This window comes from Pseudooceanicola pacificus, assembly GCF_009789075.1.
In the GTDB taxonomy this organism is placed as follows: Bacteria; Pseudomonadota; Alphaproteobacteria; order Rhodobacterales; family Rhodobacteraceae; genus Pseudooceanicola; species Pseudooceanicola pacificus.
In genome coordinates, this window is record NZ_WNXQ01000006.1 from 113,001 (window position 1) to 214,845 (window position 101,845).

The 101,845-nt window shown below is 68.0% G+C and carries 75 protein-coding genes (1 of these 75 running past the window's edge); 30 read left to right on the forward strand and 45 right to left on the reverse strand.

The genetic code is table 11. The features are described 5' to 3' along the window. The 5 genes in view from GLS40_RS11985 to GLS40_RS12005 are tightly spaced (at most 10 nt apart) and all read left to right on the forward strand, a layout consistent with a single transcriptional unit that may run on beyond the window. Positions 1–656: the final stretch of an acetate--CoA ligase family protein gene (locus GLS40_RS11985; RefSeq protein WP_160382965.1), read on the forward strand. The gene continues 1,456 nt to the left of window position 1, outside the view; the window shows 656 of its 2,112 coding nt (coding positions 1,457–2,112); its start codon lies off the left edge, out of view; it ends in the stop codon at positions 654–656. Continuing rightward, positions 649–1,050 (forward strand): hypothetical protein, encoded by a 402-nt coding sequence (locus GLS40_RS11990; protein WP_160382966.1) that lies wholly within the window; start codon positions 649–651, stop codon positions 1,048–1,050. The genes GLS40_RS11985 and GLS40_RS11990 overlap by 8 nt, the downstream gene beginning before the upstream one ends. Positions 1,051–1,060: 10 nt before the next feature. After that, the gene (locus GLS40_RS11995; RefSeq protein ID WP_160382967.1) at positions 1,061–1,435 is read left to right on the forward strand and encodes a MaoC family dehydratase; all 375 of its coding nucleotides are present in this window, start codon (positions 1,061–1,063) and stop codon (positions 1,433–1,435) included. Next, the gene (locus GLS40_RS12000; protein WP_160382968.1) at positions 1,432–2,571 is read left to right on the forward strand and encodes a thiolase family protein; all 1,140 of its coding nucleotides are present in this window, start codon (positions 1,432–1,434) and stop codon (positions 2,569–2,571) included. Before GLS40_RS11995 ends, GLS40_RS12000 begins: the two co-directional genes overlap by 4 nt. After that, complete coding sequence (locus GLS40_RS12005) at positions 2,568–2,900, forward strand: Zn-ribbon domain-containing OB-fold protein (protein WP_160382969.1); 333 nt, start codon at positions 2,568–2,570, stop codon at positions 2,898–2,900. Before GLS40_RS12000 ends, GLS40_RS12005 begins: the two co-directional genes overlap by 4 nt. Before the next feature lie 17 nt (positions 2,901–2,917). On the opposite strand, the gene GLS40_RS12010 is transcribed toward GLS40_RS12005, so the two are convergent. After that, positions 2,918–3,532, reverse strand: a complete 615-nt coding sequence (locus GLS40_RS12010; protein WP_160382970.1) for a pyridoxamine 5'-phosphate oxidase family protein — start codon at positions 3,530–3,532, stop codon at positions 2,918–2,920. 77 nt (positions 3,533–3,609) lie between these two features. Next, positions 3,610–4,818 carry a M20/M25/M40 family metallo-hydrolase gene (locus GLS40_RS12015; RefSeq protein ID WP_160382971.1) on the reverse strand — a complete coding sequence of 403 codons (1,209 nt, stop codon included), beginning with the start codon at positions 4,816–4,818 and terminating at the stop codon, positions 3,610–3,612. A 410-nt stretch (positions 4,819–5,228) separates the two neighbouring features. On the opposite strand from GLS40_RS12015, the gene GLS40_RS12020 reads away from it, so the two are divergent. The 4 genes from GLS40_RS12020 to GLS40_RS12035 all read left to right on the forward strand — a co-directional run bounded on the left by GLS40_RS12020 (position 5,229) and on the right by GLS40_RS12035 (position 7,912). Beyond that, positions 5,229–6,116 carry a viral aspartic protease gene (locus GLS40_RS12020; RefSeq protein WP_160382972.1) on the forward strand — a complete coding sequence of 296 codons (888 nt, stop codon included), beginning with the start codon at positions 5,229–5,231 and terminating at the stop codon, positions 6,114–6,116. A 14-nt stretch (positions 6,117–6,130) separates the two neighbouring features. Then, positions 6,131–7,162 carry a hypothetical protein gene (locus GLS40_RS12025; RefSeq protein ID WP_160382973.1) on the forward strand — a complete coding sequence of 344 codons (1,032 nt, stop codon included), beginning with the start codon at positions 6,131–6,133 and terminating at the stop codon, positions 7,160–7,162. 77 nt (positions 7,163–7,239) lie between these two features. After that, a complete protein-coding gene (locus tag GLS40_RS12030) occupies positions 7,240–7,485 on the forward strand; it encodes a type II toxin-antitoxin system Phd/YefM family antitoxin (protein ID WP_160382974.1) in 246 nt (81 codons plus the stop codon). 16 nt (positions 7,486–7,501) lie between these two features. Continuing rightward, positions 7,502–7,912 (forward strand): type II toxin-antitoxin system VapC family toxin, encoded by a 411-nt coding sequence (locus tag GLS40_RS12035; RefSeq protein WP_160382975.1) that lies wholly within the window; start codon positions 7,502–7,504, stop codon positions 7,910–7,912. Positions 7,913–7,965: 53 nt separating this feature from the next. Here GLS40_RS12035 and GLS40_RS12040 read toward each other — a convergent pair whose 3' ends face one another. The 7 genes from GLS40_RS12040 to GLS40_RS12070 all read right to left on the reverse strand — a co-directional run bounded on the left by GLS40_RS12040 (position 7,966) and on the right by GLS40_RS12070 (position 13,625). Further along, positions 7,966–8,652, reverse strand: a complete 687-nt coding sequence (locus GLS40_RS12040) for an ABC transporter ATP-binding protein (RefSeq protein WP_160382976.1) — start codon at positions 8,650–8,652, stop codon at positions 7,966–7,968. Further along, positions 8,649–9,398: an ABC transporter ATP-binding protein gene (locus GLS40_RS12045; protein WP_160382977.1), complete on the reverse strand. Its 750-nt coding sequence runs from the start codon at positions 9,396–9,398 to the stop codon at positions 8,649–8,651. The genes GLS40_RS12040 and GLS40_RS12045 overlap by 4 nt, the downstream gene beginning before the upstream one ends. Continuing rightward, positions 9,391–10,374: a branched-chain amino acid ABC transporter permease gene (locus GLS40_RS12050; RefSeq protein ID WP_160382978.1), complete on the reverse strand. Its 984-nt coding sequence runs from the start codon at positions 10,372–10,374 to the stop codon at positions 9,391–9,393. Before GLS40_RS12050 ends, GLS40_RS12045 begins: the two co-directional genes overlap by 8 nt. Further along, complete coding sequence (locus GLS40_RS12055) at positions 10,371–11,291, reverse strand: branched-chain amino acid ABC transporter permease (RefSeq protein WP_160382979.1); 921 nt, start codon at positions 11,289–11,291, stop codon at positions 10,371–10,373. Before GLS40_RS12055 ends, GLS40_RS12050 begins: the two co-directional genes overlap by 4 nt. Positions 11,292–11,369: 78 nt before the next feature. Next, entirely contained in the window at positions 11,370–12,503 is a 1,134-nt protein-coding gene (locus GLS40_RS12060; RefSeq protein WP_160382980.1) for an ABC transporter substrate-binding protein, read from the reverse strand. A gap of 36 nt (positions 12,504–12,539) precedes the next feature. Continuing rightward, positions 12,540–12,776 carry an Lrp/AsnC ligand binding domain-containing protein gene (locus GLS40_RS12065; RefSeq protein ID WP_160382981.1) on the reverse strand — a complete coding sequence of 79 codons (237 nt, stop codon included), beginning with the start codon at positions 12,774–12,776 and terminating at the stop codon, positions 12,540–12,542. Between the two features lie 126 nt (positions 12,777–12,902). Continuing rightward, a complete protein-coding gene (locus GLS40_RS12070) occupies positions 12,903–13,625 on the reverse strand; it encodes a glutathione S-transferase family protein (protein ID WP_202076108.1) in 723 nt (240 codons plus the stop codon). 210 nt (positions 13,626–13,835) lie between these two features. Between GLS40_RS12070 and GLS40_RS12075 the strand changes: the two genes are divergently transcribed. Beyond that, positions 13,836–15,005: a CaiB/BaiF CoA transferase family protein gene (locus GLS40_RS12075; protein ID WP_160382982.1), complete on the forward strand. Its 1,170-nt coding sequence runs from the start codon at positions 13,836–13,838 to the stop codon at positions 15,003–15,005. On the opposite strand, the gene GLS40_RS12080 is transcribed toward GLS40_RS12075, so the two are convergent. The 7 genes from GLS40_RS12080 to GLS40_RS12110 all read right to left on the reverse strand — a co-directional run bounded on the left by GLS40_RS12080 (position 15,002) and on the right by GLS40_RS12110 (position 21,762). Then, a complete protein-coding gene (locus GLS40_RS12080) occupies positions 15,002–16,138 on the reverse strand; it encodes an ABC transporter permease (RefSeq protein ID WP_160382983.1) in 1,137 nt (378 codons plus the stop codon). The two genes, GLS40_RS12075 and GLS40_RS12080, sit on opposite strands and share 4 nt — an antisense overlap. Then, a complete protein-coding gene (locus GLS40_RS12085) occupies positions 16,135–17,073 on the reverse strand; it encodes an ABC transporter ATP-binding protein (protein ID WP_160382984.1) in 939 nt (312 codons plus the stop codon). The genes GLS40_RS12080 and GLS40_RS12085 overlap by 4 nt, the downstream gene beginning before the upstream one ends. Continuing rightward, positions 17,070–18,020 carry an HlyD family secretion protein gene (locus GLS40_RS12090; RefSeq protein ID WP_160382985.1) on the reverse strand — a complete coding sequence of 317 codons (951 nt, stop codon included), beginning with the start codon at positions 18,018–18,020 and terminating at the stop codon, positions 17,070–17,072. The genes GLS40_RS12085 and GLS40_RS12090 overlap by 4 nt, the downstream gene beginning before the upstream one ends. Continuing rightward, positions 18,017–18,667 (reverse strand): TetR/AcrR family transcriptional regulator, encoded by a 651-nt coding sequence (locus GLS40_RS12095; protein ID WP_160382986.1) that lies wholly within the window; start codon positions 18,665–18,667, stop codon positions 18,017–18,019. The genes GLS40_RS12090 and GLS40_RS12095 overlap by 4 nt, the downstream gene beginning before the upstream one ends. Positions 18,668–18,746: 79 nt before the next feature. Further along, positions 18,747–20,033 (reverse strand): ArgE/DapE family deacylase, encoded by a 1,287-nt coding sequence (locus tag GLS40_RS12100; RefSeq protein ID WP_160382987.1) that lies wholly within the window; start codon positions 20,031–20,033, stop codon positions 18,747–18,749. After that, a complete protein-coding gene (locus GLS40_RS12105) occupies positions 20,030–21,058 on the reverse strand; it encodes a histone deacetylase family protein (protein WP_160382988.1) in 1,029 nt (342 codons plus the stop codon). The genes GLS40_RS12100 and GLS40_RS12105 overlap by 4 nt, the downstream gene beginning before the upstream one ends. Continuing rightward, entirely contained in the window at positions 21,055–21,762 is a 708-nt protein-coding gene (locus GLS40_RS12110) for a GntR family transcriptional regulator (RefSeq protein ID WP_160382989.1), read from the reverse strand. The genes GLS40_RS12105 and GLS40_RS12110 overlap by 4 nt, the downstream gene beginning before the upstream one ends. 124 nt (positions 21,763–21,886) lie before the next feature. Between GLS40_RS12110 and GLS40_RS12115 the strand changes: the two genes are divergently transcribed. The 7 genes from GLS40_RS12115 (at position 21,887) to GLS40_RS12145 (ending at position 30,110) form a co-directional block, all read left to right on the forward strand. Further along, positions 21,887–22,657 carry a class II aldolase/adducin family protein gene (locus GLS40_RS12115; protein ID WP_160382990.1) on the forward strand — a complete coding sequence of 257 codons (771 nt, stop codon included), beginning with the start codon at positions 21,887–21,889 and terminating at the stop codon, positions 22,655–22,657. A gap of 64 nt (positions 22,658–22,721) precedes the next feature. Then, positions 22,722–24,269 (forward strand): ABC transporter substrate-binding protein, encoded by a 1,548-nt coding sequence (locus GLS40_RS12120; protein WP_160382991.1) that lies wholly within the window; start codon positions 22,722–22,724, stop codon positions 24,267–24,269. 99 nt (positions 24,270–24,368) lie between these two features. Beyond that, entirely contained in the window at positions 24,369–25,346 is a 978-nt protein-coding gene (locus GLS40_RS12125; RefSeq protein WP_160382992.1) for an ABC transporter permease, read from the forward strand. Continuing rightward, positions 25,343–26,182 (forward strand): ABC transporter permease, encoded by an 840-nt coding sequence (locus tag GLS40_RS12130; RefSeq protein ID WP_160382993.1) that lies wholly within the window; start codon positions 25,343–25,345, stop codon positions 26,180–26,182. The genes GLS40_RS12125 and GLS40_RS12130 overlap by 4 nt, the downstream gene beginning before the upstream one ends. Further along, complete coding sequence (locus GLS40_RS12135) at positions 26,179–27,801, forward strand: ABC transporter ATP-binding protein (protein WP_160382994.1); 1,623 nt, start codon at positions 26,179–26,181, stop codon at positions 27,799–27,801. Before GLS40_RS12130 ends, GLS40_RS12135 begins: the two co-directional genes overlap by 4 nt. Then, positions 27,798–28,697 (forward strand): 2-hydroxyacid dehydrogenase, encoded by a 900-nt coding sequence (locus GLS40_RS12140; RefSeq protein ID WP_160382995.1) that lies wholly within the window; start codon positions 27,798–27,800, stop codon positions 28,695–28,697. Before GLS40_RS12135 ends, GLS40_RS12140 begins: the two co-directional genes overlap by 4 nt. An 18-nt stretch (positions 28,698–28,715) precedes the next feature. After that, a complete protein-coding gene (locus GLS40_RS12145) occupies positions 28,716–30,110 on the forward strand; it encodes an amidase family protein (RefSeq protein ID WP_160382996.1) in 1,395 nt (464 codons plus the stop codon). Between the two features lie 14 nt (positions 30,111–30,124). On the opposite strand, the gene GLS40_RS12150 is transcribed toward GLS40_RS12145, so the two are convergent. Genes GLS40_RS12150 through GLS40_RS12175 form a run of 6 tightly spaced genes read right to left on the reverse strand, consistent with a single transcriptional unit; the run spans position 30,125 to position 36,882 of the window. Continuing rightward, a complete protein-coding gene (locus GLS40_RS12150; protein ID WP_160382997.1) occupies positions 30,125–31,120 on the reverse strand; it encodes an ABC transporter ATP-binding protein in 996 nt (331 codons plus the stop codon). Beyond that, complete coding sequence (locus tag GLS40_RS12155) at positions 31,117–32,106, reverse strand: ABC transporter ATP-binding protein (protein ID WP_160382998.1); 990 nt, start codon at positions 32,104–32,106, stop codon at positions 31,117–31,119. Before GLS40_RS12155 ends, GLS40_RS12150 begins: the two co-directional genes overlap by 4 nt. Continuing rightward, positions 32,103–32,975, reverse strand: coding sequence for an ABC transporter permease (locus tag GLS40_RS12160; protein ID WP_160382999.1), 873 nt, complete (start codon positions 32,973–32,975; stop codon positions 32,103–32,105). Before GLS40_RS12160 ends, GLS40_RS12155 begins: the two co-directional genes overlap by 4 nt. Then, on the reverse strand, positions 32,975–33,988 hold the full coding sequence (locus GLS40_RS12165) for an ABC transporter permease (protein WP_160383000.1): 1,014 nt from the start codon (positions 33,986–33,988) through the stop codon (positions 32,975–32,977). The genes GLS40_RS12160 and GLS40_RS12165 overlap by 1 nt, the downstream gene beginning before the upstream one ends. Before the next feature lie 4 nt (positions 33,989–33,992). Next, complete coding sequence (locus tag GLS40_RS12170) at positions 33,993–35,579, reverse strand: ABC transporter substrate-binding protein (RefSeq protein WP_160383001.1); 1,587 nt, start codon at positions 35,577–35,579, stop codon at positions 33,993–33,995. A gap of 34 nt (positions 35,580–35,613) precedes the next feature. Continuing rightward, positions 35,614–36,882 carry an aminotransferase class III-fold pyridoxal phosphate-dependent enzyme gene (locus GLS40_RS12175; RefSeq protein ID WP_160383002.1) on the reverse strand — a complete coding sequence of 423 codons (1,269 nt, stop codon included), beginning with the start codon at positions 36,880–36,882 and terminating at the stop codon, positions 35,614–35,616. A 376-nt stretch (positions 36,883–37,258) separates the two neighbouring features. Here GLS40_RS12175 and GLS40_RS12180 point away from each other — a divergent pair, with 376 nt between their 5' ends. The 5 genes from GLS40_RS12180 (at position 37,259) to GLS40_RS12200 (ending at position 44,120) form a co-directional block, all read left to right on the forward strand. Beyond that, complete coding sequence (locus tag GLS40_RS12180; RefSeq protein WP_160383003.1) at positions 37,259–37,939, forward strand: TetR/AcrR family transcriptional regulator; 681 nt, start codon at positions 37,259–37,261, stop codon at positions 37,937–37,939. Between the two features lie 138 nt (positions 37,940–38,077). Beyond that, positions 38,078–39,796, forward strand: coding sequence for a flavin-containing monooxygenase (locus GLS40_RS12185; protein ID WP_160383004.1), 1,719 nt, complete (start codon positions 38,078–38,080; stop codon positions 39,794–39,796). Between the two features lie 350 nt (positions 39,797–40,146). Next, positions 40,147–42,471 carry an ATP-binding protein gene (locus GLS40_RS12190; protein WP_160383005.1) on the forward strand — a complete coding sequence of 775 codons (2,325 nt, stop codon included), beginning with the start codon at positions 40,147–40,149 and terminating at the stop codon, positions 42,469–42,471. Further along, positions 42,468–43,103: a response regulator transcription factor gene (locus tag GLS40_RS12195; protein ID WP_160383006.1), complete on the forward strand. Its 636-nt coding sequence runs from the start codon at positions 42,468–42,470 to the stop codon at positions 43,101–43,103. Before GLS40_RS12190 ends, GLS40_RS12195 begins: the two co-directional genes overlap by 4 nt. An 87-nt stretch (positions 43,104–43,190) precedes the next feature. Next, a complete protein-coding gene (locus GLS40_RS12200; RefSeq protein ID WP_160383007.1) occupies positions 43,191–44,120 on the forward strand; it encodes a LysR family transcriptional regulator in 930 nt (309 codons plus the stop codon). On the opposite strand, the gene GLS40_RS12205 is transcribed toward GLS40_RS12200, so the two are convergent. From GLS40_RS12205 to GLS40_RS12250, 10 genes are all read right to left on the reverse strand, one after another. Then, positions 44,108–45,436 carry a lyase family protein gene (locus GLS40_RS12205; protein ID WP_160383008.1) on the reverse strand — a complete coding sequence of 443 codons (1,329 nt, stop codon included), beginning with the start codon at positions 45,434–45,436 and terminating at the stop codon, positions 44,108–44,110. The two genes, GLS40_RS12200 and GLS40_RS12205, sit on opposite strands and share 13 nt — an antisense overlap. Continuing rightward, positions 45,433–47,253, reverse strand: coding sequence for a dipeptide ABC transporter ATP-binding protein (locus GLS40_RS12210; RefSeq protein ID WP_160383009.1), 1,821 nt, complete (start codon positions 47,251–47,253; stop codon positions 45,433–45,435). Before GLS40_RS12210 ends, GLS40_RS12205 begins: the two co-directional genes overlap by 4 nt. Next, complete coding sequence (locus tag GLS40_RS12215; protein ID WP_160383010.1) at positions 47,250–48,164, reverse strand: ABC transporter permease; 915 nt, start codon at positions 48,162–48,164, stop codon at positions 47,250–47,252. Before GLS40_RS12215 ends, GLS40_RS12210 begins: the two co-directional genes overlap by 4 nt. Further along, complete coding sequence (locus GLS40_RS12220) at positions 48,161–49,078, reverse strand: ABC transporter permease (protein ID WP_160383011.1); 918 nt, start codon at positions 49,076–49,078, stop codon at positions 48,161–48,163. Before GLS40_RS12220 ends, GLS40_RS12215 begins: the two co-directional genes overlap by 4 nt. Positions 49,079–49,131: 53 nt before the next feature. Beyond that, positions 49,132–50,658 carry an ABC transporter substrate-binding protein gene (locus tag GLS40_RS12225; RefSeq protein WP_160383012.1) on the reverse strand — a complete coding sequence of 509 codons (1,527 nt, stop codon included), beginning with the start codon at positions 50,656–50,658 and terminating at the stop codon, positions 49,132–49,134. A 174-nt stretch (positions 50,659–50,832) separates the two neighbouring features. Further along, on the reverse strand, positions 50,833–51,471 hold the full coding sequence (locus GLS40_RS12230; protein ID WP_160383013.1) for a helix-turn-helix domain-containing protein: 639 nt from the start codon (positions 51,469–51,471) through the stop codon (positions 50,833–50,835). A 105-nt stretch (positions 51,472–51,576) separates the two neighbouring features. Further along, complete coding sequence (gene glnT / locus GLS40_RS12235; protein WP_160383014.1) at positions 51,577–52,893, reverse strand: type III glutamate--ammonia ligase; 1,317 nt, start codon at positions 52,891–52,893, stop codon at positions 51,577–51,579. Positions 52,894–52,987: 94 nt separating this feature from the next. Next, entirely contained in the window at positions 52,988–54,313 is a 1,326-nt protein-coding gene (locus GLS40_RS12240) for an FMN-binding glutamate synthase family protein (RefSeq protein ID WP_160383015.1), read from the reverse strand. Beyond that, positions 54,313–54,996, reverse strand: a complete 684-nt coding sequence (locus GLS40_RS12245; RefSeq protein WP_160383016.1) for a GltB/FmdC/FwdC-like GXGXG domain-containing protein — start codon at positions 54,994–54,996, stop codon at positions 54,313–54,315. Before GLS40_RS12245 ends, GLS40_RS12240 begins: the two co-directional genes overlap by 1 nt. Positions 54,997–54,999: 3 nt before the next feature. Then, a complete protein-coding gene (locus tag GLS40_RS12250; RefSeq protein ID WP_160383017.1) occupies positions 55,000–55,884 on the reverse strand; it encodes a class II glutamine amidotransferase in 885 nt (294 codons plus the stop codon). Between the two features lie 197 nt (positions 55,885–56,081). On the opposite strand from GLS40_RS12250, the gene GLS40_RS12255 reads away from it, so the two are divergent. The 3 genes from GLS40_RS12255 to GLS40_RS12265 all read left to right on the forward strand — a co-directional run bounded on the left by GLS40_RS12255 (position 56,082) and on the right by GLS40_RS12265 (position 58,291). Continuing rightward, positions 56,082–56,321: a type II toxin-antitoxin system Phd/YefM family antitoxin gene (locus tag GLS40_RS12255; RefSeq protein ID WP_160383018.1), complete on the forward strand. Its 240-nt coding sequence runs from the start codon at positions 56,082–56,084 to the stop codon at positions 56,319–56,321. Continuing rightward, complete coding sequence (locus tag GLS40_RS12260; protein ID WP_160383019.1) at positions 56,322–56,690, forward strand: type II toxin-antitoxin system VapC family toxin; 369 nt, start codon at positions 56,322–56,324, stop codon at positions 56,688–56,690. It abuts the gene before it with no gap. Positions 56,691–56,782: 92 nt separating this feature from the next. Continuing rightward, positions 56,783–58,291, forward strand: a complete 1,509-nt coding sequence (locus GLS40_RS12265; protein WP_160383020.1) for an aldehyde dehydrogenase (NADP(+)) — start codon at positions 56,783–56,785, stop codon at positions 58,289–58,291. 173 nt (positions 58,292–58,464) lie between these two features. Here GLS40_RS12265 and GLS40_RS12270 read toward each other — a convergent pair whose 3' ends face one another. The 9 genes from GLS40_RS12270 to GLS40_RS12310 all read right to left on the reverse strand — a co-directional run bounded on the left by GLS40_RS12270 (position 58,465) and on the right by GLS40_RS12310 (position 67,612). Further along, entirely contained in the window at positions 58,465–59,706 is a 1,242-nt protein-coding gene (locus GLS40_RS12270) for an NAD(P)/FAD-dependent oxidoreductase (protein WP_160383021.1), read from the reverse strand. 416 nt (positions 59,707–60,122) lie between these two features. After that, positions 60,123–60,464, reverse strand: coding sequence for a cupin domain-containing protein (locus GLS40_RS12275; protein ID WP_160383022.1), 342 nt, complete (start codon positions 60,462–60,464; stop codon positions 60,123–60,125). After that, a complete protein-coding gene (locus GLS40_RS12280) occupies positions 60,457–61,128 on the reverse strand; it encodes a cysteine hydrolase family protein (protein ID WP_160383023.1) in 672 nt (223 codons plus the stop codon). Before GLS40_RS12280 ends, GLS40_RS12275 begins: the two co-directional genes overlap by 8 nt. Continuing rightward, entirely contained in the window at positions 61,125–62,660 is a 1,536-nt protein-coding gene (locus GLS40_RS12285; RefSeq protein WP_160383024.1) for an ABC transporter ATP-binding protein, read from the reverse strand. Before GLS40_RS12285 ends, GLS40_RS12280 begins: the two co-directional genes overlap by 4 nt. Positions 62,661–62,667: 7 nt before the next feature. Further along, the gene (gene atzD / locus GLS40_RS12290) at positions 62,668–63,747 is read right to left on the reverse strand and encodes a cyanuric acid amidohydrolase (protein ID WP_160383025.1); all 1,080 of its coding nucleotides are present in this window, start codon (positions 63,745–63,747) and stop codon (positions 62,668–62,670) included. After that, complete coding sequence (gene biuH, locus GLS40_RS12295; RefSeq protein ID WP_160383026.1) at positions 63,747–64,451, reverse strand: biuret amidohydrolase; 705 nt, start codon at positions 64,449–64,451, stop codon at positions 63,747–63,749. The genes atzD and biuH overlap by 1 nt, the downstream gene beginning before the upstream one ends. Positions 64,452–64,465: 14 nt before the next feature. Next, on the reverse strand, positions 64,466–65,389 hold the full coding sequence (locus tag GLS40_RS12300; RefSeq protein ID WP_160383027.1) for an ABC transporter permease: 924 nt from the start codon (positions 65,387–65,389) through the stop codon (positions 64,466–64,468). Next, entirely contained in the window at positions 65,386–66,495 is a 1,110-nt protein-coding gene (locus tag GLS40_RS12305; RefSeq protein WP_160383028.1) for an ABC transporter permease, read from the reverse strand. The genes GLS40_RS12300 and GLS40_RS12305 overlap by 4 nt, the downstream gene beginning before the upstream one ends. A 1-nt stretch (position 66,496) precedes the next feature. Beyond that, positions 66,497–67,612, reverse strand: a complete 1,116-nt coding sequence (locus GLS40_RS12310) for a BMP family ABC transporter substrate-binding protein (RefSeq protein ID WP_160383029.1) — start codon at positions 67,610–67,612, stop codon at positions 66,497–66,499. Between the two features lie 135 nt (positions 67,613–67,747). On the opposite strand from GLS40_RS12310, the gene GLS40_RS12315 reads away from it, so the two are divergent. Next, positions 67,748–68,674, forward strand: coding sequence for a LysR family transcriptional regulator (locus tag GLS40_RS12315; protein ID WP_160383030.1), 927 nt, complete (start codon positions 67,748–67,750; stop codon positions 68,672–68,674). A gap of 106 nt (positions 68,675–68,780) precedes the next feature. Here the strand turns inward: GLS40_RS12315 and GLS40_RS12320 are convergent, their stop codons facing one another. Further along, entirely contained in the window at positions 68,781–70,985 is a 2,205-nt protein-coding gene (locus tag GLS40_RS12320; RefSeq protein WP_160383031.1) for an NADP-dependent isocitrate dehydrogenase, read from the reverse strand. Between the two features lie 214 nt (positions 70,986–71,199). Between GLS40_RS12320 and GLS40_RS12325 the strand changes: the two genes are divergently transcribed. From GLS40_RS12325 to GLS40_RS12335, 3 genes are all read left to right on the forward strand, one after another. Then, positions 71,200–72,471 (forward strand): NAD(P)/FAD-dependent oxidoreductase, encoded by a 1,272-nt coding sequence (locus GLS40_RS12325; protein ID WP_160383032.1) that lies wholly within the window; start codon positions 71,200–71,202, stop codon positions 72,469–72,471. 240 nt (positions 72,472–72,711) lie between these two features. Further along, complete coding sequence (locus GLS40_RS12330) at positions 72,712–73,170, forward strand: MaoC family dehydratase (protein ID WP_160383033.1); 459 nt, start codon at positions 72,712–72,714, stop codon at positions 73,168–73,170. Further along, positions 73,170–74,036 carry an HpcH/HpaI aldolase/citrate lyase family protein gene (locus GLS40_RS12335; protein ID WP_160383034.1) on the forward strand — a complete coding sequence of 289 codons (867 nt, stop codon included), beginning with the start codon at positions 73,170–73,172 and terminating at the stop codon, positions 74,034–74,036. The genes GLS40_RS12330 and GLS40_RS12335 overlap by 1 nt, the downstream gene beginning before the upstream one ends. A 148-nt stretch (positions 74,037–74,184) precedes the next feature. On the opposite strand, the gene GLS40_RS12340 is transcribed toward GLS40_RS12335, so the two are convergent. Next, positions 74,185–74,958, reverse strand: coding sequence for a SapC family protein (locus GLS40_RS12340; RefSeq protein ID WP_160383035.1), 774 nt, complete (start codon positions 74,956–74,958; stop codon positions 74,185–74,187). Positions 74,959–75,144: 186 nt separating this feature from the next. Here GLS40_RS12340 and GLS40_RS12345 point away from each other — a divergent pair, with 186 nt between their 5' ends. Next, a complete protein-coding gene (locus GLS40_RS12345; RefSeq protein ID WP_160383036.1) occupies positions 75,145–75,954 on the forward strand; it encodes an efflux RND transporter periplasmic adaptor subunit in 810 nt (269 codons plus the stop codon). A gap of 93 nt (positions 75,955–76,047) precedes the next feature. Here GLS40_RS12345 and GLS40_RS12350 read toward each other — a convergent pair whose 3' ends face one another. Both GLS40_RS12350 and GLS40_RS12355 read right to left on the reverse strand, forming a co-directional pair. After that, positions 76,048–100,602, reverse strand: coding sequence for an LEPR-XLL domain-containing protein (locus GLS40_RS12350; RefSeq protein WP_160383037.1), 24,555 nt, complete (start codon positions 100,600–100,602; stop codon positions 76,048–76,050). A 146-nt stretch (positions 100,603–100,748) separates the two neighbouring features. After that, on the reverse strand, positions 100,749–101,845 hold a 1,097-nt coding region (locus GLS40_RS12355; RefSeq protein ID WP_160383038.1), incomplete at its 5' end, for a preprotein translocase subunit SecA.

Here is a 101,845-nt window from a genome sequence, read left to right on the forward strand (position 1 = left end):
AGGCCGCCGCCAAGGCGCGGCTGGCACAGGCCGGCATCCCCGCGCTGCCCGAAGAGGTCGCGCCCACGGCCGCAGATGCCGCGCGCATCGCCGGCGGCATGGGCTTTCCGGTTGTGCTGAAAATCGTGTCGCCGCAGATCGCCCACAAGACCGAGGTCGGCGGCGTGGCCCTGAACCTGCCCGACGCCGCATCGGTCGAAGCCGAGGCCGCGCGGATGCTGCGCGACATTCCCGCCAAGGTGCCCGGCGCGGTGATCGAGGGGGTCCTGGTCTCGTCCATGGCGGGCGAGGGGGTCGAGCTGATCGTCGGCACCCATCGCGACCCGAGCATGGGGCCGATGGTCATGGTCGGCCTTGGCGGCATCCTGGCCGAGGTGTTGAAGGACGTCGCCCTGGCCCGCGCCCCGGTGACGGTGGCCGAGGCGCTGGCGATGCTGTCCCGCCTGCGTGGCGCCCCCCTGCTGGACGGGGTCCGCGGGCGGCCGGGCGTGGACAAGCACGCGGTGGCCGAGGTCATCGCGCGGCTGTCGGTGCTTGCCGCCGCCAATGCCGGGACGATCGAAAGCATCGAGATCAACCCGCTGCTGGCACGCCCTGACGGGGCGGTTGCGCTGGACGCGCTGATCCTGCCGGTGAAGGGAGCGGACAATGGCTGACAACGACGAGATCTGGACATTCGCCCGGTTCGCCCCGGGCCAGGATTTCGGGACCGTCACGGTGCCGCTGGATGGCACGCGCCTTGACGGCTGGCAGGCGATCTATGGCCCGGTTGCCGGGGACATCGCGCCTGACGGTCTGATCGTCGCCGGGATGATGGAGGCCTATATCCGCGCCATCCAGCCCCGCCCCAAGGGCAATGTGCATGCGGCGCAGAAACTGGCCTTTGCCCCCGATGCGGTGGCCCGCAAGGGCGATACCGTCAGCTATCGCGTCGCCGTTGCCGCCAAGGAAGAGCGCAAGGGCCGCAACTGGGTCACCTTTGCGGTCCGGGCCGAGCTGGACGGGGCAGAGCTGCTTTCGGGCGAAATCGTCTCGATATGGGCGGCGTGAGGAGGGGATGATGACAGAGCTTCCGCAAGAGATCGCCCCGCTGACCATCGCCACCGGCCCTGAGGCCGCGCGGGCCTATGCCGCGCTGACGCAGGACTGGAATCCCATCCACCTGGACCCCGGATTTGCCGCCGCCACGCCCTTTGGCAGGCCGATCGCGCATGGCACCATGGCCCTGAACCTGCTGGTCGAGGCCGTGTCGCGCGCCGGGATGCGGGTTGTCGATCTCGACATCCGCTTCAGCGCGCCGACCTATGTGGGGCAGTCGCTGAGCACCCGGGCGGTGCGGGGCGAGGGCGCGGATTACGCGGTTTCGGTGCTGGCGGACGGCGAGTCGGTGGTGCTGAAAGGCCGGGCAACGCTCGCCGCGCGGGCCGCGCCGTGACCTGGCTGCGGGCCGCCCACGCCACGCCCTTCGGCCGGCTTGAGGGCTCGGACCCCCTGTCGCTGATGTCAGAGGCCGCGACCCGGGTTCTGGCGGAATCGGGTCTGGAACGGCACGATATCGACGGTCTGATCTGCGGCTATGCCACGACCCTGCCGCATCTGATGCTCGCCACCCTCTTTGCCGAAACCTTTGGCCTGTCGCCGCGCTATGCCCACGGCATGCAGATGGGGGGCGCGACCGGGGCGGGGATGATCCACCTGGCGCGGATCCTCGTCGCCTCGGGCACCTGCCGCAACGTGCTGGTCGTGGGCGGCGAGAACCGCCTGACCGGGCAGAGCCGCGACACCTCGGTCCAGACCCTGGCGCAGGTCGGTCATGCGCGTGGCGAGGTCCCCGCCGGCGCGACGATCCCGGCCTATTACGCCCTCGCCGCCGCCCGCTACCTGCATGACACCGGCGCGACACAGGAGGACCTTGCCGCGCTGGCCGTGCTGATGCGCGCCAATGCCGCCCGCACCCCGGGGGCGCAGCTGACCGCGCCGCTGAGCGTGGCGGATGTCATGGCCTCGCGCCCGATCTCTGAGCCGCTGAAACTGCTCGACTGTTGCCCGATCTCGGATGGCGGGGCGGCGGTGCTGGTCTCGGCCGAGCGGGGCGAGGGGCCTGCCGTCCGCATCGCCGGAGCCGGGCAGGCGCATACCCATCAGCACATCTCCGAAGCGCCCGACGATCTGGCCCTGGGCGCCCGGCAGTCCGTCGCGCGGGCCTATGGCGAGGCGGGGATCGGCCCGGACGATGTGGGTTATCTGGCGATCTACGACAGCTTCACCGTGACCCTCGCCATGCTGCTGGAGGCGGTTGGACTCTCGGCCCCGGGCCGCGCGGGGCGCGACGGCGCGGCGGGACGGTTCGACGCGGGCGGGGCACTGCCGCTGAACACCCACGGCGGGCTGCTGTCCTATGGGCATTGCGGGGTCGCAGGGGCGATGGCGCATGTGGCCGAGGCGCTGACCCAGATGACCGGGCGCGCGGGGGCGCGCCAGATCGCCGGGCAGCCGGCGCACGGGCTGGTGCACGGGGATGGCGGGGTGCTGTCCTCGCATGTCTCGCTGGTGCTGGAGAGGGTGTCATGAGCGCGATCCGATATCAGGAATGCCGCGCCTGCGGCGACCGCTGGGCCCTGCCGCGCGGGCTCTGCCGCCGCTGCGGATCGGATGATCTGGCCTGGCAGGACAGCGGCGGGGCGGGCCGGGTCTATTCCCTGACCACGCAGCATCGCGCGCCGTCACGGGATTTCCCGGTTGCCCCGCCCTGGCGCATCGGACTGGTCGACCTGGACGAAGGGCCGCGCGTGATGTGCCACCTGGACGAGGCCGCAGCCATCGGCAGCCGGGTCCGGGGCGGGATGCGCGAATTCGCCGGGGCGCAGGTCCCGTGGTTCGCGGTGGCGGAAGAGGGATAGGGCCTGCGAGCGGGCCCTTACCACATCGACTTGCTGTAGGAGTCCGACAGGCGCTCGTCGATCTCCTGCGCGGTCTCGGCAAGCGCGATCTGGTCGCGCAGCATCTGCCCCAGGGTCGGCATCCGGCCCCGCTCGGGCCAGGTTTCGGGCTTCCACAGGCCCGAGCGCATGTAGGCCTTGGCGCAATGCATGTAGACCTCGCGCACCTCGATCACCAGCGCGCTGAGGGCGGGGCGGCCGTTCATCGCCAGCTGTTCGCACAGGCCCGCATCGGTGGTGATCCGGCCCAGCCCGTTGATGCGCAGCGTCTCGTTCATGCCGGGGATCATGTAGAGCAGCCCGACCGCCGGATTGCGGACGATGTTTTCCAGCGTGTCGAGGCGGCGGTTCCCGGGCCGGTCGGGGATGGCGATGGTGCGATCGTCGAGCACGGCGGTAAAGCCGGGGCCGTCGCCACGCGGGGTGACGTCGCCCATGCCGCCCGGCGCCTGGGTGCCCACGGCGGCAAAGGGCGAGAGCGACAGGAAATGCCGGGCGTGGGGGTCCAGCCGGTCCATCTGCTTGAGCACGGCATTGCCGGAGGCGGCGCCGTAGAGCGCGCGCAGATCGTCGAGACTGTCGATGAAGTCCATTTTGCCCTCGCGATGCAGTGCCGGGGTGATACGGGTCGAACTATGCACAATTGCGGGGGATTGGCGAGGGGGGCGCCTCAGTCCTCCATCCCGGCGGCGGCGAGGATCGCGGCGAGAATGGCATAGATGCCGCGCAACGACAGCTCGGGCTCGACGTCGATCCATTCGTCCAGCGAATGCGCCCGGCCCCCGGTGCCGCCGGATCCGATGCGCACGGCGGGGATCCCGAGGCTGATCGGGATATTGGCATCGGTCGAAGAGGCGTCGAACCGTGGGGTGAAGCCAAATGCGGCCACCGCCTCGGCCGCCGAGGCGACAAAGGGCGACCCGTCGGCGTTGCGTCCCGCCGGGCGGTTGCCGATACGTTCGGCATGGGCGGTGATCTTGCCGTTCTCGGCATTGCCGCGCCGGTTCTCGGCCTCGACGGCGGTGGAGATCATCTGGTGAAAGGCCGCGTCGATGCGGTCCAGCTCTGCCTGCGAGACCGAGCGCAGGTCGACCTCCAGCCAGACCTCGTTGGGGATCGCGTTGATCGAGGTGCCGCCGCCCAGGGTCGCCGCGGCATAGGTCGTCTTGGGCTCTGCCGGCACGTCGAGCTGGGACAGCCCGGTCACCACGGCGGCCAGCGCATGCATCGGGTTCACCGTGCCAAAGGCCATGTAGCTGTGCCCGCCCGGCCCGGAAAAGGTCACGCGGTAGCGGTAAGAGCCGACGGCCTCGCTTGTCAGCGCATCGCTTTCCAGCCCGTCCACGGTAAAGAACCCCTCGACCCGCTCGCGATATGCGCCCTCGGTCAGCAGGTGGCGGATGCCGCGCAGGTCGCCCTTGCCCTCTTCGCCCACATCCCCGACGAAAAGGATATCGCTGCGGGTGCGCAGCCCGGCGGCCCGGATCGACCGGATCAGCGACAGGTTCACCGCCAACGCGCGGGTGTCGTCGCCCACGCCCGGGGCCATCAGCCGCGTGCCCTCGCGCCGGACCGTGACATCGGTCCCTTCGGGAAAGACGGTATCGAGATGCGCTGCCACCACGATGATCCCGCCATTGCCGGATCCGGGCATCAGCCCGGTGACATTGCCGATCCCGTCAAGCTGCACATCTTCCAGCCCCGCGTCGCGCATCATGTCGAGATAGGCCGCCGCGCGCCGCTCTTCGGCAAAGGGCGGGGCGGGGATCTCGGTCAGGGTGATGATCTCGCCGACCATGCGGTCGTGATCCGCCCGCAGCAGGTCCTGCGCCTTGCGAAAGGCGGGATGGTCCAGGATTTCGGACATCGTGCTGGTCATGGTCGGTTTCCCCCGGGGCTTGCGTCAGTTCGTCCGATGTGTGGCACGCCGGGCGGGGATCTGCCAGACCAGCCGATCGCGGGGCAGGCTCTGCAGGCCGGCTTGCCGGGGACGCACCTGGCCCATGTCGCGGCTGGCAGGACCCGCGCAATCCCGCCCCGTTGCCGGTCTGGGCCTGATCTGGCGCAGCGGCCAGCGGGATCCGGGCGTGTTTCGCCCCGGGCTGGCCGAACGGGTCGCCGGAGGGCCGGTGTTGCGGGAGGTGAATCCAGGGTCACTGAGGCAGGTTTGCGCCACCCGCAAAAGTTGTATCGCCTGATGCGACTTTCTGCGCGACCTGACGGCGGACACAGGATATTCCCGGCGTGACACGGCGGCGTACTGCGCGCCGCGACTGCCCGGGAAATTTCATGTCTGCCACCTCGATCCGCCAGACCGGCTGCGCCATCGCACTCCTTGCCCTCCTCGCCGCCTGTTCCGGCGGCGGCGGCGGTGGCGGGGGGATGACCACCGCCCCGATGACCCCGGCGCCGGTGCCGGTTGGCACCACGATCACGACGCCGGGCGTTGCGGATTACGTCACGGATCACAACGGTTTCACCCGGGCGCGCATCTCGTCCTCGACACCGGCGGACATGGCGATCCTGCAGCAGTTCGACGATGCCAACCCGGCCAATCCCGCCGGCTATCGCAACCTCATCGCCCTGACCGAAAAGCGCTACACCGACAACATGCAGCTCGAGGTCATCGCCGAGGTCGCCAGCGCCGCCGGCGGGGGCGAACAGGTGGTGCGGGTCCTGCGGTTGACCGCCGATCAGGCGCCGTTCAAAAATCTGGACAGCAACAACAACCTGATCGCGAAGGGAGAGTTCTTCTTTCGTGGCAGCGCCGAGGTCTATGCCATGGTCGATGGCGGCGCCCTGCAGCGCGGCATCGGCGACCTGGAAAACATGGTCGTGAACTTCGACACGCAGACCGTTTCGATCAACCTGCGCACGCCGTTCAATCCCGCTGCCGGATCCGGCATCGAGACCGAGATGGTGGCCGCGAACATCCCGCTGAACGTCGTCACCGGCAGCTTTGGCGGCCCGGTCGCGCTGCAGACACGCTCGGCGACGACGGGCGAGGTGCTGACCTCGACCGGGACCCTGCGCGGCAACCTCAACGGGGACGAGGCCGGGCTGTCGCGCCTGGTCGAGAACATGACCACCTCGGGCCTGTTCAGCGTGGGCCAGACAGGTGAGCGGATGACGGCGCAAGGCATCTTCTGGGGCAGCCAGCTCAACTACGGCCAGTGAGCGGGACGGGCGCCTTGCTGGTCCGGCTGCTGCTGTGCTGCGCGCTGGCCTGGCCCGCGCAGGCCGTGGCGCAGGGGTTGCAGGACAAGGCGCAGCTGGTCGCCTCGGAACGGCTGCGGGCCTATACGCTGGCGCGCGGGCTGACCCACGGTCAGGGCGCCTTTGGCGCGGTGCGCGAGCTGAAATCGCTGCTGCAGCGGCAGGGGCATTACCTTGAACCCGGGCATCCGGCGCTGATCTACCGCGATCAGGCGCTCTATCCGCAGATCGCCCATGTGCCCAACATGAACGGCGGGTTCGAGAACCGTGAACTGGAACTGGGCGGCCTGCTGTTCCGCCTGCGTGACGATTACGCCGCCCGGGGCGGGGTGGCCCTTGGCCTGACCTATGCCGGGCAGGCGCGGCTTGGCTGGTCGCCCGGCCGCTATGTCGAGGCGCGCCTGCAACTGGGTGCCCTGCACGCCCCGGGGCCCGACCTCACGCGCACCGACGCGCGGGTCGAGATCTGCGCGCGCAATCACATCGCCGGGTGGACCTTTGCCGATCTCTGCGCCTCGCAGGACCGGCTCTGGCAGGAGCTGGGCGAGGGCCGGCGAAACGGGCTGGAACTGGGGCTGCATCATCTGTTCGAAACGCCCGGTCGGTTCCACGAATTCAGTGCCTATTTCGGCCGGACGGGCGAGGATTTCCCCGACCGCAGCCATATCGCCTTTGGGCTCGACACCGCCTGGTCGCGCACCGCGACCCGCATTTCCCTGCGCGTGCAGGAGCCGGGGCCGCGCCAGTTCGGGTCCGACCTGACCCTGGCGGGCGACATCCGCTGGCTGGCGGGGCGGCGTGTCGTCGGGCTGGGGCTGCAGGCCTCGCAATCGCCCGAGTCGGGCTTTTTCGGGGTGCGGCGGCAGGACATCGGCTTTGGTGTCACCGGGCTGGTCGAACTGCGCGACAACGTGGTGCTGACGGCGGGCTATGCGCATATCGAGTCCACGATCGACTTCTTCGACAGTCAGAGCCTGCAGGTCAACATCTCCTTCGACCTGAACTAGGGCGGTGCGGCTGCGCCTGATCTTGACGCCTTGCAGCTAGACAGCTATCTAGCCAGTTAGCGGAACGGAGCCAGCCCATGTGGACCCTGCAAGATGCCAAGAACCGGTTCAGCGCGGTGGTCGACGCCGCCCTGGCCGGCACGCCGCAAGAGGTGACACGCCGTGGCAAGCCCGCTGTGGTTGTCCTGTCGGCCGAGGAATATCACCGCCTGCTGGAAAGCGCCGTGCAGCGGCGCGAAAGCTTTGCCGCCCATCTGCTGGCCTTTCCCGGCGGGACAGAGCCGGAACGCGCCCGGGTCCGACCCCGCGACGTCGATCTGTGATCTGCCTGGTCGATCCATGATCTACCTGCTCGACACCAATGTGATTTCGGCCGCGCGCCGCCCGGACCGCGCGCCGCAGGTCGCCGCCTGGCTGCGCGGGCGGGACGAGGCCGAGCTGTACCTGTCGGTCATTACCCTGGGCGAGATCGAGCGCGGCATCCGTCAGCAGGACCGCGTGAACCCTGCCTTTGCCGCCGACCTGCGCGCCTGGCTGGATCGCACGGTGCGGCTGTTTTCGGACCGGCTGCTGCCCTTCGGGGCCGAGGACGCGCGGATCTGGGGACGGCTGAGCCAGAGCATCGGGCATGACGGGGCCGACCTGATGATCGCGGCAACCGCCCTGCATCACGGAGCGGTGGTGGTGACCGGCAATGTCGAGGATTTCCGCCCGACCGGGGTGGTGATCGAGAACCCGTTTTTGGGCTGACCGGGCCGCGCTGCCGGGTGCGCCATCGACACCAAACCGCAGAACAGGGTCGATCAGACGCCCACGTAGCGCGCGGTGATCTCGGGCGTCAGACTGTCCATCGGTCCTTGCCAGACGGTGCGCCCCCGCTCCAGCATGCAGGCCCGGTCACAGACCTGCGACAGCTCGCGCAGGGATTTGTCGATCAGCAGGATCGCAAGGCCGCCGTCCTGTTTCAGCCGGGTGATGGCGCGCCAGATCTCTTGCCGGACGATGGGGGCCAGCCCCTCGGTCGCCTCGTCCAGGATCAGCAGGCGGGGGTTCGTCATCAGCGCGCGGCCGATGGCCAGCATCTGTTGTTCGCCGCCCGACAGCGACCCGGCCCGCTGGCCGCGCCGCTCGCCCAGCCTGGGAAACAGCGCCGCGACCGCCGCCATATCCCAGGGCCCGCGCCGGGCGGCGGCGGTCAGGTTCTCGGCCACGGTCAGGTCACGGAAACAGCGCCGCCCCTCGGGCACCAGCCCGATGCCAAGCCGCGCGGCGCGGTGGCTGGGCAGGCGCGACAGGTCATGCCCGGCAAAGGTCAAAGTGCCCTGCGCGGGCAGCATCCGGCAGATCGTCTTGACCGTGGTGCTTTTGCCCATGCCGTTGCGGCCCATCAGGCCGACGACCTCGCCCGCGCCGACAGTCAGGTCGACACCGAAGAGCGCGGGGCTGGCCCCGTAAGCGGCCGTGACACCCGAAAGGGCCAGCAGCGTCATGGCGCATCCCCCAGATAGGCCTCGCGCACGCGGGGGTCGGCGCGCACCTCCTCCACCGTGCCGGTCATGACGACCTGCCCGTAGACCAGCACGCTGATCCGGTCGGCCAGGGCAAAGACCGCGTCCATGTCGTGTTCGACCAGCAGGACCGGCGCGTCGGCCTTGAGCTCGGCCAGCAGGGCGGTCAGCTGCTGCGAGCCCGCGCTGCCCAGCCCGGCCATCGGTTCGTCCATGACGAAGGCGCGAGGCGACAGGGTCAGCGCCACGGCGACCTCCAGCTGGCGGCGCTGGCCGTGGCTCAGCTCGGCCGTGCGGACGGCGGCGACATCGCCCAGCCCGACCCGCTCCAGCGCCTGTTCGGCAAGGGTGCGCGGACCGGCGTCGCGCAGGGCGGGGCGCAGGAAGCCCCAGGGCCGGCCCGCCGCGCCGAGCGCCCCCAGCAGGGCGTTCTGCAGGACCGTATCCTCCATCGCCAGCGACGAGATCTGGAAGGTGCGCGCCAGACCCATGCGGGCCCGCGCCCGCACCGGCAGCGCGGTCACATCCGCGCCAAGGAAGCGGATCCGCCCGGCATCCGGGGACAACCCGCCGCAGATCTGCTGGATCAGTGTCGATTTCCCGGCCCCGTTCGGCCCGATGATGGCGTGGATCTCGCCCGGCCGCAGGTCGAGCGTCACGCCGTCCGTCGCCCGTAATGCGCCAAAGCTCTTGCACAGCCCTTCGACCGAAAGCACCGGGTCAGTCATGCACCGCCCCCCGCCCGGCAAAGATGCCGACCAGCCCGCCGCGCCCGAACAGCACGATGAACAGCAGCAGAACGCCCAGCCACACGTGCCAGTAGGCGGTGATCCCGCCCAGCAGATGTTCCAGCGCGACAAAGAGGCAGGCCCCGGCCACCGGGCCGAAGAGGCGCCCGACGCCGCCGATGATGACAAAGACCATGATCTCGCCCGAGAGCTGCCAGCTGAACATCGTCGGACTGACGAAGCGGTTCAGATCGGCAAAGAGCGCCCCGGCCAGCCCGGTGACGGCACCCGAGATCACCAGCGCCACCAGCTTCAGCCGCACGGGATCCAGCCCCACGGTTTCGACCCGCTGCGGCGCCTGCCGCGCGGCGTTCAGCGCCAGCCCGAAGCGCGAGCGCGCCAGCCGCGCGTTGAACCACAGCACGACCAGCAGCCAGGCAAGGCAGAGACCGTAGAACTGGATCGGGATCAGCGTATTCAGCCCGGGAAAGCCGTTGCGGACATAGATCGCCATGCCGTCCTCGCCGCCATAGGCGGGCCAGGAAATGGCGAAATAATAGAACATCTGCCCAAAGGCGAGGGTGATCATGATGAAATAGACCCCCGTCGTGCGCAGCGCCAGCAGCCCGATCAGCAGCGCGGCGAGGGCCGAGACCAGAATGGCGACCAGCCAGATCACCGGCATCAGCTTGGTGCCCGGGATCGTCACCGGCCAGTCCGTCAGCGGGGTGTAGCTCTGCGCATGAAAGGCGAGGATGCCCATGGCATAGCCGCCGATGCCGAAGAAGACCGCATGCCCCAGGCTGACCAGCCCGCCGAGGCCAAGCGCGATGTTCAGCCCGGTGGCGGCAAGGGCGAAGATCACCGCGCGGGTGGCCAGGGTGATGGTGAAGGTCTCGCCCGTCAGCTGCGCCCAGGCGGGCACGGCCACCAGCAGCGCCAGGGCGGCGAGGTTGAAGGCGCGTTCGCGGCTCATGCCCTGGCCCCGTAAAGGCCGGTGGGTTTCCAGACCAGGATCGCGGCCATCAGCACGTAGATCGACATCGAGGCAAGGGCCGCGCCGATGGTGGTCGCGCTGCTCGGATCGGTGAAGAGCTTGAACAGTTCGGGCAGGAAGATGCCGCCCAGCGTGTCGGTCAGCCCGACCAGCAGGGCGCCAACCAGCGCGCCGCGGATCGAGCCTATGCCGCCGATGACGATGACCACGAAGGCGAGGATCAGCACCGGCTCGCCCATGCCGACCTGCACCGACTGGATCGCGCCCACCAGCGCGCCGGCCAGCCCCGCCAGCCCCGCACCAAGGGCAAAGACCACGGTATAGAGCCTGGAAATGTCGACGCCGAGGGCCGCGATCATCTCGCGGTCGTTCTCGCCCGCGCGGATGCGCACGCCCAGCCGGGTGCGCGAAATCAGCAGCCAGAGGCCAAGCGCCACGGCCAGCCCGACACCGATCAGGGCGAGGCGGTAGGCGGGATAGAGGATGCCGCCGGGCAGCTCCACCGGGCCGGAGAGCCAAGGCGGGATGTCGAGGAACAGCGGGAAGGACCCGAAGATCCAGCGCGTGCCTTCGGAAAAGATCAGGATCAGGGCAAAGGTCGCCAGCACCTGGTCGAGGTGGTCCTTGTCGTAGAGCCTGCGGATGACAACCGTTTCCACCACCGCCCCCGCCAGCGCCGCCGCCGCCAGCGCCGCGGCCAGCGCCAGCAGGAAGGAGCCGGTTGCCGCCGCCACCGCCGCCGCGGCAAAGGCGCCAACCATGTAGAGCGAGCCATGCGCCAGGTTGATCAGCCCCATGACGCCAAAGATCAGCGTCAGCCCGGCGGCCATGAGGAACAGCATCACCCCCGATTGCAGGCCGTTCAGGACCTGTTCGGCTATCAGGATCGCGGACATGATGTCAGGAAACGGGGCCGGCGAGGGCCCGGCGCAGGGCCGGGCCACCGGATGTCGTCACGAAACCGCCGCGCAGGCTCACATCTTGCACTGGTCGACGTATTCGTTCGCGCGGTCGGTCATCGCGGTGCCGACGATCTTGTTGGTGAAGACGTCGCCTTCCTGCACCACCTCGCGGACATAGATGTCCTGGATCGGATGGCGGTTCGGCGCAAAGGAGAACTTGCCCCGGACGCTGTCGAAATCGGCCTCCATCAGGGCGGCACCAAATGCGGCATCGTCATTCACATCGGCCTTGTCGATGGCCGAAAGCAGCAGGTTCGCGGTGTCATAGCCCTGCGCGGCATAGATCGAGGGCAGGCGGTCGTATCTGGCGCTGAAGGCTTCGACAAAGGCGGCGTTGGCCGGGGTGTCGATGTCCTTGGACCAGCTCGACGTGTTCTTGACCCCAAGCGCCGCGGCGCCGATAGCCTGCAGGATGCCCTGGTCGAACGAGAAGGCGGGACCCACCACCGGGATTTCCAGCCCGCTGTCGGCATATTGCTTGAGGAAGGAAATCCCCATCCCGCCGGGCAGGAAGAAGAACACCGTATCGGCGCCCGAGGCGCGGATCTGCGCGATCTCGGCGGCATAATCCGTCTGGCCCAGCTGGGTATAGACCTCGCCCGCCAGATCGCCCTCGAAGAAGCGCTTGAAGCCGGTCAGGCTGTCCTTGCCCGCCGGATAGTTGGGCGCGAGGATGAAGGCGGTCTTGTACCCGGCCGAGGTGGCATAGGCGCCGGCGGCCTCGTGCAGGTTGTCGTTCTGGTAGCTGACCGAGAAGTAATTCGGATTGCAGCCCGGCCCGGCCAGCTGCGCAGGCGCGGCATTGGTCGACAGGTAGAACAGGCCCTGACCCACGGCCGAGGGCACGACGGCCATCGCGAGGTTCGACCAGACGATGCCGGTCAGCACGTCGACCTTGTCGGACTGGATCATCTTGTCGGCGATCTGCACCGCCACGTCGGGTTTCTGCTGGTCGTCCTCGACGATCACCTCGACATCGTCGCGCCCCGCCTGCTCGATCGCCAGCATGAAGCCGTCGCGGGTGTCGATGCCCAGCCCGGCGCCGCCGCCCGAAAGCGTGGTGATGAGGCCGACCTTGACCTCGGCCTGAACGGGTGCGGCCAGAGCGGCCACCACGGTGGCCAGTGCCATCGCCTTGAATCTCATGTCTTGTCCCTTTTCCTGTCGTCTTGGCCCGTGTCCTCAGAACGCCTTGAAGGTCAGCGTGGTCAGCGACCGTTCGATGCCCTCGATCTGATGCACGGTTTCGTTGATGTATTTCCCGATGTCCTCGCCATCCTCGATGTAGATCTTCATCAGCAGGTCATAGTCGCCGCTGGTGGAATACAGTTCGGAATGGATTTCCTGCAGCGCGATGTCGCGGGCCACCTTGTAGGCTGTGCCCGGCCTGCAGCGGATTTGCACAAAAACGCATTGCATCGGTGGTCTCCCTTGGTTGCGCCGCGCCGGTGGTCCGGCATCCGGGCAGCGACGATAGTGCTGGTCCGGCGCGGGGGCGCAAGGGGGCAGGGGAATTTTCTTGGCCCGCGACCCGGTGCGGCAGGGTCAGACGAAGGGGGCGAAATCGGCCCGGGCAAAGGCGGGCCGCGCGGTGAGCGCCTGCCACCAGGCGGCGACCTTGGGCCGGGCGGAGGGAGAGAGCGCCTCGGGTGCGATCTCTTCGTCGATGCGGCGGACGAAGGGCGCGGTGGCGATATCGGCCAGCCCGTAGCGCCCGCCGATCAGCCCGTCGCCCCGGATCATCCCCTCCATTCGGTCGAGCATGACCAGCAGGTTGGCGCGGGCCTCGTCCAGCTCGGCCTCGGTATAGGGCTCCCTGGCGGCGCGGCGCCAGGCCTCCTTGCGCTCGGCGCTCGGGACCTTGGCGATCATCGCCTGGAATTCGGCCTCGGTCATCTGCGCAGCGCGCTGCGCCAGGCCGTGGCGCCAGTTGAACTTGATCAGGTTGCCGATCAGCCCGTCGACATAGCGGATCCAGTTGCGCATCAGGGCCAGGTCATAGGCATCGCGCGGGCGCAAAGGCGGATCGGGGAAGACGGCGTCGAGATATTCGCACATGGTCCCGCTTTCGTGCAGCGGGCGGCCGTCATGGATCATGCAGGGCACGACGCCCATCGGGTTGATCTTCAGATAGGCTTCGGAATGCTGTTCCTGCCGCGACAGGTCGATCACCCGCGCGTCGTAGGCCAGGCCCTTTTCCTCGAGGCACAGGCGCACCCGGCGCGAGGCGCTGGATTTCGGCGAGTGGTAGAGGACGATCCCAGTCATGGCGGGTTTCCCGTGGCGGCATCCGGTTGGCGCGACGGTATCGGCGGGGTGCCACGGCGCGCAAGGCGGCGGTGGCGCGGGGGCGGGCGATAATACATACGGGAATTGCGCGACCCCCGGCTTGCCGCATGGCCACGGACCATGCCGGATCGGGGTGACGCGCCGGATTTTGCACGCCACACTGCCCCGCATCGTCAAGGAGGACACCGCATGACCCCGCTGCCGCTCGACCGTTTCCGCGTGCTGGACCTGACGCGCATCCGGTCCGGCCCGACCTGCGTCAAGCAGTTCGCCGACTGGGGCGCCGACGTGATCAAGATCGAGCCGCCGCAGGACGACACCGGCTATGGCAACCGCGACACCTCGGATTTCCAGAACCTGCACCGCAACAAGCGCTCGCTGACGCTGGATCTGAAGACAGACGCCGGGCAGGAGGTGCTGGGCCGGCTGATCGACGGCGCCGATGTGCTGGTCGAGAATTTCCGCCCCGGGGTCAAGGACCGCCTCGGCCTGGGGTGGGAGGCGCTGCATGCGCGCAATCCCCGGCTGGTGCTCGGCTCGATTTCCGGCTTTGGCCAGACGGGGCCCTATGCCGAGCGGCCGGGCTTTGACCAGGTGGCGCAGGGCATGGGCGGGCTGATGTCGATCACCGGGTTGCCGGGGCAGGGGCCGGTGCGCGTGGGCGTTCCGATCGCCGACCTGGCCGCCGGGCTGTTCTGCGCCATGGGCATCCTGATGGCCCTGCTGGACCGCGAGCGCACGGGCGAGGGCCGTTGGGTGCAGTCGAGCCTGTTGCAGGCCCAGATCGGGATGCTGGATTTCCAGGCCGTGCGCTGGCTGATCGACGGCATGGTCCCGGAACAGGCGGGCAACGACCATCCGACGGCGGTGCCGATGGGGGTCTATCCGACCGCCGACGGGGCGATGAACATCGCGGTGAACGGGGCGCGGATGTGGCGTTCCTTCTGCGATGTGATCGGGCGGCCCGACTTGTTCGACCATCCCGATTACGCCACGCCCAAGGGCCGGTCGGCCAACCGCGTGGCGCTGAATGCCGAGATTTCCGCCATCACCGCCACCCGCAGCGTGGCCGAGCTGACCGAGGCGCTTTTGCAGGCGCAGATCCCCTGCGGGCCGATCAACCGGATGGACGCGGTCTTTGCCGATCCGCAGGTGCAGCATCTGCCGGTGGTGGCCGAGGTGACCCATCCCCGCAACGGGGTGCAGCGTCTGCTGGGCCAGGCCTTTCAGGTGCACGGGATCGAACCCGCGATGCGCTCGGCCACGCCCGACATGGGGCAGCATACCGACGAGGTGCTGGCCGAGATCGGCTATGATCCCGACCAGATCGCGGCGCTGCGTTCCGCCGGCGCGGTCTAGTCCAGCGTCTGGCGATAGCGCCGGATCGCCACGGCGACCACGACCAGCAGGATCAGCGCGATGGCCGTCAGATTGCCGGTGATGTCGGCCAGGCCCGCGCCCTTGAGCATGACCTTGCGGATCAGGCGCAGGAAATGCGTGGCCGGGATCACCGTGCCGATGGCCTGCGCCCAGCCCGGCATGGCGGCAAAGGGGAACATGAACCCCGACAGCAGGATCGTCGGCAGCAGGGTGAAGAACGAGATCTGCATCGCCTGCATCTGGCTGCGCGCCACTGTCGAGATCAGGAAGCCGAGCGACAGGTTCACCACGATGTAGAGGTTGAACCCGACAAAGAATGCCAGGGTCGACCCGGTGAAGGGCACGCCGAACAGCAGCCTTGCCGCCAGGATGAAGACCAGCGTCTGAACATAGCCGACCAGCACATAGGGGGCGATCTTGCCGGTCATCACCTCCAGCGGGCGGACGGGGGTGGCGATCAGCGTCTCCATCGTGCCGCGTTCGCGTTCGCGCACGATGGCGACGGCGGTGATCATCACCATGGTCATCGACAGGATCACGCCCAGCAGGCCGGGCACGATGTTGATCGAGGTGTCGCCCTCGGGGTTGTAGGCGCGGTGCACCACCACGCCAAAGGGCGCGGGGCCGGCCGTGCTGGCGGCCAGCGGGCCGGTCATAGACGCGGCGATGGCGTTGTTCACGATCGCGGTCATCGCGCCGGCGGCCCCGCCCACGGCGGTCGGGTCCGATGCATCGGCGGCAAGCAGGATGTCGGGCGACAGGCCGCGCAGGATGTCGCGTTCGAAATCGGGCGGGATGACCACCACGAAATTTGCCGTGCCGTCGCGCAGGACCCGGTCGCCCGCGGCGGGGCCGGTGACGACACCCTGGAAATCGAAATAGCTCGAGGTTTCCATTTCCGCCAGGATCGACCGGGTGATCGGCCCCTCGTCCCCCATCTCGACCAGGGTGGGCAGGTGGCGCGGGTCGGAATCGATGGCATAGCCAAAAATCAGCAACTGCATGATCGGCACGCCGATCATCATCACGAATGTGACCCTGTCCCGCCTCATCTGCACGAATTCCTTGGACAGCACCGCCAGGAACCGGCCAAGGGAAAACCGCAGCCTCATGACGCCGCCCCGGCGAAATTGTCCGCCGCCCCGCCCATCAGGTAGATGAAGGCCTCTTCCAGCTCGGCCTCCTTGCGCTCCCACCTGTGGGAGCCGTCCTTGCCGTAGCGTGCGGCCAGCGCGTCCAGCGCCGCCTTGTCGGTGCCCGAGACATGCAGCACCGCGCCGAAGCGGGCGACCTGCGCGACGGCCTCTTCCTGCCGCAGCCGGGCCTCCAGCGCCGAGATGTCGTTACCCGTGACGCGATAGGTGTAGAGCCCGATCATCTCTGGGATTTCGCGCGCGACGCCGGAAATCAGTTTCTTGCCATAGGCGATATAGGCGATGAAATCGCACTGGATCGCCTCGTCCATGTAATGGGTCGAGACCAGAACCGTGACGCCCCGGGCCGAGAGTTTGCGGATCTCGTCCCAGAAGTCGCGCCGGGCCTTGGGATCGACACCGGCGGTCGGTTCGTCCAGCAGCAGCAGTTCGGGGTCGTGGATCATGCAGGCCGCCAGCGCCAGACGCTGCTTCCACCCGCCCGACAGGGTGCCGGCGTATTGGGTCGCCCGGTCGGCCAGCCCCAGGTCGTCAAGCGCCGCGCGCACACGGTTGCGCCGGTCGCGCACGCCGAACATGCGGGCGATGAAATCGAGGTTCTCACGGATTGTCAGGTCTTCGTAGAGAGAGAATTTCTGCGTCATGTAGCCCACCCTCTCCTTGATCCGGGCCTGTTCGGTCAGGATGTCGAAGCCAAGGCAGGACCCCTTGCCCGCGTCGGGAGTGAGCAGGCCGCACATCATGCGGATGGTTGTCGTCTTGCCCGAGCCATTGGGCCCGAGAAAGCCGTAGATCGCGCCGCGCGGCACCTGCAGGTCGAAGTGATCGACCACCGCCCGCCCGCCATAGCGCTTGGTCAGGCCGGTGACCGTTATCGCGGGGGCGTCGGTCATGGCGCCACGTGCAGCGTCAGCGGCTGGCCCGGCAGCAGGCCCTGCGGGTCGATCAGCCGCGCCTCGGCCCGGAACACCAGGCGAGAGCGTTCCTCGCGGCTGTAGATGATCGGCGGCGTGTATTGCGGCGAGGAGGCAAGCCGCGTGACCTGCGCGCTCAACCCCGGGGCGCAGCCCGAGCATGTCACCTGCAGCACCTGCCCGACGGCGATGCTGGCGCGCTGCGGTTCGGGGACGAAGAACAGCGCCTTGAGCGTGTCGGGCGGCAGGATCGAGACGACCGGTGCCCCGGCGGCGGCGACCTCTCCGTCGCGGTAGAAGACCTTGTCGACATAGCCGGGCGAGGGCGCTTCGACCACGCGGTCCTCCAGCGCGGAACGGGCATCGTCGCGCTTGGCCTCTGCGGCCTCGAAACTCGCCTCGGCCGCGATCCGCTGGGCGTCGCGGGCGGGCAGCCTGGCAACCTGCAGTTCGGCCTCCAGTTGTTCGACCTTGGCCTTGGCGCTTTCATGGGCGGTGCGGTCCGAATCGACCCGCGCCGCCGACACCGCGCCCGAGATCAGCAGCCGTTCGGACCGTTCCAGCGTCAGCGCCGCCAGCCGCTCGTCGGCCTGGGCCTGTTCGAGAGAGGCGCGGATCACCTCGATTTCCTCGCTCCGGCTGCCGCTGGAGAGGTTGGCGAGGTTGGCCTTGGCCACGGCCACCTCGGCCTCGGCCGCGCGCAGGGTGGCGAGCTGATGTGCATCCTCCAGCCGGAACAGCACGTCGCCGGCTTGCACCGTCGTGCCTTCGACCACCTCGATCCGCGACAGGCGGCCCGCTGCGGCGGGGGCGACATAGACGTAATCCGCCTCGGCATAGCCGTTGTAGCTGGCCGGCCCCTCCTCGGCGAGCGAGGGGAAGACCGCGGCGAGGACCCCGATGACCTGTCCGTAGATGTCGCTCATGCCGCGGGCTCCCTTTCCGGGGCCAGCCCGGCCCAGAGGATTTGGATGTGATTGTCCACCAGCCGCTGCATCTGCAGGCCGCCACCGGGCCGGATGTCAAAGACCTCGGACAGCAGGATGTGCACCAGCACCGGCCCGATGACAGTGCGCGCCGTCAGCTCGGGGTCGACGGGGCGGATATGCCCGCCCTCGACCCCCTGGCGCAGCAGGGCGGTGATCGCGGGCAGGGCGCGGTCCAGGACCGAGCGGCGAAAGTTTTCGGTGATCCCCGGGGCAAGTCGCGATTCACGCAGGACGATCAGCGGAATCGCCCAGACCGGTCGCACCGTCATCATCGTGGCGATGTTGCGCAGGAATTCGGCCAGCAAGGGGCGGGGATCGCCGCGAAAGCCGCTCATCCGGTCAAAGGCGTCATCGACCACCGGGTTGATGGTCCGCCCGACCAGCCCCTCAAGGATCGCCTCTTTCGAGCGGAAATAGAGATAGACCGCGCCTTTCGACAGCCCCGCCCTGGCCGCGATCTGGTCGACCGTCGTGCTGGCAAAGCCCTGTTCCGAAAACAGGACCAGCGCGGCATCCATCACCTCGTCGGGGCGATCCTCGGCGCGGCGGCGGAACTTGGGCTCTCGGGGTTCATTGTCTGACATTGATAATACGTAACTGACTGGTCAGTTATGTACAACAGAAATTCCATGCGCCCTCCGGCGGCGGGCGGCCGGGGTCATGTCAGAGCGGTTCGAGCCCGCACCACTCGGCGATGAAGAGCGCGATGGAGCCGGTCACCCGCTTGACCGAGGCCAGGCTGACCCGTTCGTCAAACCCGTGGATCCCTTCGGAATAGGGCCCGTAGACCAGGCAGGGCGTTTCGCCGTAGATGACAAAGACGCGCCCGTCGAGGTAGCCGGGGGTGACGAAGCTTTCGAGCGGCTTGGCGTAACTGGCCATATGGGCGCGCGACAGAACCGCCTCGGCCTCGGACCCTTCTTCCAGCACGTAGCCTTCGGCGAAAAAGCCGTTGAAGATCAGCTCGGGCGGGTTGTTGGCGAGGAAGGGGATGCCGTCCGAGACACGGCGCAGGTGGGTCTCGATCTCGCGCGCGGCCTCCTGCGCTCCGGTGCCGGGGTAGATCGCGATCCGGCAGTCGAACTCGCACCATGCGGGGACCGAGGAGGCCCAGTCACCGCCCCGGATCTTTCCGACGTTGAAATTGATCGGGTGGTCGAGATCCTCGAAATACCGGTGATCGCCCTTGCGCGCGTTCCACTCGGCCTCCAGCCCGCGCAGGCCCCGGATCAGCTCGTAAGCCGCCTCGATGGCATTGGCGCCGGTGCCGGCCTCGCGCACATGAACGGGCACGCCCTGCACCCGGACGCGGAACCACACCACGCCGACATTGGCGCGCACCAGCTTGTCGTCCTCGGGTTCGGGGATGATCGCGGCATCGGCCCGGTAGCCGCGCACAAGGCAGGCGAGCGCCCCGTTGCCGGTGCATTCCTCCTCGACCACCGATTGCTGGTAGAGCGTCGCGGCGGGCCGGTAGCCCAGCGATTTCAGCGCCTCGACGGCAAAGATATTGGCAGCGATCCCGGCCTTCATGTCGGCCACGCCGCGTCCGTAGAGCCAGTCGCCCTCGCGCCGTGGCTCGAAGGGCGGGGCGGTCCACATGTCCTCGGGCCCGGTGGGCACGACGTCGATGTGACCGTTCAGGATCAGCGAGCGGCCGGTTTCCGAACGGGGCCGCATGGTGCCGACCACGTTGATCGCATTGGCGTAATCCACGTCGATGGGCGAAAACCCGGGGTGATGGCGGATGTCGTCGACCTCGATGGCCCAGCGGTCCATCGTATAGCCGCGCGCCTGCAGCTCGCGGTGCAGGAAATCCTGTGCCGTATGTTCCTGCCCCCTGAGCGAGGGGAAGCGGGTCAGCGTACGGGTGAATTCCACCTGCGAGTCGAACCCGGCGTCGACGGCGGCGAGGATCTCGCGCGTCAGCGCCTCGGGCAGGGCGCTCATCCGGCGCGCCCTAGGAAGCCGGTCATGAAGCTTTCCAGCGAGGTGGTCAGGTCGGGCGACAGGTATCCGCCCTCCTGCACCAGCACGGTCGGGTGGCCCGCCGCGGCGATCAGCGCCCCGGCGCGGCGGAACCCGTCAAAGGTGATCTGCATCCCCTTGAGCGGATCGTTCTCATGCGCATCCAGGCCAAGGCTGACCATCAGCGCACCGGGGGCATAGGACGCGATCCGCTCCAGCGCGCCCTCGATCGCGGCGATCCAGGTGTCGTCGGTGGTGGTGCGGGGCAGGGGAATATTGGTGTTGAACCCCGCGCCCGCGCCGCGCCCGGTCTCATGCGCATGGCCGACGAAGAAAGGATAGTAGTCATCCGGATCCGCGTGGATCGACACCGTCATCACATCGGCCCGGTCGTAAAAGATGTCCTGCGTGCCGTTGCCGTGGTGCACGTCGATATCCAGCGTGGCCACCCGGTCATGCCCAGTGCGCAGGCGCGCGGCCGCAATGGCCGAGACATTCATCAGGCAGTGCCCGGCAGCCACATCCGCCGAAGTATGGTGCCCCGGCGGCCGGCACAGCGCATAGGCGGCCCGTTCGCCCGCCAGCACGGCGTCGGCGGCGGCAACGGCACAGTCGGCGGCACGGCGGGTCGCCAGCCAGCTGTTGGGCCCGACCGGCGCGGCGGTGTCGCCCATGTGCCAGCCGGCGCGGGCGACGATGGACTTGGGGTAGGTCTTTTCGGCATTGCGGGGAAAGACGTTCGGCACGACCTCGGGCCCGGCATCCGGCAGGTCCTTCCATTCGTCCCAGCAGGTTTCCAGGAAGGTCACGAACGCAGGCGTATGGACAGCCTCCAGCGCAGCGCGGGGGGCCTCGGGCGGGACGGTGACTGGCAGGTTCAGCCGGTCCAGCGCGGCCAGCAGCAGCGTCGCGCGTTCGGCCTGTTCCGCATTGCGCTGCATCTTGCCGTAGGTCAGCCGGAACTTGGGGTCATGGGCCTCGGTCTCGGCGGCGTAATAGCACTTCATGTCGACTGCTCTTTTTCCAGTTGGCGGAGTTTCTGGGTCACGACCCGCTGTGCGACGACGATGTGAAAGCGCAGCGCCTCGACCGCGCGCATCTCGTCCCCGTCGCGCAGCGCGTCGATGATCGGCAGGTGCGTCTCGGCGATCCGGTGCGGGTCGTCGTAAAGCTGCCCGACGATCATGATCGAGAACTCGGTTTCGGTCGCGATCTGTTCGAACACCGCCAGCAGCTTGGGATTGCCCGAGGCCGCGACCAGCAGGCGGTGAAACTGGATGTCGGCCTGCACCTGGGTCAGCATGTCGAAATCGGGGCCGAGGTCGGCGATGCGGTAGAGCTCGTCCACCTGCCGCGACAGGTTGGCGATGACCGGCCCGGTGTCGCCCCGGATCAGCCGGCGCACGGCGGCCGTCTCGATCACCAGGCGCAGCTCGTAAAGATCGTCGATGGCATCGGCCGAGACCTGGCGGACAAAGAACCCCCGGTTCGGCACATAGGCCACAAGGCCCGAGCTTTCCAGCAGCCGCGCCGCCTCGCGCACCGGGGCGCGGCTGACGCCCAGGTCGCGGGCCACCACGGATTCCGACAGGCGCGCCCCTGGGGCCAGCTTGCCGGTGACAATCGCATTGCTCAGCAGCGCGGCCACACGTTCGACCAGGCCCTCGCGGGCCAGGCGTTCGAATCCGGGTTTGCCGTTGTCGCTGGTCATCTCGTCGCTTTGGTAATCGTTTCATGGTCAGCGTAATTGTCGTTTGCTGTATTGTCGACAATTTCCTTGACCTCGGGGCGCCGAATGGTCTTGGCTGTGGGAAATCGCAGAAAGGACCCCTCTCATGGCCGACGGTGGCGTCGACACCCCGCTCTCAGAACTCAGGCGCGATCTGGCCGCCGCCTATCGGCTGATCGCGCTGGAGGGCATGGATGACGGTATCTACACCCATATCTCTGCCCGCCTGCCTGACGGGCCGGATGGCGAGAAGCGGTTCCTGATGAACCCCTATGGCCTGCGTTTTGACGAGGTGACGGCCAGCAATCTGGTGACGGTGGACGAAACCGGTGCGGTGGTCGACGATCCCTATGGCGCCGGGGTGAACGCCGCCGGATTCACCATCCACTCGGCCGTCCACATGGCGCGCCACGATGCGGTCTGCGTGCTGCATACCCATACGGTGGCGGGTGTTGCCGTCTCGTCGATCCAGGAGGGCGTGCTGCCGCTGAACCAGTGGTCGGCGCAGTTCTTTGGCCGCGTCGCCTTTCACGATTACGAGGGCATCGCGCTGGATCTGGACGAACGCCAGCGTATTGTGGCCGACCTGGGCGACAAATACGTCATGCTGCTGCGCAATCATGGTACGCTGTTGCTGGGCCGCTCGATCGCCGAGGCGATGAAGCTGGCGCTGAACCTCGAACGCTCGTGCCGGGCCCAGATCGCGGCGCTTGGCATGGGGCTGACCCCCGTCGTGCTGTCGGACGAGGTCGCCGAGCATACGGCGCAGCAATACCAGGCCGCCTATGACAGCACCGAAGCCGGCAATGCGCCGGACCCGGAATGGGCGGCCATGCTGCGGCGGCTGGACAAGGCCGCGCCGGATTACAAGCAATAACACCAAAGAACGCCCCCGGCCGAACCGGGGCATCCCTCGCAAACACAACAAAGACAGGGACCTCATGACCTACCTCAAAGCTACAACATTCCTGATCGCTGCGGCGCTGGCCGCGCCCGCGCTGGCGCAGCAGGACGGCGGCCGACTGGACATCGTCGTGCAGCCGGAACCGCCGGGGCTGATGCTGGGCCTGGTGCAGAACGGGCCGACCCAGATGGTTTCGGGCGACATCTACGAAAGCCTGCTGCGCTATACCACGGACCTGGAACCGCAGCCGAGCCTGGCCAAAAGCTGGACCATCTCGGACGACGGGCTGGTCTATACCTTCAAACTGCAGGACGGCGTGACCTGGCATGACGGAGAGCCCTTCACCGCTGCCGACGTGGTCTTTTCGGCCGATGTCTTCCTGCGCGAGACCCATGCCCGCCTGCGCAGTTCGCTCGCCTATGTGCAAAGCATCGAGGCGCCCGACGACACCACCGTCGTCTTTACCCTGAAAGAGCCCTTTGGCCCCTTCATCAACGCCTTCGAGGTCGGCACCATGCCGATCGTGCCCAAGCACATCTACGAAGGCACCGATTATGCCACCAACGAGATGAACGCCACGCCCATCGGCACCGGCCCGTTCAAGTTCGACAAGTGGGAAAAGGGCAGCTACATCCACCTGGTCAAGAACGAGGATTACTACGTCGAGGGCCTGCCCCATCTTGACGAGATCTTCTATCGCGTGATCCCGGATGCCGCCGCCCGCGCCGTGGCCTTTGAAACCGGCGAGGTCGACGTGCTGCCCGGCGGGTCGGTCGAAAACTGGGACGTGCCGCGCCTGACCGAGATGGAGGGCGTCTGCTCGACCGGCAAGGGCTGGGAATTCTTTGCCCCGCATGCCTGGATGTGGCTGAACAACCGCGAGGGGCCGACCTCGAACAAGCTGTTCCGCCAGGCCGTGATGTACGCGCTGGACCGTGAATTCGTGAAGGAAGTCGTCTGGAACGGCTTTGGCACCGTGGCCACGGGCCCGATCTCGTCCAAGACGAACTTCTACAGCGACGATGTCACGATCTACGACCACAATCCCGACAAGGCCAAGGAACTGCTGGCCGAAATGGGCTATGACGGGGAACCGGTGCGCGTCCTGCCGCTGCCCTATGGCGAGACCTGGCAACGCTGGGCCGAAGCGGTGCGCCAGAACCTGAGCGAGGTCGGCATCAACGTCGAACTCGACAGCACCGATGTCGCCGGCTGGAACGAGAAGACGTCCCAGTGGGATTACGACATGGCCTTCACCTATCTCTACCAGTACGGCGATCCGGCCCTGGGCGTGTCACGCAACTATGTCGCCAGCCAGATCAAGAAGGGCAGCCCCTGGAACAACGTCGAGGGCTACGACAACCCCGCGCTGGACGAGAAATGGAACGCCGCCGCCACGATGGTGACCCCGGCAGAGCGCGAAACCGCCTATGCCGAGATCCAGAAGGAGATCGTGGATGACGTGCCCGTGGCATGGCTGCTGGAACTGGAATTCCCGACCATCTACCGCTGCAACGTCAAGGATCTGGTGACCACCGCCATCGGTGTGAACGACGGCCCCCGAGGGGCCTGGATCGAACAGTAACCGACCCTCTGCCGGGCCGGCCGCCGATCGCGCGCCGGCCCGGTTGCCTTGGCCGGTCCGCGGACCGGTCCCCTCTCGCAACGGAGCGCACGGGCGTCAATGCAGATTGCCATCGCCATATTCTCGCGTCTGGTCAAGGCGGCGCTGACGCTGCTGGCCATCGCGGTGCTGAACTTCTTTCTCGTGCATGCCGCACCGGGCGATCCGGCGGTTGTGCTGGCGGGCGAGGCCGGCGCCGCGGACGAAGCGATGATCGAGCAGCTGCGCGAGCGGTTCGGGCTGGATCAGCCCTTCCACGTGCAGCTTGGCAAATATGTCTGGGGCATCGTGCAGTTCGACCTGGGCTATTCCTTCCGCCAGGGCGCCCCCGTCTCGCAGCTGATCGCCGAGAGGCTGCCCGCCACCCTGCTGCTGACGATGACCGCCTTCGGCATCTCGCTGGCCTGCGGCATCGCCCTTGGCGTGGCCGCCGCGGCGCGGGTGGGCAAGGCCTCCGATACCATGCTGACCACGCTGGCGCTGCTGTTCTATGCCACGCCGCTCTACTGGCTGGCGCTGATGGCGGTGCTGGTCTTTTCGGTCTGGCTGGGGTGGCTGCCCGGCTTCGGCTACGAGACCGTGGGCGCCAACTATACCGGCCTGACCCGGCTGCTGGACATCCTGAAACACCTGATCCTGCCGGCGCTGACGCTGGGGCTGTTCTTCATGTCGGTCTATATGCGGATGACGCGGGCCTCGATGCTCGAAGTCTCGCAGCTCGACTTCGTCAAGACCGCCCGGGCCAAGGGCCTGTCGGGCCCCGCGATCCGCCGCCGCCACATCCTGCGCAACGCCATCCTGCCGGTTGTGACCCTGGCGGGGCTGCAGGCCGGGCAGCTGGTCGGCGGCGCGGTGCTGACGGAAACCGTCTTTGCCTGGCCCGGCATCGGGCGGCTGATGTTCGAAAGCCTCGCCGCGCGGGATTACAACACCATCCTCGGCGTCTTCATCGTCTCGGCGGCGATGGTGATCCTGTTCAACATCATCACCGACCTTGTCTACCGCATCGTCGATCCCCGCATCGGAGCGACCGCATGACCCTCTGGAAACGCTTCAGCTCGAACACCGGGGCGATGATCGGGGTGATCATCCTGCTGCTGGTGATCGCCATCGCCCTGCTGGCACCGGTGATCTTCCCGAAAGGCCCCTGGCAGATGGTGCAACGGCCCTTTCTGGCGCCGTTCAGCACCGATGGCCTGCCGCTTGGCACCGATACGCTGGGGCGCAACGTGGCCGCGCAGCTGGCCTATGGCGCGCGCGTCTCGCTGCTGGTCGGGCTGGTGTCGACCGTGGTGGCCCTGCTGATCGGGGTGCCGCTTGGCGCGGTCGCGGGCTTTTACGGCAGCTGGGTCGACGAAGGCGCGATGCGATTCACCGAGTTCTTCCAGACGATCCCCAACTTTGCGCTCGCCATCGTGCTGGTGGCGATCCTGGAACCGACGCTGACCTCGATCACCCTGGCCATCGCCATCGTCTCGTGGCCGCCGGTGGCCCGCCTGGTCCGGGCCGAGGTGATGTCGGTGCGCAAGCGCGAATTTGTCGATGCCGCGCGGGTGGCGGGGCTGACCCGGCGGCGGATCCTCGTGGCGCAGGTGCTGCCCAACACCGTCTCGCCGATCATCGTCATGGCCTCGCTCATGGTGGCGACGGCGATCCTGCTGGAAAGCTCGCTCTCCTTCCTTGGGCTGGGCGATCCCAATGCCATGTCCTGGGGTTACATGATCGGTGCGGCGCGCACCGTGATCCGCCAGCACTGGTGGCTGAGCTTTCTGCCCGGGATCGCCATCGTGATCACCGTGCTGGCGCTGAACCTGATCGGCGAGGGGCTGAACGATGCGTTGAACCCGCACCTGTCGCGAAAGGCGCGCGCATGACCGATCCCGCGCTCGATATCCGCGACCTGACCATCGCCCTGCCCGCCGGGGCCGACCGCGACAACGCGGTGGCCGACATCACCTTTTCCGTGGCGACTGGGGAAATCCTCTGCGTCGTGGGGGAATCCGGGTCGGGCAAGTCGATGACCGCCAACGCCCTGATGGGCCTGCTGCCCCCCGGTGTCGGGGTGCGCAGCGGGCAGGCGATGTTCGGCGGGCGCGATATCCTGGCCCTGCCCGAGGCCGAGAAGCAGAAGATGCGCGGCGAGAGCATCGCCATGATCTTTCAGGAGCCGATGACCGCGCTGAACCCGCTGATGCGCATCGGCGAGCAGATCACCGAGGTCTTTGCCGCCCATGACCTGCTCAACCCGGCCGAACGCCGCGCCCGCGCGCTGGAGCTGGTGCGCGAGGTCGGCCTGCCGGATCCGGACAAGATCATCCGCGCCTATCCCTTCCAGCTGTCCGGCGGGCAGCGGCAGCGCGCGATGATCGCGATGGCGCTGGCGCTGGAACCCAAGCTGCTGATCGCGGACGAACCGACCACCGCGCTGGATGTCACGACCCAGGCGCAGATCCTCAAGCTGATCCTCGACCTGCGCGCGAAACACGGCATGGCGGTGATGTTCATCACCCATGACTTCGGCGTGGTGGCCGAGATCGCCGACCAGGTCATCGTGATGCGCGAGGGGCAGATCGTCGAACGCGGCGCGGCGGCCAGGGTTCTGGGCGCGCCCGAACATCCCTATACCCGCCGCCTGCTGGATGCGATCCCCACCGGCCGGCTGCCCGAGGCGCGCACCCTGGCCGAGGTGCCGGCGCTTGAGATCAAGGACCTGCGCAAGGTCTACCGCACCGGCGGCGGCCTGTTCCGCCCGGTGCGCGAGGTGCGCGCGGTCGACGATGTCTCGCTCACCGTCGCGCGGGGCGAGGTGCTGGGGCTGGTCGGCGAATCCGGGTCGGGCAAGTCGACTTTGGGCCGCGCCGCCGTGCGCCTGATCACCCCCGATGCGGGGCAGGTGCTGGTCGGCGGGACCGATATCGCTGCCCTGTCCGAGGACGAGCTGCGCAAGGAACGCCACAAGGTGCAGATGGTGTTCCAGGACCCCTATGCCTCGCTCAACCCGCGCCAGAGGATCATGGGCGCGATCACCGATGGCCCGATCGCCCGTGGCATTCCCCGCGCCAGGGCCGAAGCCAAGGCCCGCGAACTGCTGGAGATCGTGGGCCTGGGTGCCGATGCCGCCACGCGCTATCCGCATGAATTCTCGGGCGGGCAGCGCCAGCGCATCGGCATCGCCCGCGCCCTGGCGATGGAGCCCGAGCTGATCGTGGCGGACGAGGCGGTCTCGGCGCTTGACGTGTCGATCCAGGCGCAGGTGCTGGACCTGCTGCGCGACCTGCGCAGCCGTCTGGACCTGTCGATCCTCTTCATCACCCATGACCTGCGGGTCGCCGCGCAGCTTTGCGACCGGATTGCGGTGATGCAAAAGGGCAAGCTGGTCGAGATCGGGACCGTGCACCAGATCTTCCGCTCTCCGCAGCAGGCCTATACCCGGCAGCTGCTGGCCGCCGTGCCGGGGGCCGAGTGGAACCGCGACGGGGCCGTCACCGCATGATCGGGGTTGCGACCTGTTCCCGCATCGACCTTCACACGCTCTACCGCCCGGTCTTTTCGCAGGTCGCGCCGGAATTGACCCTGTTGCGTCCCGAAGAGGTCACCCGCCCCGAGGAGGTGACATTCGCCCTGTCCTTCGTCCCCGCCGCCGATGCCTTTGCGCCCTATTCCGGGCTGAGGGCGATCTTTTCCGCCGGGGCGGGGACCGATGCGATCGACGCCTGCCCCTCACGCCCGGACGGCGTGCCGGTCTACCGGGTCGAAGAGCCGGATCAGGCGCTGCAGATGGCCGGGTTCGCCGCCTTCCACGTGCTCTGGCACCATCGCGGCATGGGGCGGTATCTGGCGCAGCAGTCGGGCGCGATCTGGCAGCGCGAGGTCGAAGGGCTGAGCCCGCGCACCCGCCGGGTCGGTGTGCTGGGCATGGGGCATATGGGCCGGGTCATCGCCCGGGCGCTGGTGGCCCTGGGCTATCCGGTGGCGGGTTATTCCCGCCGCATGCCCGAGCCGCGCGAACCCGGTGTCACGCATTTCACCGATGGCATGCTGGACGGTTTCCTGGCCCGCAGCGACATCCTGATCAACGTGTTGCCCCTGACGCCCGAAACCGACGGTCTGATCGACGCCGCCTTCCTTGCCGGGCTGCCCGCAGGGGCCGCGCTGATCCAGCTGGGCCGGGGCGGGCAGGTTGACGAGGCCGCGCTGATCGCGGCGCTGGATGCCGGGCATCTTTCGGGTGCCTCGTTGGATGTGTTCCGCACCGAACCGCTGCCCGCCGACAGCCCGCTCTGGTCCCATCCCGGGGTGCTGGTCACGCCGCATGTGGCCAGTATCCCCGATTTCGCCGATGTCGTAACCTCGATCCGCCAGCGTCTGCTGGCGCTGCCCAGCACCTGATCCCGAAGGACCCACAAGATGCCGTTCGATCCCAACAGCCTGTCCGCCCGAGAGCTTGCCGACCGGATCCGGCGGGGCCGGCTCAAGGCGGTGGAGGTCACCGAGGCGGTGCTGGACCGGATCGCCCGCATCAACCCGGTGATCAACGCCATCGTGCAGGATTGCAGCGCCGAGGCCCTGACCGATGCCGCCGCGATGGACCGCCGCATCGCCGCCGGTGATCCGGTCGGCCCGCTGGCCGGTGTGCCGGTCACGATCAAGGTCATCGCCGACCAGAAGGGCTATGCCACCACAAACGGCACCAACCTGGCCAAGGACCAGATCGCGGCAGAGGACAGCCCCTTCCTGGCCAACATGCGGCGTGCGGGCGGCATCGTTGTCGGGCGGACCAACTGCCCGGCGTTCTCTTATCGCTGGTTCACCTCGAACCAGATCCACGGCACGACGCTGAACCCGCATGACCACGGGCTGACACCCGGCGGATCCTCGGGCGGGGCAGGGGCCGCCGCCGCCGCGGGTCTGGGCCATATCGCGCATGGCACGGATATTGCCGGGTCGATCCGCTATCCGGCCTATGCCTGCGGTGTGCAGGGGCTGCGCCCGACACCGGGCCGGGTGCCGATGTTCAACCCCTCCGGCCCCGACCGGGCCATCGGCCCGCAGATGATGGCGGTGGCCGGTCCGCTGGCGCGCCGGGTCGACGACCTGCGCCTGGGGCTGGAAACCATGTCGGGCTATTCGCATATGGATTACCTCAGCGCCCCGGTCCCGCTGCGCGGCGCGCCCTACCTGCGCCGGGTGGCGCTGGTGCCGCGTCCCAACGGGATGCAGACGGATCCGCGCATCCTCGACGACCTGGACCGCGCCGCCGCCATGTTCCGCCGCGCCGGCTGGAGCGTCGATACCCCGACCGAGGTGCCCGACCTGCGCGAGGCGATGGACCTGCAGACCGATCTGTGGCTTGCCGATGACTATGCCGGCAAGATCGCCGCCGCCGAAGCCGAGGGCGATCCCGGCGCGCTGGCCTGCCTTGGCCGGTTCCGCGAGCGGGCCGAGCGGATCGACACCCGGCGCTTCAGCGAGCTGTTCGTGCGCCGGTCGTTCCTGATCCGGGCCTGGCGCGCCTTCCTGGCGGATTACCCGGTGGTGCTGATGCCGATCTCGGCCGAACTGCCCTTCAAGCGCGACGAGGATCTCGACGGCCCCGAGGCGCTGGACCGGATCTGGAACGCGCAGCTGACGCAGGTCGCCTTGCCGGTCATGGGCCTGCCCGGCGTTGCCGTGTCGTCGGGCGTCGAGGGGGGCACCCCCTGCGGCGTGCAGCTTGTCTCGGCCCCCTGGCGCGAGGATATCTGCCTGGACGCTGCCGAGGTGCTGGAGGCCGGCTTCGGCGCCCCGATCCTGGCGGAATAGACCCTGTTCCGCCCCTATCCGGCGGTCAACGGACCCGGGTGATGGCAGGCGACCACGGCGCCGCTGCCCGTCAGCGCGGGCTGTTCGGCGCTGCAGACCGCGGTTGCGCGGGGGCAGCGGGTGTGGAACCGGCAGCCCGGCGGCGGGTTCATCGGCGAAGGCAGGTCGCCCTTGGGCACGATGCGCTTGCGCACCCGCTCTAGCCGGGGATCGGCGCGCGGAATGGCCGAGATCAGGGCCTGGGTATAGGGATGCTGCGGGTCGGAAAACAGCTGATCCACCGGCGCCAGTTCGACAATCCGGCCAAGGTACATCACCGCCACGCGGTGCGAGATGTGCCGCACCACGCCCAGATCGTGCGCGATGAACAGATAGGCGCAGCCGACCTCTTTCTGCAGCTCCTCCAGCAGGTTCAGCACCCCGGCCTGGATCGACACGTCAAGCGCGGAAACCGGCTCGTCCAGCACGATCAGTTTGGGGTTCAGCGACAGGGCGCGGGCGATGCCGATGCGCTGGCGCTGGCCGCCCGACAGCTCGTGCGGATAGCGCGAGGCAAGGTCGGCGGGCAGGCGGACCATGTCGATCAGCCCGGCGATCCGGGTCTTCAGCGCGGTGCGCGGCAGATCGGCAAGGCGCAGCCCCTCGGCCAGGATCTGCGCCACGGTCATGCGGGGATGCAGGCTTGCCATCGGGTCCTGAAAGACGATCTGCATCTCGCGCCGCAGCTGGCGCAGGGCCGGCCTGTCGGCTGCGGTCACGTCCTGCCCGGCCAGCGTCACCTGGCCCGACGTCGGCTCGATCAGACGCAGGATCGACCGGCCGAGTGTGGACTTGCCGCAGCCGGATTCGCCTACAAGGCCAAAGGTCTCGCCCGGGGCGATGTCGAACGAGATGCCCGACACCGCCTGAACAGAGCCGACCTCGCCCCCCAGAATACCGCCGCGCAGGGGAAATTCCTTGGTCAGGTCGCGCACGCTGAGGACGGGCGTGCCGAGCGACATATCCTTCATTCCGCCACCTCCGTCCGTGTCGCGATCAGGGGGAAATGGCAGGCGCAATCGGTGTTGCCCACCTCGGCCAGCGCCGGATCCTCCTGCGCGCAGATCGCCTGCGCCCGGGTGCAGCGGGGGTGGAACGAACAGCCGCCGGGCCGGGTGAAGATCGACGGCGGCGTGCCTTCGATCTGCCGCAGGGCGCCGGTGCCTTCGATATCCGGGACCGCGCCGATCAGACCGGCGGTATAGGGATGCGCGGTCTCGTAGAACACCGGATCCGTCGCCCCGCGTTCGACGATCCGCCCGCCGTACATCACCGCGATCTTGTCGGCGATGCCCGCGACAACGCCCAGGTCGTGGGTGATCAGCACCATGCCGATGCCGAGGTCCCGCCGCAGGTCGCGCAGCAGGTCGAGGATCTGCGCCTGCACCGTGACGTCCAGCGCCGTGGTCGGCTCGTCCGCGATCAGCAGTTCGGGACTGTTGGCCAGCGCCATAGCGATCATCGCCCGCTGCCGCATCCCGCCCGAGAACTCATGCGGGTACTGGCGCAGCCGCCGGGCGGGCTGGGGGATGGCGACACGTTCGAACAGACCCTCCACCGCCTTCATCGCGTCGCGGCGCGAGCGGGAACTGTCGTGCAGCAGGATCGCCTCGGCCACCTGGTCGCCGATCCGCAGCACCGGGTTGAACGCCGACAGCGGGTCCTGAAAGATGCAGCCGATGGACTTGCCGCGGATCCGGCGGATGCGCGGGCCGGCCATGCCGATCAGTTCTTGCCCCTTGAACCTGGCGCTGCCCGAGACGCGCGCGCTGTCGGGCAGCAGCTGCAGCAGCGCCATCATCGCGATGGACTTGCCCGACCCGCTTTCGCCGACGATGCCCAGCACCTCGCCCGGGTCGAGCGACAGGTCGACACCGCGCAGCCCCTCGGCCATGCCGCCATCGCCGTCGGGAAAGGCGATCCGCAGGTCCTTGAGGCTCAGCAGCGGGGCGCTCATGCGGACCTCCGGTCGAACAGGTCGCGCAGCCCGTCGCCCAGGAACGAAGTCGCCAGCACCACCGACAGGATCGCCATGCCGGGGCCGAAGGCGATCCACCAGTCATAGAACCGCGTCGCCCCTTCCGAGATCATGCTGCCCCATTCGGGCGAGGGCGGCGTGGCCCCCAGCCCGATGAACGACAGCGAGGCCGCAAGCAGCACCACCTGTCCGAAATCCATCGTCGCGTTGATCAGCGTCGGCGTCCAGCAAAGCGGCAGGACATGCACCCTGAGCACCCGCAGCCCGCCCGCGCCACCCGCGACGGCGGCCTCGACATGTTCGCGTTCCTTGACCTCCAGCACCTGGGCGCGCATCAGCCTGGCGTAGATCGGCCACCAGACGATGACCATCGCGATAGAGGCATTGGCCAGCCCCGGCCCCAGCATCGCGGCCACAGCCATGGCCAGCAGGATCGGCGGAAAGGCGACGGTGACATCGACCAGCCGCATGATGATCGTGTCCCACCAGCCGCCGAAGAAGCCCGAGATCGCCCCCAGGAACGACCCGATGCTCACCGCACAGGCGACAACCACGATGGCGATCGGGATCGACCAGATGCTGCCGTGAAGCGTGCGCGAAAAGACATCGCGCCCCAGGGCATCGGTGCCCAGCCAATGCGCCGCCGAGGGGGGCTGCAAGCGGCGGCCGACCATCGCCAGCGGATCGGCCAGGGGCCAGAACTGCACGGTCAGCACGGTGAGGATCCAGAACAGCAGGATCGCGGCGCCGATCTTGGCGGTCAGCGGCAGCCTGCGCGACAGGCGGCGCAGCTGGCGGCCCCGGCGCGGGGCGGGCGCTGCGGTGACGGCGGGGGTGATATCGGCCATCAGTGCACCTTGATCCGGGGATTGGCCCAGGCATAGGCGATGTCGGTCAGCAGGTTCGCCAGCAGAAAGGCGACGGATCCGACGATGGTCACGCCCCCGATGGCCGGATAGTCGAGCGCCCCGGCGGCGCGCACCGCATAGGAGCCGATGCCGGGCCAGGAAAAGATCGCCTCGGTCAGGACGGCGCCGGTGATCAGATAGGCGAAGGTGAAGCCAAGGATCGTCAGCAGCGGGATCAGCGCATTGGGCAGCGCATGGCGCACCAGCACGACCCGTTCCGGCGCGCCCTTGGCGCGGGCGGTGCGGGCGTAATCCAGCGACAGCCCCTCGACGATCGAAGAGCGCACCAGCCGGGTGATGATCCCGGTCACCGCCCATCCCAGCACGAAGGCCGGCAGGGCCAGGTGGGTCAGCGCCTGAACGAACAGCGACAGGTCCCCGGCGATCAGCGCATCGACGGTATAGAACCCGGTGTGATGCGGCGGCGGGGCGATGCGCGGGGGCAGGCGGCCGGTGCCGGGCACGATGGCGAGCCGGACCGACAGGACATAGAGCAGGATCAGCCCGGACCAGAAGATCGGCAACGAGGACCCGATCAGCGCGAAAATCCGCGCGATGCTGTCAAAGGCCGAGCCGCGGAAGCGCGCCGAAAGCAGGCCCAGCGTCAGGCCCATTGCGGTGCCGATGATCATCGCGGCGATCACCAGTTCCAGCGTGGCAGGCAGGCGTTCGGCGATATCCGTGGCCACCGGCCTGCGGGTCGCGAAAGAGGTGCCCAGATCGCCCTGCACCAGATTGCCGAGGTAGCGCAGGTAGCGGATCGGCAGGGGTTGATCGAGGCCCCACTGGGCCTTGACCGTCTCGACGATCTCGGGGTTCGACATCATCCGTTCGGGAACAAGGGCGGCCAGCGGGTCGCCCTTGGTCATTTGCGATAGCAGGAAGGAGACGCTCGCCACCCCGAGCAGCAGAAAGGGGATCGAAATCAGCCGTCTCAGGACATAGGCGAGCATCCGGTCACTTCCGCGAGATTTCCGCCAGCGGCAGGTTGCAGCAGGCCGAATAGCGCACGCCCTCGATATCGCTGCGATAGGCCAGCACGAGGTTCGGCGAGACGAGCGGCAGGATGATCGCATCCTTCATCATCTCTTCGCCCAGTTGGGTATAGAGCATCTCGGCGTCCTCGCCCGAGGAGGCAAGCGCCTGCTGGTAAAGGCCTGCCTCGGCGGGGTTCACCACCAGTTCGGGATGGCCCAGCCCCGCGCGGCCGGCCCAGGGAAAGCCCTCGATCATGCCGAAATACTGCACATACTGCGCAGAGCCGTAGTAATCCGGGGCGTAGTAGATCGCGGTGATCGGCCATTCGCCGGAACCCAGTTCGTCGCGCCAGACCGCCCAGGTCAGCGGCTTCAGCTCTAGCTCGACACCCACGGCGGCAAAGTCCTGCTGGACCTTCTGCATCATGATGTTGAAGTCGACGCCGTAGACGTTGTCGTTGGGATAGCCTGCGACCAGCTTCAGATTGGTGGCACCGGCGGCCTCCAGCATCTCCTTGGCCTTGGCGACGTCCTGCTCGCGCGGGATCAGCCCGGCGGTGCCGGGGAAGCCGTTGGGGATCGGCGCGGCCTGTTTCTTGCCGTTGCCGCCGACGGTGAAGTCGAGCATGCCGTCATAGTCGATGGCCAGCGCCAGCGCCTGGCGGACCTCGGGGGTGATCACATCGGCCATGCCCTTGGCCCCGGGGATGAAGCCGATGTAGACGAAGTTGTACGAGGGCACGATCTCGGTCACTACGTCCTGCGAGCGGATCGAACGGGCCGTATCCGGGTCGATCTGCATGGCAATGTCGGCCTGGCCGGTTTCCAGCGCCTGCGCCTGGCTGACCGCGTCCTGGATCTGGGTGACCACGATTTCCGAGAACTTCGGCGCATCGCCGTAATAGTCGGTGTTGCCGGCCATGCGCAGTTCGGCATCGGGCGCATAGCTGGCCAGCTTGTAGGGGCCAGAACCCGCGGAATTGGCCAGGAACCAGGGTTCGGCCTTGTCGGTCTCGGCCGCGTCATCGCCTGCGGTCGCGCCGTTGGCCTCGGCCAGTTCGGCGTTGACGACCCCGGCGTAGGAGGCCGAGATCTTGTTGAGGAACTCCGACGACGGCGCGTCGAGCTTGAAGACAACCGTCTTGGCATCGGTCGCCTCGGCGCTGACCAGCCCGTCCATCAGGAACGAGGGCGAGCCCTTGAGGTTCTTCAGCCGCAGGATGCTCCAGACCACGTCCGAGGCCTCGACCGGCGAACCGTCGGCAAAGGTCGCGTCCTTCAGGTGAAAGGTGAACTCGGTGAAGTCGGCGTTCACCTCCCAGCTTTCGGCAAGGTTCGGCACAAGGGTCTCGTTGTCCGCGCTCAGCGTCACCAGCGTCTCGTAGACGGCGGTGAGGTAGAACTGGCAGGTGTCGCAGAAGGCCCGCGCCGGGTCGAGGGAGTTGACGTCCATCGACCGGGCGATGACCAGCGTGTCGCTGCCCTGCGCCTGCGCGGGCGGCGCGAAGAGCGCGGTCCCGGCAAGCGCGATGACGGTCAGCCCGTGCTTGAATTTGCGTTGCATCATTTTGTTTTTCCCTGTTGGCGCATGTTTCACCGTCTCAGGCCTCCATCAGAGCCGCCAGCACCGGCGACGGCTTGAGAGAGGCGCGGCTCTTCTTGATGGCCTCGAAGGCGGCGCCAGTCGCCTCAAGGGTCTGCGCAACATCCGTTTCGGTCATCGCGGCATTCATGAACATGTTGTGATACGGAGACATGTAGACACCCCGCGTCATGGCCTCGCGACAGAAACCGTAGCCCAGGCGAAAGTCCGGGTCATCCTCGAACAGCACCATGGGCGTGGCGGCGGGGCCGGTCTGGCGCAGGCCGAAACCGAACTCGACAGCCTGGGCGGCAAGGCCCGCGCGGAACTGCTCGCCGATGGCGGTCAGTCTTTCCAGGTAATCGCTTTCGCGCACGATGCGCAGGGTTTCGATCGCGGCGGCCATCGGCACCGCGGCAAACCAGAAGGATCCGGTGACAAAGATGCGGCTGGCCGCTGCGCGCGCGCGGTTGTTGCCGACCAGGGCCGAGATCGGCTGCCCGTTGCCCAGCACCTTGCCCCAGGCCGACAGGTCGGGGCGCACGCCCACGGTTTCCCACGAGCAATCGCGGCACAGCCGCAGCCCGGCCCGCACGTCGTCGACGATCAGCAGGGCATCGTATTCGTCCGCGATCCGGCGCGCGGTGCGGGCATATTCGGCATCGGGCAGGGACTGGTCGGCAAAGGTGTCGTGCCGGAAAGGCGCGGCAAAGATGCCGGCCAGGTCGTCCCCGGCCTGTTTCGCGGCATCCGCCAGGCTCTGCGTGTCGTTATAGTCGAAATAGATCAGATGGGCGCGGTCCTCGGCCACCACCCCGGCGGGGCGCGGCGTGTTCCAGGGCATCGAGCCGTGGTAGGCGTTGCGCGCGACCAGCACCTTGCGCTTGTCACGGTAGGCCCGGGCGATCATCAGCGCCATCATCGTGGCATCGGCCCCGTTCTTGCAGAACATCGCCCAGTCGGCATGCGAGATCATGCCCACCATCGCCTCGGCCAGATCGACGATCAGCGGCGAGGGGCCGGTGGAGGCGTCGATCCTGCCCTGCTGCTCGGCCACGGCGCGCATCACGTCGGGCTGCTGATAACCCAGCAGGTTCGGCCCGTAGGCGCACATGTAGTCGATATATTCATTGCCATCGGCATCGGTGATCCGGGTGCCCTTGGCCCCGGTGAAGAATTGCGGAAATCCCTCGGGCATCATTGCCGTGGACTGGTGTCCGTACATCCCGCCGGGAATGACCTCGGCGGCGCGGTCGCGCAGCTCTCGGTCCTTGGTGTTGCGCCACATGCCGTGCCCCTTTTGCAGACTTGCATGAACGGTAGAGCGGGGATGGAGTCCTGTGAAGATGATTTTCAACTAAATTTCGGAAACTGCGGGAGATCCGGCTTTGAGGGGTGCATCGGAATATCTGGTATATAGTATTGATATATAATGGATAAGCTTCGATTTTTGCCATCATTCCGCGATGACCTCGGGGGTGTGCATGCGCTGAGTTTCCGTCAATCGCCGCCCAAAAGTGAAATGAAATTCGGCTAAAATTGCGGCGACTCACCCTCCTGCGCCCCTGTCGCGGGCACTGACCGGAAGCGGCCTGCGTGGCACGGTCGCGTTGATCTTGCCTGTCCCAAGCGTCTAGATGGGCGGGGCAACCGGCAAGCGATGCATGGAACAAAAAGTCGAAATCGACGGGAAATCCCGGAAACTGCGCAAGCGCGGGGTCAAGCGGCTGGAGACGCTGCTTGATGCGACGGCCTATCTGCTGGAGCAGCGGCAGGACGAGAATATCAGCCTGGCAGATATCGCCGCGCGGGCGGATATCCCCCTTGCCTCGGTCTATCACTTCTTTCCCAACCGGAACGCCGCCTTCGTCATGCTGGCCGAGCGCTATCACCGCCAGATCGCCGACCAGGTGACAGCCCCCATCGTTCCGCGCCCGCAAAGCTGGCAAGAGGTCGTCACCTATCGGCAGCGCCGTGGCTCGGCCTATCTGAACGCCAATCCCGCCGCGCAACGCCTGTTCCTGGGCGCCGGCGTCAGCGTCGAGGTGCGCAACACCGATCTGAACGGCAACGCCTCGCTGGCCCGGTTCTATGCCGACCTGTTCTGCAGGTATTTCGAGATCGGCCAGTCCGCGGCGCTGGAGGACATGATGGCCAATTCCATTGCGCTGATGGATGGCATCTGGGCCCTGTCCTACAGCCGCCACGGCCGGATCACCGACGCATTCCTGACCGAGTCGACCCGCGCCTCCATCGCCTATCTGCGCTGCTATCTGCCCGAACATCTCAAACCCCGGCACGAAGGCGGCGATGCGCCTCAGCCCGGGTCCGACGGGCAGAGTTAACCGAAGTCTTCCGGGTTATCTGGTCGCAACCGTGATGATTGGCCGGGAAAGACGGCATTTAGTCAGATAAAGTTTGACTAAATTCGCCACTGTGGGTCACCTTCGCGGCAGACAGCTGCCTGTGCAAGGACCCGTGACATGACCATTGCCCCCTGGATCGCCGCGCTGAACGCGGCTGTGGCCTCCTCTTACCCGGCGGAAACGGCCGCGCTGTTCGATCCCGGCGGGTTCTGGCGCGACTTCCTGGCGCTGGACTGGACGCTGCAGACGGTGGAGGGCGCGGAAGAGATCGGTGCCTTTGCCGCGCGTCAGGGGCCCGGTGCGGGGTTCAAAGCCGTGTCGCTGGCCACCGACCCCGGGGCGAGCGAGGGCTTCATTTCTTTCGAGACCACGCTGGGCCGCGGGCGGGGATATGTCCGCCTGAAGGACGGGCGCTGCCTGACCCTGCTCACCGCGCTGGAAGAGCTGAAGGGCCATGAGGAGCCGCTGCGCCAGCGCCGCCGGACGGGCCTTTACGACGATCCGCACGGGCGCAACTGGAAGGAACGGCTGGAGACCAAGACCGACGCCTATGCCGAGGGGGCTGCCCCTTATGTGCTGATCGTCGGCGGCGGGCAGGCGGGCCTGGCCCTTGGCGCGCGGCTGGAGATGCTGGGCGTGCCCTATCTGATCGTGGACAAGCACCCCCGCGTCGGCGATCAGTGGCGGTCGCGCTACAAGGCGCTGACGCTGCATGATCCGGTCTGGTACGACCATCTGCCCTATATGCCCTTCCCGGATTTCTGGCCCGTCTTCACCCCCAAGGACAAGATGGGCGACTGGCTGGAATCCTACGCCCATGCGCTTGAACTGGCCGTCTGGACCCGCACGGAATGCACGGGCGCGCGCTATGACGCGGACAGCGGCACCTGGACCGTCGAACTGGACCGCGACGGCACCCCGATCACGCTGAGGCCCGCGCAGCTGGTGATGGCCGTCGGCAATGCCGGGTTCCCGCGCACCCCGCAGATCGAAGGGCAGGCCGAGTTCACCGGGCCGCAGATGCATTCGAGCCAGTTCACCAGCGGCGAAGCCTATGCCGGCAAGCGGGTGATCGTGGTGGGCGGCAACAACAGCGCCCATGACATCGCCGCCGACCTGGTCCAGAACGGGGCCGCGCCGGTGCTGATCCAGCGCTCGCCCACGCTGATCGTGCGGATGACCACGATGACCGACGTGCTGCTGAAACCCGTGTTCTCGCAGGATGCGGTGGATCGCGGCATCAGCACCGACCTGGCGGACCTGCTGCTCGCCTCGAATCCGCTGCGGCTGCAGGAGGTCAACAGCCGCAGGACCTGGGACCAGATCCGCCAGGACGAGGCGCCGTTCTACAAGGCGCTGGCCGACACCGGTTTCCTGGTGGGTTTCGGTGCCGACGGGGCCGGGCTGATGGCCTATCAGCGGGCGGCCTCGGGCTATTACATCGACGTGGGCGCCTGCCAGATGGTCATGGACGGGCGCATCGCGCTGCGCTCCGGCAAGGGCATCGCGCGGATCCTGCCGGGCGGGATGGAGCTGGAGGGCGGCGAGGTGCTGGAGGCCGATGCCATCGTCTATGCCACCGGCTTCGGCTCGATGGAGGAATGGGTCGCGCGCCTGATCGACCCCGCAACGGCCGAGCGCGTCGGGCGGTGCTGGGGCTATGGCTCGGGCACGCCGGGCGATCCCGGGCCCTGGCAGGGAGAGCTGCGCAACATGTGGAAACCGACCGCGCAGCCGGGCCTGTGGTTCATGGGCGGCAACCTGGCGCAGGGCCGGTTCTATTCGGGCCTGCTGGGTCTGCAGCTCAAGGCGCGGTTCGAGGGGATCGCCGCCTGACACCGGCGGCCCTGCGCCTCACCCGGGCGGAACGCGGAAAAACCGGCGCCGGACAAGGTATCCGACACCGGTTTCCTGAATAAACGAATTGCGATAGCGCCCACTCACAAGCACTGTAAAAGGTATTTATCAAATACAGACCCGCACCTTGGATTGGGGATGGTATTGGCGGCGCGGTTTCTGACCAAGAGCCTGTCACAGAAGGCGGAAACACGGAATACGCGTGATTGCCTGCGTAATATTGCCTATGCCCGACAGCCCCCGGCGGAGTTGCGCCGAAGGCCAGAATGTGGAAACTCGACCAGAGCGGGCAAGGCACGGCTGGCCGCCGATGCGGGAGGCTTGACCCCATGCGGATATCACTTGGCGCCATGCTGGCCATCGGACTGGCCGGGCTGCAGTTCATCGCGGTGCTGGCGGTGGTCTTTTCATCCTATGTCACCTCGGAACGCGCCCTGCTGGATCATGCGCGCGAACTGCTGAGCGACGTGGGCACCAATGCGATCGAACATTCGCGCGGCTTCCTCAGCCCGGCACGCGGGGCCGCCGAGCTGTCGGCGCGGCTGGCGCAGGATCAGGTGATCGCCAGCGACGTGCCCGAACTGCTGGAGCGTCTGCTGTTCCAGCAGCTGCAATTCGCGCCGCAATTCTCGGGCCTCTATCACGGGACCGAGGACGGCTCTTTCGTCTATGTCATGCGCGACCCCGAGCGCGACGCCTTTCGCACCAAGATCATCCGCACCGGCGGCGGTGTCCGCACCACCGAACTGATCTGGCGGGACAAGGATTACAGCGTGCTGGAACGCCGGATGGACCCGGCCGACACCTACGATCCGCGCACCCGGCCCTGGTACGTGCTGGCGCGCGACAAGCTGACGACGGTCTGGACCGATCCCTATATCTTCTTCTCGTCGCAGCGGCCGGGGATCACGCTGGCCTCGCCCGTGCTGGATGGCAGCGGCGGGGTGAAGGGCATCGTGGGGGTGGATATCGAGATCAGCGATATCTCCAGCTTCCTCGCGCGGCTGCGCATCGGGCGGTCGGGCCGGGCGCTGATCATCCACAGCAACGGCGATGTGATCGCCCACCCCGACAAGGCCCTGCTCAAGACCGTCGATTCCAACGGGCAACTGCGGTTTCCCGATATCCAGCATGTCGAGGATCCGATCGCCCGCGCCGCCTTTGGCCATCTGATGGACAATGGCACCGTCTCGGTCGAGGAAGAGACCCTGTCGCAGTTCATCTACAACGGCGAAACCTATGTGTCGGTCGTGATGCCGCCGATCAATGACAACCTGCCCTGGATCACGGCCGCCTACGCGCCCGAGAGCGACTTTACCCAGGTCATCAAGATGAACCGGCGCGACAATATCTGGATCGCGGTTCTGGTGGCGGCGATCACCGGGCTCTGCGGGCTTGGCCTGGCGAATTACATCTACAAGCCGGTGCGCGCCTTTGCCGTGCGTTCGGCCCTGATTTCGCAGGGAGAGCTGGACCCGGCCGAGCCGCTGCCCGCCACATATCAGGAGCTGGAAAACGCCAATGCGACGCTGATGCAGCAGATCGCCGCGCGGCGGGCGACCGAGATGGAATATGGCAAGACCTTCCAGCTGTCGTCACGCGGGATGGCGCAGATCGACGCCGAAACCGGGCGCTTCCTGCGGGTGAACGACAAGGTCACGGATATCACCGGCTATGACGCCGCCACGCTGGCGGGCATGACATTTGCCGAACTGGCCCATCCCGATGACCCGCGGTTCCTGCTGTTCGACGCGGCGCAGGGCAGCCTCCCGCACGAGATCAACCGCGAGCTGCGCTGCCAGCGGCGCGACGGCAGCACGATCTGGGTCGCGCTCGATGCGATCATGATCTTCAACCTCGACGGCAAACCGCTGCACTATGTGCTGACGATGGAGGACATCACCCAGGCCCGCCAGACCGAGGACCAGATCGCCGAGCTGAGCCGCGAGCTGTCGAACCTGTCGCGCGACAAGACGCTGGGGCAGATGGCCGCGGGCCTGGCGCATGAGCTGAACCAGCCGCTGACCGCCATCGCCCAGAATGCCGACAGCGCGCTTTACGCGGTGGACCAGCTGGCCGGCGCCGACAGCGAACTGCGCGCCACGCTGCACGAAATCGCCGAACAGTCGATGCGGGCGGGCGAGATCATCAAGGCATTGCGCGGCTTCATCCGGCGGGACGAGGGGATCCGCAGCGATTTCGACCTCACCGACCTGATCCAGCAGACCGGCCACCTTGTCCGGGCCGAGGCGCGGGCGGCGGGCGTCAAGGTGAGTGTCGAACCCGGCCCGCTGCCGCCGATCCATGCCAACCGGCTGCAGATCGCGCAGGTGCTGGTCAACCTGATCCGCAACGCGATCGAGGCGCTGGCCTCGACCTCGCAGGCCGACCGGCAGGTGCGCATCACCGCCCGGGTCGATAACGGGCATGTGCTGCTGAGCGTGGCCGACAACGGGCCGGGGGTCGATCCCAACATCAGGCTGTTCACCGATTTCGAGACGACAAAACCCAGCGGGATGGGCCTTGGCCTGTCGATCTGCCAGTCCATCGTACAGGCCAACGGCGGGCGGCTCTGGCATGAACGCCGCGAGCCGCGGGGCGCGCGGTTCAACTTTACCGTGGACCTGGCCGAGGTCCGGAAAGGCGCGGCATGAGCGAGACTGAACGCCTGGTCTTCATCGTCGACGACGATCAGGACATCCGCACCTCGCTGACCCGCGCCCTGCGGCAGCGCGGCTTTGCGGTCGAGGCCTTCGAGTCGGCCCGCGCCTTTCTGGCGGCATTCGACGGCAGCCGCGCCGCCTGCCTGGTGCTGGATTACGGCATGCCCGAGGTGAACGGGCTGGAACTGCAAGAGGAACTGAACCGGCTGCAGTGGCCGCTGGCCGTGGTCTTCATCACCGGTCATGGCGGCGTGCGCGAATCGGTGCAGGCGATGCGGGGCGGGGCGATCGACTTCCTGGAAAAGCCATTTCGCCAGTCCGAACTGGTCGAGCGGATCGAATCCGCGCTGGACATCGCCCGCGAGCGCCACGCGGCGCAGGCCTCGCGCCAGGCCTTCCGCACCCGGTTCTCGCGCCTGACGGAACGCGAGACCGAGATTGTCGAGCAGGTGCTGGCCAACCCGGCCGAGGCGTCGAGCAAGGAAATCGGCCTGGCCCTGGGCATCAGCCCCCGCACCGTCGACCATCACCGCGCGCGCATCCTGGAAAAGCTCAACGTCCGCTCTCTGGTCGAACTGGTCAGGCTGGCCACGACGGTCGGGGGCGAGGGGCAGCCGGAATAGGCGGCAGGTCCCCGCCGGGGCACAATGTTTGACTGATTTGCACCTGTTCCGCTAAACCGTGCAGATCATGCAAGCATCCGGACCGTCATGAACATCAAGAGCCTGCGCCTGTTCCGCAACGTGGTCGCCACAGGATCGCTGTCAGAGGCGGCGGCGCGGATGAACCTGTCGCCCTCGGCCGCCAGCCGCTTGCTGACACAGCTGGAAACCAGCCTGAAGCTGGAGCTTTTTTCGCGCTCGCGCCGCAATCTGGAACTGACCGAGGCGGGGGCGATGTTCTATCAGCAGATATCGAACACGCTGGACGGGATCGACGAGATCCCGGTGATCGCCCGCGACCTGCGCACCCGCACGCGCAACTGGCTGTCGGTGGTGACCGCTGCGCCGCTGGCCAACGGGCTGGTGGTGCCCACCATTGCCCGGCTGCGGCGCGAGGGGGTGGACCTGCAATGCACCCTGCATGTCGAAAGCCGGTTCCAGATCGAAAGCAAGGTGGCGGCGCGGGGCTATAACATGGGGATGATCTCGCTGCCGGTGCAGAACGAGATCATCCCCATCGACATCATGCCGGTCCTGCGTTCGCGCCTTTGTGCCCTGATGCCCGCTGATCACCCCCTGTCTGCCGAGACCGAAATCGGGGTCGAGGCCCTGGCGGCAGAGCCTCTCGTGACCCTGGCCGCAGGCCAGTTGTGGCGGGACAGGCTCGAAGAGCTGATGGGCAAGGCCGGGCTGCGCCCCGAAATCGCGTTCGAAACCGGATCCACCCTGGTTACCGTGGAAATGGTGCGCCACGGGCTGGGCCTGACGCTGATCGACCCGATGGTCATGACATCGACCATGCTGCAGGGCCTGGCGATCCGCCCGCTGGCCGGGGATGCCTGGATCACCTATGCCAGCGTGCATGCCCCGGGGCCACGCGCCGAACTGGCCGAGGTGTTCCTTGACGGGCTCTGCGCCCATGTCGAGGCGCGCCGGACCACCGAGCCGGGGCTGGCCGACCTGATCTACCTGATCTGACGCCCCAGCTCGCGCGCCATGCGCGCGGCGTCCTGCGCGATACGGGCGCTGTCGCCGCAGTAATTCGCCGGGTCCAGCGCCGCGTCGATCTCGGCTTCGGACAGATGCGCCCTCAGCCCGCCGTCGGCCTTCAGCGCCTCGGCCACGCTGCCGCCCGCGCGGCGATCCAGCGCGTGGTGGATCAGGTCATGCGCCACGGCCCGCCCGGCGCGGGGGGCCAGCAGCATCATCAGGCCCTCGGTCGCGATGGCCCCGCCGCTGAGCCTGGCGTTGCGTTCCATGCGCGGGGCGTTCACGGCGATCCGGCGCAGCAGCCCGTCGAAGCCTTCGGCCAGGGTCCAGGCCAGGGGAATGGCGCGGTCGAGCACCGAACTCAGCAGCTGGTTCTTGGCCGCGTCGCCCTCGTGGCTGGAGCGGCCGGTTTCCAGCGCCGATCCGGCGATGCCGCGCAGCTCGGCCGCTTCGGCCAGAACGCGGACGACGAACTTGGGGTTGATCTTGTGCGGCATGGTCGAGGATCCGACCGTTCCGGGATCGAGCGTTTCCGAGATTTCGCCGATTTCCTCGGTCATCAGCAGGTACAGTTCGGCCGCGATCCGTTCGATCGTCATCGCCATCAGCGCAAGCTGCACCACGTAATCGGCAAAAAGGTCGTTGATCGCCCGGCCCGGGACCAGCAGCGCGCCCAGCCCGAACCGGGCGGCAAGGCGGGTGTTGAGCTCCTGCCCCTGCGGGCCAAAGGCGTGCATCGCCCCGACCGCCCCGCCAAAGGGCAGCACGAAAAGCCGCCGCCCGCCGCCGTCAAGCCGGTCGACCGCGCGGGTCAGTTCCTCGATCCAGCCGGCGACCTTGAAGCCGAAGGTGATCGGCAGCGCGTGCTGGCGGTTGGTGCGCCCCGCCATCAGCGTGCCGGCATGGGTCGCCGCCATTTCGGCCAGCCGGTCCAGCGCGGCGCCAAGCGCGCGGCGGATCGCGCCATCGGCCTGCCGGATCAGCAGGATGCGGCCGGTCTGCATCACGTTCTGCGTGGTTGCGCCCCAGTGGACATAGGCCCCGGCCTCGCCCGCCGCGCGGCCCAGCAGACGCGTCATCGACAGGACCGGCGCATGGGTCACCCGGATGTCGGCCTGCAGCGCCTCGATCCCGATCTTGTCGAGTGTGGCGGCGGCGCGGATCCCCTCGGCGGCCCAGGCGGGGATCATCTCCATCTCGGCCTGCACCTCGGCCAGGGCGGCCTCGACATCCAGCCAGGATTGCCACAGCGTCTCGCGGGCAAAGAGGGTCCCGGGCGTCAGGCCGGGGGTGTTCACTTTCATCGGGCGGCCTCCATTTCCGGCATGGCATCGAAACGCGGCGCGGCGGCCAGCAGGCGCTGCGTGTAATCGTTCGCGGGGCGGGACAGCACGTCGCGGGCATTGCCCTCTTCGACGATCCGGCCCTGATACATCACGGCGACCCGGTCGGCGATCTGGTGCACCACCGCCATGTCATGGGTGATGAAGAGGCAGGTCAGCCCCATTTCCGCGCGCAGCTCGTCCAGCAGGTTCAGGATCTGCGCCTGCACCGAAACGTCGAGCGCCGAGGTCGGTTCGTCGCAAACCAGCGCCTCGGGCCGGGTCACCAGCGCGCGGGCGATGGCCACCCGCTGCCGCTGGCCGCCAGACAACTGCGAGGGATAGGTGTGCAGCAGGCGTTTGGGCAGGCGGACGAGGTCCATCGCCTGTTCCACCGACCGGGCGCGGGACACGCTGTCGCCCTCGCCGCGCAGCACCAGCGGGCGGGCGATGATCTCGGCCAGGCGGCGCCTGGGGTTGAGCGAGGAATAGGGATCCTGGAACACCGGCTGCACGAAGGAGGCCCGCTCGGTCCCCGTCAGCTCGGCCACCGGGCGGCCCAGCATGGTCACCTCGCCCGAGGTCGGCAGGGCGAGTCCCAGCATGATCCGCGCCAGGGTCGACTTGCCCGACCCGCTTTCGCCGATCAGGGCCAGGGTCTCGCCGCGCCTGAGCGCAAGCGACACGTCGTCCAGCGCGCGGATCTCGCGTTTCGGGCCGAACAGGCCCTTTCGGGACTGGAACAGCTGGGTGACATGGCTGGCCGCGATCACCGGTTCGCCTCCGGCGACGCCATGCCCGGCCAGGGGCTGGGCCGGGGGGCGGGCGGTCGGCGGGTCGCTCAGCACGCAGCGATAATCATGCACCGCACCGGCCTGCTGCACCGGCGGACGCGCGCTGGTGCAGTCGGGCCGCCGGTAGCCGCAGCGCGGGGCAAAGATGCAGCCCGTGGGCGGGTGCATCAGCGAGGGCACGGTGCCGGGGATCGCACCCAGGCGGGCGGGATCGGCCCCCATCGTGGGGATCGCCTGCAACAGGGACTGGGTGTAGGGATGCGCCGGGGCGCGCAGCACGGCCGCGGCGGCACCCTGTTCGATCACCTCGCCCGCGTACATCACGGCCACATGGTCCGTGCGCTCGGCCACCACGGCAAGGTCATGCGAGATCAGGATCATGCCCATCTGCCGTTCGCGCCGCAGCCCGTCCAGCAGGTCGAGGATCTGCGCCTGGACGGTGACGTCCAGGGCGGTGGTCGGCTCGTCCGCGATCAGCAGGTCCGGGTCCAGCATCAGGGTCATGGCGATCATCACCCGCTGCCGCTGGCCGCCCGACATCTGGTGCGGATATTGCGACATGCGCCCGGCGGGGTCGGGGATGCCGACCCGGTCGAGCAGGTCGATCGCCTTTTTCCGCGCCTGCGAACCCGAGAGCATGCCACGCGCCACGGCGGCCTCGGTCATCTGGCGGCCGATGGTATAGACCGGGTTGAGCGAGGTCATCGGCTCCTGAAAGATCATGCCGATGCGCGGCCCGGCGATCTCATGGGCAAAGGCGGCATCCGGCATCGCGGGCAGGTCCTGCCCGTCGAAGGCCATGCGCGTCGGGCGGCACTCGGCCCCGCGCGGCAGCAGCCGCATCAGCGCCAGGGCACTCAGCGACTTGCCCGAGCCGCTTTCGCCGACGATGCCAAGCGACTGCCCCCGGTCGAGAGAGAGGCTGACGTCGCGCACCGCATGCAGCGTGCCGTCGGGCAGTTTGAGCGAGATCGACAGGTTGCGGATATCGAGGAGCGTACTCATCCGTTGCGGCCCTCCGGCGAAGTGATGTCGCGCAGCCCGTCGCCCATCAGGTTGGCGCCGATGACCAGCAGGAACAGGCAGATGCCGGGCAGGATCACCAGCCAGGGGCGATAGAACATCGCCTGTTTGCCCTCGGCGATCATCAGGCCCCACGACGGCGTCGGCGGCTGGATCCCCACGCCGAGGAAGGACAGCGAGCTTTCCGCCAGGATCGCGATGCCCAGTTCGAAGGTGAAGATCACGATGATCGAGCTGAGCAGGTTCGGCAGGATCTCGTGCCAGATGATCTGGCGCGAACTTGCGCCCGAGGCGGCGGCGGCGGCGATGAAATCCTGCGAGCGGATCCGCTGTGTCGCGGCACGGGTGACAACCAGGTAATAGGTCCAGTGCAGCACCCCGACGATGCCTATCACCACCCAGATCGACGGGCCGATGATGAAGACCAGCGCCATGGCCAGCAGCAGCCCCGGCAGGGCCAGCTGCGCGGTCAGCAGAAAGCTGATGGCATGATCCAGCCAGCCGCCGAAATAACCGGCGATCACGCCGAGCGTCACGCCGATGAACAGGCCCACGGTGGCCGCCCCGATGCCGATGGTGATCGAGACGCGGGTGCCATAGATCAGCCGGCTGAGGTAGTCGCGCCCGTTCTGGTCGGTGCCCAGCAGATGGTCCCATGTTCCGGCGTCGTCCCAGACGGGCGGCAGCATGCGCGAGGACAGGGACTGCGCATAGGGGTCGTGCGGGGCCAGCAGCGGGGCAAAGATCGCAACCAGAACGATCAGCAGGATCAGCCCCGCGCCCAGCAGGAACCCCTTGTGGCCAAAGATGCGCTGGCGGAAAATCTCGCCCGGCGTCAGGGCCTTGGTCTCGCCGTCCTCGACGGCGGACAGGGTGATGTCGGTGGTGGTCATCCGATTCGGATCCTCGGGTCCAGTGCCGCATTCAGGATGTCGGCCAGCAGGTTCATGACGACAAAGACGATGGCGAAGACAAAGATCAGCATCTGCACGGTCGGGATGTCCGCGCCGAGGATCGATTCAAGCGCCAGCCGCCCCAGCCCGTTGATGGCAAAGATGCTTTCGGTGATAACCGAACCGCCGAATTTCTGGCCAAGCTGCACCGCCAGGACCGAAATCACCGGCAGCAGCGCGTTGCGCATCGCGTGGCGGCGCAGCAGGGGCCAGCCACGAAAGCCCTTGGCGCGGGCGGTGCGGACGTAATCGGCGCCCATCACCTCGATCAGCCCGGTGCGGGTCAGACGCATCACCGCCGGGACGGAGGAGGCCCCCAGGACAAAGGCCGGCAGCACGAAATGCTTCCACGTGTCATCGCCCGAGACCGGGAAGATCGGGATCATCACCGCGAAGAGGATGATCATGATAAGCCCCAGCCAGAAGTTCGGCACCGCCTGGGCCGAAACCGCGACACCCAGGGCGACCCGGTCGATCCAGCTGTTGGGGTTCAGCGCCGCCAGCGCACCGAGGGGGATGGCGATCAGGATGGTCACCGACAGCGCCGACAGCGCCAGGGTGATCGTCTCGTCCGCGCGGTCCGCGACCAGTTCGGCGACCGGCTTGTGCCAGTAATAGCTTTCGCCGAAATCGCCTTGCAGCACGCCGCCCAGCCATTCGCCGTAGCGCACCCAGAGCGGTTGATCCAGACCGTAGCGCTGGCGGATCGCCTCGACCACATCGGGGGTGGCGTCCTCGCCGGCGATGGCCTGGGCCGGATCGGCGGCGACATTCAGCAACAGGAAGGCGGCAAGCGAGACGGTGAAGGCGACAAGCAACGCCAGCAGCCCGCGCAGCGCGATGTAACGCAGCATGAGTTTGGGTCCTTTCGTTGCGGGGGCCGGATGCGGCCCCCGCAGGGGTCAGCTCACTTCCAGGATGCGTGCTGCAGCCGCGGCAGACCATCCGGGTCCAGCGGGAACGACAGCTGCGGCGAGACCAGATAATTCGCCGAGTACGAGAAGAGCGGCGCCCAATAGGCCTCGTCCGCGATCTTGCCGATCGCCTCGGAATAGATCGCCTTGCGCTTTGCCTGGTCGGCCGTCTGTTCGGCCGACAGGACCAGTTCTTGCAGCGCCTCGTCGCCCGACAGGTTGCGGTCGCTGTCCGAGAAATGGATCCGCGCGATGGCCGCGGTATCCGCCGTGCCGCCCGAGCCCCAGGTGCCGACATAGGCCGGGATCTCGCGTGCCGCCCGGGCCTGGTTCAGGCTTTCCAGCTTCACATAGCGCAGGTCGACGTCGATGCCGACCTTGGTCAGATCGGCCGAGATCGCCTCGGCCACCGCCTTGTCGCGATAGGCCCAGAGTTCGAGCGGGAAGCCCTCGCCATAGCCTGCTTCCGCCAGCAGGGCCTTGGCCTTTTCCGGGTCGTAGGGATAGGCGGTCACGTTCTGATCGCAGCCGAACTGAGCCGGATGGCAGGCGGTATGGATCGCCTCGGCCGAGCCGCCGATCAGGTACTTGGCCATTTCCTCGGTGTTCAGCGCATAGTTGATCGCCTGGCGCACCTTGAGGTTGGTCAGGGGTCCGTCCGGATCCGTATAGCCATGCGCGTCGAGCACGATGAACCCGATCCGCAGGTCCGGCCCGCTGAGGTGTTCGGCCATCGGTGTCGCGCCCAGGCTTTCGGCCAGGTCCAGCGGCACCTTGAACATCCAGTCGATCCCGCCCGACATCAGCTCGGCCTGCTGGGTGCCGATATCGGGGATGTTGCGCACCACGACCTTGCCGATGGCGGGCTTGTCGCCAAAGAAGTCGTCGAACCGCTCCAGCACCAGTTCGGTGCCCGGCTCGAAGCTGACGACCTTGTAGGGGCCGGTGCCGATCAGGTTGCTCGACATGGCGTTGCGGTCGATGGTTCCGCCCGCGTCATAGGTGCCGGCCTTGCGCAGCATGATGCGGTTGGACATGTCGCGCAGCACCAGCGGATAGACCGATTTCAGGTGAAAGCGGACAGTGTTCGGCCCGGTCACCTCGGCATTGTCCAGCCAGCGTTCGACCACTCCGCTGGCGTTGGATTCACTGTCGGGGCTGGCGATCCAGTTGTAGGTATAGGCCACGTCCTCGGGCGTCAGCGTGCTGCCGTCGTGGAATTTGACATCGTCGCGCAGGGTGACGTCGAGCGTGGTGTCGTCGACCCAGTCATAGCCCGTGGCAACCGAGGGATTGAATTCCTGCGTCGCGGGGTCGAGGTCGAAGAGCGTGGCATCGGTCAGCTGCGCGAGGATGATGTATTCGCGCTTGGTGGTGTAGTTGTAGTCGAGGTTCAGGATCTCCTCGGCCATGGCGGCGCGGAGCGTGTCGTCTGCCGGGCCGGCGATGGCCGGGCCAAAAGACGCGGCAAGTGCAACGGCACTCGCGGCGCAGATGCTGCGCCAACGTGGAATACTCATGGTCTCCTCCCTTGATGTTGACCAAGTGTAGACCGTCTTTGTTGATTACCAAAAATGCAAATGCAGACAGTTTTGTTGCATAATTCGCAAGTCACAACGGCGAACCGGCCCAAGCGGCGCGCAGCGATCCGGATCCCGGCCTTGCGGCGGGCGGGCGGATCCGGGCCGCGCGGCCTATTGCGGGTAGCAGATGATCGACAGATAGCGGATCGGGCGCTGCAGATGCCGTTCCGGCCCGTGCGGCGCGTCGGAGTCAAACAGCAGCGAGTCGCCGGGTTCGAGGATGTAGAGCGTTTCCGCGTGGCGGTATTCCAGCGTGCCCTCGATCATGTACAGGAACTCGATCCCCGCGTGCTGGAAGACGGGAAAGATGTCGGTGTCCTCGGTCAGGGTGATCAGGTAGGGTTCCACCACCACGCCGCTGTCGGTGGAGCCGATATGGCCCAGCAGGTTGTACTGGTGCCCGGCACGCGTCCCCTCGCGCTTGATCTCGACCCCTTCGCCGGCCTTCACATGCATCGCGCCGCGCGGCTGGTCGAACCCGGTGAACAGATGCACGACCGGCACCCGCAGGGCATCGGCCAGCGCCTGCAGTGTTGCCAGCGATGGCGAGATCACACCGTTTTCGATCTTGGACATGGCGCCGACGGACAGCCCGGCCTGGGCGGCTAGCTCGGTTCCCGTCATCCGCTGGCGCTTGCGCAGCTCGCGGATCTGGCGGCCGATGGCCAGCTCCAGGTTGCGCTCGCGCGGCTCTCGCACGGCATGGGGATCCTGGCGCAGGGCAATCGTTTCGGGCTTCTTGTCCTTCATGAGCGCTGCTTTACCTCCGCCGCCTGTGTCTGAATTAATCCAGACGCGGCGCGGTTTCCACCACCAAGCCGCCGGCGCGGGGCCGGGGCAGGGCGGCGGCCCGGCTCAGATATCCAGCGTATTGTCCTTTTCCCACTGCGAGAAATGCGCGGTATAGGCGTTCCACTCCTGCCGCTTGAGCTTGGCGTAAGAGGCCGAGAACCCGGCGCCCAGCATTGCGGTCAGCGTGCCGTCGGCCTCGAATGCGCGGATCGCATCCAGCAGGTTCAGGGGCAGGCGCTTGGCGTCCTTGACCGTGTGGCCCTCGGCATACATGTCGATGTCGTGGCGCGGGCCGGGATCGGCCTTGCCCTTCAGCCCCGACAGGCCCGCCGCGATGATCACGGCCTGCAGCAGATAGGGGTTGGCCGCGCCGTCGGGCAGGCGCAGCTCGAACCGGCCCGGCCCGGGGACACGGACCATGTGGGTGCGGTTGTTGCCGGTCCAGGTCAGCGTGTTGGGCGCCCAGGTGGCGCCCGAAATGGTGCGCGGGGCATTGATGCGCTTGTAGCTGTTCACCGTCGGATTGGTGATCGCGGGCAGGGCCTCGCCGTGCTGCATGATCCCGCCCAGGAAATGCGCGCCCTTTTCGGACAGCCCCACCTCGCCGGTCTGGCCCGTGCCCGCCCCGGCAAAGGCATTGGCCTGCCCCGCAATGTCCCAGACCGAGATATGGGCGTGGCAGCCATTGCCCGTCAGCCCCTCGACCGGCTTTGGCATGAAGGTCGCGCGCAACCCGTGGTTCTCGGCCACGGATTTCACCATGAACTTGAAGAAGCTGTGCCGGTCGGCGGTCACCAGGGCATCGTCGAAATCCCAGTTCATCTCGAACTGGCCGTTCGCGTCCTCGTGGTCGTTCTGATAGGGGTTCCAGCCGAGGCCGAGCATGTAATCGCAGACCTCGGCGATCACGTCGTAGCGGCGCATCACGGCCTGCTGGTCGTAACAGGGCTTTGCCGCGGTGTCGTGGACATCCGAAATCCGGTCCCCCTCGGGTGTCAGCAGGAAGAACTCGGCCTCGACCCCGGTCTTCACCCGCAGCCCTTCGGCGGCGGCGGCGTCGACCATGCGGCGCAGCACGTTGCGCGGGGCCTGTTCGATCTCTTCGCCCTCCATCACGCAGGTGGCGGGGACCCAGGCGACCTCGGGCTTCCACGGCAGCTGCACCACGGCGGCAGGGTCGGGCACGGCCAGCATGTCGGGATGGGCGGGCGTCATGTCCAGCCAGGTGGCAAAGCCCGCGAACCCGGCGCCGTCCTGCTCCATCCCGGCGATGGCCTGGGCGGGCACCAGCTTGGCGCGCTGGCCGCCGAACAGGTCGGTGTAGGAAATCATGAAATACTTCACGCCGCGCTCGGCGGCGAATGTGGCGAGGTCGCTCATCGTCTGGTCCTTCCGTCCCGGTGGTTGTCGGCTCGGGGGTCCCCCCGGGCCCCCGCTGCTTGGATGTCGCGTCAGAGCGGGGGGCGGCGCATTCTCAGAACTGGGCCTTGCCGGGCCACCAGTCGGTGCCCGCCAGGGGCACCTGCGCCATGGCGGCGGCCTCCATCGTCAGCGCGCAGAGGTCTTCGGGTTCCAGGTTGTGCACGTGGCTCTTGCCGCAGGCGCGGGCGATGGTCTGGCATTCCAGCGTCATCACGTTCAGGAAATTGCGCAGCCGGCGGCCCGCGGCCTCGGGGTCCAGCCGCTTCATCAACTCGGGGTCCTGGGTGGTGATGCCGGCGGGGTCGCGCCCCTCGTGCCAGTCGTCATAGGCCCCGGCGGTGGTGCCCAGGGCGTTGTACTCGGCCTCGTAACGCGGGTCATTGTCGCCCAGGGCGATCAGCGCCGCCGTGCCGATGGACACCGCATCGGCGCCAAGCGCCAGCGCCTTGGCCATGTCAGCGCCCGAACGGATCCCGCCCGAGACGACAAGCTGCACCTCGCGGTGCATCCCGAGGTCCTGCAGCGCCTTCACCGCGGGGCGGATACAGGCCAGGGTCGGCTGGCCCACATGTTCGATAAAGACATCCTGCGTCGCCGCCGTGCCGCCCTGCATCCCGTCCAGCACCACGACATCGGCCCCGGCCTTGACCGCCAGCGCGGTGTCGTAATAGGGCCGCGCGCCGCCGATCTTGACGTAGATCGGCTTTTCCCAGCCGGTGATCTCGCGCAGTTCGAGGATCTTGATCTCCAGATCGTCGGGGCCGGTCCAGTCCGGGTGGCGGCAGGCGGACCGCTGGTCGATGCCCACGGGCAGGTCGCGCATGCCGGCGACCCGTTCGGTGATCTTCTGACCCAGCAGCATGCCCCCGCCGCCGGGTTTTGCGCCCTGGCCGACAACCACCTCGATCGCATCGGCGCGGCGCAGGTCGTCGGGGTTCATCCCGTAGCGCGAGGGCAGATATTGATAGACCAGCTTTTCGGAATGCCCGCGCTCTTCCTCGGTCATGCCGCCATCGCCGGTGGTGGTCGAGGTCCCGGCCATCGTCGCGCCCCGGCCAAGCGCCTCCTTGGCGGGGCCCGAGAGCGAGCCGAAGGACATGCCCGCGATGGTCACGGGGATCTTCAGCTCGATGGGGTTCTTTGCGTAGCGCGTGCCAAGCGTGACGCCCGTCTCGCATTTCTCGCGGTAGCCTTCGAGCGGATAGCGCGAGATCGAGGCGCCCAGGAACAGCAGGTCGTCGAAATGCGGCACCCGCCGCTTCGCCCCGCCGCCGCGAATGTCGTAGATGCCGGTGGCGGCGGCGCGGCGGATTTCCGCGTTCACCTCGCGCGAGAAGGTCCAGGACTGGCGCGGTTCGGTGGCTGGGGTCTTGTCCATCAATACTGGTCCGCGTTGTCGATGTTGAAATGATAAAGCTGGCGGGCCGAGCCGTAGCGCCGGAATTCCTCGGGGCGGGCATCGGCGCCCGCGCGCTTGAGCAGGTCGGCCAGCAGGGCGGTATGTTCGGGCCGCATCGCCTTTTCCACGCAGTCCGCGCCCAGGGATTTCACCGTCCCGCGCACGAAAAGCCGCGCCTCGTACAGGCTGTCGCCAAGCGCCTCGCCCGCATCGCCCAGCACCACCAGGTTGCCCTTTTGCGCCATGAAGGCCGACATATGCCCGATGGAGCCATGCACCACGATGTCGATCCCCTTCATCGAGATGCCGCAGCGCGACGAGGCATTGCCCCGGATGTTCAGCAGCCCGCCATGCCCGGTCGCCCCGGCATACTGGCTGGCATCGCCATCCACGATCACCTCGCCCGACATCATGTTCTCGGCCACGCCGGGGCCGACGGAGCCTTGAACATGCACGGTGGCGGTCTTGTTCATGCCCGCGCAGTAATAGCCGGTCGAGCCCTTCACGGTGACCGAGACCGGCCCGTCCAGCCCGACCGCGATGGCATGGGCGCCGCGCGGGTTCTCGATCACATAGGCCTCGTTCGCCTGGCCCCTGGCGGCGGTATGCAGGGCGGCGTTCACGTCGCGCAATTCGGTTGTCAGCATGTCCAGAACGGGCATGGCTCAGCGCTCCCAGAAATAGACGGTGGCGGGTTCGGGTTCCCAGACGCGCGCGGCCTCGATCCCGGGAAGGTTGGCGAAGGCGCGGTATTCGCTGCCAAAGGCCACGTAATCCCCGGTTTCGGCCATCACGGCGGGCTTGCAGGCAATCGGATCGCGCACCACGCCGAACCCGTCCCGCGTGCCGGTGACAAAGGTGAAGAAGCCGTCGAGGTCCTTCAGCGTGCCCTCCAGCGCCTCGCCCAGCGAAGCGCCCTCGGCGATGCGCGACGAGATATAGGCGGCGCCGACCTCGGTGTCGTTCTCGGTCCGGGTGTGGACACCCTTGCGCGCCAGGCGGCGGCGCATGTCGTTGTGGTTCGACAGAGAGCCGTTGTGCACCAGGCACTGGTCCGGCGCGGTCGAAAAGGGATGCGCCCCCATCGTCGTCACCGCGGATTCCGTGGCCATCCGGGTGTGCCCGATGCCGTGGCTGCCGCCCATGCCGCGAATGCCGAAGCGGTCGGCCACGTCGCGGGGCAGGCCGACCTCCTTGAAGATTTCCATGCTGGTGCCCGCGCTCATGATCCGGATGCCGCGCTGGTCCAGGAAAGCGGTTGCCGCCGCGCCGGCCTCGGCCGGGACGCTCAGCACGGCATGGGTGCTGATCCGGCGCATCGTCACGGGCGCGCCCAGATGCCCGGCCAGCGCCGCCTCCAGCCCGTCGAAATCCGCGTCGGTGTCGGACTGAACGGTGATCTTCAGATTGTCCGAGGAATCGCCATAGATCGCGATCCCGGCACTGTCGGGGCCACGGTCGGTCATGGTGATGAGCATGTCGGTGAGCATGTCGCCCAAACGGGGCCGCAGCTCATCCTTCTTGAGAAACAGGCCTACAATGCCGCACATGGGTCCTCCGAAGAGCGTTAAAGGTCTCCCGAGTCACTGTAGTGAGAAAATAATATTCGTGCTAGGAATATTTTGGGGTTAGCCGGGCGGCGCGCCGGGACAGGGCGAAAGCGATCAGAAAACCGGCAGCGGGGCGACCGTCCGCTTGCGATCCCCGGCATTCTGACCTATATCTTGGTCAACACGAGAGGTGTCCCATGCAGATCGCCATTGCCGAGGCCAAGGCCCAGTTCGCCGAGATCATTCGCCGCGTCGAAGCGGGAGAGGCGATAGAGCTGACGCGCTATGGCCGCCCGGTGGCCAAGATCGTGGCCGCCGACCGCCCGGTCGGGCGCCCGCTGATCGGCGCGATGGCCGGGGCGTTCACGCTGCCTGCGGATATCTTTGCCGGCGACGACGAGATCGCCGAAATGTTCGACCGCGCGGCCGGGGACTGAATGCGCCTGCTGCTGGACACCCATGTCCTGCTCTGGGCGCTGCTGGACGATCCCCGGTTGTCGGCGGACCAGCGCGCGGCCATCGGCGGGGGAGAGCTCTATATCTCGGCCGCCAGCGTGTGGGAGATCGGGATCAAGCGGGCCATCGGCAAGCTCGACGTGCCCGAAGAGCTGTTCGATATCGCGGTGGATGCCGGATGCCGCCCGCTGCCGATCTCGTGGACCCATGCCGAGGCCGCCGCGGCCCTGCCCCTGCATCACGCGGATCCGTTCGATCGGATGCTGGTTGCCCAGGCCCGATGCGAGGGGCTGCGCCTGGCCAGTTCGGACGCCAAGCTGGCGGCCTATGACGTCGATCTCGTCGGCTGAGGACACCGGCGCCCGGAGCGGTGGCAGATGCAGCCGAAAGCGTCTACCAAGGCGGACAATTCACCGCTGAACCGATCCCGAGGAGCACCGACATGACCTTCACGCCGCATGGAAAACACCTGATCGCCGGGGACTGGACGATGGGGGCGGATACCTTCACCTCCACTCCGCTGCACGGGCCGGGCTTTGCCGTGTCGCGCGGAACGGCCGGTGACGTGGACCGGGCCGTGCAGGCCGCCGAAGAGGCCTTCTGGACTTATGGCTATTCCTCTCGTGAGGACAGGGCGGCCTTCCTCGACGCCATCGCCGACGAGATCGAGGCGCGCGCCGCGGACATCACCGCCATCGGCACCGCCGAAAGCGGCCTGCCCGAGGCGCGCCTGCAGGGCGAGCGGGGGCGGACCACCGGGCAGCTGCGCCTTTTCGCGACGCATATCCGCAGCGAGGCGTACCTCGACATCCGCCACGATCCCGCCTTGCCCGACCGCCAGCCGCTGCCGCGCCCGGACCTGAAGATGATGCAGCGCCCCATCGGCCCGGTGGCCGTCTTTGGCGCGTCGAACTTCCCGCTCGCCTTTTCGACCGCCGGGGGCGACACCGCCGCCGCGCTCGCCGCCGGATGCCCGGTGGTGGTCAAGGGCCACCCGGCCCATCCCGGCACAGGCGAAATCGTGGCCGAGGCGATCCATGCCGCCATTGCCCGCTGTGGCATGCATCCCGGTGTCTTCTCGCTGATCCAGGGCGATCAGGTGGATTATGCCCAGGCCCTGGTCCAGCACCCTCTGATCCGCGCGGTCGGCTTCACCGGCTCTCTGGGCGCCGGGCGCGCGCTCTTCGACCTCTGTGCGCAGCGGCCCGAGCCGATCCCCTTTTTCGGAGAGCTGGGTTCCGTCAACCCGATGTTCATCCTGCCCGCCGCCGCCGCCGCGCGCGGGGCCGAGATCGGCGCCGGATGGGCCGGGTCGCTGACCATGGGGGCGGGGCAGTTCTGCACCAACCCAGGCATCGCCGTGATCCCCGAGGGGCCCGAGGGCGACGCCGTGGTGGCCGCCGCCGCCGAGGCGCTGGCGAAAGTCGCCCCGCAGCCGATGCTGACCGATGGGATCGCCGCCGCCTACCGGCGCGGCAAGGCGCGGTTCGACACCCGCAACGCCGTCCGCCCGGTCCTGACAACGGCGGACGAGGGGCGGCAGGCCTCCCCCAATCTTTACCAGACCGACATGGCCAGCTACCTGAATGACCATGTGCTGGGCGAAGAGGTCTTTGGCCCGCTCGGCCTGGCCATCCGGGTTTCGGAACCTTCGCAGATGATCGAACTTGCCAAGGGCTTCGAAGGGCAGCTGACCGCCACGCTGCAGATGGACGAGGCCGACACGGCCCTGGCCCGGCAACTGCTGCCGGTGCTGGAGCGCAAGGCGGGGCGCATCCTGGTGAACGGCTATCCGACCGGGGTCGAGGTCGCCGACAGCATGGTCCACGGCGGGCCTTACCCGGCCTCGACCAATTTCGGCGCCACCTCTGTCGGCACGCTGGCGATCCGCCGGTTCCTGCGCCCGGTCTGTTATCAGAATTTCCCGGATGCGCTTGCCGTCACCGGCTGAGGCAGAGCGGCCTTGGCCCCGGCCCCGGATCCTCCGCCGCTCCGGTGGATCGAACCGGGGTTTGAGGGCTGTCGTTCCGGCCCAAGGGTCGCAGGATGTCCCCGGGCAGGCCCTCTGACTCCGCGGCGGGCTTGCCTGCTGCGGGTCGTTTCAGGGCGGAACAGGGTCTTATCTCAGGTAAACCGGCGGGCCGGGTCATAGGCGGGCAGCGGCAGGTTCGGCTGCCGCCCCTCGGCCAGATCCGCCACGATGCGCCCGGTGATGCCGCCAAGGGTCAGGCCCAGATGCTGGTGCCCGAAGGCATGGATGATCCGACGCGACACCGGGCTGTGCCCGATGGCGGGCAGGCTGTCGGGCAGGGTCGGGCGGTGGCCCAGCCAGCTCGACCCCGGTTCGGGCAGGTCGGGAAACATCTGCGCCGCGCGCCGCCGGATATAGGCCAGCCGCTTGGGGTTTGGCGGGGCGTTCAGCGCGGCGATCTCGACCGTGCCGGCCAGGCGCAGGCCCTGGGCCATCGGTGTGGCGTAAAACCCGCCCTCGGCCCAGCCGGTGGGGCGGGTGACGCGATGCGCCTCGCCAGGGAACAGCAGGTGATAGCCCCGCTCGCACCCCAGCGGCAGGGATTCGGCGCCCGATCCCCGCACCGACCGCGAAAAGGCCCCGCAGGCGATGACCGCATGGCGGGCGGTCAGGGTGCCGCCGCCTGTCGTGATCTCGACCGTATCGCCTGTGGCCCGGGTTGCCGTGGCCCGGGCGACGAGGGTCTGCCCGCCAAGGTCCGTGAACCGGGCGTGGAACCGCTGCACCAGCGCCAACGGGTCGGCGACCTGACGCGCGCCGGTGAAATGCACCGCGCGGGCGATCGGCAGCGCGACACCGGGTTCCAGGGCGCGCGCCTCTTCCTCCGTCAGCTCGGTGAAGGGCACGCCAAGGGCGCGACGCATGCCAAGCCCCCGGGTCGCGCCCTCGGCCCCGGCGGTGGTCGACCAGAGCGAGAGCTGACCGCGCGCCGTGACCAGGTCTTCGGCCCCGGCCTCGGCCAGCAGCGGGTTCAGCCCGGCCTCGGCATGAGAGAGCAGCGTGGCGAGGTGACCGGCGATCCGGTCCGCGCGCGCGACGCGGCAATTCGCCAGAAAGGACAGCATCCAGCGCGGGTTCAGCAGGGCGTGGCGCCACGAGATCGCCAGCGGGCTCTGCGGGCCGAAAAGCAGGGCAGGCAGCCCGGTGATCACCGAGGGGTCGTTGACCGGCAGGCAGGCATAGGTCGCGATGGTGCAGGCATTGCCCGAACTGGTGCCGGATCCGGGCGGTTCAGGGTCTATCAGGGTGACGTCATGGCCGCGCATCCGTGCCCAGAGGGCGGTGCTGGTGCCGACAATCCCGGCGCCGATCACGGCAATGTCGGTATCGGTCATGCTGCATCCCCGACGGCTGTCGCCGCCAGTCTTGCGTCGCCAGCTGCGCCGCCGCAATGGAAATCGGCCGGGCGGGGCGGGCGTCTTGCTGGCTGCCGTGGCCTGCTGCAAGCCGCTTTCGGTGGTCGCGCCAAGCGGCGCGGGTGCAGGTCATCCTGTCGACAGGAAACCGCTGTCCAACAGGCGGCGATCGGGGCCGAGACCCCCGATACAGTCTCTGTTTAGGGGACCCGGGCGGTGGCGAGCTTTTCGGATAACGCCGGTTTCGCCAGAGCCGCGCACCCGACACCGCTGCGCCTTGCGCCAGATCTGCCCGGCCTGGCGGTCCCGTCGGATTGCACCGCGACGGCCTCGATGCCGCTCTTGGAGCGCGTGCGGCACCAGCGCCGGAACCGAGGTGCCGCAACGCCATCCGCTCAGGCGGGTTCGAGGAATTCGACCGGCGTGGCCCAGTGGATCAGCACCACGCAGCCGTCCTCCGACCAGACGGAATGTTCGCTCCCGGGGGGGTTCATCACCAGGCTGCCGACGGTGTAATGGCCGTTTTCGTCGCTCTGGCTGCCCTCCAGCACCAGCACGCATTCCAGCCCGGAATGGCGGTGCCGGGGCGCGCGGGCGCCGGGGGCATAGCGCAGCAGCGCAACCTGCGGATGGCCCGCCTGAAGGGTGCAGATCTCGATCCCGTCGCGGAACCGGGTGAATTCCATCTGCTGCCAGCCGCCAGCGGCCAGCCCGTGAAAGGCTGTCGCATCAGGCATCTATCGGCGCCACCGCTGCAAGGATGGTGGCCACCGGCGCGGTCCAGCCGACAATGGCGCCCTGGGCGCGGATCATTTCGATCGCGGCGGTCTTGAAGGCGGGGAAATAACTTTCCGTGGCATCCTCGGCCAGCAGGCAGTCGAACCCGCGGTCGTTGGCCTCGCGCATGGTGGTCTGCACGCAGACCTCGGTGGTGACGCCCGCAAAGATCAGCGTGCGGATGCCCAGACCGGCCAGATGCGTGCCCAGATCGGTGGCGTAAAAGGCGCCCTTGCCGGGCTTGTCGATCACCTTTTCGCCCGGCACAGGGGCCAGTTCGGGCAGGATCTCGGCCCCCGGTTCGCCCGCGATCAGCACGCGGCCCATCGGACCGGCATCCCCGATGCGCAGGCTCGGCGACCCGCGCAGCCGCTTGGCGGGCGGGCAGTCCGACAGGTCGGGCCGGTGGCATTCGCGGGTGTGGATCACCGGGATCCCGGCGGCGCGGCATCCGGCGATCAGCCGCGCGGTGGCGGGCACGATGGCCTGCAACAGCGTCACGTCATTGCCCAGGGTCGCGCCAAAGCCCCCCGGTTCGATGAAGTCGCGCTGCATGTCGATGACGATCAGCGCAGTGGTCGCCGGGTCCCATTCCAGCGCAAAGGGCAGGGCGTCGATCTTCATGCGTGGCCTCCCATGTGATGGCCGATGGTGGGAATATCGGCCTCGGCCGCGGTGCATTCGTAGACCAGCCGCCCCTCGGACATCACCATCACGCGGTCGGCCAGTTCCAGGATTTCGTCCAGGTCCTCGCTCATCAGCAGAACCGCGGTGCCCTGGTTGCGCGCCGACATGATACGCGAGCGGATCTCGGCCACGGCGGTGAAATCCAGCCCGAAACACGGGTTCGAGATGATCAGGATGTCGACCTCTCCGTCCAGTTCCCGCGAGAGCACGGCGCGCTGCACATTGCCGCCCGAGAGCGCGGCGATGGGGCTGTCGAGCGAGGCGGTCTTGACCTTGTAATCCGTCACCAGCCGCGCGGCGCGGCGTTTCATCTCGCCCGGGGCCAGCCAGAAGCGGGTGCCCCCGACATCCACGTCGAAGGAGCGGAAGCCGATGTTTTCGCTCACCGTCATGCGGGGGGCGCAGGCGTTCTGCAGCGGCTCTTCGGGCAGGTAGCGCACCTTGTGGCGGCGCGCCTCGGCCCGGGTCGCGCCATAGGGGGCGCCCTTGACCGCGATGGTGCCGGCGCTGACCGGGCGCTGGCCGGTGAGGATCTCCATCAGTTCCATCTGCCCGTTGCCCGAGATCCCGGCGATGCCCACGATCTCGCCCGCGCGGATGGTCAGCCCGTCGATGGCGATCTCCTTCAGCCCCGAGCGGTCGCGGGCGCGCACGCCCTCCAGCGCCAGCACGGTCTCGCCCGTCGTCACCTCGCGCGCGGCGGGGGCGGCGGGCTTGGCGTCACCCATCATCATCGCGGCCATGTCCTGATGGCTGAGATCGGCCACCATGCCACCGCCCACGCGGCGGCCCCGGCGCAGCACCGTCACCTCGTCGGCAAAGGCGGTCACCTCGCGGAACTTGTGGCTGATCATCAGCACCGACAGCTCCCCCGCCTCGCAGAGCTTGCGGACATGGCCCAGCACCTCGTCCGCCTCGTCCGGGGTCAGGACCGAGGTCGGCTCGTCCAGGATCAGGAACCGGCGGCCAAGGTAGAGCTGTTTCAGGATCTCCAGCTTCTGCTTCTCGCCCGCCGCCAGGCGGTGCACCGGTTCGCTCAGCGGGACGCGGAAGGGCATCGCCGCCATGAAGGCCTGCAGGCCCGTCATCTCATGCTCCCAGTTCACGACGGCGGGAACATCGGCGCGGCTGATCACCAGATTCTCGGCCGCGGTGAGGGCGGGGACCAGGGTGAAATGCTGATAGACCATGCCCAGCCCCTTGGCATGGGCGTCGCGGGGATCGGTGACATTGCCGTCGAACCCGTCGATCAGCAGGCTGCCCGCGCTCGCGTGGTAAAAGCCCATGATGCATTTCACCAGCGTCGACTTGCCGGCCCCGTTCTCGCCCAGCAGGGCGTGGAACGACCCGGGCCGCACCTTGATCGAGACATCGTCGAGCGCGGTGAAACTGCCAAAGCGCATGGTCATGCCGACGGTTTCGATACCGACGGCGGGGAGCGGGGACTGAATGGGCTGGGCTGCGTGCATGGGATCCTCAGCTGCGGCGGGCGATGAGTGCGACGGGGCCGCCGCCATCGGGGCCCTGGTGTTCCGCCCCGCCCGAAACGAACAGGTCGGTGAACCCGACAAGCGACGCCAGCGCCCCGCCGACAAAGGCGCGGGCATGGCGGGTGTGCGATATGTCGGAATCCGACAGCATGACATGACGCGCGCCCCGGACCCGGCCCGAGGCGGCGGCCTCGGCCTTGGCCATCACGGCAAGCAGCCGGGCGCGCTGCGCGGGGGCCAGCTGCCCCGGCGCGTCCAGCCCCAGGCGGGCGAGGGCGGCGCGGACGGGTTCGGTATCAATGCTGTCGGACATCACCGCATGGTCGATCAGCAGGGGGCCGGACCAGCTGTCGGACAGGCCCATCACGACGATCTCGTGATCCTCCAGCTCGACCCCGGCCGAGGCCCCGCAGCGGGTACAATAGAGCGCGGGATCGCCGGGTTCGGCATCGCCGGGCACCTCGCCCAGAGCGATCGCCGCCCCAAGGGCCGAGGCGCCACGCGACAGGGCCATGCTCTTCAGCGTGTCGCGGGTGGCCGTGGCGGCGCCGCGCGCATCCGCCTGGGCGATCCGTTCGGGGGTCAGCAGGGGGCATTTCACCTGCACGTAATGCACCGCGTCGGGGCCGGTGATCCCGGCATCGGCCATCGCGGCGGCCACGCCCCGGGCGACCTCGGCCGACTGGGCAGGGGTTCCGATCTCTTCGGGCAGCAGGGCCCTTGTGCGCGCCCGCCCGATGGCCAGCGCCGGGCTTTCGCCACCGCCGGGCGCGGGATCCGAGGTAAAGACCAGCCAGTGCGGCGACAGCGCGCCCTCGGTTCCGCCGGACATGACCAGGGCGACCCGGTCGACCTCGGCCAGCGGCAGATGACGGGACAGCAGGGCGCGCAGGGCGCTGACGGCAAAGGCGCGGGTGAAGTCGTTGACGCAGCCGTTGCCCTCGGTCTTGCCAAAGATCGCGACGATGGAGCCGGGCGCCAGCCGCCCGGCCTCGATCAGCGCGGCAATCGCGCTCACGTCATCGGGCGCCTGCGCCTCCAGCCGATGGACTCCGGCACATCGCATCACGGCAGCACGGCCAGCAGATCGGCCGAACTGGCGGTCGCGCCAAAGACGCCGCCCTGCATGTGGATCATGTGGATCGCCGCCGCGTGGTTCGCCGGATCCGTCGCCGCGCAGCAATCCGTCAGCATCACGCATTCAAAGCCGCGGTCGTTGGCCTCGCGCATGGTGGTGTGCACACAGACATCGGTGGTGATGCCGGTCAGCACGATATTGTCGATTCCCTTCAGCCGCAGGATCATTTCCAGATCGGTGGCGCAGAAACATCCCTTGCCCGGCTTGTCGATGATCACCTCGCCCTCCAGCGGGGCCAGTTCGTCGATGATCTCCCAGCCCGGTTCGCCGCGGGTCAGGATCCGCCCGCAGGGGCCGGGATCGCCGATACCCGCCCCGATCCGGCGCGAGCGCCAGCGCTTGTTCGCGGGCAGATCCGACAGGTCGGCGCGGTGCCCCTCGCGGGTGTGGATCACCATGTAGCCCTTGGCGCGGAAGGCCGACAGCAGCGCCTGGATCGGCGCGATCGGCGCGCGGGTCAGCGAGATGTCATAGCCCATCGAGTCGACATAGCCGCCGGGCCCGCAGAAATCGGTCTGCATGTCGATGATGATCAGCGCCGTGTTCCCGGGCCGCAGGTCGCCGTTCCACGGCCAGGCATAGGGGGTCGAGGCGATGGTGGTGCCCGTGGGTGTCTCGGTCATGGCGTTCATCGGTCAGGCTCCGGTCATTTGGTGATGGAGAGTTCGCGCGGGGCGCCGGTCAATGCGCCGCTTTTCGAGGAGGATGCGATCAGCACCACCAGTGTCAGCACGAAGGGCGCGGCGTAGAAGAGGTAATAGCCCGAGGTGACGCCAACCGATTGCAAGGCCGGGCCAAGCGCCCCGGCGGCGCCAAAAAGAAGGGCGGCAAAGAAGCAGTTGACCGGCGACCAGCGGGCAAAGATCACCAGCGCCACCGCGATCAGGCCCTGGCCGGAGGAGATCCCTTCGTTCCACGAGCCGGGGTAGAACAGCGACAGATAGGCCCCGCCCATGCCCGCCAGCGCCCCTCCAAATCCGGTGGCGAGGATGCGCACCCGCGCCGGGCGGATGCCAAGCGCGCGCGCGGCGTCGGAACTGTCGCCCACCACGCGCAGGGTCAGCCCGATACGGGTCCGTTTCAGCATCCAGGCCAGGGCCACGGCCAGCAGGCCGCCGATAATGAACAGCACATTGACCCTGAGCGCGGCCTGCACCTGCGGCAGGTCGGACCACCAGCCCAGATTGATCGCGGGCAGGTCAGGGGCCACCGGCTGGATGAAGGCCTTGCCGAAGAAGAAGGCGAGCCCGGTGCCAAGCAGCATCAGCGCGATGCCGATGGCAATGTCGTTGACCCGGGGCAGCGAACAGAGCAGCCCGTGCAGCAGGCCGAATGCGGCCCCCGCGCCGGCGGCGGCCAGCACCCCGATCCAGGGTGAGCCCGTCATATAGGCCAGCGCATAGCCCGCCATCGCCCCAAAGACGAGCGTGCCCTCAAGCCCCAGGTTTATCCGGCCGGAGCGTTCGGTGATCACCTCGCCCAGCGAGACGAACAGGAACGGGGTCGACACGCGGATCGCGCCGCCGACCATTGCGAGCGGCACCGCCCAGAGACCGATATCGCCGCTCATGCCGTGTCCTTTCTGTTCAGCCAGGCGGTCAGGCTGATCCGCCCGGTCAGGGTCTCGCTCGCCAGGATCGACACGAAGACAAAGCCCTGCAGTACGGTCATCGTGGCGTCGGGCAGATCCATCCGGCGCTGGACAAGACCCGAAGAGGCCTCGAACCCGGCGAGCAGCAGGGCGACGGGGATGATCGCCAGCGGATTGTGCCGGGCGAGGAAGGCGACAAGGATGCCGGTATAGCCATAGCCCGAGGCGAGCGAGGCATTGGCCGACCCGTGCACCGCCGAGACCTCGAAATATCCGGCCAGCCCGGCGAAGGCCCCGCCAAGCGCGGTGAAGCCGACCACCAGCCGGGTCACCGGCAGCCCCTGCACCTGCGCCGCGCGGACATTGCCGCCCGCGATCCGGGCGCCAAACCCGGTGGTGGTGCGTTCGATCAGCACCCAGCACAGGATGCAGCAGACCACCGCCACGGCCAGCCCCCAGTGCACGTTCCAGCCGGGCAGGTCGCCGACGCGCAGCGACTCGGCCAGCGGCGCGGTCGAGGGTTTGTTGAGCGAGGCGGGATCGCGCAGCGGCCCCTCCACCAGGTGGTTCATCAGGGCGATGGCGATATAGGCCAGCAGCAGCGAGGCGATGGTTTCGTTGACCCCGCGCCACTGGCGCAGCGCCCCGACGGCACCGATCCAGATCGCGCCGACCAGCGCGGCCATCAGCGCCAGCAGCGGCATGGCGAGGATGGCGGGCCAGCCTGCCAGGAGCATGGCCAGGCCGCCCGCCATCACGCCGCCCAGCACAATGGCTCCTTCGCCGCCGATGACGACGAGGCCAAGGCGCGCCGGAACGGCGACGCAGAGAGCCGAGAACAGCAGCGGTGCTGCCCGCGACAGGGTGTTGTTCCAGGAGAAGGCGGTTCCGAACCCGGCCTTGTATACAAGTGCGTAGAAGGTAGCCGGGTTCTTGCCAAGCAGCAACAGAAACACGGCAAAGACCGCAAAGCCGGCCAGCAGCGCCAGAACCGGCAGCAGCAGCCCCTCGGCCCGGCCCGCGATGCCCGTCAGCCAGGCCCGCAGGGGCGTGGCCGGGGCCGGGATATCCGCCCCGACCGCCATGTTACGAGGTCGACCCGATGACGCCCTCGACGAGGTAGCCCATCGATTCCAGCGCCACGTCGGATTCCTCGAAGGCCTGGCCCTCGGTCGCGACGACATTGCCGGCGTTGTCCTTCATCGGACCGTTGATCACGGCGAACCCGCCCGACATGATCCTGGCCTTGGTGTCCTCGAACTGCGCGCGCGCCGCGTCGGACACGGCCGGGCCCAGCGGGGACATCTTGATGAAGCCCTCGGCCAGCCCGCCGCGTACGAAATTGTCGATCGGCTCGCCCGCCATCGTCTTCTTCACCATGTCGGTATAGACCGTGGCCCAGTTCCATTCCGCGCCGGTCAGGTATTTCTCGGGCGCCAGTACGGACTGGTTGGCGTGATAGCCGCAGATGAAGCAGTCGCGCGCGGCGGCGGTTTCCATCACCACCTTGGGCCCGTCCACATGGCAGGTGATCACATCGGCACCGGCATCGGCCAGGGCGTTGGTGGCCTCGGCCTCCTTCACCGCCATCGACCATTCGCCGGTAAAGATCACCTGGCATTCGATGGTCGGATCGACCGAGCGCGCGCCCAGCAGGAAGGAATTGATGTTCAGCAGCACCTGCGGGATCGGCTTGGCGGCGACAAAGCCGATCTTTTTCGACTTGGTCGCATGCCCGGCGGCGATGCCGTTCAGGTACTGGCCCATGCCGATATAGCCGAAATAGCTGCCCACATTGGCGGGCATCCCCGCGGACCACAGCCCGCCGCAATGTTCGAACCGGACATCGGGATTGTTGGGCGCGACCTTCAGGATATGCGGGTCGAAATAGCCGAAGGAGGTGGGGAAGAGCAGGGTGGCGCCGTCGAAATTGATCATCGACTCCATTGTCTGCTGCACGTCCTGCGTCTCGGCCACGTTCTCCTCTTCGATGACCGTGACGCCCTCCATCGCCTTGACGACCGCGGCCCCCTCGGCATGCGCCTGGTTGTAGCCGTAGTCGTCGCGCGGGCCGACGTAGATGAACCCCACGGTCAGCTCGCCCGAGGCGCGGGCCGGGCGGCCCAGACCGCCCAGCGTGGCGGCCCCGGCAAGCCCGGCGGTGGTGGACAGGAAACGGCGGCGCGTCAGGAAACTGGTCATGTGGTGAACCCTCTCTGCAAAGCGAATCCGGCTGGCCCGGATCTGGTTGACCTGAGGGTCACGGATTGCACTGCTGTTGTCTGCTGCTAAGTTGGCAGCATTGCGGTGCGTTTTTTGCAGCAGTCAGGGAAAGCCATGAAACAGCTCGAAACGCTGGAGTTCATCGAGGCCATTGCCCGCGCCGGGTCGATCCGGGGCGCGGCGGATTCGCTGTCGCTGACCTCGACCGCGCTGAACCGCCGCCTGCTGGCGCTGGAGGAGGAGCTGGGCGCCCCCGTCTTCGAACGCCTGCCGCGGGGCGTGCGCCTGTCGCCGGCGGGAGAGCTGCTGATCCACCACATCCGCCAGCAGCGCGCCGACCTGGACCGCGTCCGCTCGCAGATCGCCGATCTGAAGGGCGAGCGGCGGGGCCATGTGAAGGTCGCCTGCAGCCAGGCCCTGCTGCCCTATTTCATGCCGCACGAGATCAACGCCTACCGGGCCGAGCACCCCAAGGTGACCTTTGAGGTCAACCTGCGCGACCGCTACCGCGCGGAACAGGCGCTGGTGACCCATGCCGCCGATATCGCCCTGGTGTTCGAACCGGTCCGGCTGGCGGATGTGCAGGTGCTGGCCACCGCGCCGCAGCCGGTGCATGTGGTCATGGTGCGCGACCATCCCCTGGCCGCCAAGCCGGTGCTGCGCCTGTCGGATCTGGTGGGATATCCGATCGGGATGCCCAGCGAGGAATTTGGCGTGCGCTACCTGCTGGATCTGGCGATGCGGCGCTCGGCGATCCGGATCACCCCTCAGATCGTGTCGGACAGTTTCGAATTCCTGCGCAGCTATCCGGGGCCCGAGCTGATGCTGACCTTTCAGATCCCCATCGGCCTGCCGGCCCAGGACAGCGGGCCGGAGGCCTTTGTGTCGCGCCCCGTGGACACGCGGGACGTGCCGGCGGGGCTGCTCTACCTGGCGCAGATGCGGGGGCGGACCCTGCCGGTGGCCGCCGCGAATTTTGCCCGCCAGCTGGCCCGCGCGCTGGATGCCGCATCCGACGGGCCGGTGCGGCCGGGCCCCTGAGGCGACCCTGACGCGCCCCTGACGCGACCGGACAAAAAAGGCATGGCCCCGGTGACAGGGCCATGCCGTGTGACATGTCAGCTCCCGCCGGGCGGGGGGAGGGGTGTCAGCCGATGATCGCGTTCAGCGTGGCCGAGGGGCGCATCACCGCCGCCGTCTTGTCGGCATCGGTGTGGTAATAGCCGCCCAGATCGGCCGGTTTGCCCTGCGCCGCCGCCAGCTCGCCGGTGATCGCCGCTTCGCCGTCGGCCAGGGCCTTGGCGATCGGGGCGAAATGTGCGGCCAGATCGGCATCGTCGGATTGCGCGGCCAGGGCCTCGGCCCAGTAGCGGGCAAACCAGTAGTGGCTGTCGCGGTTGTCCGGCTCACCCACCTTGCGCGAGGGGCTGCGGTCGTGGTCCAGAATGCCCTGGGTGGCCGCGTCGACGGCCTTGCCCAGCACGCGGGCCTTTTCGTTGCCCTTGGCGTCGGCGAGGAAGGTGAAGCTTTCGCCAAGCGCGCAGAACTCGCCCAGCGAATCCCAGCGGAGGTGGTTTTCCTCGACCAGCTGCTGCACGTGTTTCGGGGCCGAACCGCCCGCGCCGGTTTCGAACAGCCCGCCGCCCTGCATCAGCTTGACGATGGACAGCATCTTGGCCGAGGTCGCCAGTTCCAGGATCGGGAACAGGTCGGTCAGGTAGTCGCGCAGCACGTTGCCGGTGATGGCAATCGTGTTCTCGCCCTTGGTGATCGTCTCAAGCGAGGCCTTGGTGGCCGCGGCGGGGGCCATGATCTCGAACTTGTCGGCCACGCCCTTGGCTTCGAGGATCGGCTTGACCATCTTGATCAGCTCGGCGTCATGGCCACGATTGGCATCCAGCCAGAAGATCGCGCGGAAGCCGGTCGCCTTCTGCCGTTCGATGGCCAGGTTCACCCAGTCCTCGATGGGGGCCTTGCGGGCCGAGGCCGAGCGCCAGATATCGCCCTGTTCCACCTTGTGCGAATGCAGCACGGTGCCGTCTTCCAGCACCATCTTCACGGTGCCGTCAGCGGGAATTTCAAAAGTCGTGGGGTGCGAGCCGTATTCCTCGGCCTTCTGCGCCATCAGGCCCAGGTTCTGCACGGTGCCGGCGGTGGCCGGGTTCAGTTTCCCGTTTGCCTTGAAGAACTTGATCGCCTCGTCATAGACCGGCGCATAGGAATTGTCGGGGATCACGCAGTTGGTGTCATGCTGCTTGTTGTCCGGGCCCCAGCCCTTGCCGCCGTCGCGGATCAGCGCGGGCATCGAGGCGTCGATGATCACGTCCGAAGGCACATGCAGGTTGGTGATGCCCTTGTCGGAATTCACCATGTACATCGGCGGGCGCGCGGCGCGGCATGCCTCGATGGCGGCCATGATCTCGGGTTCGTCCTTCACCCGCTCCAGCAGGTCGCCCATGCCGGAATTGGGGTTCACGCCCAGCTCGGCCATGCGCTCGCCATACTGATCGAACACCGGGGCGAGCCAGGCCCTGACCGCGTGGCCAAAGATGATCGGGTCCGAGACCTTCATCATCGTGGCCTTCATGTGCAGCGAGAACAGCGTGCCCTCGGCCTTGGTCTTGACGATCTCGTCGGCGAGGAAGGCATCCAGCGCCTTGGCCGACATGAAGGTCGCGTCGACCACGGTGCCGGCGGGGTAGGACAGGCCGTCCTTGAGGACCGTTTCGCCCTCGGCGGTTTCCAGCACGATCCTGGCCTTGGCGGCGGCGCCCAGCGTGGCCGATGTCTCGTTCGAGAAGAAGTCGCCGCCCGACATGGCCGCGACGCGGGTCTTGCTGTCGCTGACCCAGTCACCCATGCGGTGCGGGTTGGCCATCGCGTAATTCTTGACCGCAACGGCGGCGCGGCGGTCCGAGTTGCCCTCGCGCAGGACCGGGTTCACCGCAGAGCCCTTGATCGCGTCGTAACGGGCGCGGGCCTCTGTCTCGGCGTCGGTCGACGGCGTTTCGGGATAATCGGGGATGTCGTAGCCCTGCGCCTGCAGTTCACGCACCGCGGCCACCAGCTGCGGGACCGATGCCGAGATGTTCGGCAGCTTGATCACGTTCGCCTCGGGCGTCTTGACCAGTTCGCCCAGCACGGCCAGGTCATCGGTCTGGCGCTGTGCCTCGGTCAGTTTTTCCGGGAAGGCGGCGATGATCCGGCCCGCCAGCGAAATGTCCTTGGTCCCCACCGAGACCCCGGCGGCGGCCGCAAAGGACCGGATGATCGGCAGGAGCGACGCGGAGGCCAGCTCCGGTGCTTCGTCCACCTTGGTATAAATGATGTCGGGGGTGTTCGATTCAGCCATAATATCCAAGCCTTTTCCTGAGCCGAGCAACGCTTACCCGATGCAGCGGCCAAGGTCCACTTGTGCTGACGCGATCCGGTGCGACTTGTCGCCCGGACCGGCGATCCGCAGCGGAAATGGCGGATCGGGGCGGATATTGACACCGCCCGGGGCGGCCCACATGGTCGGCGCCGGGCAGGGGGCGGACCAATCGCGCCCCGCCACCGGACCGGACATGCAGATCAGCGAACACCAACCGATTTCACTCTGGGACAGCTCGGCCGCCGAGCCCGATCCCGACACCACCGCGCCCCGGGGCGACCGCGAGGCAGAGCTGGCCATCGTCGGCGGCGGTTTCACCGGGCTGTCGACCGCGCTGCATGCCGCACAGGCCGGGCATGACTGCCTGCTGCTGGAGGCCGAACGCATCGGCCACGGCGGTTCCGGGCGCAATGTCGGGCTGGTCAATGCCGGGGTCTGGCTGCCGCCGCGTAAGGCGATGGAGGTTCTGGGCCCCGAGCGGGGGCGCTCCTTCGTCGAGTACCTCGGACGCGCGCCAGGCTATGTCTTCGACCTGATCGAGGCCCACCAGATCCGCTGCGAACCCCGGCGCGAAGGCACGATCCACGCCGCGCATGCGCCCTCGGGCCTGCGCGACCTGTCCCGCCGCGCCGCGCAGTGGGAGGAGCTGGGCGCCCCGGTCGAGCTGCTGACCGGCGACGAGATGGAAGCCCGCACCGGCACCGCACGTTATCACGGCGGGCTGCTCGACCGGCGCGCGGGCACGGTCAACCCGATGGGCTATGCCCGCGGCCTGGCGCGCGCCGCCGCCGCCGCGGGCGCGCGGATCGCCACCGGGGTGCGCGTCACCTCGCTGCGCCGGGACGGGGACGGCTGGGTGCTGGGCACCACGCGCGGCCAGGTGCGGGCCCGCCATGTGGTGCTGGGCACCAATGCCTATAGCGATGCGCTCTGGCCCGGACTGGCCGAAAGCTATGTGCCGATCGATTTCTTCCAGCTGTCGACCGAACCGCTGGGCGCACGCGCGGCGCAGGTTCTGCCGGGCGGGCAGGGGCTCTGGGACACCGGGCAGATCATGTTCTCGCTGCGCCGGGACGCTGCGGGGCGGATCGCCGTCGGCTCGATGGGCCGTGTCATGGGCGCCCTGTCGCACCGCTGGGCCGCGCGGCGGCTGCGCCACCTGTTCCCCGATCTCGGCCCCGTGCGGTTCGAGCAGGCCTGGAGCGGGCGCATCGCGATGACCGACGATCACATCCCGCGCATTCACCGGCTGGCCGAGGGGCTGTACACGCCCATCGGATACAACGGGCGCGGGATCACCACCGGCACGATGTTCGGCAAGGCGATGGCCGGCCTGCTGTCGGGCGAGGCCGAGGGCGACCTGCCGCTGCCCCTGTCGGACCTGCACCGCCCCCGGGCCCGGCGGCTGAGGACCGCGTTCTTCCGCGCCGCCTTTGCCGCCAACCAGTTGATGAAAAGCGTCTGACGGGCCATCGGGGTCCTGTGGCGGACGCCCTCGGCCCGACGCCCGCGCCCCGCCGCATGGCCGAGCAGGGGCGCGGGCAAATGGACAGTCCTTGACCAAAGGCGCGACACTCAGCGCCGCGGGACCGGCCTGCGCCGGAGGCCTCGAGACGGATGTCGCCCCGATCTCGCCGCAACTGGCGCTTTGCCACTTCGCCGGGCGGGTGCTACGCCTGAGCAAACCGTTTTGGAGGAGACAGCGATGCCCGGTCTTTGGTTCGAGGAATTCAGCGTAGGTCAGCATTTCCGGCACGAGTTGTCGCGCACCGTGACCGAGTCCGACAACATGATGTTCAGCCTGATGTCGATGAACCCGCAGCCGCTGCACATCGACTTCAACTTCGCCAAGGAGACGGAGTGGGGCCAGCCGCTGTTCAACTCGATGTTCACCTTTGCCATCATGGTCGGGCTCAGCGTGCAGGATACGACGCTGGGCACCACCGTCGGCAACCTCGGCTTTTCCGAGGTGACCTTTCCCAACCCGGTCTTTCACGGCGACACGCTGCGCGCCGAAACCAAGGTGCTGTCGGTGCGCGAGAGCAAATCGCGCCCGACCCAGGGGCTGGTCGAGTTCCAGCACCTCTGCTTCAAGCAGGACGACACGCTGGTCGGCCAGTGCAAGCGCATGGCGCTGATGCGCAAGCGGCCCGAGGCGGCGTGATGCGCAGTTTTCTCTTCGTTCCCGGCGACAGCCTGCGCAAATTCGAAAAGGCGGTGACGGGCGAGGCCGACGCGCTGATCCTCGATCTGGAAGACTCGGTCGCCGCCTCGGCCAAACAGACCGCGCGCGAGACGGTCGCCCGGATGCTGCAGGCCGAACGCAACGGCAAGGCGCTCTTTGTGCGGGTCAATGCGCTCGACACCGGGCTGACCCTGGCCGACCTGGCCGCCGTGATGCCATGCGCGCCCGACGGGATCACCCTGCCGAAATGCGAAGGGCCGGACGATCTGAACCGGGCGGCGCATTACCTGGCGGCCTTCGAGGCGGCGCATGGGCTGGGGCCGACCCGGATCCTGGCCATCGCGACGGAAACCGCCGCCTCGCTCTTCACGCTTGGCTCCTACACCGGGTGCGACGAACGGCTCTGGGGCCTGATGTGGGGGGCCGAGGATCTGACCGCCTCGCTCGGCGCGCGCGAAAACGGGGCAAAGCAGGGGTTCCACGAACCGTTCCGCCTGGCGCGGAACCTGTGCCTTGCGGGCGCTGCGGCGGCGGGGGTGGTGCCGGTCGACACGATCTGCGCGGTGCTGGACGACCTGTCGGTGGTCGAACGCGAGGCGCGCGAGGCGCGGCGCGACGGTTTTGGCGCCAAGGCGGTGATCCATCCGAAACACGTGGCCCCGGTCAACGCCGCCTTTACCCCGACCGAGGAGGAACTGGCCTGGGCCCGCAAGGTGCTGGCGGCCTTTGCCGCCGACCCGGATGCGGGTGTGGTCAGGATCGACGGGCAGATGATCGACAAGCCGCATGAACGCGCCGCGCGCAAGATCATCGCGACGGCGGGACCGGGCGTGGGTGCAGGCTGACTCCTGTAATCAGAATTATGGTTAATATCGGATTGATCCGCCGCACGGCCATGCACAGCGGCATGCATGGCGCCAAGGCAGCCAGGTCCGGGATGTGACGACACGACCAACCGCCGCAGGCCCGTACCCGCGGCGGTTGCGCGTTGGATCAGGCGTCCAGCGGTGCCTCGGCTTCGGGGGCCGTGGCGGGCTCTGCCGGGTCGGACCCGGCCACCTTGCGCAGCAGGGGCTGGAGGTTGTTCATCGACTGCAGGTGCACGAACAGCAGTTCCAGTTCATCCGTCGCCAGCATCTGGCGTACCACCTCGTCGGGCAGCGCCTTCAGCTTGTCGCGATTGACGGCCAGGAAACCGGCCAGCCGGCCCGGAGAGCCGTCGGGCATGGTGTACTGGGCATGCATCGGCTCCAACAGGTCATGGTCCACCAGGCGTTCGCAAAACGCCTTGGTCCGGGTGAATTGGGCCTGATATTCCCGCATGAAATCAAGCACCTGGTTCAAATACATCGACCGTTCGCCACGGCTGTCGAACAGCTTTTCGCCCTCGCCGTCGCGGTTCACGCCCTCGTATTCCTCGTCGATGAAGAGGGTGAAGGACTTGCCGTCCTGCCCGCTGGCAAAGACAAAGGGATAGCGCCGCATGAAGGCCGGGATATAGCGCCCGTTCCAGCTGCCGTCGGCCTCGACATAGAGGTTCTGCTTGTCCCGCAGGCCCAGGATCACAACCGGCATGACCTCCTTGCCCTGACCGGCAAAGACGATGGTGCAGTCGGATGCCGCGGCCCGGAATTCAGCCGCTACCAGCGGGACCGAGTTCACTTCGGCGGCGAAACCGTATTTGCCGCCGCTGCGCAGGGACACGTCCTTGTGTGCCTCGCTCGAGACGGGAACGGCCCGCTTGTAGAAAAGAAGTTGTGTTTCCATGTGACGTCGCTGCTCCTCGCGAAATGCATTGTCGGGTGGCACCGTGCCGGAAGAATGCGGCAATCCCTAGACTAGGGGAAAGACCGCGTCACAGAAAGCGAAGTATTTAGAAAAATCAGCGCAATTTCTTGTTTCGGGGGGTGCTGCTCCGCTATGGTTCGCGGGTAATTCCAGCGAGGCAAGCCTTTGCGCAGCGTCCGACGGGCCGGTCTGATCCTGGCCATACTTCCGCTCTCAGCACTTCCGCACGGCGCGGCCGCGCTCGACATCCGCTCGTGCACGGTGGCCCCCAGCCAGGTGATCGACGTGGCGGTCGAGATACCCGGCCTGATCGCCGAGATCTCGGTCGACCGGGGCAGCACGGTCAAGGCCGGCGACGTGCTGCTGCGGCTGCGCGACAGTTCGATCCGCTCGCAGGTGGCGCTGGCCAAGCGCCGGGCCGAAGATGACACCCAGATCGCTGGTGTCGAGAAACGGATCGAGGTGATCGAGGGCCAGCTGGAGCGCGTCCGCTCGCTGTTTCAGCGCAACCTGATCGCGCAACGCGAGGTCGACGGGGTCGAGGCCGACCTGATCGCGCTCTATCAGGAGCGGGACCGCCTGACGATCGAGAAGGACATGGCCGCGATCGAACTGCTGCGCGTGCAGGACATGATGGCCCAGCGGACCATACGCAGCCCGATAGACGGACTGGTCACCGACCGCAGCGCCGATCCCGGGGAATACGCCAGCGAACAGAAGCCGGTGATGACCATTGCCGCGCTCGACCCGCTGCATGTCGGGATCTACGTGCCGCAATCGGTGGCCGGGCAGCTCAAGATCGGCGACGAGGTCCCGATCTACCTGGACACCGCGCCGGATACCGCGCTGATGGCCAGGGTCGACGTGATCGACCGGGTGTTCGACGCGGCCTCTGGCACCTTTGGCGTGCGTCTGGTGCTGCCGAACCCCGATGGCAGCCTGCCCGCCGGGATCCGCTGCCGCGCCCAGCTCTGATCGCCTGACCTACGGACCAAGACACCCCGCCGGATCATCCGCGCGGGGTGTTTTGCTGCCGGGACCCGGGCCAATCAGCCCGGCCGGTATGGATCAGGCTCGTTTCTTCTTGGCGTTGCCGTTGGCGTTCCCTTGGCCATTGCCATTGCCGTTGGCATTTCCGTTGCCGTTGCCGTTGCCGGGCGGGACCGGGGCAACCCAGGTCCAGTCCACTTCGCCATCCGGATCGGCGCTTTCGGACCCTGCAGGCGTGTCGTCGATATTGGCCGAAGCGGGCAGAACCAGCAATTCGACCTCACCGCCGCCGCTGTCGCCTTCGGACGGGGGCGTTTCGCTTGTGCCGGTGTCGGTTTCGACGATCCAGCCCTCGGCCGCGCCACCTTCGGCCGCACCGCCACCCAGGGTGGTGAAGCCATCGGCCTCGGGCGCGCCCGATCCCCCGGTCCCGCCGGTCGAGAAGCTGAAGGCGGTGACAGAGGGCTCATCGCCCACCAGATCGACCGTGGAGGGATCGGTCGGCTGCGGCGCCGGTTCGATCCCGCGGCCGTCGCGGCGGCCATGCGAGTTCCCGGGCTGGGTGCCGTCAGGCGCGCCGGTGTTGTCGGTCCACTCGTCGTCCTGCTGGGTCACCATGCCCAGCTCGCCATAGGGCTCACCCAGGTGATCGGGGTCGTTGCCCAGGCCGATCCGGGTCATGTCCATGCCGTCGCTCTGGCCGACCTGCAGCAGGAAGTCCTGGATCCACGGGGCCGGAGAGCGCACCACCGTCCAGTTGCCGAAGGGCGAGAAGGGTACGACGAAGTTGTTGTACTCGCCCGCCCAGTCGATCATCCGGTCGTGCGAGGTGTTGGCGATCAGCATGTCGCGCCCGCCGCCGCCATAGGCCAGATCGCCGTAGCCCGAGATATCGGTAGTGGCGGCATCCGGCGCGTCGTTCAGCCCGCCGTTGGTGGACAGGTCGTCGTCGAGGTTCAGGATGTCGCCGTCGAGCCCGCCCCAAAGGTGATCGCGCCCGGTGCCGCCGACGATCCAGTCATAGCCGATATCGCCGAACAGCCGGTCATCGCCATCGCCCTTGGCCCATTCGCGGGCCATCGGGGTCAGCTCGCCCTCGTCCGCGTTGAAGTTCAGGACATGGCCGTCGATCCGCTGCAGCGCGTTGTTGGCGTCGTAGAACCCGTCTGGCACCGCGATCCGGCCGGTTGCGGGGTCGACCTCGGGGCGCCAGTCGCTTGGCGCCTCGTAGAACTCGGCCAGCGCCTCGGCGCCGGACAGGCCGTCATTGCCCGCCCCGCCGTGCAGCGAGTCATCGCCCAGGCCGCCATAGATCAGGTCGTCGCCGCCCTGCTCCCAGGGCTCCAGGTCCACGGTCTTCTTCAGCTCGCCCAGTGGGTTGAGGATGGCGTGGAAGGCTTTGGCCTGGGTCGAGACGATCTCTTCGACCTCGGCCACCGTCAGGTTGATCAGCGTCTCGGTCAGCCCGTTGCGGCTGGTCAGGATCTTGCCGTCGTCACCCAGCACGCCGTCATTGCCGGTGCCGCCCGAAATCCAGTCATTGCCCGCGCCGCCGATGACGTCGTCATCCTGCGCGCCGCCATAGACCGTGTCGTCCCCGCCCATGGCGTGGATCGAATCGTCGCCCGCCTCGCCAAAGATCAGGTCGCTGCCGCCGATGTCGGTGGGATCGCCACCCGGGGTATAGGCCGCGTATTCGATGGCCCGCACGTCCACGCGTTCCACGCCCGTGTCGCCGTAGGTGTCCCACTGGAAGTGCAGCGCGGCGCCGTCCCTGACGATGCGGAAGATGTTGCCGTTGTCGCCAAGGATCACATCGGCATCACGGGCATGCCCGTCGACCGAAGTGTCGCCCAGGCTGTTGCGCAGGATGTCCGAGGTGTCGCCGCCATAGATCGTGTCGGCATCGTCGATCAGCTTTTCGCCATCCGGGTCGCCACAGCTTTCGCCCAGGAACATCAGCGAGGAGCCGCCGACCAGGTCGTCCTGGCCCAGCCCGCCGATCAGCAGGTCGCTGTCGCCGCCGCCCTCGATGTAATCCATGCCGTCGCCGGTCAGCCCGCCGGGGACGGTGACCGGCCCGCCGGGCGCGTCGAAGTCGATGGAGCCGTCGCCCATCACCGTATCCTCGCCCCGCTGGCCGAACAGCCGGTCATTGCCCGCGCCGCCCGCGATCAGGTCATTGCCCCAGGTGTCGGGCGATGCGCCTTCCGAATGGTTGAAGAGCGAGATGTCGCGGCCCTGGGTGCCGGTCAGGCTCGGCTCCCACACGGCCGAGATATTGGGGACATAGCCGCCGGTGAAAAGGCCGGTCGCCGGGTCGATCTGGTACAGCGTCTCGCCGGTCAGCGTCCGCAGGCGCTGGTCGAGCGTGTCGTCGCGGCGTAGGATCTCGGCATTGTCGCCGGCCACCACGTCATCGCCCTCGTCCGCGTCGATCAGGTCGTCGCTGTCGAAGCCGCCGCAGATATTGTGCCCGCCGATAATGTCGTCGGCCCCCAGCCCGCCCGAGATCAGGTCGCCGCCCTGCCCGCCGACGGCGATGTCATCGCCCTCGCCCAGGATGATGCGGTCCGACGCGCCGGCATCCGCCCCGTCCGTGAAGGTCGAGGTGAAGGTAAAGGGCAGCGCCGCCGCCGTGGTCAGCGGCAGTTGCGACAGGTCGATCAGGCCGGTTTCCAGCCGGTCGATGCGGCCGTGATCGCCAAAGACCAGGTCATTGCCCAGGCCCGCGACGATCAGGTCGCCCCCCGTGCCGCCGATGATGGCGTCATTGTCGCCGCCGCCGTCAATCGTGTCATCGCCGCCCTGGGTCGGGTCGGTCACCCGGACGCTGTCGAGGCTGGCGCTGTCGCTGTCCATCGACTGCCAGTCCAGCACGCCGTTGTCGCCCAGGATGATGTCCATCCCCGCGCCGCCCAGGATCTCGTCGGCGCCAAAGCCGCCGATGACCATGTCGTTGCCCGCGCCCGCGTCGATGCTGTCGTTTCCGCCGCTGCCCTGCGTGGTCGACCGCGCCTGCACCAGAGCGCCAAACTGCAGCGTGACATGGGCTTCGTCGCCGATGATCAGGTCGGTGCCTGTGCCTGCCAGAATGCTGTCGCCCGCGGCCCCGCCGATGGCGATGTCGTCGCCCGCGCCGGTGTCGATCACGTCGATCCCGCCCAGGCTGGACACGGTGGTCTGGATGTCGGTTGCGGCACTGCCATCGGCCGCCCAGACGATCACCCCGTGATCGCCGATCGCCACGTCATCGTCCGGCCCTGTGGTCACCCTGTCGCCGCCATCGCCCGCGATGACCGAGTCGTAGCCCTCGCCGGTGTCGATCACATCGGCCCCGCCGCCCATGCCGGCATAATCCGTGGTCCAGGCCTGCTGCAGGATGGCGTTCACCAGCGACAGCTCTCCGCTGTCGCCCAGGACCAGATCGTTGCCGATGCCGGTGGTGATCGTGTCATCCGCCGTACCGCCCAGCACGCTGTCGTTTCCGGCGCCCGAGCGGATCAGATCCGCCGCGCCCAGGTTGGGCGAGGTGCTGCGCACCGTGACCACGACCCCGGCGTTGAAGATCACCATGCCGTTGTCGCCAAGGATGATGTCGCCGCCAAGGCCGGTATCGACGATATCGGCCCCCACGCCCGCCAGCACGATGTTGCGGCCATCGCCCGCGTCGATGGAATCGTCGCCCGGGATGTCCAGATCGTCGGTCTGCGCCAGCGCCAGCCGGGGCGCGCCGGAAACCAGCGACCAGTCGACATTGCCGGCATCGCCGATCACCAGATCCGCGCCCGCGCCCGACAGGATGCTGTCGCCGCCACGGCCGCCCAGTACGGTATTGTCCCCCTCGCCCGCGTCGATCAGGTCATCCCCGCCGAACTCGTTCAGCGTGGTGGTGACGTAATCGGTCATGCCCTCCGTCAGCTCCAGCATGCCGTTGTCGCCAAGCACAAGGTCGTCGCCCGCGCCGGTTGCGATATCGTCGCCGAAGGCGCCGCCGAACACGATATCATTGCCCTCGCCCGCCACGATGCTGTCGGCGCCGCCGACCTGGCCGTGACGCGATTGCAGCAGCGACAGCCAGACCGGGCCGGGATTGGTGAAATCGGCCTCGCCCTCGTCGCCCAGGACGACGTCGTCGCCGGTCCCGCTGTCGATCCGGTCGGCCTCGGCTCCGCCAAAGACGCTGTCATGGCCCGCGCCTGACGAGATGTCGTCGCGCCCGCCCATCCCCGAGGAACGGGTCACCGCATTGGCGACCAGCCCGTTGGCAAAAAACGCCTCGGCCCCGTCGCCAAAGATCAGGTCGCGGCCGATGCCCGTCTCGATCAGGTCGTCGCCCGCGCCGCCAAAGACGATGTTATCGCCGCTGCTTGCCATGATCCGGTCGTTGCCGCCCAGCTCGGGCCGCTCGGTGGACACCCCGGTGATCACGCCGCCGGCAAGGGTCACCATGCCGTTGTCGCCCAGCAGGATATCCATGCCGCCCGGATCCGTGATCACGTCGCCGCCGATGCCGCCCAGCACGATATCCGCGTCCAGGCCGCCGGTGATCTGATCGTCACCACCCACCGCGGCATTGGCCGAGGCGATCTGCGTCACACCGCCGGTGGTGAGCACCTTGAGCTCGCCCGGCTGCAGGATCGTGCCGTGATCGCCGAAGATCACGTTATGGCCGAGCCCGCCGGAAATCACGTCGCCCGCACCGCCCATCGAGGTATCGGTGGTGGTGACCCGCGTCACCAGGTCGACCGCGAAGCGGCTGTCGCCATAGATGTGATCGTCGCCGTCGCCGCCGTCGATCGTGTCCTCGCCATCGCCGCCTGCCAGGTGATCGCCCGCGTGACCGCCGATGATGCTGTCATTGCCGCCGCCGCCGTCGACCACGACGGTGCCGGTGGTGGCGCTGATGTCGATCACGTCATCGCCATCCGCCCCGTAGGCATAGCCGTTTTCGCTGATGTTCCCGGCCACCGAGCTGTAGCGCAGATTGCCTGCGGCGGTGTCGCCGTAGATCACCAGCGGGCCGTCATGGTCCGTGGCCGTGATCGTGTCATTGCCGCCGCCGCCGTGGATCGCGGTGATGGTGTCGGCCGCGGTGCTTTCGACGGTGAAGGTGTCACCGGCGCGGCCCAGCAGGACCTCGACGATATCCATGTTGGCATAGCTGATCCCGCCGGCATAGGTCACCAGGTCGGGGGTGCCTTCCTCGCCCTCGTCAAGCACCAGATCGCCGCCCATGCCCAGGCCCGAGATCGTGCTGGCCGTCAGCACGCCGGTATCCGGCGCGTTGGAGCTGTCGTTGAAGACGTTGACCCGGTCGATATCCTCGCCATCGTCGGCGGGGTCGGCCGGGGTGCCCAGGGGCGCGTCAAGCTCTGTCGGCTGGATGATCGCCGGCTCGATCGAACGGGCATCGGGGCCTGCGCCACCTTCCAGCAGCAGCGGGCCGGCAATCTCGTTGACCAGATGCGGGCGCGCCGAAACCGTCTTGATCGGGTTCGCCGGGTCGGCCACCTCTGCGGTCGGGTCGACGGTAACGTCGATCACCACCGGCTGGTCCCAGTTCGTCGCGTCGAAGGTCACCGTGCCAGCGGCAAAGCGGGCATCGGCGCTGCTGAGGATCGTCTGGCCATCGCCCGAGACGGTCACCGTTACCTCGCCCACGGGCTGCTGGCTGAGCATCAGGGAATAGCTGTCGTCGCCCCCTGCCCCGGTCGAAACCACGGTGCTGCCATCGGTTTCCAGCACCACGACCGAGGCGGTGTCGTTGTCGATGACATCGACCTCCAGCTCGACCTCTTCGGCGTCGAATGCGCCGGTGGAGCTGCTGGCGGTAAAGGTGATGTCCGCGCCATCGCGGTTTTCCGGGTCGCTGTCGTCCACCGCCGAAACGGTGACGAATTGCGCCACGTTCCAGTTGCTGGCGTCAAAGGTCAGCGTCGTGGCGTTCAGGCCCAGTTCGGGGTCGGCATCCAGCGCGACGGTCACCACCTCGCCCGCATCGGGCTGCAGCGACAGGGTCACGGCAAAGCTGTCGTCGAACCCGCCTTCGTGCACGAGCGTGCCGCCGCCGGTCGGGGTGAGCACGATGGCTGCCTTGTCGTCGTCCTGCACGTCGACCTTGATGTCTTCCAGGCGGATGCCGTTCAGATCGGCCTCGGTCGAGATGATCGAGTGGTTGATCACGGCGGTTGTCGGCCCCTCGGCGGCACTGTCTTCGGCGGCTTTCACCCAGACGGTGCGCTGCGTGGTCCAGTTGCCGGCATCGAAGGTGGCGACGACCTGATCGGAATAGGTCACCCCGTCGAGCGAGACGAGCACGGTGCGCGATCCCGCCGCCATCGCGGTCGAGGCCTGGGCGGCCGAGATCGTGATATAGGCCTTGGCCCCGGCCGACGGCAGGGCGTCGGGCATCTGGATGGTGTAGCTGTCGGTGCTGCCATTGCCCTCGGCGACCGCGGTATCGGCGCCGGTCTTTTCGATCAGGACCGGGTCGGAATTCGCGGGCTTCACGATCAGATCGATGCCCGCGCCGGGCAGGTCCACCCAATTGGCATCCGTCGCCGGATCGGCATCGGCGAAGTGGGTGATCACACCCGACTGTCCGCCGTTCGGGGCCGAAACGATCGGCGCCACGACGCTGCCGCCGATGTTGAACGTGTCGCTGCCCAGACCACCGATCAGGCGGGTCACCACGCCGTCGGCGGTGGACAGCACATAGAAGGTATCGTCACCCTCCAGCCCGTCGACCTCCAGCGCCTCTTCGACACCCGACAGGGTGACCGACAGGCCCGCGCCAAAGATCCCGTCCTCGGTCACGAGGAAGGTATCGTCGCCTTCGGAGCCGACCGCGACCACCTTGTCGAAGCCGGCGCCGCCGTCGATATCGACCGGGGCGTTGATATTGTACTGGATCTGGTCGTCGCCCGCGCCCGCGTTCAGCACGGACTGGCCGCCCAGCGACGTGCCCTCGCCCTGCGCCAGCAGGAAGGCGCGCAGGACAAAGATATCGTTGCCCGCCTCGCCTTCCATGCGCAGGCCCGCCTGGTTGGAATAGACGCGGAAGTTGTCGTTGCCTTCGCCACCGTAAAGCACGGTTGCCACGCTGTTGCCACGGCTCAGATAGCCCAGGGTCGTCTCGATGGTGTCGATTTCGTCACCCGGGGCCACATTGGGCGCCTCACGCTCGGTTCCGAACATCTGGCCGATCTGGAAGGTGTCGTCGCCGATCCCGCCGTCCAGCGTCATCAGCGCGCTGTTGTCGTCCATCGCGAACATGTCGTCGCCCGCGCCCGTCTCGATCCGGATCCGCGCGTTGATCGACTGGTCGTAGTTGATCCGCTCCAGCGCCGCGCCAAAGCCGCCCGCGCCGTCGTCCTGCAGCAGGGCGATGAAATTCTTGCGGATCAGCACGGTATCGTCGCCATCGGTGGCGCGGATCAGCATCCGGTCCAGCCCGTCGTCCGGCGCGCCGGTGTCGAAGGCGTTGATGATGACGTCGCTCAGCCCGGTCAGGTCGATGGTGGTCACGTCGGTGCCGCCCTCGCCGTCGATGGAGAAGCTGTCGCGCAGCCCGCCCCGCACCGTGGTCATCGAGGGCAGGCGCACCACGTTGATCGTGTCGTCGCCCGCGCCCGCGCGCAGATGGGTGTTGCCGTCAATGGCGCTGACCATGATGTCGAACAGGTCGTCCTCGGCCCCGCCGAGCAGTTCGATGGCCTCGGCCGTAAGGCTGCCGGCCAGGATCATGTGCCCGCCATCGGCATCGCTGTCGCCCAGATCGACCGACAGGGTCATCGTGGTGCCCGCGTTGAACGAGGCCCCCGCCGATTGCGTCAGCAGGCGGCCCGCCGCCAAGTCCAGCGTGGTGGCGGTAGTGATGCTGCTGCCCGGGGCAAAGCTGATCATGTCACCCGCCGTCAGGGTCGCATCGTCGCCAGAGGTGATAATCGCGTTGTCGGCAACCACGATGGCGCCGTCGGTGATGATCAGCATCGAGTCGTCGGACGCGATGCTGCTGCTGTCGGCGAAACGGATCTCGCCCGGGCCGTTCAGCTCCATCGTGCCGCCCGCGATCACCTGCGCGCTGTCGCCCACGAAGATCTGGCTCGCCGCGATCAGCATGTTGCTGTCCGAGGAAATCAGCGAGGAGCTGCCCGTCGCGACGAAGCTGCCACCGTTGATCAACATCGACCCGCCGGAGGTGATCGCGGCGCTGTCGCCGACCTGGACCGAACCGCCGAAGATCGCCATCTGCCCGCCCGAGGTGACAAGCGAATCCGCCCCCATCACGATGGGGCCCGAGACGAACACCTGCAGCGTGTCGCCCGCCCGGATTTCGGCGTTGATGCCGTGGGTCAGGGCGCCTGCATTGATCGTCAGGTCGGTGCCCGTGCCGATCAGGCTGGAAATGCCGGTTGTCATCTGGCCTGCGGCCACGATCTGCCCCGCACCGGTTTCGGCGACCAGCGTCGCATCCCGCCCGTGCGAGAAGGCATCGGTGCTGATGCCGAAACTGCGCTGCGCCACCTGGGTCGAGGCACGGCCGGTGGTCAGGATCGTTCCGGCCGACATCGCCAGCACGTCGACGGCAATCGACGACCCGTCCCCGGTGAGGATCTCGCCCGCCGCCTGCAGGAACGCGGTGCCGGACTGGTTCGCGATGCCCGACGCGTTGCCGGTGGAAATGCTGCCGGTGGTCGCGATCAGGCGCACCGTCTCGCCGAGGTTGGTGGCGGTCGTCGCCGCGATCGCGCTGGCGCTTCCGGTCAGGATATCGGTCGCCGTGATCTCGACGGTATCGCCGGTGATCGAGGCAGAGCTGTTCAGCGCGACATCGCCCTGCGCCGTGATCTCGACCTTCTGGGCCGCCGTCACCCCGGCGCTGGTGCCGATGGTCACGTCGCCAGCCGCGTCGATCAGGATATCGCCCGCCAGCGCGTCGATGGAGCCGCCGCCCTGCACGATCACGTCGCCCGTGCCGGTCAGAACCACATCGCCCTGGGCGGATTCCGCCTGGCCGACATACATCGCGCCCGCAATTTCGGTCACAGTGATGCCGGTGCCCGCGATCAGGGTGATATGGTTTGCGCCCGCCCGGCTGCTGTCGATTTCCAGCGCGTCGGCCACGGTGCCGATGCTGCCCGATGCGGTGATGCTCAGCCCGCGGGTGAAAATGCCGTCGCTCGCCGACGCGGTGCCGTCCAGCACGCTGCCGTTCGGGGTGCTGAGAATCGTGTCGCCGACGGCACGGATCGTTTCGACCAGCAGGTTGCCCGCGGCGACGTTCAGGATCGCATTGCCCGCCGTGGCCGAGACGAAGCCCGCGACCATGTTGCCCGAGGTCTGGTTCAGGTTGACCGACCGCCCGGTGGCGCTGTTCACCCGGTTCACGCTGATGTCGAGGCTGTTGGAGCCCGAACCGATGCTGCTGCCCCCCGCGCTCAGCGTCAGGGTGGTGCCGATCACGTCGGCGATGGCGTCATTGGCGAAATCCGCGATGCCCCCGCCCGAGGACAGGCTGACAAGACCGCCGGATTCGACGCGGTTGACCTGCATCACGCCCGAAGTCTCGTTCAGGTAGATCGCACCCGGCGCCGTCGCCGTCACATGCCCCGAGGCGTTGTTCGAGCTGTCGATGTCGAAATTGTTGGCCGACGTGCCGATGCCGCCATTGCGCGAGGTCAGGACGATATTGCGCGCGGTCACATCGGCGGTGCTGTTGGAATCCGCATCCGTCAGGCTGCCGCCCGCGATCAGCGTCGCGGTGCCGTTCACCGCCGAAACCGTGCCGATCTGCATCGACGAGGTGCCCAGCACCTCCAGCGTCGCATCGCCGCCGGTCGAGACGGCGCGCGTGATCTCGTACTTGCCTTCGACCGTGCTGTCCACGGTGGTGGTCGAGAAGGTGCCCGGAGTCGCACCCGGCACCACGACAACCCGTGTCAGCTTGCCCTGCAGGCCGGTGAAGTCGATGTCGTCGCCCGCTTCGAGGTCCAGCCCGATGCCGTCCGCCGGGGTGGTGCTGGCGGTCGAGGACAGGAACGAGATGTTGGTCGCCTGGACCTTCAGGAACAGGTCGTTGCCCGCGCTGGCCTTCAGGTCCAGCGGGAAATTCGCGATGGAGCCATTGGCGAAGTCGCGGCCACGGATCAGCTCGACAGTGAACGGATTGGCCGCAGAGCCGATGGAACCGCGATCCGTCACGATGTTGACGGCGGGCGTGAAGACGCCCAGTTGCATGGTGGCAAACATCTGCCCCGCGTCGCCGGCGATCAGCTCGACCCCGCCGGCCTGGGTGATGTTGCCGCCAAAGGCGCGGAAATCGTAGATCGCCGCCACATTGGCGATGTCGTCAAGGAACAGCACGTCCGAGGTGGTGACGGTGGAATAGTTCCGCACCTTCAGCGTGGTGTAATCGCCGCCCGCATTGTGGATCTGGAACCCGGGCTGCACGTCCGCCGGGGCGGGACGGCTGTCGACCACGGTAATGTCGGGCTCGCCCCCGTTGTTCGAGATCATCGAGACCTGCTGGATGTGCATGTCCAGCGCGGTGTAATTCTCAAGCGTCACGTTGCGCAGCAGCTTGGGCAGGTAGATGTCGGCATCGCCGCTGACGATCCCGCGTACCAGCCGGATATCCAGCTTGCCGCCCGCATCGTTGAAGATGTCGTCGACCAGGATACGGGATCCGTCGATATCGGCGCCCACGTTGGATTCGGGCGCGATGGTGCCGTCGGCCAGCACCCGCAGCAGCCGGTCGGTGCCCTCGCCCAGATAGATCGAGCCGCGCAGGTCGACCGTATCGTCCGCATCGTCGCCAACCGAATTCTCTGTGGCGTCGCTGTCGGCGAATTCAAAGACCGTGACAAAGTCGATGACCGTCTCGGTGACCCATTCGACAATTGCATCCAGCGGCCAGGGCAGCCATTCGACCACCTTGCGCACCACCTCGCGGACGACCTCGACCACCTTGGTGACCACGCCGGTCGCCTCGGCCGCCGCGACCTCGGTCACGACGATGTTGGACGCGCCGTCGATGTCGACGGCCTTGCTCACCATCACGGCGGGGTCGTCCATCGTCACGACGGACTGCCCCCAGACCGTGCCATCGGCCTGTGCGTTGGCGGTGGCCAGCACGGTGGTGTCGGAGTCCGAGATCGCGCGCGAGATCACCTCGGACCCGATATCGGTGGCGGGGTTGTCGAGCGCGCGGCCATCGGCGTCCATCTTGATCAGGTCGCCCGCCTCGATAAAGGCGGTGCCCTGCTGCAGGATCCGGGCCTGCGCCTTGTCGGCGCTGGTGCCGATGTTCAGCTTGGACACGGCGGTCGAGAAGGCCCCGGCCACGGTGACCTTGGTGGTCGACACGGCCTCCTGTGTGCCGACGACCTCGTTCAGCGCGTCGATATCGACGGTGGAGCCCGCGGTGATCCGCGACCCGGTCGACAGGATCACGTCGGCATCGCTGTCCATCTCGGTCAGCACAAAGGCGGTGGAGGACGAGGCGATGGCGCCGCCGGTCTCCATCGAGACGCTGACATCCAGCTTGGTGCGGTTCGCGGCCAGCAGCGTGACGGTGGTGTCGGCGTTGATCGAGGCCCCGTTGCCCACCACGACATTGGCATCCGCGGTGATGTTCACAACGCCCAGTGCCCCGCCCGCGGCGGCGATGGAGGGGATGCCGACATTGGCGAAATCGCCGCTGAACAGCGCTTCGAGGGAGTCGAGCAGCTCTTGCCCCGAGGACCCGATGATCCGGCCGTAGGCGGTGCCGTCGGTCTGTGCCAGCAGGTTGGTGTTGGCGCTGTCGATGCTGGCATTGCTGCCCATCGTCACGTCGGCGGTGGTCGTCAGGTTGATCGTGCCGGTCGCGGAGCCGCCGGTCAGCAGGCCCGCGCTGCCGCCGGTGACGGTGTTGCGCGACTCGCCCACGGCATAGGCCTTGATCCGCACCAGGTCGTTGGCATCCAGGCTGGTGGCATTGCCCACCTCGGCATCCGCATTGGTGGTCGCCGTGCTGGTCGCCGTGGCATCGCCGCCCGACACCAGGCCGGTGGCGTTGTTGTCCGCCACGGCATCGGCCTCGTTGAAGGCATAGGCGGTGGCCAGGATATCGTCGGCCGCGCTCACATCGGCGCTGCTGCCGAAGCCGGACCAGATGTTGACGGTCGAGGTTGCGGTCACATTGCTGTCCGACGACGCCCCCGCGCCCCCGGTCGAGGTCGAGGCATAGGCGCGCGAGGCATCGCCCAGACGGCCATTGCCGTTCACGTCGCCGACGTTGAACAGCGCATTGACCACCACGTCGCCGCTGGTGGATTCGACATTCGCCGCATCGCGGATCTCGCCCCGCACGGTCGCGGTGACGGTCGAGGTCGCATTGGAATTGCCCACGGCCACCGCGCCGCCCGCCACGCCCGACACCATCGCATCGGAGTGCACGAGAGAGGCCGCCTGCACGATCACGTTGCTGCCGGTCACATCGGCGGCGCTGCCGCGGATGTCGGCGGTGGTGGTGCGGGTCACGGTGTTGGTCGCCTCGGCGCCGACCCCGGCCCCCAGGCCCCCCGCGCCGGCCTTGCTGGTGGACACGGCATCGACGGAGTCGTTTGCGCCCACGGTCACTGTGCCGCTGGCGTTCACGGTGGTGCCGTTGACCCGCGCGGTATTGCTGCCCGAGGTATTGGCCGCGGCGCTGGAGGTGCCCTTGCCGATCAGCCCGCCGATGACGCTGTTGGCATCGGCAAGCGCATTCAGATCGCCCAGGGTGCGCACCGTCAGCGATCCGGCCGTGACCGTGCCCGAGGTGGTCTGCGAGGTCAGCACCGCACCCGCCGTCGCGCTGGCATTGGCCCCCGAGGAGCCGAAGAGCGCACCGGCCGAGGCCTGCGATGTGGCCGAGGCGTCCAGCCCGAGGTCCCCGACCTCGGTCATCACGGTGCCATCGGAATTCACGTTGTGGCGCGCCTGCACCAGAACGTCGCCGCCGGTCACCGTCAGCACCGCGCCGCCGCCCGCCTGGGCGATGATCGTGGGCGTCACGCTGGCGACCGCCCTGGATTCGCCCACCACGAAGGCGCCGCCATTGATGCCCTTGGTCACGGCATCCGCATCGGCCTTGCTGCCCGCGTCGATGGTCACCGCAGTGGCATCGACCCGCAGGCCGGAGCCCGATATCTCGGCCGTCAGCGTGCCGCCGATGGTGGCGGTGGATTCGATCTTGGCGACCGACCCGACGGCCCCGGCGGTGCCGGTGGCATCAGTATTCGCCTCGTGATCGGTCAGGGCATGCACGGTCACGCTGCCCGCGTCGATATCCGATGCGCCGCGGATCTTGGACGACACCGTCGGGTTCAGCGTGGTGATCGCCTTGGACAGACCGATGACCACGCCGCCCAGCGACAGACCCTGAAGCGTGGTCGTGCCGACCATCTTGCTGTCGGCCAGGATGTCGATGCTGCCGTCCACGTCGATGGTGGCCGCGTTCACATCGGCCTTGATGGTGCCGCCGCCGTTGATCGTCACCTCGTTGAAACCGGCCGAGCCGAGCCCGCCCGAAAGCGACCGCCCGGTCAGGCTGACCGCGGTGTCGCCCTTGGCATCCATGTCAAAGCTGCCGACGCCGCCATTGGCGCCCAGCCCGATATCCGCCGCGCTGCCGACCAGCGCCTGGGTGGTGCCGGTGAGGGTCACCTTGGTGACAGAGGCCCCGGCGACATAGCTGCCCGCCGTGATCTGGCTGCTTGTCATGGTGATGTCGCGTTCGGTCGTCGCCAGCAGGCGGACCGAGGCCGCATCCGTGACGTCGCCCTGGATCTCGGCCGTCGCCCCCGAACTGTCGGTATGGATCACGACCGAAGCGCCCAGCACGCCGGTCACGCCGCCCCCGGCGAGGACCGAATTGGCATTGGCCGCGATGCGCATGTCGGATTCCACCCGCACGCTGCCCGCGGCATTTGTCAGCCCCGAGGCCACGCTGGCAGAGCTGTCGATACTGGCGGTGGTGGTCCGCGCCAGGGTGTTGACCGAGACGCCCGCCCCCAGCGACACGAGGCCCAGAGAGACTGCGCCCGCGTTGGTGTCCAGGTCGATCCGCTCGTTCGCGAGGATCTTGACGTAGCCGCCCGCCTTGACCTCGCCGCCGACAAAGGCGTCGGTGCCCTGGGTCGTGACACTGGCGGTGGCGTCGCTGGCGATGGTGTCCGAGGTCAGCGTGCCGATCTGCGTGTTGACCCCGCCCATGATCGCGTTGAGTCGCTCCGTCGCCGACAGCTGGCCGGTGCCGTCCACATCCTCGGTCCCGTCGCTGGAGGCAAAGCCGCCCAGCACCTGACCCGACCAGTTGCCCGGCGCGGCGGCTTCGTCTGCCGCCTGCATCGCGTCGACGCCATTGTCGCTGATCTCTTCCGTCTGATCCGCGTTCAGCCCAGTGCCGAAGGACAGGACCGAAATCGACGCCGCGATGGCCCCCGCCCCGCCGCTGCCCGAGATGACCCACTGTTCAACGTCCATCAGCTCGGCCGCGCCCACGGTCACGTCGCCGCCTGCCTTCACCTTGGTGCCCGCAGTCGTATAGGCGCTGGTGTCCGACCGGATCACCCCGACGCCAAGCGCGCCGCCCGCGCCGACCCCCAGGCCGACCGACAGCGCGCCGTTGCCGACGAACAGGTCCAGCAGGTTGCCCGAGGTGATGACCACGTCCTGGTCCAGCCCGCCCGCCGCGCGCTGGTTCACCTGCGCGCTGCCGCCGACATAGGCGCTGGTGTCGCTGTCCACGACCGTCACCGCGATGGCCCCCGCAAGGCCCGCCGTCGCACCGATCCCCGCAGCGGCACCAAAGACAAAGATGTCCTCTTCGCTCTCTGCCGTGACGATCACGCCCTCCGCGGTGCTGCGCGACAGGGTGTCGTTGTCGTAGATGTCGTCACTGCCGCTGATGCCGCCGTTCAGGGCCGAAACCCCGCCGCCGCCGGCCAGCGCGTCGACCCTGGCGGTGCCCGCGATATAGGCCTCGGTCGTCTTGTCGACGACCACGACGTTGATCCCCGCGCCCAGGCCGCCGCCGCCGGCAATCCCGGCCGCGCCCGCGATCACGTCGATGTCGCTGGCATGATCCGCCGCGATGACCGCGTTGTAATCCGCCTGGACATCCGCCGCGCCGTCGATGCCCGCGCTGACGCTCGACAGGACCACGATCGCATTGGCCGAGGCCCCCGCCGCATTGCCCGCCGCGCCGGCGACCGCGATGGTCACGGCCAGCACGTCATCGGTGCCCTTGGCGCTGATCAGCACGTCGCCCGCGCTGTCCAGCGTCGCGCCCGAGACAAGCGCCGTGGTGGCGTTGCGGAAGACCGCCGCGCTGCCGCCCGGCGCACCGGCGGTGCCGCCGACCGCGACGGCGGCCATGATGTTCAGCGAATAGCTGTCGGTCGCCGCGCCGATGGCGATGTCGTCGCCCGCCGTGGCGGTCGTCAGCGTGGCCCCCGCCCCGGCCTTGGCCGTGGTGGTGTTGGCGATCACGTTGACGTTGCCGCCAACCGCAACCGCCCCCGCGCCGCCCGATCCGTTGACCGAGAATGTCTCGATCCGGTCGGTCGCGACGGCCTGGACCGAAATGCCCCTGACGGTGCCGGTCGTGGCGCTGGCCACGCGCTCCTTGGTGAAGCCCTCGTCGGCAAAGCCCTGGCTCGATGCCTCGGTCGAGGAGGCACCCGACAGGCCGACGCTGATCTCGTTCTCGTCCGTCGGCTCGGTCTCAAAGGTCACGCCCACTTCGCCGGTCAGGCTGCGGTCGCCACTGCCCGTGCCGTTGGCGGTGACCTTTGCCCCGCCTTCGACCTCGGCGCGGGTGGCCTTGGTCACCACGGTCACGCCGCCCGATCCCGCGCCCGAGACCAGCCCGCCCGATGCCGCACCGGCCAGGACGTCGCTGATCGTCTCGTCCAGCGCGACAACCGTCACGGTGTCGCCCGCCGTGACATCCGCACTCGGCTTGATCAGCGCCTCGGTGGTGTTGTTCACGCTCAGGACGGAGGCCGCGCCCGCAAGCGAGGCATAGGGCGCCCCCGATCCGCTGACCGCGACGACAACCGCCTGGTCCTCGGACAGCGCGCGGACCGAAATATCGTCGCGCACGTCGACCTGGCCCGCGATCCAGGCCCGGGTGATCTTGGTGGTGACCTGGGCGCCCGCCCCGGCGGCAGCCCCCGTGGCCCCTGCCCCGGCGGCCGCGCCGCCGCCGCTGATGACCAGCCCGATGTCACGCGCCAGAACCCTGAGGTCCTGGGTCGAAGAGGCGTTGGTGTCGGTGATCGTCACGCCGCTGCCGATCCAGGCCTCGGTCGTCTCGTTCTGCACGCTCACCGCGCCCGAGCCTGCCACCCCGACCGTGCCGCTGGCGCCTGCGCCGATGGCCCCGGTCACGATCAGCTCGTTCGAGACGGCAGAGACTCCGATCCCGCGAACCTGTTCCAGCATCGGATCGCCGCCCAGCTCGGACCCGGTGGGCATGTAGGTGCCGGTCAGCAGCCCGCGGGCGTCGATCGTCGCCGTGCCGTCGATGGCCGCCGTCGTGGTGTCCACATGCACCGACACCGCCGCTGCCGCGCCGACACCCACGGTGCCGCCGCCGCCCACGCCGCCCGCGATGCTTTCCAGCACCGCGTCGCTGTCGGCCAGAACCGCCACCGTGCCGTCGGTGTCGACCGACCCGCCGGTGATCCGCGCGGTGGTCGTGTCTGTGACTGTCGTGCTGGAAATCGCACCGGCCACGCCGACATTGCCCGCCGCGCCGCCCGCGACCGAGGGTGTCGCCGCAAAGACGCCCGATTGCGCCACCACATCGACGCCGCGCACCAGCCGCCCGTCGAGCGAGGCCAGCGCGCGCGAGGTCGCCCCCGCCGTGCCATCTGCGGTGATCGAGGCATTGCCCTCGATCTTTGCCTCGACCCTGTGCACGGCGACCACGGTGCTGATCGACCCGCCGACGCCCGCCGCGCCGCCGCCCACGGCGATGCTGCCCGCGCCCGCAACCAGAACGGCGGACTCAACCGGCTCGATGATCGCATCGCCCAGGTCGATGTCGTTGATCCCGTCCCGCCCGGTGCGGGTGTCGGCAAAGATGGTGAGGTTGCCGCCGGTGTCGACGGTCGCGCCCTCGACCCGGGCGCGCACCGTCTCGGTATCGGTGACAACGGCGATGACACCCGCCGCCGCACCCTGCCCGCCAACCGCGCCGGCGATGCCCGCCGCGACCAGCACGGGCGAGGCGCTTGCCACCAGGTCGACCCCGTGGATCGACCGTGTCGCGCCGCCATCCAGGATATCGGTTGCCGTCCCGCCGGTTGCGGTCACCGTCGCGCCGCGCCCGACCAGGGCATCCGTTTCCGCCACGCGGGTCAGGGTCACGAGGGTTGCACCAAAGGCGCCGCCGCTGCCGCCCGCCACGCCGCCCGACACCGGCACGATGACCGCGTCGCTGTCGGCCTCCAGCGTGACGTTTCCGCCGGTGGTCACCACGCTTGCCGCCGGGATCGCCGCGCCGCCGTCTGCGACCGACAGCGCGCCGATGCGCGCGCGGGTCGTGTCGGTCTGAACCACGGTGGAAATCGAACCCGCGCCGGACAGGCCCGAGCCGCCGCCCGCGCCCGACACGGTCAGCCCGGTCACGACGAAGAAGCTGTCGGCATAGAGGTCGACACCCAGGATGGTCCGCGTGCCCTGATCGTCGGGCACGACCGAGGCCGCGCGCAGGGCCTCGGCGGTGACACTTGCGCCGTCCGCGATCTCGGCCAGGGTGTCCGAGACGGTCACCGCCACGGCGACCGAAGCCCCCAGCCCGCCAGAGCCGCCAAGCGCCACGGCGCCCGACCCCTGCACCATGACCAGGTCGCTGTCGGCGGCCAGCGTCACGTTGCCGGCGGTGGTCACGACCGCGCCGCTGCCGATCAGCGCCTGCGTCTCGTCATCCGTCACCAGCACGGTGATCGCACCGGCCCCGGCAAAGCTGCTGCTGCCCGATCCGCCAACCGTCAGCGCCACGATGACCAGGTCGCTGTCGGCCGAGACGTCGACACCCAGGATCGAGCGCGTGCCATCGTCATCCGGCAGGACAGAGGCCGCGCGCTGCGCCGACGCCGTCACATCCGCATCGCCGATCATCGCCCGCGTCACGCTCTTGCGCGCGACGATGCCGCCCGACAGGCCCACGCCCGTCGCGCCGCTGGACACGGCAATCGCGCCGGTGATCGCGGCGGCCTCGGCAAAGGCATCGGCCTGCACGGTCACGTTGCCCGAGGTGGTGACCATCGCGCCATCGCGGATCGCCGCCTCGACCAGCGAGGCGGTGCCGGTCGCGGTCGGGTTCTCGTAATCCAGCGAGGGGACGGGAGTGTCGGTGTCGATCACCTCGTCCGTGCCGAAGAGGAAGCTGCCCGAGACGCTGCCCGCCCCGGCAAAACTGCCGTTCGAGGCAGAGCCCGAGATCGCAGCGGTGTTCGACAGCACCGTGTCATTGGCAAAGACATCGACGCCGTGGATCGTGCGCAGCTCGCTGCCGAAATAACGCGACAGGCCGGAACTGCCATTGGCGGCGACACTGGCATTGCCACGGATCTCGGCCTTGGTCTGGGTCACGGTGATCAGCGGCGCCACCGCGATGCCGACCGCCCCCGCGCTGTTGCTGAGCGCCACGGCGCCCGCGATCATCCCGCCAAAGAGCATGCTGTCGGCGGCGACCATGACACTGCCGTCAGCGATGACGGTGCCGTCGATATAGGCGTTGGTCGTCCGGTTCAGCACACCCAGCGAGAAGGAGCCCGCACCGGCGAAACTGTCGGACTGCGCCCCGCCCACGGCGAAGTTCAGCAGCGCATCCTCGGACCAGGCCAGGACGGAGACGCCCGCCCGGGCCTCGACCTGCGCGCCGGAGCCGATGAAGGCCAGCACGTCGCGGTCCACCGACTGGATGCCGAAAGCCGCGCCAAGCGCCGCATTGCCACCCTTGGCCACGCCGCCGGACAGGCTGATCTGCAGCGTCGTCGCGCTGGCATCGACCACAACCGCCTGCTGCGCGCTGGCGCCGGGCGCGGTCTTGGCCGGATCGGGATCGGTGGGATCCGCGTTGACCAGCGCCCCGCCGTCGATCGAGGCCTGTGTCGTTCCGCTCACCGCCGTGGTGGCGACGGAACCCGCCACCGCGACCTCGTCCGCCTTGGCGCCCGCGACCGAGACCATGAACAGCTTGTCGTCGGTATCGGCGCTCACCAGCAGCCCGGGCACGGTGCCGCCGCTGTAGGTCAGGCCCGCACCAAAGCCGTGCACCACGATATTGGCCGTGCCGGTGACGCGGGCGGTGGTGTCGTGGCTGACAACCAGCGTGCCGGGCGCGATGCCCACGCCGCTGCTGCCGCTGGCGAAACCGCCGGCGACGCCGACGGCGATCAGCTCGTCCGTGGCAAAGATGCCAATGCTGCCGGTTGCGGTGACCGAACCGCCGATGCTGGCGGTCACGTCGCTGTCGACCCAGTTGAACCCGACCGAACCGGCAATGCCCAGCCCGCTGTCGGAACTGCCCAGGCTCGCCGCAAGCGAAACGATGACCGAGAAATTCTCGGCCTCGACAATCACGTCGCCGCCCGCCCGGACCGTGCCGTCGATGCTCGCGTCCACGTCGTCGGTAAAGATGCCCACGTCAAAGGCCGCGCCGACCGAGGTCTTGGTGCCATCCGCCGCCGCACCCGCGACATTCACGCTGATCGCGTAATCCTTGGCGGATACCTTGACGTCGCCCCCGGTGATCACCGTCGCCGCGCTGCCGATGGTGGATGTGGTGGTGTCGTTGGCCACGGTCACGTTGACCGACCCGGCAATGGCGGTGTCCGCGCTGGACCCGCCCGCGCCGCCGACCGCAAAACCCACGCTTTCCGACCGGGTTTCCGCCTCGACCGTGACATCCCCGCCGCCGGTCAGGTTCACCGTCCCGTCGTCGATTGCCGCCCGGGTCGTGCGGTTGAAGACCGTCGCGCCCACGGCGCCCGCGATGGCGGTGTCCTGCGCGCCCGCGTCGCCCTCGCCCGTGATCCTGGTCAGCGGGATCGAAACCGCGACGCTGGGCCCGCTGGTCTGGGCATGGGCCTTGACGTTGCCGCCCGAGGTCACGTCGCTGGCGATCTCGGCCGTGGTGGCCTGGCCCACGATGTTGATGCCGACCGCGCCGGAAATCCCCAGCCCGCCGGAACCGGCGACATTCAGGGTGCTGGCATTGGCCACGACGGAATTCGGATCCAGCGGCGGCGGGGTGGTATTCGACGATCCGCCGCCGGTCGTGGTGCCGCCGCCGCCCGTCGTGCCGCCCGTGGTGCCCCCTGTGGTGCCGCCGGTGCCACCCGTGGTGCCCCCGGTGCTGCTGTCCGGCTTGGCCGCCGCGATGGCGATCACAAGGCCCAGGTTCAGGCTGTCGGCGGCAACGGTCACATCGCCTGCCGTCCTGATCCCGGCGTCAAAGCCGGGAACCGACGGAATCGTCCCGTCGACCACGTTCCCGATCCGGGCCAGCGTGGTGTTGTCCATCGCGTTGACGGCGGCACTGGCACCGATGCCGGTGCTGCCGCCCTTGGCAAAGGCCACGCCAAAGCTGAGCATCGTGCCCACGTGATCGGCATCCACCGTCACCGTGCCGGCCATCACATCGGCGCCGTCCTCGATCCAGGCGCGCGCGGTGTTGACGTGGTCGTTGATCGAAACGCTGCCCTGAAAGTTCAGGTCGTCGCCCTTGCCGCCCGCATCGGTCAGGTTCATCACGAACTGCCGGGTGTCGGCATCCACGTTCAGCCCGTGGGTCACCCTCAGCTTGGCCCCGTCGCCGACATAAGCGTCGGCCTCGTTGGTCTTGGCGACATAGCTGAACGACCCGCCGACGGCGGATCCCTCGCTCTTGGTCGCGCCCTTGAACAGGGCCTGCACGTTGGGAATGCCGACGATGTCCACCGTCTCGACAACGGCCTCGGCCTGGACGGTCGCGCCCTCTTCGCCGGTCACGGTCACAAATGCGCCGTCGCCGATGCCCGCGGTCGCCTTGTTCCCCACGAGGTAGACATTGACCGATCCGCTCAGGGCGAACCTGCCTTGGGTATTGGTGTCGGAATTGCCCGCGGCGGCGCTGGCGGCGGCATAGCTGGTGGCGATCTTGTTCGGCAGCCCCAGCTTGGGATTGGCATAGCCCAGGAACGGCACGGCGGCATCCGCCACCCCGGTCAGGGCCGGGCCAAGCGCCTCGTCGTAATAGTCCTGGAACACGCCAGACGAAACCAGCGCCGCGTCGCGCGTGGCGTCCGGATCCTGGGGATCGACGCTGTCGATCACGTTGCTGAAGGCATCCGCGATCGAAGGCATGTTGCCGATGGCATCGCCCAGATCGCCCATTGCGGCGAAAAAGGCGGGAATCTCGTCCAGGAAATCGACCTGGTTGGGGATGATCGCCTCGGCCTTCACGTCCAGTTCGGCGGCGGTGATCGTGGCGCCGTCGATGCGCGCCAGCGCGTCGTTGTCGAACATCGACACATTGACCGCGCCGGCCAGCCCGACGCTGGCCCCCGCCTTGGACCCGCCGATGGCGGCCATGCGGAAATTGTCCTCTGTCCGGGCCTCGACGGTGACGGCATCACCCGCCGTGGCGGCAGAGCCGTCAAGCATCAGCGCGCTGGCCTGCAGGGAGTTTTCCGACACGATCACGCCCGCCGACAGGCCAAAGCTGCCCGGCCCGCCCCAGCGACCGCCCGCCGGCGTCGCGTTGGAGTTCAGCCGCTGCTGCGCCGCCTGCTGCGGGCTCTGATCCGCGAGAGAGGGCTTGGACTTCGTCGCCGCCTTGGCGCCCAGCGAGGTTTCGGCATTCACCGCCTCGGCATGAACGGTCACGTTCTCGGTGGCGACCAGCGATCCCGCAACCTGCGAGGTCGCGGTATTGTCGAGGAAGGCCAGCGTGATCGCCACCGCCTCGCCCTGGTTGGCCTGAGGCTGGATGATCCGCGCCGAGGTGCCGACCGACTGATGCGTGACCGTGGTGCTGTCGATGGTGACATTGACCCCGGTGATCAGGCTGCTTTCCCCGATATCGGTCAGCGAGGTCGTTGTCGCATCGCCCAGCGTCATCGCGATGGCGGGCCCCTTGACCCGCTTCATGCCCCGGACGTCCGAGCTGGAATTCTTTTTCTTCTTCGCCACCGTCAGGCCCGAAACGATGGAGGTGGACACATCCAGCGTGTTGTCGGCCTTGGAATCGATGGTGATGTCGCCGCCCGCGCTGATCAGCACGTCGGTGCCGATCCTGGTGGTCGCGGTCGCATCGGATTCGCCGAAGGTAAAGCCGATGTTCAGACCCGGATTGTTGAACGTCAGCACCGAGGTCGCCTGGGACAGCACGTCCAGCGTGTCCTCGGCCCAGATCGACACGTTCGGCAGAATGTCGACCTGCGCGATGGCGGCGGCGCGCATGAAATGCACCGGGATCAGCCGGGTGAGCGACCCCAGCATGGGCAGGTTGTCGAACTGGTTCTGGATCGCGTTTTCCAGCTCCGAGGCCGCCAGCTGGATGCCGCCGACAACCAGGGGGATCTCGCCGTCTTCCAGGTCGCCCTCGGTGCTCTCGTCATCGGGCAGACCCAGCAGGGCATCGACGTCGATCTCGATTTCGACGGCCTTGCTGCTGTCGGCGGAGGAGGTGATGTCGACCGTGCCGCCCTGGATCGTGGCATTGCCGATCTGCACCAGCGAGGCCGCGATCTTTTCGTTCAGCCCGGGGGTAAAGGCCAGCGCGTCCAGCGCGAACCCGGCATCGACGCTGATCGACACCTTGCCGCCAGGGATCGTCCCGGCCCCGCCCTGCGGTTCGGCGGCCAGCAGCATCGCGCCGCCGCCAATGGCGATACCCGCGCCTTCCAGCACCTCGTCAGGATCGGAGAACGGATTCTGCCCCTCGAAGATCCCCGCGAACCGCGACCCGCTCACCGAGGACCCGCCGCCGGTCAGGATGATGTCGCCATGACTCACGGCGGTGGAAATGGATGTATAGCGCGTGTTGATGACCGCGCCGTTGCCGATCGCGATCACCTCGGCATCCATGATGACGTCGCCGCCGTCGGTCGACAGGTTCTCGTTCATCAGGATGACGTCGGCGCCGAAATCGCCGCGCACGGTCAGACCGCCGGCCCAGTCCTCCAGCCCGTCGCCCAGGTGGAAGGTGTCGTCGCCAAAGCCCAGGTTGATCACCAGCGGCGCCCCGGAGGAGAAGGCAAAGCCGCCGTACAGCGCGCCACCGCCGTCGATCAGCTCGAACCGGCCAGGAAACAGCGAGGAGGCCTGCAGCGTCAGGTCGTCGCCGCCGATGGTACCGCCCACGGTGATCGTCGGCTCCATCCCGGTGAAGCTGAAGGTCTGGAAATTGATGTTGGCCGTCCCGCTCGCCGACGTCGTCGCGCCGGTGAAGATCGAGCCCTGCTGCACGATCACGTCCTGGCCAAGCGCACCGCCGTGGATCGTGCCGCCAAAGCTGCCCGGCCCGTCCAGCAGTTCGGACGGGTCGTTGATCGCGCTGACGATCTCGAAATAGAAGGTGTCGTCGTTGCCGTCGGCGCCTTGCAGCACCTCGAATCCGTCAAAGAACGCGCCGTCGACCACGCCGCGGTCCGCGGCGGTGAAACGCCAGGTGACGTCCTTCTGCGGGCCGAAAAGCGTGTCGTTGCCGCTGCCGCCCTTGATGGTGACCAGCACATCCGGGTTGCCCGCGCCGTCCAGGTCGGTGGCGGCATCCAGCAGCTTGGCGTCCAGCCCTTCGATCCTCACCAGGTCGTCGCCATCGCCCAGGTCGAAGCTGACGGTGCCGCTGTCATAGGGACCGCCACCATGCGACTTGAGGAAATCGAGTGTCGTCAGCGACCCCGCCGGGCCCATCTGCACGCGCGAGATCCCGTCGTCGGCCGCGCCGCCATCGGTCAAAAGCACATCGCCGCCGCGGCCCGCGACGGCGTCGTTGATCGCCCGGTTGCTGGCCGCGGTTAGGTCCGTGACCAGCTCGACATTGCTGAAGGTCCGTATGTGATCGGTGGCGTCATGGGTCTGGGTGATCGTTCCGGATCCGTCCGCCCCCAGATCGTAGGTGACCGTGTCAAAGGTCGGCCCCTTGAGGATCAGTTCGTCCTCGCCATCCCCGCCGTCAAAGCTCAAGGCAAAGGCCGGGTCGGGGCGGAACATGAAATCCACGGTCAGCCGGTCCTCGCCAGCCGAGCCGGTGATATCCACGTTCGTCAGCGTATCGACTTCGGAGCTGGCCAGGGTCAGGCCGGTGCCGTCGTCGATCAGGCGAATGTGGTAGAGGTCGGCATCGGCATCGTAGTTCAGATCCAGCGTGTAATCGCCGCTATCCGCCAGGGTATGGGCAAAGATCGGATCGGCCGACAGCAGGATCCTCGGCTCCATCGCCTCGACCGAAAAGGACCGCACCGGCTTGCGCGCGGCTTTGCGCCGCTCGGCCGTGCGGGCCATCATTTCCCGAATGGCGGTGGTGTAGCTGCGTCGCCGGGTTTGGCGGAACTGCGGAATGTCAAAATCTGAGGAGTCGCGACCGAACGGATATGACATGAAATGACCCTGGGTATTCTGGCTGCGGCAAAATCACCGCTGCTGTGTACAAGCTATCATCCAGGCGCGGTTCCTACACGGCTTTTTCTTATAATCCCGATGAAACGATCTGTTGAACATTCGCGCAAAGATTGTTTCGGAGGTCTCTACTGTCCCGCCGCGCCGGCAAAGGCGAGCATCTTCTTGCGCCGGCCCTCGACCTCGACAAGCACGCGGCGCATCCTTGCGTCCTGTTTTTGCAACCTTTTCTGCGTGCGTTCCACCAAGGTCCGCGCCACGAGTTGACGCAGCGGCAGAACCCGCCAGACCCGGCGCACCATCACAGGCAGAGCGCCCCGCGCCAGTGCGGGGTCTTCCAGGCACAGAAAAAACATCATGGATGGCGCGGCGCTGCGTTCCGCGATGGCCTCGGGCAGGCGCATGTTCGGGGGCACGTCGCAAAAAACCATGCCGGCACGAATCTCCGCCGTTCCCGCGGGGCCGGCCGCGGGCGCGGCCAGGGCGGCCTCGGGCGTGATCGCGGCCGGGTGCACGGCTCTGGCCGAAACCAGGGTGGTGCCTTGTTCGGCAAGCGCCGCCAGATGCCGACGATGATCCGCCGCCGTCGCGGCAAAGCGCATCCGAACCGGCAGGGTGCCGCCCCCGCCCGGCCAGCACGGCGTCCGGTAGGTCCGGTACAGCTCGGACCCTGCGCCACCGTATCCAGCCGCGATCCCGCCGACCAGGGCAAAACGGTCCAGCGCGGCGGGGACGGAAATCTGCGCCACGCTGCGGTTGACCGGGCTGGGCGGCAGGCCCTCCATCACCTCGACCATCTGCTGCACGCCGCTGCCCCAGTTGCGGCCCGGATCGTGCTGCCCGGTCTCGGGGTCGATCAGCACCAGGCGGCGGGTTTCGGGATCGACCTCGTAATCCCGGCCCCGGTGCAGGTCGTGCAGGGCGGTCAGGGCGAGGATCAGCATGTAATCCCGCCGCGCACTGTCCGCCCGCAGCCCCCGGCCCCGCCCGGCGGCGGTCAGTTCGGCCACCCGGCGCCGGCCAAGCGCGGTGAGGCCGGGCTGGCGCGGCGGCGGGCCGGGCGTGAAATCCACCCCCGCCGACAGGTCGCGCGCAAGGCTCAGCGCCGCCCCGGCCTCGGATGCGGTGAACAGGCTGTCCCGCGCCCCGCCGGCGGAAATCGCGCTGGTCGCCTCGTCCAGCAGGGCGCGGTCGGCGCCTGCGATCAGCAGCGCCGGGGCGGGCC

Coding starts and splice junctions, on each gene's coding strand:
- GLS40_RS11990 (WP_160382966.1), top strand. CDS start 649: ATGGCTGACAACGACGAGATCTGGACATTCGCCCGGTTCGCCCCGGGC.
- GLS40_RS11995 (WP_160382967.1), top strand. CDS start 1,061: ATGACAGAGCTTCCGCAAGAGATCGCCCCGCTGACCATCGCCACCGGC.
- GLS40_RS12005 (WP_160382969.1), top strand. CDS start 2,568: ATGAGCGCGATCCGATATCAGGAATGCCGCGCCTGCGGCGACCGCTGG.
- GLS40_RS12010 (WP_160382970.1), bottom strand. CDS start 3,532: ATGGACTTCATCGACAGTCTCGACGATCTGCGCGCGCTCTACGGCGCC.
- GLS40_RS12015 (WP_160382971.1), bottom strand. CDS start 4,818: ATGACCAGCACGATGTCCGAAATCCTGGACCATCCCGCCTTTCGCAAG.
- GLS40_RS12020 (WP_160382972.1), top strand. CDS start 5,229: ATGTCTGCCACCTCGATCCGCCAGACCGGCTGCGCCATCGCACTCCTT.
- GLS40_RS12030 (WP_160382974.1), top strand. CDS start 7,240: ATGTGGACCCTGCAAGATGCCAAGAACCGGTTCAGCGCGGTGGTCGAC.
- GLS40_RS12035 (WP_160382975.1), top strand. CDS start 7,502: ATGATCTACCTGCTCGACACCAATGTGATTTCGGCCGCGCGCCGCCCG.
- GLS40_RS12040 (WP_160382976.1), bottom strand. CDS start 8,652: ATGACGCTGCTGGCCCTTTCGGGTGTCACGGCCGCTTACGGGGCCAGC.
- GLS40_RS12045 (WP_160382977.1), bottom strand. CDS start 9,398: ATGACTGACCCGGTGCTTTCGGTCGAAGGGCTGTGCAAGAGCTTTGGC.
- GLS40_RS12050 (WP_160382978.1), bottom strand. CDS start 10,374: ATGAGCCGCGAACGCGCCTTCAACCTCGCCGCCCTGGCGCTGCTGGTG.
- GLS40_RS12055 (WP_160382979.1), bottom strand. CDS start 11,291: ATGTCCGCGATCCTGATAGCCGAACAGGTCCTGAACGGCCTGCAATCG.
- GLS40_RS12060 (WP_160382980.1), bottom strand. CDS start 12,503: ATGAGATTCAAGGCGATGGCACTGGCCACCGTGGTGGCCGCTCTGGCC.
- GLS40_RS12065 (WP_160382981.1), bottom strand. CDS start 12,776: ATGCAATGCGTTTTTGTGCAAATCCGCTGCAGGCCGGGCACAGCCTAC.
- GLS40_RS12070 (WP_202076108.1), bottom strand. CDS start 13,625: ATGACTGGGATCGTCCTCTACCACTCGCCGAAATCCAGCGCCTCGCGC.
- GLS40_RS12075 (WP_160382982.1), top strand. CDS start 13,836: ATGACCCCGCTGCCGCTCGACCGTTTCCGCGTGCTGGACCTGACGCGC.
- GLS40_RS12080 (WP_160382983.1), bottom strand. CDS start 16,138: ATGAGGCTGCGGTTTTCCCTTGGCCGGTTCCTGGCGGTGCTGTCCAAG.
- GLS40_RS12085 (WP_160382984.1), bottom strand. CDS start 17,073: ATGACCGACGCCCCCGCGATAACGGTCACCGGCCTGACCAAGCGCTAT.
- GLS40_RS12090 (WP_160382985.1), bottom strand. CDS start 18,020: ATGAGCGACATCTACGGACAGGTCATCGGGGTCCTCGCCGCGGTCTTC.
- GLS40_RS12095 (WP_160382986.1), bottom strand. CDS start 18,667: ATGTCAGACAATGAACCCCGAGAGCCCAAGTTCCGCCGCCGCGCCGAG.
- GLS40_RS12100 (WP_160382987.1), bottom strand. CDS start 20,033: ATGAGCGCCCTGCCCGAGGCGCTGACGCGCGAGATCCTCGCCGCCGTC.
- GLS40_RS12105 (WP_160382988.1), bottom strand. CDS start 21,058: ATGAAGTGCTATTACGCCGCCGAGACCGAGGCCCATGACCCCAAGTTC.
- GLS40_RS12110 (WP_160382989.1), bottom strand. CDS start 21,762: ATGACCAGCGACAACGGCAAACCCGGATTCGAACGCCTGGCCCGCGAG.
- GLS40_RS12115 (WP_160382990.1), top strand. CDS start 21,887: ATGGCCGACGGTGGCGTCGACACCCCGCTCTCAGAACTCAGGCGCGAT.
- GLS40_RS12120 (WP_160382991.1), top strand. CDS start 22,722: ATGACCTACCTCAAAGCTACAACATTCCTGATCGCTGCGGCGCTGGCC.
- GLS40_RS12125 (WP_160382992.1), top strand. CDS start 24,369: ATGCAGATTGCCATCGCCATATTCTCGCGTCTGGTCAAGGCGGCGCTG.
- GLS40_RS12130 (WP_160382993.1), top strand. CDS start 25,343: ATGACCCTCTGGAAACGCTTCAGCTCGAACACCGGGGCGATGATCGGG.
- GLS40_RS12135 (WP_160382994.1), top strand. CDS start 26,179: ATGACCGATCCCGCGCTCGATATCCGCGACCTGACCATCGCCCTGCCC.
- GLS40_RS12140 (WP_160382995.1), top strand. CDS start 27,798: ATGATCGGGGTTGCGACCTGTTCCCGCATCGACCTTCACACGCTCTAC.
- GLS40_RS12145 (WP_160382996.1), top strand. CDS start 28,716: ATGCCGTTCGATCCCAACAGCCTGTCCGCCCGAGAGCTTGCCGACCGG.
- GLS40_RS12150 (WP_160382997.1), bottom strand. CDS start 31,120: ATGAAGGATATGTCGCTCGGCACGCCCGTCCTCAGCGTGCGCGACCTG.
- GLS40_RS12155 (WP_160382998.1), bottom strand. CDS start 32,106: ATGAGCGCCCCGCTGCTGAGCCTCAAGGACCTGCGGATCGCCTTTCCC.
- GLS40_RS12160 (WP_160382999.1), bottom strand. CDS start 32,975: ATGGCCGATATCACCCCCGCCGTCACCGCAGCGCCCGCCCCGCGCCGG.
- GLS40_RS12165 (WP_160383000.1), bottom strand. CDS start 33,988: ATGCTCGCCTATGTCCTGAGACGGCTGATTTCGATCCCCTTTCTGCTG.
- GLS40_RS12170 (WP_160383001.1), bottom strand. CDS start 35,579: ATGATGCAACGCAAATTCAAGCACGGGCTGACCGTCATCGCGCTTGCC.
- GLS40_RS12175 (WP_160383002.1), bottom strand. CDS start 36,882: ATGTGGCGCAACACCAAGGACCGAGAGCTGCGCGACCGCGCCGCCGAG.
- GLS40_RS12180 (WP_160383003.1), top strand. CDS start 37,259: ATGGAACAAAAAGTCGAAATCGACGGGAAATCCCGGAAACTGCGCAAG.
- GLS40_RS12185 (WP_160383004.1), top strand. CDS start 38,078: ATGACCATTGCCCCCTGGATCGCCGCGCTGAACGCGGCTGTGGCCTCC.
- GLS40_RS12190 (WP_160383005.1), top strand. CDS start 40,147: ATGCGGATATCACTTGGCGCCATGCTGGCCATCGGACTGGCCGGGCTG.
- GLS40_RS12195 (WP_160383006.1), top strand. CDS start 42,468: ATGAGCGAGACTGAACGCCTGGTCTTCATCGTCGACGACGATCAGGAC.
- GLS40_RS12200 (WP_160383007.1), top strand. CDS start 43,191: ATGAACATCAAGAGCCTGCGCCTGTTCCGCAACGTGGTCGCCACAGGA.
- GLS40_RS12205 (WP_160383008.1), bottom strand. CDS start 45,436: ATGAAAGTGAACACCCCCGGCCTGACGCCCGGGACCCTCTTTGCCCGC.
- GLS40_RS12210 (WP_160383009.1), bottom strand. CDS start 47,253: ATGAGTACGCTCCTCGATATCCGCAACCTGTCGATCTCGCTCAAACTG.
- GLS40_RS12215 (WP_160383010.1), bottom strand. CDS start 48,164: ATGACCACCACCGACATCACCCTGTCCGCCGTCGAGGACGGCGAGACC.
- GLS40_RS12220 (WP_160383011.1), bottom strand. CDS start 49,078: ATGCTGCGTTACATCGCGCTGCGCGGGCTGCTGGCGTTGCTTGTCGCC.
- GLS40_RS12225 (WP_160383012.1), bottom strand. CDS start 50,658: ATGAGTATTCCACGTTGGCGCAGCATCTGCGCCGCGAGTGCCGTTGCA.
- GLS40_RS12230 (WP_160383013.1), bottom strand. CDS start 51,471: ATGAAGGACAAGAAGCCCGAAACGATTGCCCTGCGCCAGGATCCCCAT.
- glnT (WP_160383014.1), bottom strand. CDS start 52,893: ATGAGCGACCTCGCCACATTCGCCGCCGAGCGCGGCGTGAAGTATTTC.
- GLS40_RS12240 (WP_160383015.1), bottom strand. CDS start 54,313: ATGGACAAGACCCCAGCCACCGAACCGCGCCAGTCCTGGACCTTCTCG.
- GLS40_RS12245 (WP_160383016.1), bottom strand. CDS start 54,996: ATGCCCGTTCTGGACATGCTGACAACCGAATTGCGCGACGTGAACGCC.
- GLS40_RS12250 (WP_160383017.1), bottom strand. CDS start 55,884: ATGTGCGGCATTGTAGGCCTGTTTCTCAAGAAGGATGAGCTGCGGCCC.
- GLS40_RS12255 (WP_160383018.1), top strand. CDS start 56,082: ATGCAGATCGCCATTGCCGAGGCCAAGGCCCAGTTCGCCGAGATCATT.
- GLS40_RS12260 (WP_160383019.1), top strand. CDS start 56,322: ATGCGCCTGCTGCTGGACACCCATGTCCTGCTCTGGGCGCTGCTGGAC.
- GLS40_RS12265 (WP_160383020.1), top strand. CDS start 56,783: ATGACCTTCACGCCGCATGGAAAACACCTGATCGCCGGGGACTGGACG.
- GLS40_RS12270 (WP_160383021.1), bottom strand. CDS start 59,706: ATGACCGATACCGACATTGCCGTGATCGGCGCCGGGATTGTCGGCACC.
- GLS40_RS12275 (WP_160383022.1), bottom strand. CDS start 60,464: ATGCCTGATGCGACAGCCTTTCACGGGCTGGCCGCTGGCGGCTGGCAG.
- GLS40_RS12280 (WP_160383023.1), bottom strand. CDS start 61,128: ATGAAGATCGACGCCCTGCCCTTTGCGCTGGAATGGGACCCGGCGACC.
- GLS40_RS12285 (WP_160383024.1), bottom strand. CDS start 62,660: ATGCACGCAGCCCAGCCCATTCAGTCCCCGCTCCCCGCCGTCGGTATC.
- atzD (WP_160383025.1), bottom strand. CDS start 63,747: ATGCGATGTGCCGGAGTCCATCGGCTGGAGGCGCAGGCGCCCGATGAC.
- biuH (WP_160383026.1), bottom strand. CDS start 64,451: ATGAACGCCATGACCGAGACACCCACGGGCACCACCATCGCCTCGACC.
- GLS40_RS12300 (WP_160383027.1), bottom strand. CDS start 65,389: ATGAGCGGCGATATCGGTCTCTGGGCGGTGCCGCTCGCAATGGTCGGC.
- GLS40_RS12305 (WP_160383028.1), bottom strand. CDS start 66,495: ATGGCGGTCGGGGCGGATATCCCGGCCCCGGCCACGCCCCTGCGGGCC.
- GLS40_RS12310 (WP_160383029.1), bottom strand. CDS start 67,612: ATGACCAGTTTCCTGACGCGCCGCCGTTTCCTGTCCACCACCGCCGGG.
- GLS40_RS12315 (WP_160383030.1), top strand. CDS start 67,748: ATGAAACAGCTCGAAACGCTGGAGTTCATCGAGGCCATTGCCCGCGCC.
- GLS40_RS12320 (WP_160383031.1), bottom strand. CDS start 70,985: ATGGCTGAATCGAACACCCCCGACATCATTTATACCAAGGTGGACGAA.
- GLS40_RS12325 (WP_160383032.1), top strand. CDS start 71,200: ATGCAGATCAGCGAACACCAACCGATTTCACTCTGGGACAGCTCGGCC.
- GLS40_RS12330 (WP_160383033.1), top strand. CDS start 72,712: ATGCCCGGTCTTTGGTTCGAGGAATTCAGCGTAGGTCAGCATTTCCGG.
- GLS40_RS12335 (WP_160383034.1), top strand. CDS start 73,170: ATGCGCAGTTTTCTCTTCGTTCCCGGCGACAGCCTGCGCAAATTCGAA.
- GLS40_RS12340 (WP_160383035.1), bottom strand. CDS start 74,958: ATGGAAACACAACTTCTTTTCTACAAGCGGGCCGTTCCCGTCTCGAGC.
- GLS40_RS12350 (WP_160383037.1), bottom strand. CDS start 100,602: ATGTCATATCCGTTCGGTCGCGACTCCTCAGATTTTGACATTCCGCAG.